84 protein-coding genes, 3 tRNA genes, 1 other RNA gene, 2 pseudogenes and 1 riboswitch (2 of these 91 only partly in view) are annotated in these 97,275 nt (G+C 44.4%); of the genes and pseudogenes, 26 read left to right on the forward strand and 64 right to left on the reverse strand.

Annotated features, from left to right (window positions below; translation table 11 throughout):
- From JC525_RS00670 to JC525_RS00690, 5 genes are all read right to left on the reverse strand, one after another.
- Positions 1 to 2,318, reverse strand: the 5' portion of a protein-coding gene (locus tag JC525_RS00670; RefSeq protein ID WP_442859504.1) for a TonB-dependent receptor domain-containing protein. Its footprint begins 637 nt before the window's first position; 2,318 of the gene's 2,955 nt are visible here — the first part of the coding sequence; the start codon lies at positions 2,316 to 2,318; its stop codon lies beyond the left edge, outside the window.
- A 198-nt stretch (positions 2,319 to 2,516) separates the two neighbouring features.
- Positions 2,517 to 3,572: a FecR family protein gene (locus JC525_RS00675; RefSeq protein ID WP_198813217.1), complete on the reverse strand. Its 1,056-nt coding sequence runs from the start codon at positions 3,570 to 3,572 to the stop codon at positions 2,517 to 2,519.
- Between the two features lies 1 nt (position 3,573).
- Positions 3,574 to 4,134, reverse strand: a complete 561-nt coding sequence (locus tag JC525_RS00680; protein WP_233094828.1) for an RNA polymerase sigma factor — start codon at positions 4,132 to 4,134, stop codon at positions 3,574 to 3,576.
- Between the two features lie 159 nt (positions 4,135 to 4,293).
- Positions 4,294 to 6,864: a TonB-dependent receptor plug domain-containing protein gene (locus tag JC525_RS00685; protein WP_159118170.1), complete on the reverse strand. Its 2,571-nt coding sequence runs from the start codon at positions 6,862 to 6,864 to the stop codon at positions 4,294 to 4,296.
- A 334-nt stretch (positions 6,865 to 7,198) separates the two neighbouring features.
- On the reverse strand, positions 7,199 to 7,549 hold the full coding sequence (locus tag JC525_RS00690) for a Grx4 family monothiol glutaredoxin (protein ID WP_014948765.1): 351 nt from the start codon (positions 7,547 to 7,549) through the stop codon (positions 7,199 to 7,201).
- Positions 7,550 to 7,898: 349 nt separating this feature from the next.
- Here JC525_RS00690 and sodB point away from each other — a divergent pair, with 349 nt between their 5' ends.
- The 4 genes from sodB (at position 7,899) to JC525_RS00710 (ending at position 13,596) form a co-directional block, all read left to right on the forward strand.
- The gene (gene sodB, locus JC525_RS00695) at positions 7,899 to 8,480 is read left to right on the forward strand and encodes a superoxide dismutase [Fe] (protein ID WP_025254504.1); all 582 of its coding nucleotides are present in this window, start codon (positions 7,899 to 7,901) and stop codon (positions 8,478 to 8,480) included.
- A 241-nt stretch (positions 8,481 to 8,721) separates the two neighbouring features.
- Entirely contained in the window at positions 8,722 to 10,644 is a 1,923-nt protein-coding gene (locus JC525_RS00700) for a PrkA family serine protein kinase (RefSeq protein ID WP_198813222.1), read from the forward strand.
- Positions 10,645 to 10,760: 116 nt separating this feature from the next.
- Positions 10,761 to 12,047, forward strand: a complete 1,287-nt coding sequence (locus JC525_RS00705) for a YeaH/YhbH family protein (protein ID WP_198813224.1) — start codon at positions 10,761 to 10,763, stop codon at positions 12,045 to 12,047.
- 1 nt (position 12,048) lies between these two features.
- A complete protein-coding gene (locus JC525_RS00710; RefSeq protein ID WP_198813226.1) occupies positions 12,049 to 13,596 on the forward strand; it encodes a SpoVR family protein in 1,548 nt (515 codons plus the stop codon).
- A 28-nt stretch (positions 13,597 to 13,624) separates the two neighbouring features.
- On the opposite strand, the gene JC525_RS00715 is transcribed toward JC525_RS00710, so the two are convergent.
- The 3 genes from JC525_RS00715 to prmB form a co-directional block, all read right to left on the reverse strand.
- Entirely contained in the window at positions 13,625 to 14,854 is a 1,230-nt protein-coding gene (locus JC525_RS00715; protein WP_198813227.1) for an MFS transporter, read from the reverse strand.
- A 151-nt stretch (positions 14,855 to 15,005) separates the two neighbouring features.
- On the reverse strand, positions 15,006 to 16,103 hold the full coding sequence (gene aroC / locus JC525_RS00720; RefSeq protein WP_198813245.1) for a chorismate synthase: 1,098 nt from the start codon (positions 16,101 to 16,103) through the stop codon (positions 15,006 to 15,008).
- 9 nt (positions 16,104 to 16,112) lie between these two features.
- Positions 16,113 to 17,048, reverse strand: coding sequence for a 50S ribosomal protein L3 N(5)-glutamine methyltransferase (gene prmB, locus JC525_RS00725; RefSeq protein ID WP_198813883.1), 936 nt, complete (start codon positions 17,046 to 17,048; stop codon positions 16,113 to 16,115).
- A gap of 152 nt (positions 17,049 to 17,200) precedes the next feature.
- Between prmB and smrB the strand changes: the two genes are divergently transcribed.
- The gene (smrB, locus tag JC525_RS00730) at positions 17,201 to 17,851 is read left to right on the forward strand and encodes an endonuclease SmrB (RefSeq protein ID WP_198813249.1); all 651 of its coding nucleotides are present in this window, start codon (positions 17,201 to 17,203) and stop codon (positions 17,849 to 17,851) included.
- Between the two features lie 3 nt (positions 17,852 to 17,854).
- Here smrB and JC525_RS20060 read toward each other — a convergent pair whose 3' ends face one another.
- The 4 genes from JC525_RS20060 to JC525_RS00745 all read right to left on the reverse strand — a co-directional run bounded on the left by JC525_RS20060 (position 17,855) and on the right by JC525_RS00745 (position 24,106).
- A complete protein-coding gene (locus tag JC525_RS20060) occupies positions 17,855 to 17,980 on the reverse strand; it encodes a hypothetical protein (RefSeq protein ID WP_269822318.1) in 126 nt (41 codons plus the stop codon).
- Positions 17,981 to 18,856: 876 nt separating this feature from the next.
- The gene (locus JC525_RS00735; RefSeq protein WP_198813252.1) at positions 18,857 to 19,495 is read right to left on the reverse strand and encodes a transglycosylase SLT domain-containing protein; all 639 of its coding nucleotides are present in this window, start codon (positions 19,493 to 19,495) and stop codon (positions 18,857 to 18,859) included.
- A 67-nt stretch (positions 19,496 to 19,562) separates the two neighbouring features.
- Positions 19,563 to 21,161, reverse strand: coding sequence for a glutamate--cysteine ligase (gene gshA / locus JC525_RS00740; protein ID WP_198813255.1), 1,599 nt, complete (start codon positions 21,159 to 21,161; stop codon positions 19,563 to 19,565).
- A gap of 74 nt (positions 21,162 to 21,235) precedes the next feature.
- Positions 21,236 to 24,106 (reverse strand): M16 family metallopeptidase, encoded by a 2,871-nt coding sequence (locus JC525_RS00745; protein ID WP_198813258.1) that lies wholly within the window; start codon positions 24,104 to 24,106, stop codon positions 21,236 to 21,238.
- Positions 24,107 to 24,415: 309 nt separating this feature from the next.
- Between JC525_RS00745 and JC525_RS00750 the strand changes: the two genes are divergently transcribed.
- From JC525_RS00750 to JC525_RS00760, 3 genes are all read left to right on the forward strand, one after another.
- A complete protein-coding gene (locus JC525_RS00750) occupies positions 24,416 to 24,982 on the forward strand; it encodes an Hpt domain-containing protein (protein ID WP_198813261.1) in 567 nt (188 codons plus the stop codon).
- Positions 24,982 to 25,767, forward strand: coding sequence for a pseudouridine synthase (locus JC525_RS00755; RefSeq protein ID WP_198813264.1), 786 nt, complete (start codon positions 24,982 to 24,984; stop codon positions 25,765 to 25,767). Before JC525_RS00750 ends, JC525_RS00755 begins: the two co-directional genes overlap by 1 nt.
- 76 nt (positions 25,768 to 25,843) lie before the next feature.
- Complete coding sequence (locus tag JC525_RS00760; RefSeq protein WP_198813267.1) at positions 25,844 to 26,785, forward strand: ketopantoate reductase family protein; 942 nt, start codon at positions 25,844 to 25,846, stop codon at positions 26,783 to 26,785.
- 40 nt (positions 26,786 to 26,825) lie between these two features.
- Here the strand turns inward: JC525_RS00760 and lysS are convergent, their stop codons facing one another.
- Together lysS and prfB are read right to left on the reverse strand one after the other, a co-directional pair.
- Entirely contained in the window at positions 26,826 to 28,394 is a 1,569-nt protein-coding gene (gene lysS / locus JC525_RS00765) for a lysine--tRNA ligase (protein WP_198813270.1), read from the reverse strand.
- A 23-nt stretch (positions 28,395 to 28,417) separates the two neighbouring features.
- A protein-coding gene (gene prfB, locus JC525_RS00770; protein WP_198813273.1) for a peptide chain release factor 2 occupies positions 28,418 to 29,516 on the reverse strand; the annotation gives its coding sequence in 2 pieces (ribosomal slippage) (positions 28,418 to 29,440 and positions 29,442 to 29,516; 1,098 coding nt in all).
- 335 nt (positions 29,517 to 29,851) lie between these two features.
- On the opposite strand from prfB, the gene JC525_RS00775 reads away from it, so the two are divergent.
- Entirely contained in the window at positions 29,852 to 30,070 is a 219-nt protein-coding gene (locus tag JC525_RS00775) for a hypothetical protein (RefSeq protein WP_012517776.1), read from the forward strand.
- Positions 30,071 to 30,170: 100 nt separating this feature from the next.
- Here JC525_RS00775 and JC525_RS00780 read toward each other — a convergent pair.
- Positions 30,171 to 30,308, reverse strand: a pseudogene (locus JC525_RS00780) (oxidoreductase); the annotation flags it as partial.
- 278 nt (positions 30,309 to 30,586) lie between these two features.
- Here JC525_RS00780 and JC525_RS00785 point away from each other — a divergent pair.
- Entirely contained in the window at positions 30,587 to 31,657 is a 1,071-nt protein-coding gene (locus JC525_RS00785) for a flavin reductase family protein (protein WP_332874063.1), read from the forward strand.
- Positions 31,654 to 32,808: a fatty acid desaturase family protein gene (locus tag JC525_RS00790; protein ID WP_198813279.1), complete on the forward strand. Its 1,155-nt coding sequence runs from the start codon at positions 31,654 to 31,656 to the stop codon at positions 32,806 to 32,808. Before JC525_RS00785 ends, JC525_RS00790 begins: the two co-directional genes overlap by 4 nt.
- Here JC525_RS00790 and JC525_RS00795 read toward each other — a convergent pair.
- The 3 genes from JC525_RS00795 to JC525_RS00805 form a co-directional block, all read right to left on the reverse strand.
- Positions 32,786 to 33,223 (reverse strand): DUF2177 family protein, encoded by a 438-nt coding sequence (locus JC525_RS00795; protein WP_198813282.1) that lies wholly within the window; start codon positions 33,221 to 33,223, stop codon positions 32,786 to 32,788. The two genes, JC525_RS00790 and JC525_RS00795, sit on opposite strands and share 23 nt — an antisense overlap.
- Before the next feature lie 120 nt (positions 33,224 to 33,343).
- The gene (locus JC525_RS00800) at positions 33,344 to 33,802 is read right to left on the reverse strand and encodes a hypothetical protein (RefSeq protein WP_198813285.1); all 459 of its coding nucleotides are present in this window, start codon (positions 33,800 to 33,802) and stop codon (positions 33,344 to 33,346) included.
- Between the two features lie 186 nt (positions 33,803 to 33,988).
- On the reverse strand, positions 33,989 to 35,200 hold the full coding sequence (locus JC525_RS00805) for an endonuclease/exonuclease/phosphatase family protein (RefSeq protein ID WP_198813288.1): 1,212 nt from the start codon (positions 35,198 to 35,200) through the stop codon (positions 33,989 to 33,991).
- Between the two features lie 239 nt (positions 35,201 to 35,439).
- On the opposite strand from JC525_RS00805, the gene JC525_RS00810 reads away from it, so the two are divergent.
- The gene (locus tag JC525_RS00810) at positions 35,440 to 36,486 is read left to right on the forward strand and encodes a PLP-dependent cysteine synthase family protein (protein ID WP_198813291.1); all 1,047 of its coding nucleotides are present in this window, start codon (positions 35,440 to 35,442) and stop codon (positions 36,484 to 36,486) included.
- 148 nt (positions 36,487 to 36,634) lie between these two features.
- Here JC525_RS00810 and JC525_RS00815 read toward each other — a convergent pair whose 3' ends face one another.
- From JC525_RS00815 to prfC, 6 genes are all read right to left on the reverse strand, one after another.
- On the reverse strand, positions 36,635 to 36,838 hold the full coding sequence (locus JC525_RS00815; RefSeq protein ID WP_198813305.1) for a hypothetical protein: 204 nt from the start codon (positions 36,836 to 36,838) through the stop codon (positions 36,635 to 36,637).
- Positions 36,839 to 36,903: 65 nt separating this feature from the next.
- Positions 36,904 to 37,059, reverse strand: a complete 156-nt coding sequence (locus JC525_RS00820; RefSeq protein ID WP_198813308.1) for a hypothetical protein — start codon at positions 37,057 to 37,059, stop codon at positions 36,904 to 36,906.
- An 11-nt stretch (positions 37,060 to 37,070) separates the two neighbouring features.
- A complete protein-coding gene (locus JC525_RS00825) occupies positions 37,071 to 37,241 on the reverse strand; it encodes a hypothetical protein (RefSeq protein WP_198813310.1) in 171 nt (56 codons plus the stop codon).
- A gap of 297 nt (positions 37,242 to 37,538) precedes the next feature.
- The gene (locus JC525_RS00830; RefSeq protein WP_198813313.1) at positions 37,539 to 38,105 is read right to left on the reverse strand and encodes an NADPH-dependent FMN reductase; all 567 of its coding nucleotides are present in this window, start codon (positions 38,103 to 38,105) and stop codon (positions 37,539 to 37,541) included.
- A 204-nt stretch (positions 38,106 to 38,309) separates the two neighbouring features.
- Positions 38,310 to 40,040 carry an arginine--tRNA ligase gene (gene argS / locus JC525_RS00835; RefSeq protein WP_198813316.1) on the reverse strand — a complete coding sequence of 577 codons (1,731 nt, stop codon included), beginning with the start codon at positions 40,038 to 40,040 and terminating at the stop codon, positions 38,310 to 38,312.
- A 13-nt stretch (positions 40,041 to 40,053) separates the two neighbouring features.
- The gene (gene prfC / locus JC525_RS00840; RefSeq protein WP_198813319.1) at positions 40,054 to 41,643 is read right to left on the reverse strand and encodes a peptide chain release factor 3; all 1,590 of its coding nucleotides are present in this window, start codon (positions 41,641 to 41,643) and stop codon (positions 40,054 to 40,056) included.
- Between the two features lie 382 nt (positions 41,644 to 42,025).
- On the opposite strand from prfC, the gene JC525_RS00845 reads away from it, so the two are divergent.
- The 4 genes from JC525_RS00845 to JC525_RS00860 all read left to right on the forward strand — a co-directional run bounded on the left by JC525_RS00845 (position 42,026) and on the right by JC525_RS00860 (position 46,498).
- Complete coding sequence (locus JC525_RS00845; RefSeq protein WP_198813338.1) at positions 42,026 to 42,478, forward strand: MarR family winged helix-turn-helix transcriptional regulator; 453 nt, start codon at positions 42,026 to 42,028, stop codon at positions 42,476 to 42,478.
- The gene (locus JC525_RS00850) at positions 42,475 to 43,548 is read left to right on the forward strand and encodes an HlyD family secretion protein (protein WP_198813342.1); all 1,074 of its coding nucleotides are present in this window, start codon (positions 42,475 to 42,477) and stop codon (positions 43,546 to 43,548) included. Before JC525_RS00845 ends, JC525_RS00850 begins: the two co-directional genes overlap by 4 nt.
- Before the next feature lie 8 nt (positions 43,549 to 43,556).
- A complete protein-coding gene (locus tag JC525_RS00855) occupies positions 43,557 to 44,588 on the forward strand; it encodes a DUF2955 domain-containing protein (RefSeq protein ID WP_198813345.1) in 1,032 nt (343 codons plus the stop codon).
- A gap of 152 nt (positions 44,589 to 44,740) precedes the next feature.
- Entirely contained in the window at positions 44,741 to 46,498 is a 1,758-nt protein-coding gene (locus JC525_RS00860) for a diguanylate cyclase (protein ID WP_198813360.1), read from the forward strand.
- On the opposite strand, the gene JC525_RS00865 is transcribed toward JC525_RS00860, so the two are convergent.
- Both JC525_RS00865 and dkgB read right to left on the reverse strand, forming a co-directional pair.
- Positions 46,493 to 47,428, reverse strand: a complete 936-nt coding sequence (locus tag JC525_RS00865) for an alcohol dehydrogenase catalytic domain-containing protein (protein ID WP_198813362.1) — start codon at positions 47,426 to 47,428, stop codon at positions 46,493 to 46,495. The two genes, JC525_RS00860 and JC525_RS00865, sit on opposite strands and share 6 nt — an antisense overlap.
- Before the next feature lie 30 nt (positions 47,429 to 47,458).
- Positions 47,459 to 48,295 carry a 2,5-didehydrogluconate reductase DkgB gene (gene dkgB / locus JC525_RS00870; protein WP_198813364.1) on the reverse strand — a complete coding sequence of 279 codons (837 nt, stop codon included), beginning with the start codon at positions 48,293 to 48,295 and terminating at the stop codon, positions 47,459 to 47,461.
- Between the two features lie 108 nt (positions 48,296 to 48,403).
- Between dkgB and JC525_RS00875 the strand changes: the two are divergent.
- A pseudogene (locus JC525_RS00875) lies at positions 48,404 to 48,802 on the forward strand (LysR substrate-binding domain-containing protein); the annotation flags it as partial.
- Positions 48,803 to 48,809: 7 nt separating this feature from the next.
- On the opposite strand, the gene JC525_RS00880 reads toward JC525_RS00875, so the two are convergent.
- The 9 genes from JC525_RS00880 to JC525_RS00920 form a co-directional block, all read right to left on the reverse strand.
- Positions 48,810 to 49,739, reverse strand: coding sequence for a DMT family transporter (locus tag JC525_RS00880; protein ID WP_198813366.1), 930 nt, complete (start codon positions 49,737 to 49,739; stop codon positions 48,810 to 48,812).
- A gap of 187 nt (positions 49,740 to 49,926) precedes the next feature.
- Positions 49,927 to 50,442, reverse strand: a complete 516-nt coding sequence (gene rimI, locus JC525_RS00885) for a ribosomal protein S18-alanine N-acetyltransferase (protein WP_198813368.1) — start codon at positions 50,440 to 50,442, stop codon at positions 49,927 to 49,929.
- Between the two features lie 8 nt (positions 50,443 to 50,450).
- A complete protein-coding gene (locus JC525_RS00890) occupies positions 50,451 to 51,200 on the reverse strand; it encodes an alanine acetyltransferase (RefSeq protein WP_198813370.1) in 750 nt (249 codons plus the stop codon).
- 322 nt (positions 51,201 to 51,522) lie between these two features.
- Positions 51,523 to 51,599, reverse strand: a tRNA-Trp gene (locus tag JC525_RS00895).
- 206 nt (positions 51,600 to 51,805) lie between these two features.
- A complete protein-coding gene (locus JC525_RS00900; RefSeq protein ID WP_442859505.1) occupies positions 51,806 to 52,675 on the reverse strand; it encodes a phosphotransferase in 870 nt (289 codons plus the stop codon).
- A complete protein-coding gene (gene pnuC / locus JC525_RS00905; protein WP_198813374.1) occupies positions 52,632 to 53,276 on the reverse strand; it encodes a nicotinamide riboside transporter PnuC in 645 nt (214 codons plus the stop codon). Before pnuC ends, JC525_RS00900 begins: the two co-directional genes overlap by 44 nt.
- Positions 53,276 to 53,539, reverse strand: a complete 264-nt coding sequence (locus tag JC525_RS00910; RefSeq protein ID WP_014975943.1) for a hypothetical protein — start codon at positions 53,537 to 53,539, stop codon at positions 53,276 to 53,278. The genes pnuC and JC525_RS00910 overlap by 1 nt, the downstream gene beginning before the upstream one ends.
- A gap of 17 nt (positions 53,540 to 53,556) precedes the next feature.
- Positions 53,557 to 55,647 (reverse strand): TonB-dependent receptor, encoded by a 2,091-nt coding sequence (locus JC525_RS00915; RefSeq protein WP_198813377.1) that lies wholly within the window; start codon positions 55,645 to 55,647, stop codon positions 53,557 to 53,559.
- 55 nt (positions 55,648 to 55,702) lie between these two features.
- Positions 55,703 to 55,806: riboswitch (TPP riboswitch) on the reverse strand.
- Positions 55,807 to 55,935: 129 nt separating this feature from the next.
- Positions 55,936 to 56,361: an acyl-CoA thioesterase gene (locus JC525_RS00920; protein ID WP_198813380.1), complete on the reverse strand. Its 426-nt coding sequence runs from the start codon at positions 56,359 to 56,361 to the stop codon at positions 55,936 to 55,938.
- Between the two features lie 59 nt (positions 56,362 to 56,420).
- Between JC525_RS00920 and JC525_RS00925 the strand changes: the two genes are divergently transcribed.
- Positions 56,421 to 58,697 carry a GNAT family N-acetyltransferase gene (locus JC525_RS00925; protein ID WP_198813383.1) on the forward strand — a complete coding sequence of 759 codons (2,277 nt, stop codon included), beginning with the start codon at positions 56,421 to 56,423 and terminating at the stop codon, positions 58,695 to 58,697.
- Positions 58,698 to 58,863: 166 nt separating this feature from the next.
- Here JC525_RS00925 and JC525_RS00930 read toward each other — a convergent pair whose 3' ends face one another.
- From JC525_RS00930 to JC525_RS00995, 14 genes are all read right to left on the reverse strand, one after another.
- Positions 58,864 to 60,129 carry a tetratricopeptide repeat protein gene (locus JC525_RS00930; RefSeq protein ID WP_198813386.1) on the reverse strand — a complete coding sequence of 422 codons (1,266 nt, stop codon included), beginning with the start codon at positions 60,127 to 60,129 and terminating at the stop codon, positions 58,864 to 58,866.
- Between the two features lie 2 nt (positions 60,130 to 60,131).
- Positions 60,132 to 60,743, reverse strand: a complete 612-nt coding sequence (locus JC525_RS00935; protein WP_120960332.1) for an energy transducer TonB — start codon at positions 60,741 to 60,743, stop codon at positions 60,132 to 60,134.
- A gap of 1 nt (position 60,744) precedes the next feature.
- A complete protein-coding gene (locus JC525_RS00940; RefSeq protein ID WP_012517737.1) occupies positions 60,745 to 61,143 on the reverse strand; it encodes an ExbD/TolR family protein in 399 nt (132 codons plus the stop codon).
- An 11-nt stretch (positions 61,144 to 61,154) separates the two neighbouring features.
- Complete coding sequence (locus tag JC525_RS00945) at positions 61,155 to 61,679, reverse strand: MotA/TolQ/ExbB proton channel family protein (RefSeq protein ID WP_012517736.1); 525 nt, start codon at positions 61,677 to 61,679, stop codon at positions 61,155 to 61,157.
- Between the two features lies 1 nt (position 61,680).
- Complete coding sequence (locus JC525_RS00950; RefSeq protein ID WP_198813389.1) at positions 61,681 to 63,039, reverse strand: MotA/TolQ/ExbB proton channel family protein; 1,359 nt, start codon at positions 63,037 to 63,039, stop codon at positions 61,681 to 61,683.
- Between the two features lie 6 nt (positions 63,040 to 63,045).
- Complete coding sequence (locus tag JC525_RS00955) at positions 63,046 to 63,807, reverse strand: DUF3450 domain-containing protein (RefSeq protein ID WP_198813392.1); 762 nt, start codon at positions 63,805 to 63,807, stop codon at positions 63,046 to 63,048.
- A 335-nt stretch (positions 63,808 to 64,142) separates the two neighbouring features.
- Entirely contained in the window at positions 64,143 to 64,841 is a 699-nt protein-coding gene (locus JC525_RS00960; RefSeq protein WP_198813395.1) for a 2OG-Fe(II) oxygenase, read from the reverse strand.
- A 405-nt stretch (positions 64,842 to 65,246) separates the two neighbouring features.
- Positions 65,247 to 67,121 (reverse strand): putative 2OG-Fe(II) oxygenase, encoded by a 1,875-nt coding sequence (locus JC525_RS00965; RefSeq protein ID WP_233094801.1) that lies wholly within the window; start codon positions 67,119 to 67,121, stop codon positions 65,247 to 65,249.
- Entirely contained in the window at positions 67,063 to 67,995 is a 933-nt protein-coding gene (locus JC525_RS00970; RefSeq protein ID WP_233094803.1) for an aspartyl/asparaginyl beta-hydroxylase domain-containing protein, read from the reverse strand. The genes JC525_RS00965 and JC525_RS00970 overlap by 59 nt, the downstream gene beginning before the upstream one ends.
- A 102-nt stretch (positions 67,996 to 68,097) precedes the next feature.
- Positions 68,098 to 68,370, reverse strand: a complete 273-nt coding sequence (locus JC525_RS00975; RefSeq protein ID WP_198813401.1) for a hypothetical protein — start codon at positions 68,368 to 68,370, stop codon at positions 68,098 to 68,100.
- 5 nt (positions 68,371 to 68,375) lie between these two features.
- Positions 68,376 to 69,506, reverse strand: a complete 1,131-nt coding sequence (locus tag JC525_RS00980) for a prolyl hydroxylase family protein (RefSeq protein ID WP_198813404.1) — start codon at positions 69,504 to 69,506, stop codon at positions 68,376 to 68,378.
- Between the two features lie 66 nt (positions 69,507 to 69,572).
- On the reverse strand, positions 69,573 to 72,383 hold the full coding sequence (locus tag JC525_RS00985) for a TonB-dependent receptor (protein WP_198813407.1): 2,811 nt from the start codon (positions 72,381 to 72,383) through the stop codon (positions 69,573 to 69,575).
- 325 nt (positions 72,384 to 72,708) lie between these two features.
- Positions 72,709 to 75,654: a TonB-dependent receptor gene (locus JC525_RS00990; RefSeq protein WP_198813409.1), complete on the reverse strand. Its 2,946-nt coding sequence runs from the start codon at positions 75,652 to 75,654 to the stop codon at positions 72,709 to 72,711.
- A 252-nt stretch (positions 75,655 to 75,906) separates the two neighbouring features.
- A complete protein-coding gene (locus JC525_RS00995) occupies positions 75,907 to 76,995 on the reverse strand; it encodes a tryptophan 2,3-dioxygenase family protein (RefSeq protein WP_198813412.1) in 1,089 nt (362 codons plus the stop codon).
- A 240-nt stretch (positions 76,996 to 77,235) separates the two neighbouring features.
- Here JC525_RS00995 and JC525_RS01000 point away from each other — a divergent pair, with 240 nt between their 5' ends.
- Positions 77,236 to 77,526, forward strand: a complete 291-nt coding sequence (locus JC525_RS01000; RefSeq protein ID WP_198813415.1) for a late competence development ComFB family protein — start codon at positions 77,236 to 77,238, stop codon at positions 77,524 to 77,526.
- Positions 77,527 to 77,542: 16 nt separating this feature from the next.
- Here the strand turns inward: JC525_RS01000 and ffs are convergent.
- Both ffs and JC525_RS01010 read right to left on the reverse strand, forming a co-directional pair.
- An RNA gene (gene ffs, locus JC525_RS01005) (signal recognition particle sRNA small type) lies at positions 77,543 to 77,639 on the reverse strand.
- Between the two features lie 86 nt (positions 77,640 to 77,725).
- Entirely contained in the window at positions 77,726 to 78,784 is a 1,059-nt protein-coding gene (locus JC525_RS01010; RefSeq protein ID WP_198813418.1) for a Glu/Leu/Phe/Val dehydrogenase, read from the reverse strand.
- A gap of 308 nt (positions 78,785 to 79,092) precedes the next feature.
- On the opposite strand from JC525_RS01010, the gene JC525_RS01015 reads away from it, so the two are divergent.
- Positions 79,093 to 79,560 (forward strand): Lrp/AsnC family transcriptional regulator, encoded by a 468-nt coding sequence (locus JC525_RS01015; RefSeq protein WP_071817410.1) that lies wholly within the window; start codon positions 79,093 to 79,095, stop codon positions 79,558 to 79,560.
- A gap of 45 nt (positions 79,561 to 79,605) precedes the next feature.
- Here JC525_RS01015 and maiA read toward each other — a convergent pair whose 3' ends face one another.
- The 7 genes from maiA to pspA all read right to left on the reverse strand — a co-directional run bounded on the left by maiA (position 79,606) and on the right by pspA (position 86,064).
- Entirely contained in the window at positions 79,606 to 80,259 is a 654-nt protein-coding gene (gene maiA / locus JC525_RS01020) for a maleylacetoacetate isomerase (protein WP_198813421.1), read from the reverse strand.
- Positions 80,260 to 80,469: 210 nt separating this feature from the next.
- Positions 80,470 to 81,480 carry a fumarylacetoacetate hydrolase family protein gene (locus tag JC525_RS01025; protein WP_198813424.1) on the reverse strand — a complete coding sequence of 337 codons (1,011 nt, stop codon included), beginning with the start codon at positions 81,478 to 81,480 and terminating at the stop codon, positions 80,470 to 80,472.
- Positions 81,481 to 81,845: 365 nt separating this feature from the next.
- Entirely contained in the window at positions 81,846 to 83,402 is a 1,557-nt protein-coding gene (gene tyrR / locus JC525_RS01030; protein WP_198813427.1) for a transcriptional regulator TyrR, read from the reverse strand.
- 214 nt (positions 83,403 to 83,616) lie between these two features.
- Positions 83,617 to 84,417, reverse strand: a complete 801-nt coding sequence (phhA, locus tag JC525_RS01035) for a phenylalanine 4-monooxygenase (protein ID WP_198813430.1) — start codon at positions 84,415 to 84,417, stop codon at positions 83,617 to 83,619.
- A gap of 205 nt (positions 84,418 to 84,622) precedes the next feature.
- Positions 84,623 to 85,069 carry an envelope stress response membrane protein PspC gene (gene pspC / locus JC525_RS01040; RefSeq protein ID WP_198813433.1) on the reverse strand — a complete coding sequence of 149 codons (447 nt, stop codon included), beginning with the start codon at positions 85,067 to 85,069 and terminating at the stop codon, positions 84,623 to 84,625.
- Positions 85,066 to 85,305 (reverse strand): envelope stress response membrane protein PspB, encoded by a 240-nt coding sequence (gene pspB, locus JC525_RS01045; protein WP_198813893.1) that lies wholly within the window; start codon positions 85,303 to 85,305, stop codon positions 85,066 to 85,068. The genes pspC and pspB overlap by 4 nt, the downstream gene beginning before the upstream one ends.
- Positions 85,306 to 85,380: 75 nt before the next feature.
- Positions 85,381 to 86,064, reverse strand: coding sequence for a phage shock protein PspA (gene pspA / locus JC525_RS01050; RefSeq protein ID WP_198813436.1), 684 nt, complete (start codon positions 86,062 to 86,064; stop codon positions 85,381 to 85,383).
- A gap of 220 nt (positions 86,065 to 86,284) precedes the next feature.
- Here pspA and pspF point away from each other — a divergent pair, with 220 nt between their 5' ends.
- The 6 genes from pspF to JC525_RS01080 are packed head-to-tail and all read left to right on the forward strand — an operon-like array spanning position 86,285 to position 92,854.
- Positions 86,285 to 87,406: a phage shock protein operon transcriptional activator gene (gene pspF / locus JC525_RS01055; RefSeq protein ID WP_198813439.1), complete on the forward strand. Its 1,122-nt coding sequence runs from the start codon at positions 86,285 to 86,287 to the stop codon at positions 87,404 to 87,406.
- Between the two features lie 3 nt (positions 87,407 to 87,409).
- Positions 87,410 to 89,149: an ABC transporter substrate-binding protein gene (locus JC525_RS01060; RefSeq protein ID WP_198813443.1), complete on the forward strand. Its 1,740-nt coding sequence runs from the start codon at positions 87,410 to 87,412 to the stop codon at positions 89,147 to 89,149.
- A 47-nt stretch (positions 89,150 to 89,196) separates the two neighbouring features.
- Complete coding sequence (locus JC525_RS01065; RefSeq protein ID WP_332874064.1) at positions 89,197 to 90,177, forward strand: ABC transporter permease; 981 nt, start codon at positions 89,197 to 89,199, stop codon at positions 90,175 to 90,177.
- Entirely contained in the window at positions 90,164 to 91,057 is an 894-nt protein-coding gene (locus tag JC525_RS01070; protein WP_198813451.1) for an ABC transporter permease subunit, read from the forward strand. Before JC525_RS01065 ends, JC525_RS01070 begins: the two co-directional genes overlap by 14 nt.
- Position 91,058: 1 nt before the next feature.
- Positions 91,059 to 92,054 (forward strand): peptide ABC transporter ATP-binding protein, encoded by a 996-nt coding sequence (locus JC525_RS01075; protein ID WP_198813462.1) that lies wholly within the window; start codon positions 91,059 to 91,061, stop codon positions 92,052 to 92,054.
- Complete coding sequence (locus JC525_RS01080) at positions 92,054 to 92,854, forward strand: ATP-binding cassette domain-containing protein (RefSeq protein ID WP_198813469.1); 801 nt, start codon at positions 92,054 to 92,056, stop codon at positions 92,852 to 92,854. Before JC525_RS01075 ends, JC525_RS01080 begins: the two co-directional genes overlap by 1 nt.
- 89 nt (positions 92,855 to 92,943) lie before the next feature.
- Here JC525_RS01080 and JC525_RS01085 read toward each other — a convergent pair whose 3' ends face one another.
- The 6 genes from JC525_RS01085 to JC525_RS01110 form a co-directional block, all read right to left on the reverse strand.
- On the reverse strand, positions 92,944 to 94,074 hold the full coding sequence (locus JC525_RS01085) for a sodium ion-translocating decarboxylase subunit beta (RefSeq protein WP_198813471.1): 1,131 nt from the start codon (positions 94,072 to 94,074) through the stop codon (positions 92,944 to 92,946).
- Between the two features lie 3 nt (positions 94,075 to 94,077).
- Positions 94,078 to 95,904, reverse strand: a complete 1,827-nt coding sequence (gene oadA / locus JC525_RS01090; RefSeq protein WP_198813473.1) for a sodium-extruding oxaloacetate decarboxylase subunit alpha — start codon at positions 95,902 to 95,904, stop codon at positions 94,078 to 94,080.
- 18 nt (positions 95,905 to 95,922) lie between these two features.
- Positions 95,923 to 96,189 carry an OadG family protein gene (locus JC525_RS01095; RefSeq protein ID WP_198813474.1) on the reverse strand — a complete coding sequence of 89 codons (267 nt, stop codon included), beginning with the start codon at positions 96,187 to 96,189 and terminating at the stop codon, positions 95,923 to 95,925.
- A gap of 216 nt (positions 96,190 to 96,405) precedes the next feature.
- Positions 96,406 to 96,882: an acyl-CoA thioesterase gene (locus JC525_RS01100; protein WP_198813477.1), complete on the reverse strand. Its 477-nt coding sequence runs from the start codon at positions 96,880 to 96,882 to the stop codon at positions 96,406 to 96,408.
- Between the two features lie 208 nt (positions 96,883 to 97,090).
- Positions 97,091 to 97,167 (reverse strand) — tRNA-Arg (locus tag JC525_RS01105).
- A 53-nt stretch (positions 97,168 to 97,220) separates the two neighbouring features.
- Positions 97,221 to 97,275: transfer RNA gene (locus JC525_RS01110), tRNA-Arg, on the reverse strand (it continues 122 nt past the right edge of the window).

Consider the following 97,275-nt stretch of genomic DNA (forward strand, 5'->3'; position numbering starts at 1 on the left):
GTGGTACTAATTCTATCTGCAAGACGAATATTAAAATAATCTAGGGTGGCAAAGAAGGTCTCACTCGCCTGCATAACCAAACCAAAGCTGAAGTTAACCGACTCTTCAGGCGTAAGCGGTGTTGCGCCAAGCTGGAGCGATATTAAATCAGTAGGTGGCAGTGTCGCTTGGTCCTCCAAGCCTTTAATACCATAAGCTGTGGTGACATTAATTACGTTACTTTGACCCACTGTGGGTGCTTTAAAGCCGGTATTGACCGACCCTCGTAATGCAAACAGATCGTTTAATTTATACCGAGTACTTAACTTGCCGTCGAACGTTGAGCCAAAGTCACTAAAATGCTCGACGCGTGTCGCCATAGCAAACTGCCATCCTTCCGTAACGAAAAACTCGAAGTCAGCATACAACGCCCAATTATTGCGACTCCAATGGCCTGCTGACTGTGGCTGATAACCTGGGAAGCCGTTTGACCCTATAGAAAACCCTTGATTCAAGCCCAGTGGAGGCTCTAGCGCATAGGGACCTGCAACGTAAGACGCTTCATCACCCGCTTTCTGAAAGTAGGTTTCTTTGCGCCATTCAACACCCAGGGCAATACTAATTGGATCGTCAAAAATCGATTGTATTAACTTGGTAAAGTCCAGATTGAGTGTACGTTCTACTTGCGAAACGCCGCCAGGAGAAAAAGCTGTGGGTGTTTTAGGCCCCAACGATGGATTCACTGTATTTGAAATGGTGTACTCGATATCACTGTATCCAAGTGTGGCGCTTACATCCATTGCCCAGCCTTCAGGTAGTTCGTGCTTTATTCCCATAGCCACAGAGGCATCGGTGATCGTTCCCCCAAATTGAGGCGTGAACCCGCCGGGAAACCACTCATTAAAGGCAAAACAGTTTGCACCGAGCGCCGTTGAGTTATCTGCTATTCGCTGATAATCAGGATTTGATAAAACATTACTACTTGAAAGGGTTATAGAAGGGCATGCAATACCGTTTCCCAGTCCATCTAAGTCCGCAACAATAAGACGACTTTCTCCAGTAGTAGAGTCCGTGCGGCTAAACACACCTTCACGCGTTTGTGGATTTCGAAAATAGAATCCACCATTAATCTCACGGCGTGCAGCGGTAGCAAAACTATACAGCTTCGATGAAGAAGACAGGTCAACGCCGGTATTTAGCGCGAGTTTGATATCTTCATTTACATCTAACGCCCCCCAAATTTGAGCAGGCATTTGAATGAATGTATTGCCTTGTTCTAGGAGACTTTGAGCATCATCGCGCTGCACGGAACGAGATGTACCATTTTGCTGCCTGTACTCCGCTGTCGCGTTGACGAAGCCTGTCTCTCCGAAGGCAAAGCCTTTATTCGCTTGAAATTGAAAAAGTTCGCCGTCACCTTCGCTGTATCCGCCAAGCTTCAAAGCGACACTGCCTCCTTCTCTCGCATCTTTTAAGACGAAGTTAATAACGCCGGCTATAGCATCTGAGCCATATTGGGCCGATGCACCATCTCGCAGTACCTCTACTTGTTTCAGAGCATAAGCAGGTATCACTGATATATCTGGCCCTTGTGCTCCGTCAGATAATCCGCCACCGAGAAACGTGATAACCGCTGAGCGGTGTCTGCGTTTTCCATTTAAGAGCAATAGCGTGTGATCTGAAGACATACCTCTTAAATTCGCTGGCCTCACCAAGCTGCTGGCATCATTTATTGGCTGGTCGTTAACATTAAGGGATGGAACCATCACGCTCAGCATAGAGAGTACGTCGGTGTTACCTTGAGAACTCAGCGCGTCAGCGCCAATAACATCCAAGGGAACCGGTGAATCCACAGCACTTCTAGGCGAGTTTCTGGTACCAACGACAGCGATTTTTTCCAGTCCGTTACTCTTTTCCTCTACCTTTTCCTCGTTCTCATCACGTTGTTTTGATTGTGTTAAAAGAGATGAACGAGAACGAATAGTCAATGCGCCGGTTTCATCAGTAATAACTGCCAGTTCCGTACCTTCAAGAAGCTGGGTCAAGGCTTCATTTAATGTAAACGTACCCTCTAGCGCATTAGTTTTTACTTTTCTTGCTAAATCGAAGGGGAATAAAAGCGTAGTATTGGCTTGTTTAGCAAGCTCAGTCAGCGCTTCATTGGCGTTTTGTGCAGGAATTGAAAATGTAATTGCACCAGGCGAAGAAAGGGTTTCAGACGAAATGGGCGAGTCGCTAACATTTTGCGCAAACAGAGTGTCTGTTGGCCATAGAAGAAAAAATATACCCGGTACTAAATGCGCAGGTGAAAGCGCGCTGGATATCGAGAGTTTGTGCATTGTATTTTGCAAGTGACAGCAAGCCGAACACGCGAAAGCATGTAGCTTTTTTCTTTTATTTTTAGGTTGCCTGCTAATCGCAATATTGCCGTACTGCAAGATATTAAATCAATGTGCTTACTATTTTAATTATATTGTCACATTAAATAAAATGATGCCAATCAGTAATCATAGAAAGGACCCAGCTTTCAAAAATATTTAACTTTTCGCAGTGCTCAGTTCAATCGTTGTTTCGGTGACTCTTTGATAATTAATGTTGAAGCTGCTCTTTAGTGCAGATAGTAAGCCATCTATATCGCCTACTTTGAAATATCCTGCTACACGGCGTCTACGCAAACTATCGTCTGAAATGTGAAAGCGAACAGGCGTATAACGTCCTATCTCCGCCAACACGGCATCTAACGGCTCACCTTTAAACACAATCATGCCCTGCTGCCATGCTAAATCATCGTCAATATCATCTTGCGACATACTTTCGCGAGCTTCTACTTTACCTAATACGGTTGCTTTCTCTCCCGCAAACATCAGCAGACCTTCTTCTGAGACGGGGCGTTTTCCGAATAGAGAATCGTTTGACGATGACGACTTAAATCGGTCTTTCACTAACACTTTTCCATCAGTAACCACTAATTCAAACGCATTGTCGTCGACGTATTGCATATTAAAAGCCGTACCCACCGCCGTTACGGTGTTATTACCCGCGGTAACCGAGAATGGGCGCGTTTTATCGTGAGCGACTTCAAAGTGAGCTTCGCCTTTCAATAACACGATATTTCGCGCCGTTGATGTGAAGTCTACGGTTACTGTAGAGTTTGTATTAAGGTGAAGCTGTGAACCGTCTGCCAGGGTAACGTTTTTTTGCTCCCCCACCCCTGTTTGCACCTTCTGGGTTACGGCGGCAAATTCAGGCGCGTTGTCTAACCACGTACGCTGAACAACAACGCCAACAGCAATCGCCATTACTAAGAACGTGGCCGCAATGCCCCACACTGCTGTTTTTGGAAGGCCGTGTTTCTTCGATGCTTGGCGGGCTGTCGGCTGAGGGAATAGCCCACTTAATTCATTGAGCACCGACATATCGTCCCACAAACTTGCTACATCCAATAAGGCTTGGCGGTGGGCATTACTTTCAGATAGCCAAGCGCCTAATATTTCTTTTTCGTCACTTTTTAACCCGCGGTCGAGACGGCTTATCCAAAGGCAAGCTTGCTCTTGAATATCTTCTTTGCTTGAAAACTGGCGAATATTGTTCATGTTAACTACTGCTTATGTCCTGAGTCGCGGTAGCAGTGGCACGGGGGGATGCACTGTCCTTTGAAAGCTCAGCTAAATATCTAGAGCACATCATTAAACCTTTGGCGACATGCTTTTCTACGGTGCTTTCGCTCAGCCCCACAAGCTCTGCAATCTCTTTTTGTCGCATGCCATATACTTTTTTGAGCAAAAATACGCGTTTTACATCAGCTGACAGTGTGTCTGTCGCTCGGCAAAAATGAATAAAACGTTCTTTGCTCTCTACGTTTTTTTCTAAACTATGCCCAACAAGTTCGTAAGGCAAAAGATCCATGTCGTCTAAATGCTGTTTATTTTTATTCTCAGCTTTTGCAACATGGTTCAGCGCTAAATTACGCGCTGTTTTGAGCATGTATGTCCGCTCGTACTGTATTTCTTGTTTTAATTCTGCTTCGTAGCTCTTTATAAAAGCTTCTTGCACGATATCTTCAATGTCGTCGGCGCCAACAATAGAACCTACCGCGCGCATTAACTTAGAGCGGTATTTTAAAAAGGTTTCAGCTACTGTCGACTTTCTCGTCATAATAATAAATGTTGCGTGTTTCGATTTGCTTACATGGGCATCAATAATGCCTGTTTTTTGGTAAATTTTCACGTAAATGATGATAGAAGATAAAAGGGGAGCTAATGCTCCCCTTCACTTCGAAACATTTGTGAAAGTTGTGTTCGCTAGTATTAGCGATTAAAAAGAATAAACACCTCTTAGATAATAGAAGCCACCGTTGATACCGATGGGTGAGGTCGTTGGATACAACGAACCTGCAATACCGGCATACTGTGTATTCTCATCTGGGTATTCATCAAAGGCGTTTTTCGCGCCTACAGTTACAGTAAACTCTTCAGTGAAGTTGTAAGCCACTTCTAAGTCCACAGTAAATTCTGAGCCTACTTTATCGATTGGAAGCGCAGAATCTAAGTGGTCTTCAAAGATGCTACCGTAATAGTTTAAGCGTGCAAGGAAGCGCCAATCACCATTCGTATGGTTCGCCGTTGCACTGTAGCGCACTGCTGGAAGGTTATCTTCTAACATGCGAATACGCTCAGCTGAAATGTTGTCCGATGCACGGTCAACCTCTGTCGATGTCCAGTTGTAAGCAAGTGAGAACTTAGTCTCGCCGCCCATCATCTCCATCGAGTAGTTGGCGACTACATCAAGACCTTCAGTGGTTGTATCGAAGTCATTGGTAAAGAAGCTGATCTCTTGGAAGCTAGATGCATCGTTGATGCCTTGCGCAATAAGTGCTGCAATATCGTCTTCAGTTAACGCAATACCAGACGCTGTACTAATACGGTCAGTCAGCTCAATGTTGTAGTAATCAGCAGTAATGAAAAGACCATTTTCAAAGTCGGCTACTATACCAAACGTGATACTTTCTGATTCTTCAGGTGTTAGCTGCTCGCCACCTTTAAGCTGCGATACTGGGTCTGTTGGTGGTAGCGTTGCACGGTCGATTAACTGACCACCCGTACCGAACGCTGTTGTAACGTTACGCACGTTACTTTGACCAAGCGTAGGCGCCTTAAAGCCAGTTGAGAATGCACCGCGGAACGCGATGTTTTCAAGCGCTTGCCAACGGAACGCAATTTTACCTTTTGTCGTATCGCCGAAGTCAGAGAAGTCTTCGTAACGAAGCGCACCGGCTAACATGAAGTTTTCAGTGATATAGGCTTCTGCGTCAACGTAAAGTGCAATGTTGTTGCGGGACACACGACCTTGGCTATTGGCCGCCAAGCCAGGGAAACCATTTGAGCCAATGCCAAAGCCTTGTGTCGCCAGCGGACCTATTTCATAAGAGGCTGTGTCACCTGCAACGCTCTCATAACTTTCATTGCGATATTGGAAACCTGTCGCTACGAATAGCGGTTCGTACAAACCAACATCGAAAGGTTTAGTAAAGTCAATATCAAGAGTTTGTTCAGACTGTGTATAACGACCTGGGCTGAACGAGGTTGGCGTATCTGGACCTAAAGACGGGTTGATTGTATTGCTGATAGCAAAATCTACTTCGTTTTGGCCAAGGTTCAAACTCACGTCATAAGTAATGTCGTTATCCAACTCACCTTTGGTACCAAACACAAGAGACATGTCCGTTACCGTGCCGCCAAAGCGAGGTGTAAAGCCACCAGGAAGAATCTCGTTAAACGCGAAACAGTCTGGATTATTTGCTACTTCACTAATGTAACGTGGATTAGTAAGTACGTTGTCGCCAACCACGATATCAGTTGGACAGTTACCTGACATGTCGCCAGTCAAATCACCTACAAGCAACAATTGTTCGCCGTCAGCATTTGTACCACCGTCGTTTACACCACCACGGTTGTGTGGGTTACGGAAATAGAAACCGCCTTCAACTTCACGTTCAGCGAAGTTACCAAACATATAAGCTTCTGAAGTAGCAGACAACTCAATACCAGCGTTAGCAAACAGTTTGATGTCGTGCTTAATTTCAGGAGAACCCCAAATTTGTGCAGGATCTGCAACGAAAGTGTTACCTGCTGCTACAAGTGCCGCTGCATCATCACGCTGAACGCTGCGAGAGGTATCATCAGCTGTACGGTATTCAGCTGATAGGTTAAGGAAACCATTTTCTGAAAGTGGCAAACCGACATTACCAGACAACTGGATCATGTCGCCGTCGCCTTCATAGTAAGAACCGTAACGGGCTTCAAACGTTCCGCCTTCAGACGCATCGCTAAGTACGAAGTTAATTACACCTGCAATGGCGTCTGAACCGTATTGTGCTGCTGCACCATCGCGGAGTACTTCAACCTGCTTTAGCGCTGCTGCTGGAATAACGGAAATATCTGGGCCTTGTGCACCGTCAGAAAGACCGCCGCCAAGGAAGGTAATGACTGCAGAGCGGTGACGACGCTTACCGTTAACTAAAACAAGCGTATGGTCTGACGCCATACCGCGAAGGTTAGCTGGACGAACAAGCGTTGATGCATCGTTAATTGGCTGGTCGTTCACGTTGAAAGACGGAACAACAGTTTGCATCATGGATACCATATCGGTGGCACCCTGCTGCTTGAATTCTTCGTCAGAGATAATATCAATTGGAACGGCGGAGTCAGCTACTGAGCGTGGCGCTGCGCGTGAACCAACAACGGCGATTTGCTCAAAATCTTCAGCTTTCGCACTTTCTTCTGCTTCTTGCGCATAAACTGGTGCAGTAGCCATTACTGAAAACGCAGCAGATGCAGCTAGAACGCCCCGTACGTTTCTGGTCAATAAAGACAAGGTTGTATTCATGGTGGTTTCCCGGATTTTCTCGAAAGCACTTTGTGTGTTTTGCACACATCAAAAAAGTGTTCAGAGTGGTTGTTGTTTTATACCTTCAACACTGACTCATTAGCGGTCAGATGACCGTGTTATAGAACGCAAGATGTTAAAAAACAAACCTTTTTCGATGAAATAAAAATATTTTTTTAGACCGTAGAGGATTTGGTTTTCTGGCCTGTCTATATAGATTTCGTGGGGATAAAAGTACGTAGTTATTGGCGGATATTAATGAAAAAAGCCAGCTGTAAGCCGGCTTTTTAATCTATTTTTATAGATTGTAAAAATAGGGGATTTAAGACAACGATTATTCTGCTTCTTTGTACTTAGCAGCAGTTTCTTTAATAAGTGGCTGTAGTTCGTTTTGCTGAAACATTTCAATAATAATATCGCAACCACCCACTAGCTCACCTTCTACCCACAACTGCGGGAAAGTTGGCCAGTTCGCGTATTTTGGTAATTCCGCACGAATATCAGGGTTTTGTAGAATATCGACATACGCAAATGGTTCGCCACATGACATCAACGCTTGCGATGCTTGTGAAGAAAAGCCACAGCTAGGGAGTTTTGGTGAACCTTTCATATACAACAAGATTGGGTTTTCTTCGATTTGCTGCTTGATTCTATCCAGCGTTGATTGATTTTCAGTATTATCCATTTGATTCCTCTGAGCACAAAAGTGTATTCCCCGTTAAGTGGGAATGCATGAATGATTTATCAAGGTGAAGGGTATCATAAATTTGCTGTTAATTACTCATTGCCAGAATGATCTTTTCACTCCCTATATTGCTATCTACCAGTACATCAGATCAATATCTACAATGATAAAAACGGGGATTTGAAAAAATTCACAATTTTGTCATTGAGTTATAAGACTTTATCCCCACATTTGGGATATGCTTTAGCGTCTGAAGCAATATAATCAATGTCTCATTGATTGACACTTATTGAACAGGCGAAGATGAGTGTGCTTTAGACTACAATACTAAACCAACATGGAGACCGTCATGGCTTTTGAATTACCAGCATTACCATACGAACAAAATGCACTAGAACCGCATATTTCTGCTGAAACGCTTGAATACCACTATGGCAAGCACCACGCTACTTATGTAACTAAGCTTAACGGCCTAGTTGAAGGTACTGACATGGAAAACAAAAGCCTAGAAGAAATCATCAAATCTTCTGAAGGCGGTGTTTTCAACAACGCAGCACAAGTTTGGAACCACACGTTCTACTGGCACTGCCTTAGCCCAAATGGTGGCGGCGAACCTACAGGCGCGCTAGCTGATGCGATCAATGCAAAATGGGGCTCATTTGCGGACTTCCAAGCTGCATTTAACGACAAAGCAGTGAACAACTTTGGCTCAAGCTGGACATGGCTAGTTAAAACTGCTGACGGCAGCCTGGACATCGTTAATACGAGCAATGCAGAAACACCAATTTCTGGTGACGACCTTACACCAGTACTAACGGTCGACCTTTGGGAACACGCTTACTACATCGATTACCGTAACGCGCGTCCTAAGTACTTAGAAAATTTTTGGGCACTAGTTAACTGGGAATTCGCAAGCAAAAACTTTGCGTAAACCAGGCGCACGACTGCAGAACACATTGAGTTCTGCACTGCGTTAAAAAATACTAATGTAAAGCCCCGCTCGCGAGCGGGGCTTTTTTTATGAAAAATTGTTCGTTAAGAGACACTAAATTCTTATTAAAGTTGCATTTTTCGTTAGACGAAAAGATTAAAAACTATACACAATAATTACTATCCTTTTGTGAAATACCTACTAAGCTGAAATTACGGGGTTCCGTATTTAAGGGGTATTCATGGGTATTTTTGAACACTATCAAAGTCGCTATGAAGAGCGAAAACACGAAGAGTTCACCATTGGGGAGTTCCTTGAAATCTGTAAGGAAGATCAAAGCGCTTATGCAAACGCTGCAGAACGTTTGCTCCAAGCGATTGGTGAGCCAGAGCTTATTGACACTGCCAACCAACCGGCGCTCAGCCGTATTTTCTCAAACCGCGTTATTTCTCGTTATCCAGCTTTTTCAGAATTCTATGGTATGGAAGAAGCGATTGAGCAAATTGTTTCTTATCTTAAGCATGCCGCACAGGGACTTGAAGAGAAGAAACAAATTCTTTATTTACTTGGCCCTGTGGGCGGTGGTAAGTCCTCGCTAGCTGAGCGTCTTAAGGAGCTGATGCAGCACGTACCTATCTATATGCTTAAAGGGTCTCCGGTCAACGACCACCCTTTCTGTCTATTTGATGTTAAGGAAGACGGTGACATCTTAGAGAAAGAATATGGCATTCCTAAGCGCTATTTAAAAACCATAATGTCGCCGTGGGCTCGCAAGCGCCTACATGAATTTAACGGCGATATTACTCAGTTCAGAGTTGTTCGGGTTTACCCTTCTGTACTCGATCAGGTGGGTATCGCGAAAACAGAGCCTGGCGATGAAAACAACCAAGACATTTCAGCGCTAGTGGGTAAGGTTGATATTCGCCGACTAGAGCAATACGCACAAAACGACCCTGACGCTTACAGTTATTCTGGTTCGTTGTGTAAAGCTAATCAGGGGTTAATGGAATTCGTGGAAATGTTCAAAGCCCCCATTAAGGTGCTGCATCCACTGTTAACCGCTACACAAGAAGGCAACTACAACCCGACAGAGGGCTTTTCTGCCCTTCCTTTCGACGGTCTAATTTTGGCCCACTCCAATGAATCTGAGTGGCAGACATTTAGAAACAATAAAAACAATGAAGCGTTCCTAGATCGTGTCTACATTGTAAAAGTACCTTATTGCTTACGAGTTAGTGAAGAGATTCGCATATACAAAAAGCTGTTGGATAGCAGTGAGCTTAACGGTGTACCTTGTGCTCCAGACACGTTAGAGTGCTTGGCGCAATTTACCGTGCTATCTCGATTGAAAGAGCCTGAAAATTCCAGTTTGTTTTCAAAAATGCGGGTCTATGACGGTGAAAGCTTAAAAGACACTGACCCGAAAGCAAAGTCATATCAGGAATACCGTGATTACGCGGGTGTTGACGAAGGCATGGAGGGCTTATCTACCCGATTTGCCTTTAAAATTCTCTCTCGTGTTTTTAACTTCGACCATCAAGAAGTGGCGGCTAACCCGGTTCATTTATTCTACGTGCTGGAGCGACAAATTGAGCGTGAGCAATTCCCACAAGAAACCGCAGATAAGTATCTGGAGTTCTTAAAAGGCTTCTTAATTCCACGCTACGTGGAGTTCATCGGAAAAGAAATTCAGACTGCGTATTTAGAGTCTTACTCTGAGTATGGACAAAATTTGTTTGATCGCTACGTAACATATGCTGATTTTTGGATCCAGGACCAAGAGTATCGCGATCCAGAAACCGGGCAGCTATTTGACAGAGCGTCGCTCAATGCAGAGTTAGAAAAAACGGAGAAACCTGCAGGGATTAGTAATCCTAAAGACTTCCGTAACGAAATCGTCAACTTTGTATTGAGAGCACGCGCAAATAACAGCGGTAAAAACCCAGCGTGGACTAGCTACGAAAAACTGCGCACTGTGATTGAGAAGAAAATGTTCTCTAACACGGAAGACTTGCTGCCGGTTATTTCCTTCAATACGAAGGGTTCTGCAGAGGAGCAGAAGAAGCACGACGACTTCGTAAACCGTATGACCGAAAAAGGCTATACGCAAAAACAAGTTCGACTGCTGTGTGAATGGTACTTACGCGTACGTAAAGCATCATAGGGCTTAAGCTTCGTGGTTCTAGAGCGTGCATGATGTTAGGTGTGCATGAAGCAAGCATACTTCACGCACGTTCTCGTTCGGGTATTTGAAGTTCACAACAGAATAAGCAGGTGTGTATGGCGCATTTTATTGACCGACGGTTAAACAGTAAAGGTAAGAGCACGGTAAACCGCCAACGCTTTATCAAGCGCTATAAACAGCAGATAAAGCGCGCGGTTTCTGATGCGGTAGGCCAACGATCGGTAACCGACCTAGATTCTGGCGAACAAATTAGCATTCCCGCCAGAGATATTTCTGAACCTATTTTCCATACTGGTCGAGGTGGCAGCAGAGACATTGTGCACCCCGGCAATGATCAATTCATAGCGGGTGACAAAATTGACCGGCCACCCGGTGGCGGTGGTCAGGGTGCAGGTAAGGGCGACGCCAGTAACGAAGGTGAAGGCCAAGATGAATTTGTATTTTCAATTTCTAAAGACGAGTACTTAGATTTACTGTTTGAGGACTTGGCGCTACCTAACCTAAAGAAAAATCAATTTGATAAGGTTACCCAATTTGAAACCTATCGCGCTGGTTACCAAACCGACGGCGTACCGAGTAATTTAGATATTGTTCGTTCGCTCAAAGGCTCTGTTGCAAGGCGTATTGCCCTTAGTGGCAGTGATAGAAAGAAACTCAGAGAGCTTGAAGAAAAGCTTGCACTGCTAGTCGAGGACAAACACGAGAATACGTTTGTCATAAATGCATTGAAAGAAGAAATCGAGGCACTTAAAGCGAAAATTGCAAGGGTGCCTTTTATCGACACCTTCGATTTACGTTTCAAAAATTATGACAGACGCCCTCTTCCTTCGAGTAAAGCCGTAATGTTCTGTCTAATGGATGTGTCTGGCTCAATGGATCAGGCCACCAAAGACATGGCTAAACGGTTTTATATCTTGCTGTATTTGTTTTTAACGCGCACCTACGAAAACGTCGAGGTTGTTTATATTCGTCATCATACTCAAGCCAAAGAAGTCGATGAGCAGGAGTTCTTCTATTCACAAGAAACGGGGGGAACCATTGTTTCAAGTGCTTTGAAATTAATGGACGAAGTCGTTCGCGAGCGCTACAGCGATGGAAATTGGAATATCTATGCTGCACAGGCATCAGATGGCGACAACTGGGCAGATGACTCACCACAGTGTCGCGACTTGCTTACTACCAAGTTACTACCGGCGACCCGCTATTACGCTTATATCGAAATAACCGAGAGACAACACCAAAGTTTGTGGCGTGAATATGAGAAAGTCGCTGCCACTCACGATAATTTTGTATGTAAGCACATACAAACCCAGGCCGACATCTACCCTGTGTTCAGAGAGCTTTTCAAACGCTCTGCACAAGATGCGCAGCAAGGAGCCTAATATGACAACCGATGCTATGGCAAAAGAAAGCAGCAAGCCTGAATCATTAAAACTCCATTTATTAAGCGATGGGCCTGACTGGACATTTCCGCTTATTGAACAGTACGAACAACACATAGATCGCATTGCGAAGAAATTTAAACTCGACACTTACCCTAATCAAATTGAGGTAATAACCGCAGAACAAATGATGGACGCTTACGCCAGCATAGGCATGCCGCTTAATTATACCCACTGGAGTTTTGGCAAAAAGTTTATTCAAACTGAGCAGCAATACCGTCGTGGACAAATGGGTCTGGCTTACGAAATCGTTATTAACTCTGACCCCTGCATTGCGTATTTGATGGAAGAAAACACCATTACCATGCAAGCGCTGGTTATGGCTCATGCCTGTTACGGTCATAACTCATTCTTTAAAGGGAACTACTTATTCAAAACCTGGACCGACGCCAGTTCAATTATCGATTACTTAGTGTTTGCCAAAAATTATATTGCTAAGTGCGAGCAAAAATATGGCTATGAAGATGTAGAAAACATACTTGATTCCTGTCACGCGCTAATGAATTACGGCGTTGATCGCTACAAACGTCCGCAGAAAATCTCGCTGCAAGAGGAGAAAAACAGGCAAGAAGAACGGGAAGCATATCTTCAGTCTCAGGTAAATGAACTATGGCGAACCCTCCCCGATAGTCCGCACAGCAAACACAAAGAAAAAATTCGGTTTCCACAAGAGCCCCAGGAAAACCTGCTTTATTTTATCGAGAAAAACGCGCCGCTACTTGAACCTTGGCAGCGTGAAATTGTGCGTATTGTACGAAAAGTTTCGCAGTATTTTTATCCACAGAAACAAACTCAAGTCATGAACGAAGGATGGGCCTGTTTTTGGCACTATCATATTTTAAACGAGATGTATGATGAAGGTTTGGTAAGCGACCGCTTTATGATGGAGTTTTTGCACAGTCACTCCAGCGTAGTCATGCAGCCAGAGTACAATAGCCCCTATTACTCCGGTATAAACCCGTATGCACTTGGCTTTTCCATGTTTATGGACATTAAAAGAGTTTGCCAGTCGCCTACCGAAGAAGATTATAAGTATTTGCCAAGCATAGCCGGTAAAGACTGGTTAGAAACCGTGCATTTCGCCATGGAAAACTTTAAAGACGAAAGCTTTATCAGTCAGTTCTTATCGCCCAAAGTCATTCGCGACTTTAAGTTATTCGCCCTTGAAGACGACACCAAAAAGCCTTTTATAGCAGTAAGTGCTATTCACGATGAAAAGGGTTATCAAATTATCAAGGAGAAGCTGTCTGCCCAATACAATTTGAGCAATTTGGAACCCAATATTCAGGTACACAATGTGGACGTAAGAGGCGACCGCTCGCTCACCCTTCGCTATATTCCTCAGCAGGGCATTCCCCTAGGGGATTCAAAAGATGAAGTCATGCGACACCTGCACAGGCTTTGGAAATTCGATATACGCTTAGAGCAAGACAACGGCGAAGATGGCGTTGAGATGATATCAGAGTGCAGACGTACACCGCAGGCGTAAGCCTGCGGCCAGCCCTCAGAACAAGATTTTAAGCCGCCTTTGCACTTTCCATTTCTTTTCGTGAACAAATTAACAATGACAGCGCGCCTATTGCAGCAAATACCGCCGCAGTGACGAACGTCTCATAGGCATTCGTTCCTTGCTGCCATTGCTGACCTGCCATATAGTTGCCAAAGGCGCCACCCAGTCCAAATGCTACGCTTATATATACGGCTTGCCCGCGGCTCTGGTACGCCTTCGGCAAAAACTGATGGATAAAGTGTACCGATACCGCATGGGTTAACCCAAAGCTTAGGGCATGAATAAGTTGGCTCAGCACGATAACCATAAAGATATCAGCAAACGCCGCCATGACGTACCAACGAAGCCCTGTTAGCGCAATGCTCACAAATAGCAAGTTCCATACGCCAAACTGACTGATAAGCCGGCGGGCGATAAGAAATATTCCTACCTCAGCCAGCACGCCTAGCGCGATGAAGATCCCCGTTTCTTGGCCGCTGTATTCAAGGTCGCGCATATAAAGCGCAAAAAAGCCGTAATAGGCCCCGAAGCTAATTTGCAGACAGGCAGAGGCGAAGATAAATATGGCAAATGGTTTTTGCTTTGCAAATTTCCAAATACTGCCCACCGCAGAGCTCTCAGGCGCAGCCTCTTCCGGTGCGCGTATAAACAAGGTACTGATAAATAAAAGCGCCAGCACAAAAATACTGGCGTGTACGGGCGTGTCGGTAGAAAAAATATCAAGGGCCTTTCCAACACCTACTGTTAAGCAAATAAAACCAACGCTTCCCCACAATCTTATTTGCCCGTACGTGGTATTAGTGTTCGCCACCGAGTTCATGGTGATAACTTCAAGTTGCGGCAGCACTGCCGTCCAGAACATCATCATTAAGCCAAAAGCCAGCGTAAGCCCCCAAAAGCTGGTGAAGTAAAGTACCGAACTGAAAGTCAATACCGTAAGTAAACAGCCTAAGCGCATAACGCCAATAGCATTACCTGTTTTATCTGCCACGCCGGCCCACAAACCTGGCCCTAAGATACGAGCAAGAGTGATTACGGCAAAAAGCTCACCAATTTCGGCAGAAGAAAAGCCCCGCCCATCGAGGAAGATGCCCAAGTAAGGGACAAGTACACCTAGCTGTCCGAAATAAAGCCAGTAGGTAATAGCAAGGATAAAGAGTGCCGTTTTGCTACTTGCTGCGCTATTTGCTGTGGATGTCCCAGCGCTTTCAGTATTCTTTAGGCCATTGTGTGACAATTCACATCTCCATATGCAAAAACGCCACTAGCACAAAACTGGCAGTGGCGAAGGGTGAAAATAATTAGCACAACACAAGGTTAATGCTGCGCGTTTTTAAACCGCGTAACTATTGCGGTATTAGGCTTGCGGCGTTGGGATCAAAAAAACGCTATGCTTGACCCGCAATTGGCTTAGTTGTCGATAATACACCTGCATTTTGTGCGCGGTGGCGTAGCAAGTGATCCATCAATACCAGCGCTAGCATGGCTTCTGCAATTGGCACAGCGCGAATGCCCACGCACGGGTCGTGACGGCCTTTCGTGACAATATCAATTTCTTCATTGTCTTTATTAATGGTTTTGCCCGGAACAGAAATGCTCGAGGTAGGCTTAAGTGCCATATGCACTTCAATATCCTGGCCAGTAGAGATACCACCTAATACGCCACCTGCGTGATTAGACGTAAAGCCTTCGGGGGTAAGCGTATCGCGGTGCTCGCTCCCTTTTTGGTTGATAACGTCAAAGCCGTCACCAATTTCCACGCCTTTCACAGCGTTAATGCCCATCATAGCGTGGGCGATTTCAGCGTCTAATCTGTCAAATACAGGCTCGCCTAGGCCAACAGGTACGTTTTTCGCTACCACCGAGACTTTAGCGCCAATGCTGTCACCAGATTTTTTAAGGTCACGCATGTATTCGTCCAGCGCATCAAGCTTAGATTCGTCTGGGCAGAAAAACGGGTTGGTGTTGGTTACGCTATGGTCAACCTTATCAACGATGACAGGGCCAAGCTGAGACAAATAACCTAACACCTCAATGCCGTGCACTTCTTTAAGGTACTTTTTCGCGATACCACCTGCGGCTACTCGAATGGCAGTTTCGCGAGCAGATGAACGACCACCACCGCGATAATCGCGGCTACCGTATTTTTGATCGTAGGTATAGTCGGCATGGCCAGGACGAAAACGGTCTTTAATATTGCCGTAGTCTTGGCTTCGCTGATCTTTGTTCTTAATCAACAAGCCAATGCTGGTGCCTGTGGTTTTACCTTCAAATACGCCAGATAGAATTTGTACTTCGTCGTCTTCTCTTCGCGCTGTGGTATAGCGTGAAGTGCCCGGCTTACGTCGATCCAAATCAACCTGAAGGTCTTCTTCGGTGATCTCGAGTCCCGGAGGGCAACCGTCTACTACACCGCCTATCGCAATGCCGTGGCTTTCACCAAACGTAGTTACAGTGAAAAGTTTTCCGAAGCTGTTACCTGACATAATTAACTATTAATCCTTACTACTAAAATACTGTACTAATGTGTCTTTGCGTACCGCGAAAATACCTGAACCGCCATTTTCAAACTCTAACCAAATGACTTCCAAACTCGGGAAACGTTCGCTCATATGCACTTCGCTGTTCCCGACTTCAACAAATATCCAGCCACCATCGTTAAGGTATGTTGGCGCTTCTTTAAGCATTATATCAACCAGTTCTAGGCCATCTTCACCCGCGGCAAGCGCAAGTTCTGGCTCGTGGTGATACTCTTCTGGCAGGTCAGCCATGTCTTCTGCATCAACATAAGGCGGGTTCGACACGATAAGGTCGTACTTCTGCCCTTCTAAACTAGAAAACAAGTCCGACTGAATAGGATAAACACGGTGACTTAGTCCGTGTTCCTGAATATTGATGTCGGCGACTTCCAATGCATCTGTGCTGATATCTACCGCGTCCACCTGCGCTTCTGGATACGCATGAGCAAGTGCAATAGCGATACACGCACCGCCCGTGCACATGTCAAGAATACTGGTAGGCGCGGTCTCAACAAACGGGGCAAACTGTTTTTGAATGAGTTCAGCAAATGGAGAGCGAGGAATGAGCACTCGCTCATCTACGTAGAACGGCATACCGCAGAACCAGGCTTCATTAGTGATGTATGGTAATGGCATGCGAGTTTGTACACGCTTTAGTACGAGCTCTGCAATTTTCTCGCGTTCGCTTTTCGTTAGACGTGAATTAAAAACATGCTCGCCCGCCTGCTCTAAAATCGGATGAGGTAAATGCAGTGCCTGCATAACAAGGCTAGTGGCTTCGTCCCACGCGTTGTCAGTACCATGCCCAAAGTACAAGGCCGCATCATTAAAACGGCTGGTTGCCCATCGTGTCATATCTAACAAGGTATGTAGATCTTCAATGGCTTCTTCAAGGTAGAACTTATCGGTCATGGCGTTTGGGTACATCAAAAATTTCAAAGCTGGTATCATACCCAAACTTCATACCGATTCACATAATTAACTACGTCCAGAATCTTTCTATTCGTTATAATTTAGGCGTTTTAAATTGTTTAACTCGAGTTTATTAATCAAAGCTATTGCTGATGAAAACCTTTAAAAAAGAACTTAAAGCATTGAAGAAGCAGCTTTCTGAACCTAAACGCCAAACTAATCAGGCGAGGCAAGGGGGAGCGAGCAAAGGAAGTAATTTTATAAGTGCTGAGGAAGAAACCTTTTCATTTACCGATGCTATGCAGGGTGTAACGCCTTTATCACAAGATAAAATTGAGCCCGATAATCGAGTCGAGTTGTTTAAAAAGTCTCAGCAAGTAAAAGGTAATCATTTAAAGCACAGCAAGCAACTAGCAGCGAGCTTCGATTTTTCCGATATGTATCAAGCAGCGCTACCTCAAGAAGGTCCCATGCGCTTTTGCCAAGAGGGCGAATCTACACATATTTTAAAGCAGCTGCGTCGCGGAGATTACTCGCCAGAAATGACATTGGATTTACACGGCCTTACCCGTGAAATGGCAAAAGCAGAACTTGCAGCGCTTATTCATACGGCAAGAAAAGAGCTAATAGACTGCGTTTGCGTTATGCACGGCTTTGGTCAGGGCGTACTAAAAGCCGCCCTGCCCCATTACCTTGTTCAGCATCCGCACGTGCGCGCTTTTCATCAAGCTCCGCTAGAATATGGCGGGCAAGCAGCGCTTTTAGTGCTGGTCGATATCCCGCTTCAGAACAATAAGCGTTAACGCTTATTTACTCTCATCAGCGCTATTGTGCATAAAGAGATAGGTGTAATACATCATCATCGCTACAATAATACCTATACCTAATAGTGAGCCCCATACCACAGGATCTTTCATCATCGTCCACAACATAATTTGTCTCCTCTTCAACTACGTTAATAATAGAAGAGGCGCGGTCTAGATAATGTGATCTAGATCAATAGTGAAATTTAGCTGAATGGCAACGTTTTGAATGCTTGATCTAGGTCAAATTGAAGTTGTCTCGTAGGCTTCTAAGCTGATGCTGACTTCCTACCATGGCTAACTCCTGTCATGCCTTATAAAATTGATAATAAGCGTTCTTATACTTAGAGCATTTAAAAGGAAGCCAATGAAGTGGCGTAAGGTAACTAGCACCTAGTAATACTCCTACTTTGATAGATGTTATGCCTTTGCATACCGCTAGCAATTTTCTTAACTAAACTGGCCCAACAAGGTACTTGGATGTTTGGTCTCTCTGCACCCACTAGGCGTTGATATTTAAGAATAAACTCTAAATTAAAAGGCCCGCTAAGACTGATAGAAAGAATCCGCTTCTCTTGTAGAAAGTGAGCATGGACATTACCATGCGCGCTAAACTTTTTATTCACCATGAATTAACTATCGCTACGCTTCCTAAATCTGATCAAACATCATCAACAGCAACGCTTCAGGTATAAAGCAGAAATAGAGATTGCGCCTGCTAGTTGTCGCAGAAAACCTTAAATACAATAAGCGAAAAGTGATAAGGAAAATAAAAACACAAAGTTATTGCAAATCATTCTCATTTGCAATATCTTATAAATGCCTGTTCGACGTGAGTTAAAAAAACGGTCTTGGCTTAGCGTCGCTGAGGGATAGACGCCCGTCTATCCCTCATTTTTTTCTAATCAAACTCGTTCTCTCACCTTTTTTGAAAAGTTTTTCAAGGCACAAAAAACGCGACTAAATGCCGCGTTTTGATTTTATAGTTTAATTGGGGCCTATGTTTTAGCTAAACAACTTCATAAACCAACCTTTCTGCAAGTCTTCCTCGCAGGTTTTAAGTTGAGTAGCATAGCGTAATGAACGTGCTTTTACTTTTGACGCGACTTTCTTAAGCCATGGCTTTCTGTCGTAACTTCTGCGCTTATAACCACCCCACCCTTCGTGATAATTCAAGTATTGGGCGTAAGCGTCCCATTTAGAAATGCCGTTCACTTTTTGAGACTTGTAGATAAACCAGCCCATGAAGTCGATAGCGTCTTCGAAGTCATCCCTATCTGCACCACTGTTATCCGTTTCTCTCATATAGTCGGACCATGTAGGTGTTTTCGCTTGAGAATACCCATAGGCTGAACTGACTCGTCCCCACGGAATAAGACCGAAAAACACATAATCACGAGGAGGAAGCGCGTCATGGCGAAAGGAACTTTCCTGATACATCATGGCCATGGGCACATGGATAGGCACGCCCCATTTATCTCTTGCATCAGCAGCTGCGTCATACCAATCGTCTTTTTCATAGAATATTTCGCACAAATTGCTGATGTCTTTTGGAGGTGTAGTGGCACATCCAGCGATAAGCAGAGGAAAAAGAACGATGAGTGTTGATAAAAAAACAACCAAATTTTTGAACTTTCGGTTCATAGCTTGTCTTAATTAATGTTCTAGTAAAATGTGTGTTTCCCTGGAACCCTTTGATGCCTGACTCATGTCAGGCATTTTTTTTTGCTGGAGGCTCAGCGAAATAGTCACGAATAAAAGTATCGAAGTCTGTAGTGTCAGCAGCCTCTATGTCTTTTTGCGCTGCAAACGACGCCTCTGCTTGCGCAGCAAATCCCGCAGCATCTGTGTCAGTATACTCGAAAGACTTCATCTCAGCTTGGTAGGCCTTGGCTAACTCTAAGCCTAGCACACCATTATCTTTGTCACTTTCTATCAAGGTGGACAGTAATTTTCCAGACGGTGTTAAATCTGGGTTCTGCACTTTCTCAAATTCAGTGTTAACCGCTTGCGAATAGCGGGATGTATCGTTAGCTAAGTCGAGAAGTTCCGCGGCTTGCTCGAATAGCGTAAATAGCGAAGCACACCAGTCGGTAAGAGAAATGTCTTCACCACCGTTTTGAAGCAGTAGTTCGGGGCTACGTCCTTCAAGTACTACCTTGTTCATGTTTTCTTTCGCTTCTTTGAGCTGGGTTTCGTCTAACTCTGGGCTTGGCATAAGCAAGCACGCCACTAAAAACACATCTAAGAAATCAAACTGAGTCTGTGAGATACCTATTGCTGAAAATGGATTTACATCCAAGGCACGGACTTCAATATAGCTGATACCGCGGCGCACTAGTGCGTCTGTGGGTTTCTCCATAGACTGGGTTGGCTGCTTAGGACGTATCGGCGAGTACAACTCGTTTTCAATTTGAATAATGTTACGACTTAATTGTTGATAATTCCCTTCTTCTCCAGCAGCAAATTGGCTGAACCGAGAAGACGGTGTGTTCATGGCGTCACGTAGTAGCTTGACGTAATTATCTAGCTGATTGTAGCAAATCTTAAGTGAAGACTGCTCTGCGCTTGTATACCCCAAATCGCTCATCCGCAAACAGGTTGCATAAGGCATATATACAGTACCCTTACCCACCTTCTTGAACGGAAGCGCATGTTGCTTTCCTTTCAAGAATGAACCACACAGCGCAGGGGACGCTCCATATAAATAGGGAAGTAGCCAACAGAGACGGCGGTAATTGCGAATTAAACCAAAGTAATCCGAAGAAATTTGATCTTGTGAATACGCTTTACCATTGAGCTCTGCCCACAGTTTCCAAAAACTGTCTGGCAGTGAAAAATTAAAGTGCACGCCAGCTATGGCTTGCATCATGCTTCCGTAGCGGTTTTTAAGCCCGATACGATAAACACGCTTCATTTTCCCAATGTTTGACTCACCAAAATAAGCAATAGGAATCTCGGCTTCATCTTCAATGAAGCAAGGCATGCTTAGCGGCCAAATTTGCTCGTCACCAATATTGCTAATAACAAACTTATGGATATCTTTTAACTGAGAAATTGTTTTAGCAGCGCTGCTCTCTGGTGGCGTAATAAATTCAAGCAGAGATTCAGAAAAATCAGTGGTTATTGAATCATGGGTAAGCGCCGAACCTAATGGTCTGGGATGAGGAGTTTGCGCCAGCGTACCATTTGGATTGATACGCAGGGCTTCGCGCTCAACACCGCGCTTAATATTTTTAAGTGCAGCGAGAAATTCGGGTGACTTTAGCGCAGCTATGCGCGCTTCAAAACGGGATGAGTGTACAGTCAAAATGGTGGTCCGTTATGTCAATATTGCCCCCAGTTATGGGGGACAATAGTATAAATTCAATAAAAATTAATCTATCAGTTTAACGTTTCTCGGGTGTTACTCTCTACTGACAACTCGATAATCGGCATCGATAGCGCGTTTAACTGGGACAAAATTTTTGCTTTGTCGCCTACTACAATAATTTGCATCTTGTCGAGATTCAAATATTGCTTTGCCAACGCATCTATCGTTTTCTTGTCTATGTGATTAATTATGTCTAGCTGCTCTTCTCGGTAACCTTTTTCTAGACCATAGCTTAATAGCTGTCTTAAGAAACGCGCTTTACTGGTTGGTGTTTCAAACTCAAGTGCATCACTTAACGTAAATGCATTGCGCATGAACGCTATTTCTTCTTCTTTTACGCCTTCGGTCCGGTAGCGATTGATCTCTTTCAAGATTTCTGTGATGCCCTCACCTGTGTTGACCGCTGTAAGATCTGTACTCACCTCGAACCAACCGAGTGTCTTACCACCAACAAAACCGCTGTTCGCACCGTAAGTAAAACCTTTATCTTCTCGCAGATTTAAATTAATGCGACTATTAAAAGCCCCTCCTAATGGGAAGTTCATAAGCCGAGATTTGAAGTGATCGCCTGTTGCGTCAAAAGGTAAGCTTCTATCAACAATATAAACCACCGACTGCACGGCTTCAGGACTATCTATCAGGAAAATTTGGTTTTCATCATACTTTGGAAATTCACTGTAATCAGCAAACTCATAAGTTTTACCTTGCCACTGCCCAATAAAATCTAGCGTGTTGACCATGGATTGTTTAGACAGGTTGCCAACGGCAACAATACTCGCCTTATCAGGTGAATAGTAGTTTGCATAAAAGGTTTTCACATCATCTAACGTAATGTTTTGAACGCTTTCCAGTGTGCCTTCATCCGGCAAACTCACGCGATTTTCATCGCCAAACAAGATAAGATCTCGTGCGCGTCGCGCCAGGCTAGAAGGGGTTTTTGCTTGTTGCTGTAATCCTTGTATCACCCGCTCTTTCATTCGCTCGAAGTCTTCTTCACTGAACGCTGGGTTGAACAGCTTTTCTTTTAACAGTGCCAGCGTTTCATCTAGATGCTTAGTGAGTGTAGATACATAAATTTGTGAGTACCTTCCTGCGGTACTAAACCGTATAGCACTGCCTAATTTAGCAAGTTCACTGGCCAGTTCTTCGTTACTGTAGTTTTTCGTCGTCTCGTTCATGAGTAATGCCGTTAGGTAGGCTGTGCCCGCTTTACCCTCTGGGTCTAACAACATGCCACCGTCCATACCTATTGTTAGCGTCACCGTGGGCGTTTCGGTGCTGGTTACGCCAAGTATTTCAATGCCGTTACCAAGTTCGGCTTCCCAGTAGTCAGGTACATCAACAACTGGCGCTTCACCGGCTGCGGGCATGACACTTCTATCAAAACTTGATGGTGCGCTGGTAAAGGCTTCTTCATCGGTAACCTCTACCGTTTCGACATCAATGTTTCTTATTGGACGCTCAAAAGTTTGTTCAGCCGCAGCAAGCTGAACCTGCCCTTTGGGCACGACGCTCAATACAACGCTATTTGCGTCTTTAATATACTTTTTATAAACATGCATTACGTCTTCAGCTGTCACGGCATTGTAACGCTCAATGTCTTCAGCAATCAGGTCTGGCGTTTGATAAAAAGTTTCATTCGCAGCAAGCGCAGAGACTTTGCCAGATACACTTTGAAGCCCAAAAACGGTACGCGCTTCGATTTGTCCTTTCGTGCGTGCTAAATCGTCTGCCGTTACACCACGTTGCTCAAACTCCTTGAGAGTTTCATTCAACACGTTCTGTAGCGTTGACAAAGAAGTAATTTTTGCAGGGTTAGCCAAAGCTAATAGCTGGAACTCACAGGCAAGTTCACGGCAAGGGTGTGACACCACGGCTTGTACTGCCATGCCTTCTTTCACGAGATTTTTGTAGAACAACGACGTTTTTCCACCGCCCAAAATATCAGCCAGCACGTCAAGCGGGGCCTCATCTTCGTGACGACCGTAAACGGTAGGGTAAGTAATTTGTAAAAGCGGGAGATGCACTTTATCTTCTAAAGTAATGTAGCGCGTTTCTTCAAGTGTCGCGGGCTGAGGCTTAGGTTCTTCTACCTTGGGACCAGCTGGAATTTCACCGAAATACTTCTTCACCCACGCCTTGGTTTTGGCAACGTCGATGTCGCCACCAATGGTGAGTACGGCATTGTTGGGGCCATACCAGCGTTTAAAGAAAGCTTTTAGGTCATTGACGTTAACCCGGTCTAAATCCTCTACGTAGCCAATAGTCATCCACGAATAAGGGTGACCTTCTGGATACAAGGCTTCGCCGTTAAGCTCATAACGCAGCCCATAAGGCTGGTTATCTACCCGTTGTGCGCGTTCGTTCTTAACCGTCTCTCTTTGGTTTTCAAACTTGGTTTGATCTACGGCTTCTAACAGGTAGCCCATGCGATCTGACTCTAGCCATAACACTTTTTCTAACTGATTAGCCGGCACGGTTTCAAAATAGTTAGTGCGGTCGGTGTTTGTGGTGCCGTTCAAGTTACCGCCAGATTCGGTAATAACTTTGAAATGCTGCTCATCAGCGACGTGTTTTGAGCCTTGGAACATCATATGTTCGAAGAAATGAGCGAAGCCAGATTTTCCTACATCTTCCCTTGCAGAACCGACGTGATAAGTAACATCCACGTGAACCAACGGGTCAGAGTGATCCTCGTGAAGAATAACGGTAAGGCCGTTCTCTAACGTATACTTTTCATAGGGTATTGATACGGCGGTTGTAGCAAGCTCTTGAGATGTAGCCTCGCTTTTAGATTGTTCTATTGGCGCATGCTGACATGCAGCAACAACCATTACACCTATTGTGAGACTCAAAGTACGTAGGGTCAGTTTTCCTGACATGATGATTCCTTTTAAAATAACGACGCTTTTCGCTAAACGCTTTTTCACTATAAAATTGAATTGGGAAGGCACTGATAAAGTTAGCCGTATTTTGCAATAGCGAATTTCCGAAGATTACCAGACTTTTTAGCGCTTTACCTGTTTGGACTTTGCTATGATTGTATTAATTTATGTATTTCTGAAATACACTGACGCGATGAAGTCTTCATATACTAAGTTTTGGCCAATGTATTTGGCAAACGTGATGTATGAAATAATCAATGATCTCCATTTGATACAAAAAACAAGTGGCTAAATAAGGATAGGCGCATGGATCATTCAACAACAGTACTCGATATTGATTTCGGAATGTCTCAGTTGAGCGGAAACAAAAAACTTTTGTTCACCTTGCTCGGCAAATTCACCGAAGAATACCGTACTCTTGATGCCAGTTTGCAAGCCTGTATTGCTAAAGGCGACTTTAACGAAGCTTACTCTCTTGTACATACCCTGAAAGGCGTAACAGGTAATCTGGGGCTGTTTGCTCTACACAATGCCAGCAAACCAGTAGAAAGCGCCTTTAGAACTGAAAAACGCGTGGCTGATAAGTACCCCGTATTTTTGGGTTTGCTCAACGAAACCATCGCTGCGGTAGATGCACTTATTCAGGAATCTGAAACAGAAACATCGTCCTCAATACCAGCGACTGGAGCCGCGGCTGAGCAAGCCAGAAAGCAACTAATGGCAGCGCTGAAAGCCAGCGAGTTTATTGCACAAGACAAACTAGATTATTGGCTTGATGCCATTGCTTTGCCTCAAGAAAAGCGTTCAGCCATCGTTGATGCGGTTGATGAGCTTGATTACGAAGAGGCCATTTCTGAGTTAGAAAATAGCTAGTGCAAGCTATTCCAATTATTTTTGAGGACGATAACGTACTCATTGTTAACAAGCCTGTAGGCATTGCCATGCACGATGCTGTTGATGAAAATGGCATAGATAAAGAAGGTAATGAAACGATAACACCCTGTGAAAACTTAGGTTCAACTGCACAGACAGGTTCGAGAACAGATGGATTAGTTACTCTTCTTAAAAAACAGCTTACGTTGGAAGAATTGCACCTTTGCCATCGACTAGATACCGGTACTTCTGGCTGTTTGTGTCTTGCCAAAAACAGCCAAACTGCAGCCGAAATCGGCGCGCTCTTCTCATCTAGACGTGTAAACAAATACTATCTAGCCTTAAGTGCCCAAAAACCTAAAAAGAAACAAGGTTTGATAATCGGCGATATGAAAAATCGTCGAGGTGGGCAACGTATTCTTCTAAAGACTCAGGAAAACCCCGCCATCACCCAGTTTTTTAGTAACGCGGCAAAGCCCGGAACTCGCGGTTTTATCGTTAAGCCTCACTCGGGGAAAACCCATCAAATTCGCGTAGCGCTCAAAAGTATCGGTGCGCCAATTCTCGGTGATACACTTTATGGTGGTGACTCTTCTGATAGGCTGTATTTGCATGCGTGGCATTTACGCATTCCCTTATCCTCTGGCGAATTAGCGGTAACCGCACCTTTTGATACAGGCAAAGTAATCAACGAAGAAGACGTACAAACTTGGTACAACGGGCTAAACGCGCCAGACGATTATCCCTGGCCTGCTCTTCCCGCGCGCTTTTTGGCTACCCTCTAAGCGAACAACGCAAAAATCGCGTTAAAGATAAATGTGCGATGAGATAGAAACCAGATGGAGTGTTGGATAGATATTTATGGGTAAACTACACATAGTCGGCGGCGGTGCCATAGGAACCTTATTTGCTGCAAGCGCTCAGACAAACGGCGTGCCTTATGATTGCTATCCCAGAGATATGAAAACCATGCCGTCTTACGCCCAATGGCTAGATGGTCAATCAATTGGGCTCAAGCCTGCCAAGCCTACGCCTGTCGAGCTAGCAAAAACTGACGTATTGATACTTCCCCTAAAAGTGTATCAACTTAAAGCAGCCTTATTGCAGTGGCTTCCCTATCTCACACAACAACCTACAGTAGTACTGCTTCACAACGGTATGGGCGGGCTTGAGACCGCAAAAGAGCTATTAGGCTGCGACTATCCGCTGCTGCTTGCCACAACCAGTCACGGCGCGTTAAAAGTAAAAGCTTCAACGGGTGATGTTTATGTGCAGTATACTGGGGTTGGCGCGACCCAAATTGGCGCGCCTGACTTTGGTACGGGAACACCTCAAACGCTGACTGCTCTTTCAGCATCTGCCCCTCAACTTGCTAACGCAATTGCTATGTTAGATACCGCACTTCCTCCCGTGCAGTACCAGGATGATATTTTAAAAGCGCTGTGGACGAAGCTGTCTGTTAATGCAGTAATTAATCCTTTAACGGCGCTTCACAATATTCAAAATAAGTACATTGCTGATACTGAATTTGAACAAAGCCGCAACGCAATCTGTGATGAGTTCACCCAAGTGGCAAATGCTTGCGGGCTAGAGTTTGACGCCCAAACGGTTCATAAAAACGTGCTGTCGGTAGCCAAAGCGACAGGAGAAAACTTTTCAAGCATGCATCAGGATGTAGCCCACGGTAGGCAAACAGAAATAGACGCCATCAACGGTTATATTGTGGAAATGGCAAAGAAAAAGGGTATTCACGTTCCCACGAATACCCTTTTAGTTGAGCGTGTAAAGGCGCTGAAGCTTTAACAGCGCCGAGCACCTAACTCACTTTATTTATTGCTTAAGATTATTCTTGTTCACCCGCTTCTTGTGCGTCTTTCGGCGCTTGAGGCTTCATGTGTGGGAACAAGATAACGTCTTTGATCGTTGAACTATCGGTAAATAACATAGCTAGACGATCGATACCGATACCTTCACCCGCTGTTGGCGGCAAGCCATATTCAAGAGCGCGAATATAATCATCATCAAAGTGCATGGCTTCATCGTCGCCAGCATCTTTCTCTTCAACCTGCTTCGCAAAACGTTCTGCTTGATCTTCTGGGTCGTTAAGCTCACTGAAGCCGTTCGCTAATTCACGTCCACCTACGAAGAACTCAAAGCGGTCGGTAATGAATGGGTTGTTGTCGTTACGACGTGCAAGCGGCGATACTTCCCACGGATACTCTGTAATAAACGTAGGTTGAATAAGCTGCTCTTCCGCTGTTGCTTCGAAGATTTCGCAAAGGTACTTACCCGCACCCCAAATACCGTCAACTTCAGGCTCTTTAATGTGAAGCTGTTTTGCCATCGCTTTAAGCGCGTCAAGGTTCGCCTCTGGGTCGCGAATAGCTTCTTCGTTAGCTTCTGGCCAATATTTAAGAATTGCTTCACCCATGCTTAAGCGCTCAAACGGCTTACCAAAATCGTATTGAACTTCTGACGTCACATTACCGTCAGCGTCTTTAGTTGTGTTCTTGATGATGCTTGTACCTAGAATATCTTCTGCCAACGTGCGCAGCATATCTTCTGTAAGGTTCATCAGGTCATTGTAGTCTGCATACGCTTGGTAGAACTCAAGCATAGTAAACTCTGGGTTGTGACGGGTTGATAAGCCTTCGTTACGGAAGTTACGGTTAATTTCAAACACACGCTCAAAACCACCAACCACTAAGCGCTTAAGGTAAAGCTCTGGCGCAATACGCAGGTACATATCGATATCTAGCGCATTGTGATGAGTGACAAACGGCTTCGCCGTCGCGCCACCAGGAATAACCTGTAGCATCGGCGTTTCCACTTCAAGGTAGTCACGCTCGGTAAGATAATTACGAATACCATTCACAATTTTGCTACGGATCATGAAGGTTTTGCGGGTTTGTTCGCTAGTGATCAAGTCAACGTAGCGCTGGCGATATTTAGTTTCTTGATCGCTCAAACCGTGGAATTTTTCTGGCAACGGACGAAGTGCTTTAGTAAGCAGCTCGTATTGCTCCATGTTCACGTAAAGGTCGCCTTTACCTGACTTGTGCAGGTCGCCCGCTACACCAATGATGTCACCAATATCCAGTGCACCGTATTTTGCTTTAAGCGCTTTTTGCGTGTCTTTATCAGCGTAAGCTTGAATGCGACCCGTCATATCTTGAAGCAACATAAAAGGACCGCGCTTTGCCATAATACGGCCAGCAATGCTTACTTTGTTACCCTGCTCTTGTAACGTTTCTTTGTCGAATTCACCGAACTTAGCTTGAAGCTCATCCGCATAGTTTTCGCGACGGAAGCTGTTTGGGAAACCGTTTGCACGGCACTGCTCGCGAATAGCGCTCAATTTGGCACGGCGCTCTGCAATCAATTTGTTATCGTCTGTTTGTTGGTCAGTCATAACCTTTCACTTCGTTGTTCGGTTTACAGCCCAGATTTCAGGCTGGCTTCAATAAATTTGTCCAAGTCGCCATCTAGCACGGCTTGAGTGTTACGTGTTTCCACGCCAGTACGCAAATCTTTAATGCGAGAGTCGTCCAATACGTAAGAGCGTATTTGACTTCCCCAGCCGATATCAGACTTGCTGTCTTCCATCGCTTGTTTTTCGGCGTTTTGCTTTTGCAGTTCAAACTCATAAAGTTTAGCTTTTAACTGCTTCATCGCCTGATCTTTATTTTTGTGCTGCGAGCGATCGTTCTGACACTGCACCACAATGCCCGTCGGTTCGTGGGTAATACGTACCGCTGAATCTGTTCGGTTTACGTGCTGACCACCCGCGCCCGATGCACGATAAGTGTCTATACGTAAATCAGACGGGTTAATTTCAATATCGATGTCGTCATCAATTTCTGGGTATACAAACGCGGATGAAAACGACGTATGACGGCGGTTGCCCGAGTCAAACGGCGATTTACGTACCAAGCGGTGCACGCCCGTTTCCGTGCGCAGCCAACCAAACGCGTAGTCGCCCTGAACGCGCAGCGTTGCACTTTTAATGCCTGCGACTTCACCTTCTGACACTTCAATGAGTTCAGTTTTGAATCCGTGGGCTTCGCCCCAACGCAAATACATGCGCAGTAGCATATTGGCCCAATCTTGTGCTTCTGTACCACCAGAGCCCGACTGAATATCAATATAGCAGTCGTTTTCATCGTTAGGGCCAGAAAACATGCGGCGGAACTCAAGCACTTCTAGCTGCTCAATTAAGCCTTCAAGTTCACTTTGGGCCTCAACGAAGGTATCTTCATCTTCGGCTTCAACGGCCAATTCAACGAGACCTTCAACGTCTTCAGTTCCCTGATCGAGCTTGTGGATCGTCTCTACGATTTGCTCTAGGGTGACTTTTTCTTTGCCAAGGGCCTGCGCTCTGTCTGGCTCATTCCAAACGTCAGGACTTTCTAACTCTCGGCTAACTTCTTCTAAACGCTCTGACTTTGCATCAAAGTCAAAGATACCCCCTAAGCGCTTCGGTGCGCTCACGGATATCTTTTATCGCATTAGTAACGGGGTTTATTTCAAACATAGTCCGCTTATTTCGTTAAAAATTTAAGACCGCGGATAGTACCGAATTTGAAGGAATTTTGATAGGGGTTGGCGCAAATATTGCGGCACTGTTTTACGTGAGCTCATGTGTATTTTTCAATCACTTCCGATAAGGTGAACAATTTTGCCGTTCAGTGGCTCCCAACATGCATTGGTTAAACGATCAAAGCCCATAAGTATAAACTTATAAAGCACTTAACACTTCGTTGCGTTTTAACGTAGTGCACTGGTTTAGCACATTCTCGCTTTCCACAAGGGTGCAGTGCAAACCTTACCGTCGTTATAAGCGACAAATGGAAAAATAATAGGAAAAGTATGTCGTTAAATAATTTGTCTTATGCTGTTATCGGAGTACTGCTTGGCCTCTTAGTATTGGCATTAGGCCAACTTGTTGACTGTCAGAATTTAGCGGGCGCAACCATGTCGTTACAATGCCCCAACGGCGCACCTATTTCAAAACTATGGCTGGTCACTTCAATGCTGATAGCGGGAAGTGGCATCGCAGCTTGGCTATTTCGAAACCGCAATTTTTAAGCGCGTAATTATCTATTTAGCGCGTTGCAATCAACTACACATACTTATTTTCAACTACAAACTGCAGAGAGAATAAGCATGGTGTGGAGTCTTAAGTAAGTCGTTGAGCGTAATAATCTGCCATCAATGCATTGGGCACATCATCAGGCTGGGTTGAGCGGGAGCCAGTCATTGGCGGCATAACAATACGATTGTTAAGCGTTTTTCCAGCCAGCGATACGGTTTCAAATAGTTTCATAATGCGATCCTTTAAGCGTTTCATTTTTGCAATTTCACCTTACGTAACCCTATATATGAGGCCCACCAGCGGTCTTTGAACCCGCACTTTTAACAAATTACTTTTGCATTTTTAGCAAAAGTATTAGCCCATTTCGACGACGTTACCCCAAATTTTTACACCTCTACTCTTGACGCAGAAAAATTTAAGCTTACACTTGTGCGCTGAATGAGAGTACAGTTGTACGCTTAAATTTTTTCATCACTTTTGTATTAAAGATATTCAGACAGAATATAGGTGTGAGTTCTACATTGAGACTATTACTAGATAAATTTACTGATCGCATATTTCACCATGGCTCTTGGAAGGGCTACTGGGAAGTACTGATGCAGCAATTTAAACCTGCTTGGCGCGATGGCTATTTCAGAGCCAGAATTGTGACGGTAAAAAACTTAAGCACTGATATGCTTGAGGTGGTACTTAAGCCTGAACGCGCGTGGCCTACGCATGCCGCTGGGCAGCATATCGCGTTGACCATAGAGGTTAATGGCAGACTCACCACCCGCGTATTTACCATAGCAAGTGGTGCCGGCACACACCAACGAGACAAGCAGATTCGCTTGGTGACTAAGGTTAAAGCCCAGGGCGCGCTAACACCTTACCTTCATGCTTGTGTACCTAATCAATGGGTAAACATCTCAGCGCCAATGGGGGAATTTATATGGCCGCAGACGGAAAAGCCCTTACTTATGATTGCGGGCGGCTCGGGTATTACCCCTTTTATTGCAATGCTTGACGATGCCATTAACAATACACAGGTAAATCAAAAGTCGGTGCATTTACTTTATTTCGCCAAGCCCAATGAACACGTTCTGATTGACGAATTGTCAGCTTTTCAAAAGCGCTGCGAAAGCTTCTCTTATTCAATTTTAACCAAGCAGAAAGACGGTGATTTAGAAGCGCATTTATCTTACTTTGCTAACGCACAATGGTTAGTATGTGGCCCAAATGCTATGTACGAGCAGGCAAGGCGCTGTGCAGAGCTAATTAACGCGCCTGTTTCAAGCGAGCATTTCGCTGCGCTTCCAGTGGTAAGCAGCACAAGCCTTACAGAAAGCGAAACTTTCTCGTTGGTTCACAATGGCCAATCCTTAACTATCGACAATCAGCAATCCCTACTTTCACAACTTCAACAAGCAGAACAACCCGTAACATACGGCTGTGGCATGGGCATTTGTCACCAGTGCCAATGCGTTAAAAAACGCGGCGTGGTGAGAGATACCCGCACTGGCGAACTTTCAGATAGCGCAGAACAACTTATTCAGTTGTGTGTATCACAAGCCGTTACCGATGTGGAGATTCAACTATGAACACTAGCGTTACAATAGACAAACAACAACGTGAAGACGCTTTTGAACAAGCAAAGTTACAGGTGCGTACAGCTCAGGCAAGTCAATCAACGAGCGTACAACAGAAACCTAACTACGAGCTACTTGCCGCACAGTTTGATGAGATTAAGGCCGATATTAAACAGAAAGTAGGTGCTGAGGATGCCGCCTACATTCGACGTATCATTCTTATTCAGCGTATTTGTGAATGGAGTGGCCGTATATTATTAATGCTGGGTTTCTTACAGCCTCTGCTTTGGGTTGCCGGCGTATTAAGCCTAGCTACGGCTAAAATTCTAGACAATATGGAAATTGGCCATAACGTGATGCACGGTCAGTACGATTGGATGAACGATAAACATATCAATTCAAAAGGCTATGAGTGGGATATTGCCTGCGATGGCGCAAGCTGGAATCGCGTTCATAATTACGAGCATCACACCTATACCAACATTATTGGTAAAGACAGAGACTTTGGCTACGGTTTGCTTCGCTTGTCTAATGATTTTAGATGGCGTGTAAAAAACTTATGGCAGTTCGCGACTTATATCGTACTTAGCGTTTTGTTTCAGTGGGGCGTGTCGTATCACGAGATGGCCGCTGAGCGCGTATTTTTTGGTAAGAAGAAAGATAACCGCAAGAACCAGGTTACCCATAGCGAACTTAAGAAGCGCTTTTTTAGCAAAGGGGCACGTCAGTTAGTAAAAGACTATGTGCTATTCCCTTTGTTGGCTGGCCCGCTATTTTTATGGGTGCTTGCAGGTAACCTTGTTGCCAACTTACTGCGCAACTTGTGGACATCAACCATCATATTCTGTGGTCATTTCACCGGCGATGTGGAAACCTTTAAAGAAGAGGATTGCAAAAATGAGACGCGCGGTCAGTGGTACTATCGTCAGGCGCTAGGCTCATCGAACATCAAGGGCGGTAACCTGTTTCACGTACTGACTGGCCATTTAAGCTTTCAGATTGAGCACCATCTGTTCCCTGATATCCCCGCCAGACGCTATAGAGAGATGGCTCCTAGAGTACAAGCCGTATTCAAACAGCACGGCATGCACTACAACACCGGCGGTTTTTGGAAACAATACGCCAGCGTGTTAAAGCGCATTATTCGCTACTCTTTCCCTTAACCAGTTGAAACCCTAACCAGCCGGCCATAGCGCTTGCGCTGGTTAGGCACGTCCCCCACGCCCAATCGATAAGCATGATGAACAAAGTAAAGCCTTCAATAATGCTGTATGCCGTTAAATTGTATGCGCCATAACTAGCCAACCCTAACAGCGCGCCATCAATACCCGCGTAAAGCAGCGATTTGTCTCTGTTAGCTACCACAGCAAGTACAAACACCACGCATCCATACATTAAGTAAAACACTGCCCAAGGCCACGTGATGAACTGGCTTCTAAGCAGCGGTTCCATTTCACTTTGATACCAGCCATCCGCAATAACGCCAAGCCACAAGAAGTCGAGCACGCCAAAGCATATGAATATTGTAATTAAGGACAAAATAATGTTTTTCGCAAAGCGAATGATGTTGGAAAACATGAAAACTACACCTGTAAATAAGCAAATTGCGGATGAAAGTTATTTAAAATATGAATACGCCTGTTTTGCACAATGCCAGTAGCGTGCACTTCATTCAACGCCCGTTGGCTTTAACGCCTTTTAATCAACACACAGGGTATGCTCCACCACGCCATTAGACACATAAGCTTTGCAGCCAAATAAGTCAGTGCTTTCTAAACACACGCCATTTGCCTTTAGTCCTGCTTCCATCTTATTATTTTCCGTAACACAAGCGACTTCACATTCACTGCTATCTTTACATGTTTTACCTGCATCATTCGCCGATAAAACACAAGCATAAGCCTGTTGACGGCCAATTTTATTCCAACTGCCACCATGCTTTTCACACACTTTTTCAGACTCGATGGAATAGGCTTGCTGGACCAAGGGCAAGGAGGTGTCAACCACCTGCTCTAGTTTTTCAACCTCTTCAACACTCACAACAGAGCTATCAATGAGTTCTGGGGGTTGAGCGCCACAAGCGGACAAAGCTGCACACACGCCGGCCATTAGCCAGATCCTTAAACGCTCCTGTGCTTTACTGCTTGCTTCTTTCATTTTTTCTCTCGGCTTATTCAACTTTTTTGACGCCTACTAATTGAGACGTCTTACTGAGGCAGTCTATTTAAGACCACTATTATAAGATAAGTTCGAATTCTGCCCCTTACCGATTTTATAGAAGAATTAAGTAGTGCGATGTGCTTTGTACAACACATTTGATAGATTAAGCAAAATTAGCTATTTTCAATCTTGCGTTATCGATAGGCTTACCCACACTAACCTGTGATCTGAGCTGGCTTCACGGTCTTTAACTAGCCGATAGAGATCACTTGTTTTGGCAGGCCAAAATACGCCGGCGTCGCGCACCTCGAATCCATAACGAGAGGGTAAAACATAGTCGGCTCTGGCTCCCCAGTAGGCGGTAAAGCGGTTACTGAACTCAGCTCCTGATGCGGCTGCACCACCTGCACTTGTTGGAATTGTGTCGTTATTAACTAATGGGTGTTCGGTCAATTGCTCAATTACACCTTCGCGATGTTTATCACCAATATCTGCAGCATTAAAATCGCCAACAAGTACGAAGCGTGCGTTCTCTGATAGGCTTACTTTCTCGCCATTATCAGCGTAGATGTATGTTCCTTTGTCGGGCGACAGGTAATCAGCCATAAGCCTAATTTCATCATTGTTGCGCTTACCGTTACGGTCCTCGCTCCCATCAAAATTTGGCGGCGTTGGATGCATAGCAAGTATATGTACGACTTTGTCTCCCACTTTCACCGGCACATCCCAGTGAGATTTCGAACTCAATCTTAGCGCGGCCCACTCTTCTACATTGTACCAAGGCTCGCCTTGGTCGGTATTGCCGCTCTCGTCAGGAATAACGGGCACCTGCGGGTGAGGCATATGATGCCACCTAAACTTCTGAAAGGTACGTATGCTATCCACATCAATAGAGTACTTTGATAATAGCGCCATCCCATACTGCCCTGGATAAAGCCCGTACCCGTAAGCATCTCCACCAAATCCTTCTGCTTTGCCATTGTTATCTAAATCGAACTTTGTCGGCTCGCCGGTGTTAACTGTTGCCACATAAGTATAAGGGTAATCCACCGGTTCAAGACCGCGTTGCGAGACGTTCAGGTAGTTTTTAACGAAAGCCTCTACCCCTTTACTTTTATCAGCAATGTAATCAAATTCGTTCAACATCAAGATATCAGGGTTTACGCGTTGAATAATTTCGGCAATATTTTTGACTTGGCTGTGCTCGCCCGTGGAGAGAACATGTTGAAGTACTTCATCGCTTGGCTCCATGCCCAAGGCTTTATAATTGGTGGCCTCCATACTTACGTTAAATGTGGCCACTTTAAGCGTGTTAATCTCTTCTGCACTAATTTGCGCACCTAATAGCGTCGTGGACAGAAAAACTATTCCTGTGAAAAGCAATTTAGTCTTCATGTTGATACCTAGTGAGGGGTAAGGGATAAGGTACAAAGATATCAAGAATAGCTGGGTTGCTGAAATGCTTTGTTTCCACAATACTTCTGTTAAGCAGACACATTCATCTTTGCAATATTTTTTATACCATGAACAAAATAAAGAATATTTTTCCAAAAAATTGCCATTTAAACAAAAAAATTAAACGTTATTTCTCTTAGCACATTGATATCCTCGTCGTTATCAATAAGGAGGTCAATATGACGTGCTGGGTTACAAAAGCCATCAATACTATTAACGCAGATTATCAACGCTCGGCTGATACGCACCTAATTAAGCTACAGCCAATAGCGTTCAAAAATATCGATATCTATTTAAAAGATGAAAGCACGCACCCAACGGGAAGTTTAAAGCACCGCCTTGCTCGCTCACTTTTTCTTTATGCTTTGTGCAATGGAAAAATTGTGGAGGGAACAACGGTTGTTGAGGCATCATCCGGCAGTACTGCGGTATCTGAAGCTTACTTCGCCAAAATGATTGGTGTGCCCTTTGTAGCAGTCATGACTAAGTCTACCGCCCAGAGTAAAATAGCCCTTATTGAGCGATATGGGGGGCTGTGTCATTTCGTCGACTGCCCTACACAAATGCACAGCGAAGCCACAAAGGTCGCTAAGGAACTAGGTGGCTATTTTATGGATCAATTCCTTTTCGCCGAACGTGCCACCGACTGGCGGGGAAGCAACAATATTGCCGAGAGTATATTTGAGCAGATGAAAGCTGAACCTCATCCTGTCCCTCACACCATAGTAATGAGTGCTGGCACGGGCGGCACGTCGGCAACAATAGGCCGCTATATACGCTACAAAGGTCTAGCTTCCCAACTTGTAGTCGTCGATCCAGAATTCAGTGTGTTTTTTGAAAGTTTCAAAACGAAAGATCACACCCTTACAGCAACGAGAGGAAGCCGCATAGAAGGGATTGGCCGCCCTAAAGTGGAAGCCTCTTTTCAACACGACGTGATAGACGACATGATTGCGGTTCCGGATGCCGCAAGCGTTGCAACCATGCACTGGTTAAACAACACCATGGGAATAAAAGCCGGTCCCTCTACAGGCACGAACTTATGGGGGGCGCTACATATTGCCAAGCAAATGAGCGAAAACGGCGAAGCTGGGTCAATCGTTACCCTCATGTGCGATAGTGGTGAGCGTTACACCGACACTTATTACAACGCTCAATGGATGCAACAAGCTATAGGGTTATTTGATAGCTACAGTGCTGAGTTAAGAAAAATTCCTTTGCAGTGAACCTTTCCTAATGTCAATGAAGAGCTATAGTCAATAAAATAATTTAAACGTCAAAGTGTGAAACATAACAAGAGAGCCGCACTCGATTAAGCGGCTTTCTTTCGACACCTAGCGCCAAAATAATACAGAGAGTTCGAGAAACAACACGTTATATAATGTCGTCTGTATCCAATGCTCTTTCATTTGGGCGATTCGCAAGTTTTTGAAGAATTGCGAGTAAAAGTAGGTTTTGAAACTCAGGCTCTGTTAAGAGCGAGAACCCTTCTTTTGAAATGATACTCTCAAAGAGAGAGATAATATTTATTACCGCAAGAAACCAAAATGCTACGTTGCTGTAATTTTTCTTGTCCATGATTATTTGCCTTGTCCATACTTAAATAAAACTAAAGAAGCAGACCTAAGCCTGCTCATTTAATACTAAGGAATTTCTGGCTCGTTTGCACCATCGTAGAATCCGTTGCCAAGTCCTCGGCCGAAATCATAGGCAAGATCTACAAACGTCATGTAGGTCAATACGTGTTGCCAATAACCGCCGCTACATTGAATTAGTTCTTCTTGACTTAACTCTTCCATAAAATAATTCCTTAAGGTAGTACGAATTCAGCGACATCGTCTAACCAACGGTTAGACGTCATTACATGGCTATAAAAATAGCCACCTGCATAGCCAGCGCCGTAACCGATACCATACATAATATCTCCAACTACACCTGCACCCGCGACTGCATCGATTTCGTTAATGTTGAGTTCTTCCATAATAAAGCTCCTTTTTTCAATTAAAGTGATGTGCAAATGCACTGAGCTAGACTATGACATTAAAGCAATATTGACGACTGGCCATGGGTTGGGGTTCACGTCGTTTTTTGAATTGAAATTTATTTTGCTAGGATGGGCAATGAAGGGGCTTGATGGTGCTGATTGTTTCTCATATTAAGTAGAGCACTCTCTAATCGAAGCAATTTCAAACACACACTTGTTTAGCATGGATAGAAAATTTGAAGTGTAGATAGCTAGAGCGCCGACGGCTTACTCTAGCGACCCTTAACCCATGTTTCAGGCAAGCTTACCAGCCAACTCGGCGGTTTCTTTCCCCAAATTTTTAAGCTGCTTTATCGTTTTTTCGTCGGTAATTGCGCCATTTTCCATAAGCGTATTCACCTTTGCGATAGCTTTTTGGTTTGGCAGTACCATTGTGCCTAGGTTTTCAAGCAGCATCCTCAGCACCACCAGTACACGCATACCACCTAGTCCACCGGCTGACGCCGCCATAATGCCGGCCACTTTACCGCGATAGGCTTGTAACGGCTTTTCACCGTCTCCCATACGCGATGCCCAGTCAATGGCATTTTTTAGAAGCGCGGGATAGCTTGAGTTATATTCTGGTGATGCAATGAGAAACCCATCATGGCTCATGAGCATCTCTTTAAATGCCTGTGCTCTTTCAGGCATACCAAACTCAGCTTCTTCGTCTTCATTAAATATTGGCATTTGATAATCAGCTAAGTCAATTACGGTAACCTCTGCGCCAGCTTCGCGCGCGCCTTCAGCGGCCACGTTCACAATGGCTTGGTTAAATGAACCTTTACGGGTACTGCCTGCAAATGCAAGGATCTTTGTCATTAGAATTTCCTGTCTTTTCTTTGCGTTGTATTTTTAATCATCTGCTTTATAAGGATATATCGGCCTATCGGTTTTAACTGAAATACCAAAACATTTATTGATACCGACAAGCTAAGCGTCTTGGTCATTCGCATTACGCATAAAAAAAGGCTGACAATCAATGTCAGCCTCTTCAATATCAATACCTATGTTGTACCGCGAACACTACATTTTTTCTAGTGTTTCGATACCTAGTAGGGCCAATCCCTTCTCTAGTGTTTTGGCAACTAGAGCTGACAATGCTAAACGGCTGTCGCGTACCGCTGGCTCAATACCGTCTTTAAGCATTGGGCACGCCTCGTAGAATGTCATGAATGCTGACGCTACATCGTAAAGGTATGTACATAACACGTGAGGGGTCGCCTCACGCGATACCATACCAATCACTTCTTCGAACTGCATAAGCAGCACAGCTAGCGCATGCTCTTGTTTCTCAACAATGTTGATATCAACTGGCATTGTCGCCATATCAACGCCCGCTTTTCTGAACAAGCTTTTCACACGAGTATAGGCATATTGCAGATAAGGCGCTGTATTACCTTCAAAGCTTAGCATTGAGTCCCAGTTGAACATGTAATCCGTTGTGCGGTTCTTAGATAGGTCAGCGTATTTTACAGCGCCAATACCAACCTTGCGGGCAACCTCTTTAAGTTCAGCTTCACTTAAGTCGTTGTCGCGTTCGGCAATTAATTTACCTGCACGTTCTACCGCTTCATCAAGCAACTCAACCAGCTTAACCGTACCGCCGGTACGGGTTTTAAATGGCTTGCCGTCACTGCCTAGCATCATGCCAAATGGGCAGTGCTCGTAAGTTTGCTCCTCTTTCATGAAGCCTGCTTTACGGCCTACAATTTCCGTTTGCTTAAAGTGCAGCGCTTGGCGAGCGTCGGTAAGAATAAGGGTACGATCGGCATTCAACTTGCCACTGCGATAGCGCATCGCCGCAAGGTCTGTGGTTGCGTACAGGTATCCACCGCCGGATTTTTGAACGATGTAAACGGCTGGGTTACCGTCTTTATCGGCAAGCTCAGGAATAAACACAACCTGCGCGCCCTGATCTTCTACCGCAATACCTTTTGCTTTAAGGTCGCTGATTACGTTGGCTAGGTCTTCGTTATACGCCGACTCACCCATAATGTCTTTGCGCGTAAGGCTTACATTTAGCTTGTCGTACACTTCTTCAGAGTGGGCAATAGACACATCGATAAACTTTTCCCACAGCGCTAGGCACTGTGCATCGCCGCCCTGTAGCTTGACAACGTATTCACGGGCACGGTCGGCAAAGCCTTCTTCTTCGTCGAAGCGTACTTTGGCTTCGCGATAAAAGTCTTCAAGGTCAGACAGCGCTGTTTCGGCCACTTCTTCTTGCAACTTATCTGAAAGGTGTGCCAGCAGCATACCGAACTGCGTTCCCCAGTCACCCATATGGTTTTGGCGAATTACATTGTGGCCCAAGAACTCAAGCACCTTAACTACGGCATCGCCGATAATAGTAGTACGCAGGTGACCTACGTGCATTTCTTTCGCTAAGTTAGGCGATGAATAATCTACTACAATGTTTTGCTCAGGCGACTTTGCGATGCCTAACCGAGGGTCGGTCAACGATAGCTCGCACTGGTTAGACAACCATGCGTCATTTAAATGAACGTTGATAAAGCCAGGGCCCGCTACTTCTAACTTGCTGGCAATATCGTCAAGCTTTACTGTCTCAACGATTTTTTCAGCGATATCACGTGGCTTTTGTCTTAGCTCCTTAGCCAGTGCCATAGCGCCATTAAACTGGTATTCACCAAACTCTGGTCGAGCACTGCGCGAAACTGGTACTGGCGCATTTTCTACGCCCATCTCTTGCAGAGCTTCAGTGAAACGATTAACTAATAGTGCATGTATATTCATAATGTATATTTCTTTAATTTTCGCGCGTGTTGGTAAATTGGATATCTGGATAGCGTTCTTGCGCTAGCTGCAAATTCACCATAGTCGGGGCGATATACGTTAGGTTATCGCCTCCATCCAATGCCAGGTTCTGCTCACCTTTACGGCGGAATTCATCAAGCTTTCTTTCGTCACTAGAGTAAACCCAGCGGGCAGTACTCACGTTAATATGCTCATACAGCGCATCGACGTTGTACTCTGACTTAAGACGAGCAACAACCACATCAAACTGAAGTACACCTACCGCACCAACAATTAAGTCGTTGTTAGCCAGCGGTCTGAATACCTGAACCGCCCCTTCCTCTGAGAGCTGGATAAGGCCTTTTAACAGCTGCTTTTGCTTCAGTGGATCTTTCAAGCGAATACGTTTGAATAACTCGGGCGCAAAGTTTGGAATACCGGTAAAGCGATAGTTATCGCCTGACGTGAAAGTATCACCAATTCGAATAGTACCGTGGTTGTGCAGGCCGATAATATCGCCAGCATACGCTTCTTCTAGCAGTGAACGGTCACCCGCTAAGAAGGTTAATGCATCAGAAATACGCACATCTTTGCCTAAACGGCTGTTGCGCATTTTCATTCCTTTTTCGTACTTGCCCGACACGATACGACAAAACGCAATACGGTCACGGTGTTTCGGGTCCATGTTAGCCTGAATCTTAAACACGAAGCCGCTAAACTTACCGTCGGTGCTTTCAATTGTGCCTTCTTCTGTCTCGCGGCCTAGTGGCGCAGGTGCCCATTCAACTAATCCGTCAAGCATGTGATCAACACCAAAGTTGCCCAACGCCGTACCGAAGAATACCGGCGTTAGCTGACCTTCACGGAATAGTTCTTGATCAAAGTCGTTAGACGCGCCGCGCACCAGCTCAAGCTCATCACGCAAGTTTCCAGCAAGATCGCTTCCTACTGCAGTATCGAGTTCTGGGTTGTCTAGCCCTTTAATAATGCGCACGTCTTGAATGGTGTGACCATGGCCGCTTTGATACAGAATAGTTTCATCGCGATGAAGGTGATAAACCCCTTTAAAGCTTTTACCACAGCCAATAGGCCAAGTGATTGGCGCACACAAGATATCAAGCTCGGTTTCTACCTCATCAAGCAGCTCCATTGGGTCGCGAATATCACGGTCAAGCTTGTTCATGAAAGTAATGATAGGTGTATCGCGTAAGCGAGTGACTTCCATTAACTTACGAGTTCTGTCTTCTACACCTTTCGCGGCGTCGATTACCATAAGGCACGAGTCAACGGCTGTTAGCGTACGATAGGTATCTTCAGAGAAGTCTTCGTGCCCCGGGGTATCTAACAGGTTTACCAAGTGATCGCTATACGGAAACTGCATAACTGAGGTGGTTACCGAGATACCACGCTCTTTTTCCATCTCCATCCAGTCAGACTTAGCATGCTGACCTGATTTTTTACCTTTTACAGTACCGGCGGTCTGAAGCGCACGTCCGAACAACAATACTTTTTCAGTAATGGTGGTTTTACCCGCATCCGGGTGCGATATGATTGCGAACGTACGTCGCTTTTTAATCTCTTCTAGAAGTTTCTTATCTGACATCAATACTTATCTTCGTTATCTATTATCCCTGTAAAACAATAATTTACAGGTGCGTTTTATATCGGATAAGCAATGCTTGTCCGCGCAAATTGTATATTGCGGTGAAACGCTTGATACGGCTTGGTAATTAATTGCGCGGATTTTAGCATTTTACTGGGCGTAACAGTAGAGCGAAATTACGTAGCACCTGTCTCATGACGGGTTAAATGAATCGACGGTTTAATTTCAAAGATGCCTTCAAGTTTTTAACATTTAATTTAACGAAAACCTTTACGTAGAAGCTCAACGAACTTATTAGCCTATTCACCCCATAACCATTTACTTAGCATGCTAACCAAATAAAATACTTAGCATGCTAAGTAAATTAACAGGTATTAAGACCATGTTTTCAGAACCTATGCCGCTTCACTTGATTGCACTTTTTGCACGTACATCACAAAAATGCAGAAGAACGGTCACAGAATATGTTGCCCATCTTGACCTCACTGAATCGAGGTGGCGTGTGATGATTCATATGGCTTTGCTTGGCGAAGGATCTACTCAACAAACGTTAGCGGAAAGTCTTGAAATAGAGATGCCGAGTCTCACTAGAACGATCAAGCAATTGGAAACCGCGGGTTTGATAAAGCGTATTGTTGATGACAAGGATAAACGAAGCCGCCGGCTCTATTTCACACCAATGGGAAAAGGCCGTATGAACGATATTGAAAGCACGTTGGCGGCGCTGCGGGATGAGGTGTATGCAGGTATACCCGACGATGAGCTGAATACGGTGGCCCTATGTCTTAAAAAAATTGAGCAAAATGCCGTTAGGCTTCTGGAGGCATCTAAGTGAGTGAAAGAACACCCGACCAAGCTTTTGCAAGGTACGTGAAACTGGCTTTAGTAGCCTTTGCTGTCTGTTTTATATATTTTGTAGTTGCTGATATCCGCATGCCAATGACACCTCAGGCAAGGGTGTACCATCAGGTTACACAAATATCACCTCAGCTTAATGGCCCAATCATTAAGGTCTTAGTTAGCAACAATCAACACGTTGAAAAAGGGCAAGTATTGTTCGAAATTGACGATACTCCCTACAATATTGCACTTGAAAAAGCGCAGATTAAATTGGCGAATGTGGCACAAGAAAATGCTCAAATTGACGCCCAGGTGGACGCAATGAAGGCAAGAATAGCAGCCGCGACTGCCATACTCGTAGAACGCAAAAGTGAATATCAACGATTAAACACCTTAATAGAAAGCAACGTAGTTTCTCAACAAGACGTGGATAAAGCTAACGCCCAACTTCAAAGCGCAGAGGCAGATTTGAGCGCACTTAAAGCTGAGTTAAACCTCCAGATTGTAGCTAGGGGAGAAAGAGGAGAACGTAACCTCAAATATCGGGAAGCTCGCAACGCGCTAAATCGTGCAGAATTAAATCTGGCATACACCAGAATAAAGGCTCCGCACGAAGGCATTATGGCAAACATGCAGGTGACAAAAGGAACCTATGCCAAACAAAGCGTTCCCCTTGCATCTGTTGTAGATAACAAGCTTGACTTGGTTGCTGATTTTAGAGAAAAGTCGCTAACCAGTGTAGAAAAAGGCGTGCGTGCCAAAGTTGTTTTTGATGCGATACCTGGGAAGGTGTTTGCGGCGCAGGTGGAAGATTTCGAGGCTGGCGTTAGTGATGGCCAACTGTCAGCAAATGGCAAGCTGGCCGCTGTTGAAAAATCGAACCGATGGGTGCGTGACGCGCAACGCCAGCGCGTTCATATCAGCTTAGAAGAAAGTGATGCACCATTAAACCATCTGACGAGTGGTGCGCGGGCGACGGTTCAAATTGTTCCTAATAACCCTATAGAAAGTTTTGTCGCGAATGTTCAAATTCGCTTTATCAGTTTATTGCATTACATCTACTAAAACAGGTTATGAAAACACAACTTAGCGAAAACGATGTTCAACAGATGCTTAGGATTGCCAGCGGCGCGACTCTCGGATTTACGATATCTAAGGCAATGGGATGGCCGAACCCGATATTCTTTACCCTTTATCCCATTTTATTGCTAGGGCTGGTAGCCGTTTTAAATGGGCACATAATAAGACAGTTTCTTGCAGCGACCGTATTCCCGGCTATGGTTGTGCTACTAATATATGGTTTGTTTGGCACTCACCCGCTGCTTATTACGCCGTTAATCGCGGTAACCTTTGCTTATTTATTTTGGCAAATGAGTAAAGATACATTATTTTTGTTTGGCGCATTTTCCCTTATTGGGCTGTCGTTACAGTTGCACTTCGCAAGTTATAGTAACGATGGAATAGATATTTACCCGTTGGTGATTTCCAATATTGGCGCAATTTTACTTGCTTTAGGCATCGCTTTTGCCCTGCACCTAATGTTTCCTGATAGAGCGCCACGAACACCACAGCCTAAGGTCTCTAAAAATAAAGCGAGTATCCGACACGAGGTCATCTTGTGCACAATAGTGGCTACGTTATCTTTTGCTGTATTTCAAACCTTCGACTTGGTTGACTCTGTCTCGGCGCAAGCGGCGAGCATACTGATTCTTTTCCCTCTTTGCTGGAAAGGGGCCACCATGAGCGGTTGGCAGCGAGCAATAGGCACCTTGATTGGGTGCAATTTAGCCCTGCTCGCTCAGCTGGTTTTGCTGAATTACAGCGATACGTTATTTTTCGCTAGTTTTAGCCTGTGGATATTGGTCTTTTTTATAAGTCGGCAGCACGTTTTGAACGGTGGTGGCGCGGGGACCGGCTTTGGCGTACTTACCACCTTTGGCATCTTGTACGGACAGTCACTTTCACCCCAACAGGATATTATTTATAGTGCGCTGTATCGCTTTTCGTCTGTCGTTGTAGCCATCGCATTTAGCCTGGGTGCTATTTTTGTTGTACATAGCCTACTGAATCGACATCAATCTACACGGCATCACACATTTTCTTGACCTTACTTGTAACAGGCTAGACTTGAGCAGCGCTCTAAAAACATAAGCTGATGATTATATATTTTTGTTTTATTTATTGGACGCTTACATTTTTAAACAATGTGCTATATTGATTTCTAAACAAATAATAACCAACGGTACAAGGATGACAAATGCTGCGATTATTGTTCGCATGGCTTGTAATATCATGCTTTTGCCAAGCGGCGTACGCAGCTAATTTCAATGCTCCACAGTCCATGCTCTCTTTAGACCGCGATGTCGTTTTTGCAGTGAGCAACTCAGCTGAACTTACAGGTAATGAACAGTGGTTTTATAGCGCTGATGTTATAGAAAGGTCCGCTTCACAGTATTTGCATTTTAAAGTTCGCGTTTACAACCAATTAGATACGCAAGTTCCTGTCTGGTTTTCAATTAGCTTTCCAGCGATAAAACGTTTAACAGTGACTGACGGCACTAAAATATGGGTAACGGGCGACAGTTTGCCTTTTAGCTCTCGTCCTGTGAATGCGCCGAACTACCACTTTCCATCCATATTGCCACCGTCAGCCTATACAGAATTTAGCGGTACCATGTCAGGCGAAATATTAAGGTACAGCTTTTCAGTCGCTACACCTGAATATTACAGCAACCTTTACATGAAAACCTTACAGCGGGATATGGCGTTTTTCGGCGCAATGGGGCTGCTTACTGTACTTTGTACATTGGGCTTTATTGCTAGCCGCAATTTAGTTTTTTTGAGCTTTGCCTCGTTCATTTTTACTATAACCTTTTGGTTTTTTCGCGTCTTCGGTTACGCGTTTGAACTACTTTGGCCTAATACGCCAAGTTTGAATGACATTAGCTATGCTGTAAGTATTTATTCTGTTTTGATTACCGCCTTTTGGGTTTTGTTTCAGACACTAGCCAGAGACAACCATGAAGTGTACGGAGTGAAGCCCGTCAAACTGTTTTGCGCAATTTTGCCTTTTATGGGGATATTACTATGGCAAAGCGTAGGGCTTGATTTTGCGCTAAAACTCCCTGTAATTCTCTTTTTCCCTTTCTTATTAATTGCCGGTATCACCATCTTTGTAGAGCACAAGCGAGGCTCTGACAGAGCCAAATGGCTTGCTGCCGCTATGCTTCCAGTAACATTTAGTACCCTAGTCCTTACTATTATTGCACTTTTTGAGGTCGAGCTTTATCTAGAGCCTATCGCCACTTTCATGACTGGGCTCGTGATGACCTGTCTGTTTATGGTCGCGCTTACCGCGAACTACATGGTTAAGGTTGTGCAAAGAGAAAGAGACGCACAGAAAGAAGCAGCACAATTAAAAAGTGAGCAAGCATTTAAACTAGAAGCGCTGGTGAAAGAGCGTACCCTAGCGCTCGAACAGACCAACAGTACATTGGCAGAGTTAGCTTCTAAAGATAGTTTAACGGAATTGCCCAATCGGCGTACGCTGGATTTATTTGTAGATAATACGTTTGATAAGACTATACACGATGACAAGGCACTCGCCATTGCGCTGATAGATTTAGACCATTTTAAAAGTATTAACGATACCTACGGACACAATGTGGGTGACGAAGTACTCAAGGGAATTGCCGATATTCTCGCGCCACTAAATAATGCAGATCAAGTAGCTGCTAGGTATGGTGGAGAAGAATTTGCCATTGCAAAGCGCATCAAACGCCCTAATGCCAACCAGTCTAGCGAAGCCGAGGAGTTTGCAAAGCAACTTAACGTTATCCACCACGCCATTAACCAATTAGCCATCGCATCGATTAATGACAGGAAGTTAGGAGCGTGTATAGGTTGGACATTATGTAAGGGCTCCGACGATATTGTCGAAGCCTTCAGGCGGGCTGATCAAGGCCTTTACGTAGCCAAAGATAAAGGAAGAAACTTAATCGTTCCGGCCTTATAACACTGTGATCACCGCCTTTCGCTTATCTTCTTTTGAAAACCTGAGCGCATTGTTTAAATCGTTAAATTCAAACAGGTTAGGTATTTCAACGACCAACGTCTGGGCGGCAACTTGTTCGAGTAGCGCCTCGCCGTCTTTTACCAAGCGCTGCCATTGTGACAAATCACCATAATCATGCAGCGCGCCTAGTGCTATCTCATGATAAGAAATAGTGCGAGTGAAAGGCGCATCAACAGGCACCTCAATACGGCCCAGAATACTCACTACGTGACCATTAGCTTCAAGAAGTGGCACAAGTGACGCGGCATAGTCTGGACCATTCGCGTCGAAAAGCGCGTAAAATGTTTGTCCTTCAGGTTTACCGCGATGGATGGCTTTAACTCCCATCTCATCGGCTTGCTCTTGCGAAAAGCTTCCTGAGATAACATGTACACTAAAACCAGCCTGAGAAAGCATTTGCGCCAGCAATTTGTTAACGGCGCCCATACCGCTAACCAACACGTCAGCACCCTTTCTTACCGGCACTTTGCTGAAGGCTTGCCAGGCAGTAAGCATCGGGCATGGCAAGGCAGCGGCTAATGCAAAATCAACGCTTTCTGGCACAACCATTACACGGCTAGCATACACCTCACTATGATCGGCAAAGCTTCCGTTTTCACCTAGGCTATGATGGTATGCCACTCGCCTACCCAATAGGCCGTCATCGACGCCCTCACCTACCGCTACAACAACACCCGCGCCATCTACACCGGGAATATGCCCTTTTTCCCAGTCGCGGGGGTTATCATCAATAAACTTCCAGTCTACGGGGTTAATGCCAATAGCATAGTTGCGCACGATAATACGCCCTGCTTCCGGCTCAGAAAATTCCCTTACGTTTTGCACCAGTGCTGCGCCAGCTTGTTCAAATTGCCAAACGTTAGCTTGCATAAAAGCTCCTTAACAAGGTGATGTTCCCAATTAGTCCCACGCAGGTGAGAAATCTGGGTTAGCTTGACGGTCACCACAATCTAGCGCGTCAATCTTTGCTATATCATCTGCGTCTAAGGTAAGTTCAAGCGCTTTGAAATTCGTTTCCAGGTTTTTGCGCTTAGTCGACGATGGAATAGTGACTAAACCATGGGCCAGCTCCCAGGCTACAACTACCTCAGCAGTGCTTACAGCATATTTATCTGCAATCGCAGTGATAGTCTCGTCTTTTAGGACTTTGCCAACAGCAAACGGCATATACCCTGTAACTGTGATGCCATGCTTCTCGCACGCTGCACGCACTTTTTCATTAGTAAGATAAGGGTGCACCTCTACCTGATTCGTGGAAATAACGCCGTCGCCTAAGATACTCACCGCTTCTTCAATTTGTGCCACGGTAAAGTTAGAAATACCAATTTCTTTTGTCAGGCCTAGCTCCTTAACGCGCAGCAATTCACCTAGGTATTCTTCCATACTTTCGCCATTTTCCGGTGACGGCCAATGAATAAGTAGCAAATCAACATACGACAGTTGAAGTTTTTCCAAACTCTCTTTTACGCTATCCACAAAACTTGCTTTATTCAGCTTGTCGTTCCACACCTTGGTGGTGACGTAAAGGTCTTCACGTGCAACAAGATTGTTTGCAATAGCGTCTTTAATAGCGCGACCTACCGCTTCTTCATTGCCGTAAATTTGCGCCGTATCAATATGACGGAAACCCACTTCAAGTGCCATTGTCACGCTGTTATAGGCTTCATCGTCTTTTAAGCGAAACGTGCCTACACCTAGCGAAGGAATTTTAGATTGTGACTGATTTACATTCGGCATGATGCCTCCTTGTTGGTTCCGTTATTTATGAAAGTGAGGTAATACATGGTCAGCAATGCGCTGCATAGCGTCTTCTACTGGTTGCGTATTACGTCTGAAGTGCAGGCCAATATTGTGGCGAGCCCACAGTATCTTGAAAAATATTCCATATCTGAAGACGAGGGTGGAGTTAGCACGCTAAACAATCACAAACTGATTGGTTTTAGCGACTCACCAAGTCTAAATAAATGGCCGCTCAAGCAAGATATTAACTTGCAGTACAGTCTTCGTGCGTCAAGTGGCGAAACTATTCGCCAGCTTTGCTTGGCAGGTCAAGGTATCGCGTTACTGTCTCACTTTATGGTGCACAGAGATCTCAGCGCGGGCACGCTTGTCGATTTGTTTAGCGAGGACATCGTCAGTCCAAACCGAAGAGAGTCGGTACAAGCGGTATATTATAAAAATAGCGCTGTATCGTCTCGTATCTCTGCGTTTTTAGACTTTATCCAGCCGCGGCTTACGCTTTAAAGAACGGCTATTTAGCCTGCCCCTTGCCTAGCATTTTTTTAAGCGTACTTTGAGGAATGGCATTCACAATAAGCGCTGCAATCATCAATATAGCGCCGGCCATCACCATAGGCTGCAGGGTTTCTTTAAGCAGTAGCACTGAGCTTACATAGCCCACAATTGGCGTGAGTGTGCTAATTAGAACGATTTTATCTGGAGGTAATTTAGGCCCCGCTGCTACCATAAGGCCAAAACCGAGACCTGTTGCCACTGGACCAATGTACGCAAGTAGCAACCAATCGCTTATATCATAGGCCGCAAAATTCGGCGTTGGCTCTACCATAAGAGCAATAGCGAGCATGGCGAAACCTGCAAGGGTAAACTGCCAAAACACCGCCTCAATGACGCTTCCTTTCCACTTGTGGAAAGACACCCTTCGAATAGCGACTGCCCACAATGCAGACGCCAGCAACATACCTAAGAGCGGCAGCCATGCGCCCGGTTGCCCCGAGGCAAATAAAATCATCGCACAGCCAATAGTAGAAATTCCGGTAAGAATTAATCGCTTTGAAGGCGGGCGTTGTCGATACCATAACGTATCAATAAGTAGCATCCAAAGCGGCGTTGTATAAATGAGAATACTAGCGGTTCCAGCTGGGATATATTGCAGCGACACCGTAATAAGGCCCATCGACAAGATAAACTGGAAAAACGCGACCACAAAAACCACAGACCGGTCTTTACGATTCAACACCGGCAAACGTTTCTTAGTGATAAGCACAAAAAGCGCGAGTACCGGAAGACTGAGTAGAAAACGCAGGCAAATCATCCACACCGGGCCAACTATCTCTAGCCCTAATTTCATGCCTGGCCAATTAAGCCCTAAACACAACACTGCAACTAAAAGCATTTTTATACCTTTAGATTGCGCTTTTTCCGCCACCGATAATGAAGACATGCGTTTTAAAAAATCCAATTACACGAACTGATTTAAGAGAAGCCATCACCGCTACAGGGGTTGAACTTGAGCGGGATATTTATGGGCGCAAATATAAGTGAATTAGCGGTGGATTAAAACCTTTCTAACCACGAAGCACATCGATTTATCGACCAAATGGTCAACTTTATAAAACCCTATGGAAACCTTACGATACAGGAGTAGATTGCAATGTGGGGGTTGTCCACTTCATGATTTTGGCGTTTTCTTTTTGTGCGCTATTCACATTGCTATTGTTGTTCCCGTCGTCAGTACTTTTTACGGTGTAATAGTTTTTGCGAGTTTCAATATGTTCAAAACCCGAGCACTCGTACAGCGCAATGGCAGTGTGATTACTTTCACGTACCTCTAGCCAGATTTCACGCATGTTATTTTCCATTGATGTCTCAATGACAAAATCAACTAGAGCACGGCCTACTCCTTTACCTCTGGCGTCTTTATCGACAGCAATATCCATCAGCGTTGCTTCATCAACGACTTCAAGCATAATCGCGTAGCCAATAACCTTTTCATTTTCAAAGGCAAATACCCCGTAATAGGGTTTAGTAAAACAATCCGCGAAGGTACTGAGTTTCCAAGGCGCCACTTGTGCGTCTTGATGAATAGCATGCGCGTGTTCAATGTACTCGTCGAAGCCTTGTGGCGGTACGATTGTTAACTTCATCGCCACGACTACTGTTCGGTCGAGGAGTTGTTTAACGTATGCCCTACGCTAATGAGTTGGGCCCATAGCTCACGTTTTTGCGCAGTAGAGAGTTTAAGCGGTGTGGCTGGCAATATAATAGCCGATTCGGTAACTGATAGCGTACGGCCAATCATAATAGTGGTAGCCCATTGTGACGGTATACCTAACTGAACACAGGCTAGCTGCAAGTCTTTCAGCCATTGCTGTGACTTCGCTTTCTGTTCGGCACTTAACGGAATACCTTCTGCCAATGCAGGCCCTTTCGCCTCAGTTGTTTTTATTACAGGTTTTTGCGAAGTAACCATGTTTCCGTTAGGTGGCAATGTAGCGTGTGCCGAAGATGCCCCCGTTTCGCTTTGCGCTACTCTCGCTTCATTTGCACCGTTTTTTTGAGTTCTTTCATTTAACGGCGCTTTATGCGTAGGCGTTTGGGCTGTAACAGCGTCTCTGGGCTTCGCTTTATCTTTTGCACTGCCGCCTACGTTTGCTCTCAACTGAGCAAGACGTGACTGTTTTTCTTCTTGAGAAATTGGCGTTGAAGACGATTTATTTAATGGAACATTTTGGCTGTAGGGTGTTTGTGTCGACGAACTATTTGACGTGCCAAGTGTATGGTGTAGAGCGCTGCCTTCTTTCAGGTTTGCCTGTTCTTGCATCTTCGCGTAGGCGTCTTTAGTGATCCACACAGGGATCCCCATTTCTTGTAATACCGCCTGCTGATATGAAGTAAGAGACATTGCCCAAAAGACCTAAAGTGAATTAAACATCGTTTCCGCCCAGTTTACTAAAGTTGCTGGCCTGATTGAATAGCTATCGCGTTCTTTTACCTAGAGTTACCTTTGCGCGAAATGCACGTTATCTCAAATACACTTTATCTAAAATACAATCGCCACAAGTCTATTGGCAGATATGTAAATATGTTAGGTCTGTAAATAGATAGAACAAGAGCCTAAATAAAGGTATTAAGCAACACAAATTGAAAAAAGTAAGTATGTGAAAGAATAATCTAAAGGAAAAATTTTTGAGGTTTGAACAAGGCTGTTCACAAAGAAGAGAAAGTGGCAGGGGTGGAGGGACTCGAACCCCCAACCATCGGTTTTGGAGACCGCTGTTCTACCAATTCGAACTACACCCCTAGCGCGATGTGCATTATACGGATGACATTAAAAAGGTAAAGCCTTTTTATCATCACAAATAACTGCATGCTTAATTAACACGCAATGCGCTGTTTTTTCAATCGAATACTACTGATTTCACCTGATGTTCAACTATGGTTCCAGATTTCTACCCAAAACCACAAGAGGCCCTTTATCTGAACTAGTAAGTGTAATTCTCCCCTGCCCTATATACCTTTGTCTGCATTAAGCGCAGCAAACCACAAGTCATTGGTAATAGCGACAATCTCGATGTGCAGCTTAAGTTTCTCGAGTGCCTCTTGTTCATCGATATTCATGATGGCGGCATAATGCTTAACCAGATCACAACTTTCAAGGTCATTGAGTTTATTAATAAGGCAACAGCTTGCTAAATCAAAATAGCGGTTTCCCATTGCCGCATATTCCCAATCAATAACTTTGAGCGTATTCTCTGTACTGATTAATAGGTGGTTAGTCAGCAAATCGTTGTGACACAGCACATAGTCGTCATTGTCTTCTTCGCTTTTTATTGCTTTGTTCCGAAACGCCTGCGCCTTTAAATAAAGCTCACTGTTCATATCGAGCTGCGCAATATCACGGTAATGCAGCCACCTGGCAGCTAAATTTAACGGTCTAGCGGTTATGGGCAGAGAATGAATACGCGCAAGGGTTTCAGCCAAAGTATGTACAGAAAGTCTATGAGTGAAATGCGTTGCACTGTTACTGTTGTCTACCCACTGTTCAACCCAGATGGTTTCATCGTCACTCAACCAAATCGGCTGCGGCGCAATACCCAATCCATACAGCTGTTGCTGCAAAGCAAACTGATGGGAACGCTCCACACCACTAAAGTCATCGTTGCCCATCCATTTAACCGCTAAATCGACAAGAGTATTGTCTAGTTTTTGCTGTTTATCACTCTGAAGGTGGCCTTCACTTAAATATGATGAGCCATTCACCGGGTCTTGAACCCGGTAAACACGATTTACCGCACCAGCGGGGTGTACCGTAATTCTTGCACCATCGGTAATATTAAGCGCCTTTTGCAGCGTGGCGATGATATCCAACCTGTTCACCCTGTTTTTTATATTGCACCAGCCACTGATAATAGCCAAACACCGCAAAGCCCACGTAACCCAAGAACAGGCAAGCAGATAGTGCATAACCCACTTGCAAGTATAAATACGCAGAAGCTGAATTGATGAAGAACCAATAAACCCAATTTTGCAGAATCTTATGGGCCACCATAAATGTGGTGACAACACTCAATAAATTAATGCTCGCATCTAATAGTAGGTACTCACTATTAAATTGTGACCCAGCCACTGTAGACAGAAACCAAGCTAGCATTAACATGCTAGGCACGATAAGTAAGTGTGCCCATAGCGGCCAATGAAGCACTGGCTTAACCTCGCCGTCTTCCGTTCCTTTTGACCACTGATAATAGCCGTATCCCGCCATTATCATATAAAAGAAATTAAGCGCCGACTGAAATGGCAAGGTCACCTGCCAAAATAGCCAAGTATAAATCGCCGTACTTACAAAGGCGCATAGCCAACACCAACTATTTTGTTTCGCCGCTAACAATACGTAAGCAATGGCAAGAACAACCGCTACCCATTCTAATAGCGAAGTAGCGGCAATTTGTGAGGTAAACTCAGAAAGAAAATTAGTCATCAAGACGACTTTCTAGATTGCATAGCATCGAAGTTAAGAAACTTGGCCACGAAGATAGCCTGCCCCACTTCTTCATGGGTCCTTTGCATTTCTTCACCAAGTACTTTCATTACCACACCATAGTCACCGGTAACCTGCGTGCTGGTTGAACTGGTTGAAACCGTGATGTCACTATAGCTATTTAACCTATCTATGAAATCTTGAATAGGCGGAATATATTCGTTGACTAAGGGGTACAACGACAGTTCAACCATAACTTGCATGCTCGTTTCCTTTTATTTTAAAACGCGTACTTAACAGTGATACCAAACTGACGACCATTACCTATTTGATAATATGGCTCTTCAAAGGCATATTCATCGCGAGGGTCGTTACTGAAACCACCAAACCCTCTGGTGTAGTACTCGCGGTCAAAGGCATTTTGAATCCATAGCGAGGTCTGCCAATCTCCATATAGCACCACTAACTCTGAATTAACCAGCGTTGTACTTGGTGCGGTCACATCATGGCCATCAGAAAAACGGTACTCGCTTTTATAGTCTACATCTACACGCCAAAGCATGTTATCGGTAAGTGCGTACTCACTATAAAGATTTGCCGTCCACTTTGGTGATTGAGCCTGTCTTTGCTCAGAGACTTCAGTGCCGTCTGCAAGCGTATACCCTTCAAACGTTGCGCTTAAGTAACCAACACTCGCATCTAGCTGAAAATTATCAGAAGCAAACCAACTAAGTTCTAACTCAGCCCCTTTGTTGGTGCCTAAATCAGCGTTATCGATAATATCCACGAAACCTGCTGTGCCATCATTACGGGTTATAACGTCAAAATCACTTACCTGCGTATCTTTTCTATCCATGTAGAAAATTGCTGCACGAGCAACCAGGTCAGGCGTCAATAACGGGCCTTTTACGCCCACTTCGTAGTTCCAGTTGTACTCTTCATCGAAGAAACGCTGATTATCGTTCACTCTGCTGTCGGGGTTAAACCCTGCGCCCTTAAAGCCGCGTGAAATACTCCCGTAGTAGAAATGGTCACCCTGTGTATACTGAAGCGCTACTTTACCGCCGACCATAGTGGTATCAAAGGCGCGTGTAAGCTGATTATTATCAGCGTAATCAAAATCGTAGATTTCTACTCTTAACCCGGCTACAAGCACTAAATTATCCTTCAAACGGCTTTCTGTTTGTGCATAGATAGCGGTAGTTGTTGGTGTATATTCACTGGCAAAGTCACTATCAAGGTACGTGTACTGACGCAGTAACTTTTCTTCGGTATTTTTATAAAATACGCCTGCCGTCCAGTCGGTCATGCCATCAAAAAGCGCGGCACTGTCAGACGACACAAAACGCAACTCACCTGTTTGGGTTTCGACATCGCGATAGTACGCATCAAAAGAGGTGTAACCCCAGGGGTGAAATCCATTGAATGTCCAATCTTCGTCGTAGCCATAAGCGATGTTATGAGAAGCATGAGTAGCAATAAGAATGAGATCGCCCGCGGCTGTATTTGTTGTAGAGCGCGCGCTTACCGCATGGGTTTGGTGTTCGTCAAAACCAGGCTCATCGGACAGGGTTTTGTTGTCGTTGTCCAACGAGAACGCATCATAGCCGTTATCAATATCGTACCAGCGATAGGTTAGAGCAAGGGTAGTTCGGTCGTCTACGCTGCCTTCTACGGCAAAACGCAATGCGGTTTCATCAATATTATTGGTATCGCTTCTCCCTAAAAACGTGTTTTCTACAAAACCATCACTTCGGTTATGAACCAGCGCAACGCGATACCCCCAATCAGAATTAATATCGTCGCCCGTTGCGCCTTCAATACGATAACTGTCTTTGTTACCCACACGGGCTTCAACATAGTCTGGCGCGTCGCTTCCTACCTCATTGCTTGAAAGCTTGACTGCCCCGGCTAATGCACCAGTACCGTATAGCGTGGCCTGAGGCCCGCGATATACCTCTAGCTGTTTGGTATCAAAAATGATGCCTGCCGCAGCAAGACCTGAAAAATCGAATTCATCGACGATAAAGCTCACTGAAGGGTTAATTGGCTCAGCAAACTGGCTACGCTCCCCAATACCGCGAATTTGCACGAAGCGGCCACGGGATGCGCCAGCAGCAAAGTTCACATTCGGAATACTGTTTAGCACGCTGTCGATATGGCTAGGCTGTCTGCTGCGAAGACGTTCTTGGTCTAAAATGGTCGCGCTGGCACTTAACTGGTCGAGTGTGGTTTGACGAAAATCACCTGTTACGACGACTCGTTCAATATCAGTTGACGTGCTATTTGAACTGTTACTTACATTGGTGCCTTGCGCATAGACTGCTACTGAACTCGCAAGCAATGATAGTGTGAAAAGTGTTTTATACATAGGATCTCTTGTTCTTATTTAAGAAAAAAGATCCGGGTCTAACGGCAGGTGATAAGGCTATATTGTGAACCATCCCTACGCCGGTATTATCCGGATCAGGTTTAAGGGTTCCCACACATGTGGATCTCAGACCGAAAACGGACACCCCTTGGTATTGAGTTAAAGCGCTCTGCGTAGAGGCTTCAACATCTGCGACGGAGTCTACCAGTTCGATACTCGCCGTCAAGCAGATAAGACATTAAGCTAACGTCATAATTTTATATGATATAAGGCATTAGAAACGTGCAGCTAGTCTGCGTCGATATTCATATTTAGACGACGGACTTCATCGTCAGTCTGTGCCTTTAAACCTTCCAGCGTTTTGCCATGTGCCGCTGGTTGACGGGTATCGGGGTCAACTTTCACGAAAACAATATCATCTGCAAAACAAATAGTTTTCTTAGTGGCTTTGTTGCGTACTAGGCAGCTCACAGTAATAGATGTGCGGCCCACCGCCTTGGTTTCTAGACCAAACTCTACGATATCACCCTGCATAGCCGGTGATTCAAAGCTAATTTCACCGATATGCTTAGTCACCAAACAATTGGTTTCTAACTGACAAATTGCCCAAATAGCAGCCTCTTCGTCTATCCATTCTAACGCGCGGCCACCGAACAAAGAATTAGCGTAGTTTAAATCGTTTGGCATAACTAGACGCCGAGAAAGAAAGCGCATTCGAATTCCTCATAATAAATCGCTACTATAGCGTCAGATTATACCGAAAAAACTGATTCATGGCGCTACCTCAATTACGCGAATGGCTTCTAGCCCCTTATTGTGACAATAACTCACAGCTAATTCCGCAGCTTCACCGCAGAATGCTGGTTATTTCTGGCAGTGATGAATTTTGTGACGCTGCGTTGTCCAACATCAGAACCTTAACTGATGAAGTTGCCTCTATACGCATCGCGATTTTTAGTGGTGACGCGTTAAAGGGTAAGAAGCGAAAACAAGTACTTGGCGTCGAGTGTGATATTGCCTTATTGGATTGCCGCTATTGCTTTAAGCCAGGTGATGTAATGGCAGTAGCGGGCATTGTAAAGCGTAGTGGTTGTTTAATACTCATTTGCCCAGAATTTAACGAGTGGGTCGAAAATATATCGGTGCCGTTCTTATCAGAAGGGTTTACGCTCAACCACAGTCGATACCTTTCTCGCTTCATTGAGAACTTGCGTAAAAACCCATACATGGGTTTTCATACTGAGACAAAGACTGTTCTTCCCGGTATTTCTATTTACGGCGTAGAACAAGAATCAATTCACACCGAACACACAAATGCCCATTTTCGCTCTGTTGAGCAAGAGTATGCGTACAACCAACTGCATAAAGCATACATGCGTAATCACCTTAATGCGCTTGTTACAGCGCCAAGAGGCAGAGGTAAGTCATCCCTATTAGGCTTATTTATCGATAGCCTTGTTAGAGAAGGTAAGCGCGTACTGCTTACCAGTGAACGTATTGAAAACGTAACAAATGTTTTATCTCGCTTTACAGAATCTGAAGACGCAGATGACTTGAACGTAAGGCTAGGTACGTCACAAGTGGCAAGTATGGAAACACAACGTGCGGAACAGCAAACTATGCCTAAAGGCTTGGTTAAATGGGTCCCGCCAGATAGTGAATTGCTTTTTGGCAAAGAAAACAAGAACTATGACCTCGTTATAGTAGATGAGGCAGCGTCTATGCCACTTCCCGTTATTAACCGAATAATTGCGTATAACCCACAGTGGGTGTTAAGCACCACACTTTTAGGCTACGAAGGCTCAGGAAGAGGGTTTATTCATAAACTGATTCCGAACTTACCAAACGGAACTTTACATCTAACGCTGACAACACCTTTACGTTGGTTTGAAAACGACCCTATCGAGGCCTTTTTTAATAACACCTGTTTGTTTGAAAATTATAACTTGAACGATGTGGATGGAACCGTCTACTCAGAAAGCAGCTCGAAAGATATCAGCGCCATTCTCGGACCAGTAATCTCGCCTGAACTAATAGCGACATGCGAATTTAATATTTTTTCTTTCGAAAAAATTAACGAAGGCATGCTGCTGCAAATCATGTCTTTGCTTTCACTTGCCCACTATCAAACCACGCCAGACGATTTCATGCGCCTAATGGATAGCCCAGACGTGCTTGTTGCCTCATTTACGATTAATGGATTTGTACTAGCGGTTGCAATAATAAATGTAGAAGGCGGAAGCTGTTTAAGCGATGCAGCATTTGGTATAGCAACGGGCAAACGACGCCCTAAAGGCCACTTAGGGGCACAGCGATTAACACTCCTATCAGCCGACGTTAAAGCCGCTACACAACGCTACTGGCGAATTAACCGCATTGCCGTTCACCCGAATCTTCAAAATAAAGGTATTGGCAGCCAACTGGTAAAACAAATAGTTAAAGAAGCCCATAAACGCGCTATTGATGCAATATCTACGTCTTACGGAACGACAAATAAACTTGATGGATTTTGGTCTAACAATGGCTTCGAAATCGTAGATTATGGTCGAAAACCCAATAAAGCCAGTGGTGAAACCAGCGCTTTGGCTGTGTTACCTCTGAACAAGTATACGGGTGAACTAGTTAAAAAAGTCGTCGCCCTCAAGGCGAGTTTCATTAGTGCTGTCAACCTGCTCGAACTGCCCAATTCTGTTCTTGAAATCTATATAAATAAGCTAAACCACTTTACACAAGGAACGCGAACGCTTGATGATATTTGGCCTATATTGAGTAAATTAGCGAGCGAGGCAAAGCTCCGCTCTAAAGCGATAAGTGACAGGCACGAGACCAAACGCAGTAACGGCACTGAATTGCGTAATGCTAACCTGTACGTACTGAATAAGCTTATAAAAATAATGAATGCGAATAGTTACATAGTATCACTATTTGAAGTCTCAAATATGAATATGACGCTTATTAAAGAGGTGCTAGAAAAAAACAGTTTTAAGGTAAATGGGGTGAGAGGGTCAACGGCAGCAATTAGAGCTATATTGCGCTCCGCATTCGAGTAACTTTCTTGGATACTGTTAAGTGAAGTGTCGTTAGATACGTTATTTGCTATCGCCCTTTTTACAAGTCACTTTTACGACAGTTCAGTTTCTACTCTAAAGTAATACACTAAAGCTTACGCCAATAAAAAAGCCTCCAAAAGGAGGCTTTTATCGCTAATTCCGAGTATTAAATATTAATACCGCGGTTTTTCGCTTTTTCCTTGATGTAAGGTTCCCACGCAGCTGCGTTTCGGCGTAGTGAGCGGTCCTTCTTAGCTTCTTGTACGTGCTTGTAGGCAGACTTATAGTTACCTGCGTAGAAGTTCGCTTCCATTAATGTGAAGTGAATTTTCTCCGGGTTATCTGCGCCACGTTCTAAAGCATTTTCTAATGCTGTAATAGCACCCTTATAGTCTTCAGCTACAAGTAGAAGCGTACCTTGCTTACGATAGTGCTCAGGATCTGAACTCTTAGCTGCAGCTTGCGCATACAAGTTTGCTGCTGTTTTAAAGTTCTTAGCCGAGTGATATGCGTTAGCAATATTAGCTAGCATATCAGCATCGTTTTTAAGCAAACCATCCTTCATATGCTTCTCAAGCAATTTAGCTGCCTTGTAGGGCATACCGTTGCTTTGATACAGCTGGGCTAGCGTTTTGATTTCTGACTCTTTTTCTAGATAACCTTGCATATAAGCAAGCTCTAGTGTTGAAAGACCTTTATTATAGTCTTCAACCAAGATGTAGAAAAAGCCAAGACGCGACCACCAAGTCTTCTCCTGAGGGAAAGTTCTAACAAGATCTTCCGCAACAGCAACCGTCTCAGGGTACATCTTACGCTCGTAGTAAGAAGTCAGCTTCAATACATACGGGTTTTTGTTTGGCTCTTCATACAAAGCAATTGCTTTGTCTGCCGGCTCGACCATCTTTGCTAGTTGCTTAGATTCGTAATAAGCCTGAGCTAAACGCGTATAAACATCGGCGTCTTCTTTACACGTGAAGTCCATCCACTTGTTGTACCACTTAATCGCATCAGTATACTTTTCTTCCTGCATACTCAAATCACCTAAAAGCTTAAGTGTTTGAGAATGTTCTAGGTCGTTAAGTACCTTGGGCTCAACTGATTCAACTAAGTAGTTTAGTGCTTTACCACCTTGACCTTCTTGCGCAGCAAGTAGGTTACCAATAAAACGCTTAACGTAAGCTTTATCGAAATCGTCTGACGGGTCGGCTTCGTAAAGTACATTTAATGCTTCAGTGACTTGGTCTTCATTGTAGAATTCAAACGCCTTCTGAACCTTTTTACCGGTACGCTCACCAACAAGCGTCGTTTTTCCCTTCTCATATCCAGGACAAACAACAGGTGATGTCTGCGCAAGGGCAGCGGGTGCTGAAAGCACCGCACTTGCACCTAGCACTAAAGCAACGGCTGACATTTTGAATGTACGTTTCATCATGATCATTGCTCCAGTTTAAAGTCTAGCTGTACGAACATGCCTGGTTGTTTAACCGGCTTGCCATCAACGATCTTAGGCTTGTATTTCCACTTACGTAGAGCACGACGTGCTTCACGGTCGAAAATACGCTTAGGTTCAGCATCAATAACTTCGATATCATCTACACCACCAACTTCGTTGATAGTGAAAGACAGTCTTACCCAACCTTCACGACCATCACGGGCAGCATCAGGTGGATATTTCGGGTCGATACGAACGATAGGTGTTGCTTCACCATCACGTTGCATTGCACCAACACCACCAATGTTTACACCAACACCACCTGTGTCGATAGCAGGGATAGCTAAGCTAAAGCCATCTGCATCAGGTTCCGCTGTTTCCGGCTCGACTTGCTCCATTTTCGGAGGTTGTGGAGGCGGAGGCGGAGGTGGTGGTGGAACACGAGTACGCGTTTGCGTCTGGTCGTCTGGTTCCTGCATTACAATATCGATAACCGGTGCAGGCGGTACCTCGTCTGCTGGTCTAGATGAATTTTCAATCAACTTGGCCATTAGAACGAAAAGGGCAAATGCAACCGCAGCACCTAATACAATAGATACAAGTATACGTAACATCTTATCCCCTTGCCGCTACCGAGACTCGGTTAACGCCAGCGGCTTTAACCTGATCCATAATTTCAACTACTAAACCATGCTTCGCTTTAACATCAGCTTGAATGATTACGTAGTCAGTAGGCTGCTCGGTAAGCAGTCTTTCTATATTCGCTCTTACGCTGTCCGGCGCAACTTCACGCTTGTCTAGCCAAACATTTCCGTCTTCCGTTACGGCAATGAAAATGTTTGCATTTTTGTGAAGAATCGCCTGGCTCGCATCTGGCTTGTTGACTTCGATCCCTGCTTCTTTAACGAAAACAGTGGTAACGATAAAGAAGATCAGCATGATAAACACGATATCCAACATGGGCGTCATGTCGATCTGTGCATCTTCTTCCTCGGTTCTGACTTTTCGAGCCATAATCTCTCTCTCTAATGATGTGGCAGGCTATCAACTAGCCCTTCTCTTGCCAGCTTCACTTTCGCTTCAAGACGTGAACTGATGAACAGCCCAGATAGCGCCGCTACCATTCCCGCCATTGTCGGGATAGTTGCCATAGAGATACCAGCTGCCATTAGGCGTGCATTGCTGGTGCCTTGCGTTGCCATTGTCTCGAAAACACTGATCATACCGGTTACTGTTCCCAGTAGACCGATTAGCGGACACATTGCAATAATGGTTCTGATAATCAGCATTCTAGCGTTTAGATCGTCTGACGCTTGAGAAATCCACGCGTCACGGATTCTATGCGCATACCATGATGTGGTATCTGCTCGGGCATCCCAATTCGCGATGATGTTTTTCTTCACCTTTGGGAAGACCGAGGTTAAATACCAGTAACGCTCAATCATTAAAACCCACATGAGAAAGAGCGCGGCAGCAACGAAGTAAAGTACGTCACCGCCGGTAGCGATAAAGTCCCTGACCGATTCGAATAATCCAATCAGGTAATTCATATTACGCTTTCTCCGACTCTGTGTGAGCAGCTATGATACCAGCAGTTTGCTCATCAAGAATGTGGATGATTGACTTGCTACGAGAAGCTACGATGCTGTGAGTAAGAATTAGAGGCAGAGCCGCAATAATACCCTGAGCTGTAGTTACAAGAGCCATTGAGATACTTCCTGCCATCATACGAGGGTCACCTGTACCGAACAATGTGATGGTCTGGAACGTCTCGATCATACCTAGTACTGTACCTAGTAGACCTAGTAGTGGAGCAATCGCTGCGAAAATCTTGATAACGTTAATGCCGCTTTCAATTTTCGGAAGCTCGCGAAGGATCGCTTCATCAAGTTTAAGCTCAAGATTTTCTGCATCCGCAGTTTTATTCTCTTGATAAACTTTAAGGATTCGACCTAACGGGTTGCCTTCTGAAGGATTATTTACGTTCTTAAGCTGTGAACGCATTTTTCCACCAGTGATCGTCAATGTGATCATTTTGTACAGACCAATCAATAGACCAACAGCAAGCATAAGTGTAATTGTGTAACCTACTGGGCCACCAGCGTGGTAGCGCTCAGACATTGTCGCTTTCTGCTTCAATAGACCAAGAATACCGCCTTGAGATGGGTCAGCGTAGAAAGGCGTAAAACCTGAAGTCGCATCAATTAGATTTTCCGCAGACGCGACGAAGTGACCGTCTGGTTGACGACCTAGAGGCTGAACAACTTCAGACTCAGGATCATACGCTAGATAACCATTTTCACCGACAAGGTTAAATGTACCAACACGCAGTACTTCTTGCTGTGAAGAACCGCCGTCAAGATTTACAACTTCTGTAGTGAACTTAACTACTTCACCGCCTTCGGTCATTTCTTTTTGCAGCGCAAACCATAGGTCTTCTAGTTCTTTGATGTTTGGAAGACCTTTAGAATCTTCAGACATCTCTGCTAGGAACTGACCACGACCTGGGTATTGTGCACTTACGATTGAAGTAGAAATACGACCGTACGCCTCAGAAGAAGCTTGACGTACCACACCAAACATTTCACCAAGGGTACCAGTCGCCTGGTCTAGCTCAGCTGCTTTTTCATTAAGGGTAACTTCGTTGTCTGAGAATTGCTTCTGTAGACGGTCACCACGGTCTTGCTCGGCTTTAAGATTTGCTTGAGCTTTGCGAAGAAGCGCTTGCTTGTCAGCACGCGCTGATTGGAATTCAGCTTCGCGTTGCTTATCTAGTTTTGCTTCAGAAACACGGTTCTGCTGAACCTGATCTAGAAGGTCTTTCAGGCTCTTTGCTTCCTGAGCCTGCGCTCCGGTTGCCGCAACTGCAACTGTCACAGCGGCTAAAAGAGATTTGAATACTGGTTTCATTAACAATTACTCCGCTGCGCTAATTGGTAGTTTAACAAGAGCCGCAGGAATGGTTCCGTTCGCCATTTTCACTGCGTCAATAGTCGAAGAAAGGTACTCATCACCTAGCTTCTCCCAAGAGCGGCTTTCATTATTCCAAACCCACGCGTGCGTTTGATCAAGTGAAAGAGCTAGTAACGCTGTACGACCTAGGTTAAAGAAATCAACAGTGACTTCTGTACCTGCATCATCAATAGTACCTTGATAAGACTTAATCTTAGTACCGTATTCAACTTCAACTAGGTAGGCTTCTAACACCTGACGGAACTGCTCAGAAACAGTAACGTTAGAGTTAGCCATAAGGTCACGAAGACGTTCAACGCGCTGTAAACGCTCTTCCAAACGGATAGGACGGTCTAGTTTGATGAACTGCTCTAGGCTGTCAATCATGCGAAACATAAGAGGAACGATGCCCTGCTTAGTTTCTTCGATGCTGTCGATTTGACGCTGTAGAGAGTCGATTCCACGCTGCTGATCTGCAACTAGGCTAGCAATGTAATCATTGTAGATTTTAAGGTTTTCTGTCTCATCTACTGTTTGACGATACTCAACAAGTAGTTCTTGAGACTGTTCAAACAACGTGTTGATTTTTTCTTGAGATTTCGCTGCAGCCGCGTGGATTTTTGCTTCTTCTTTATGAAGATCTTCAAGCGTGTCTGCAGAGACTGCACTACCTGTTAGTGCGAATGCACCCATAACAGTAGAAGCAATAAGAGTTCTCTTGCTCATTTTGGACATAGTTCCCAACCAAATTTCTTATTTGAATCCTCGCCGATAAGGAAAATATTCGGGCAAGGGGCGTATAAAACTTTCACAATTTTGTTTCAGGGATGTAGCACTAACGTCAATAGTTAGTACTACGAACGTAGTATACTCACATGGAATGTTACGTTTAGTCAAGTAACTCGCTCTTTACACTTAACAGTTAGACTGCTATCTGCTGGTTTTACAATCATTTTTCAGCGAAGTAACAATTCAGAGGGATTATAAACATCCGTACATTACTTAATCGATTAATGTAAACTTTTAACTATTTCGCTGTCGCTCTCACAAAATACAGTTTGTTAAATTGCTTTAAACCAACCTGTTAGCGCATAACGCGGTTGCTGTGCGAAAGGGGTAACATAGCTTACGCTGTGGATGTGTTTTACATCAAAGAGACTTAATGTATTAAATTCTGGAGCCCAACTTTCGGTGGTCGTACCATCATCTTCGTAAAATTGTAACAACCCTCCCCAATCTGGATGCCATTGCGGTGCCAAATTAATTACATAAGCAAGACGGCGTTGCTCTCGCTCAACTACATCTTGATGTCGAGTAAGAAATTGGCCTGGTGTATAACGGGTTGCTTGGACACTTGCTGTACGAATATCATCAAAGCCACTAAGCTCACTCGCCCATTGAAGTACTGCTTCACTATTAATCCATTCGTAAAACTTACTCATTGAGGCAATACGTTCGGTTGACGTTACTAAATGTCGTCCGTACACAAACCCAATACCTTTAGCCGCATTAGACATTACTTCTGTATTTACTGCCTGCTTTGCCTGGTTATCCATTGCCTTCCAAGCGCTTTGAGAAATTGACTCATAACGACCATTACGTACCAACGCCATCTCAAAGGGTACGTCGTTCGTTAAGCTCAATAAAAGCTGTTCGGCATGCTCCTGGGTTAGGAAACTCTTTACTCGCACTTTTCTTTCGTTGTCGAAAGCGGCTTTTATGTCAGCTTGAGACAGCTGACTATTCATACCATCAATCATTGATTATCCTGTTTTATTTAATCTGTACGCATTTCTTGCGAAGCGTTTTTCTTGTAATAGCGTTGGATTGTACAACACAATTTGATATTAATGATGTCATAGTCTCATAGAAATAAAACCAAGAACAATACAATGGCAAAACCGACTTACAGTCATACCGTAGGTGACAAACCCATATGGGTTTTCGATAATTTATGTTCGAAAAATGAAGCAACTACTGTGTTTAAGAGTCTTGAAGCAAGCGCATTCCGTCTTAACGAAGTCGCACGGCAGATACAGCAGAATATAAACATTGGACCGTAGGATTAAGCGAAGCACAAATAGCAGGTTTGCCCGTTTACCAGCGTGCTATGGCACAAATTATTGAAACAAAAGGGAAAAAATATAGAGCTTATCGAGAATTTGTTAATTTGGCACAATATCAAAAGCTACAGTCATTCTCTGGCTTTCAGTCTCAATGGGGTTGGTCCCATGCCATAGGTATGAGGGAAAGAAAACAACGGTACCAGCCTCTGGTTTAATCGCATAATCTTCATCCATAGCGACGCCGTTTATATCAGGGCGACCAAAGCATAGCCATCCATTGCCCCCTTGATTAACTTCTTCAGGAACGTCGACATAAAGCACGCCACTCAACCAGCCTTCTGAATGATAATGAGATTTGTGAAATCCCGACTGACGAAGGCGTACAGACCAGCTTCCTATGAAATTAAGATTTTCACTTAACCTAGAAAGGAAGGGGTGTTTCTTCTCGGTTTTCAAACTGCCTATAAATTCCTGTGCCCTTTCTTCTAGAACGCGTCTTAACGTTTGCAATAATTGATGTTTGCTGTCCAACAAATTCTCGAACGTTTGCGAGCCGTTTCTTAAAGATTGCCCAATTGGGTGTCTTTCGTTGTTATGTAACGTTGAAAGGTAGTCCTTCAGGTCCTGTACAAAGTTATTATTTACTGCGCTGTCTGCTAGAAGCTTGGTAGCGTGGACAAAGCGCTGATAATCACACAGGCTTTGGTATTTGGTGCTATTGCCGTTCGCCTTGTACGCTGTAGAAAGGAGTGTCCAGTAGCCCTGATTGAGTGGGGCCATACGACAAACCTTTTCAAATACTACAATTGCTTCTTTGTATTTTCTTAAGCTTAATAGCGCATACCCTTTTTCAACGAGAAGTGCGACGGTATCTCTTTTTGCCGCTTTCAATTTGCTTTCGCTTAAATTTAGGGCTGCCTCAAATTCGCCTAAGTCTCTAAGGGCACTACTTAAATGAGCGGTTGCCGCAATGCTAATACTCTTGTCTGTGTGGTCTATTAACTTTTCAAGCCAATAACGCGCTTTTGATGGCTCGCCAATGCGTAACATCAATTCACAATATACGAGTACAAGTTCTGCATTATCGACCGACAATTGTTCTTCGAAAAAAGCAAAAGGCGAAGAAACGTTCTTTATCCAGGCAAAATGAGCATATTGTTTGTTCAATTCGCTGTCGGTGGGAAAACGCGACAGCCCTTTTTGGTACACCGCTAATGATGAATCAGTATCACCATTGAGCCCCATAACCGCAGCTAAGTTCTGATAAATGAGTGGTGTATCGGCATTGGCCTGAACAGCATGTGTTAGCGCTAGCTCGTAATGGCTAATTGCTTCCACGAGTTTTCCCTGCCCTCGCTTCAGGTTGCCTAAATTATTCAGGGCTGTGACATTACGGTTATCGATATTGAGAACTGAAATTAAATAGGCTTCGGCATTGTCTATGTTGCCTAGTTCAACCTGAATAGCAGCTAGTAGGATACGTAATGAAATATGGTTCAAACGGACCTCTAATAGTTGCTGTCCTAGTTGCAAGGCCTCACGGTATTTCTTTTCAGCATAAAGGGATCTTGCAAGATTGTATCTATAATCGAAAGACGACGCATTTATGCTGCTCGCCTTTCTAAAAAGCTGTGAGGCTTTTACTGCATTGCCGCTGTCTAAGAGAAAGTTACCAAAGCTATTCATTAGGTCAGTAGATGAAGGATACTTTTTTAACCCTTTCTCAAAAACTTTCGCTGCTTTCTCATGCTCTGCCAGTTTGCGCAGCGAGCCACCGTATAATTGAACGACGACAGGATCCACATTAACAAGCGCTGGCGATGCTTCTACGGCCTTAACAATGTTTGCAAATTCCCCTTGCCTAAATGCATTAATAAGCTGGGGAATCATAATATTAGGTTGGCCTTGCATGATGTTAGTAAAACCTCTTATCCAATACTGCAAGCGCACCAAAATGTGCGGACCAATTTGCATATTCGCGCATCAGCGTTTGTATGTCTTGCTTTTCTACTTTGGTCAAGTGGGGGTTCCAAATATCGATGATCAATACCGCTCGTGCTTCGTCAGCTGGATTCTCCGCACTATGTACAAAGCTATCGTCAAACAGTAAAGCTTCTGTTCCTGCCCCCCACATTCTTTTCTCGCCAGCGACGTCTAAATAAGCATTGTCGTTAACAACAAGCGGGATATGGAGTGTCCACTTTATATTCGAGATACCGTAATGGGGAGGAATATAGGCTTTTGGCTTTAAAACCGAAATCACGACTTCAGGTGCGTGCGTTGGGCAATGTGCTAACAAAGGCGAATTAAACAAAGACACAACGTCGTGCGGGAGACGTTTGGCATGTTCTGTAAAGTGACCTCCTTTCATCAAATGCATGGAAGACCAATTTTCACTCAGTCTTTTCCATTCATCGGAAGTAGGAACCTCTCCTATCTCATGAACATAGTTGTCGTTTGCATGTTTTACACAAGAGAGAAAGGCTTCTTTAGATGAAGATAGCTTATTAACTAAATCTTGAAGCCCATCCACTTCGCTAATTTCAGAAAATGGCGATGAGGGTAAATCAGGTATAAAGAGAAAGCTTGGCTTTTGTGCTTTGTGTTGATAAACCTTTCTTTCAACGCCACACAACATATTCACCGCATGCTTAATCCTTGACGTGCTCCCTATGTGATGGCAAGCACTGTATAACGCTCTGCGAGACAAGTTGGCAGCATTATGGATATGAGTGGCCCTAGACTTCGTGAGAAGCTCTTTATTTTTGGGAGCTAAAAATTCGGGGTATTGTTTGAAAACAGACGCATAGGCCGAAAGCGCTGAATCATAATCAGCTTTATCAACCATTGTTGCAATGCTTTCAATTAATTGAGTGATGTGATTATTGTTGTTATTCATATAAAAATGGGAAGTGTTTTGCTTCCCATACTAACCTTACAAAGTCTTGAATTACTGGTCGCCACCGCCAGTTTCATTTCGACCCTGCATACGAGTCCAAGCTTCTCTACCCGCTTCACGCATTTGCTCGCGCTCTTCAACTGAGTAACAAACACGTTGCATTCGGTTTGAGCCAATTTTTTTCTCTAACTTACATACCATGCCATCGTCTTCAGCATTGGTATCAGCTTTTGCATACTGAGAACTTTGATTGCTGGTTGAACCACATGCACCTAGTGTTAAAGCAAGGCTTGATGCAATAATTATTTTTGTTACTTTTTTCATCCGTGTTATCCCTTAGTATGAGTACCGTAAACTACGTTACCATAAATGGTTGTACATTCTCTAATCCATTTTGTAACTAACCATTTATTTTCTGAAATAGATGGCGCACCAGCATGATAGCTGTTTAACAATATCTCACCATGCTCGTCCGTGTTAGAAAAAACAACCATATTTCCGATTGTTGGCGCTATGCTAATATCAAACTTTGGAAAAAGGGTTTCACCACCCTCTTTGACCGTATTCAAGTAAATAAGCGCAGTCTTAATGCGCTGCTTGCCATCTTTAAACATTAGCGCATCGTTTTTTTCGTTTAATCCGTCATAGTGAGACTTGTACTGCTGACCCGGTTCATACCTCAACAAATTCAATGCTTCACCATTACATCTTGGTGTGTTCGTTATCTGTGATATTGCTTTGTCTATCTTGCGGGTAATCCAGTCGCAATGGTTAGGCGCTATTATCGCTACATAACTTGTTCTGACACTATCAATCCTACCCTCTCCCGTAACGGGATCTACAATCATTGAGGGTTGCAGCAGAGGGCTAAATTTCGTAATCAAATAGTGACATTCGTATTCAGATAGCATGCCTTCGTACATTTCAATAGGTAAGGATTTATCTAACACTTTTGAAGGCTTATTTTCTCTATCAAGCGATTCGGACAATTCCTCAATGACTTGCTGGTCAATGTCTTTGTCAATTTCACCTTGCGTTGGTAAAGCCAGATTAAGCTGTTGACTGATATTCGGTGCTAGGTGACACACCTTGCCTGCAATGTAAGAAAATGTAGCGCTTTTTATCGATAGGTAAGATAGCGCAACTAAGTAAGCCTCAATAACACCTTTGTTGCCAAGTGTAAGTAGCGTCTTAGCAACTACACTAGTACTCGTTGTCACTTCACCAAAATAACCAATTTGCAATTTATGAAACTTAACGACGGGGTTGTCTGCACACGCTACACCATTTAAGAACTCTACCGATTCAGCTGGGTTCTCCCCTGACTTAAAATAGGCATAGTCTAGTGCCGCATTAAGATCTCCCAAGCTACCTGCTTGCTTTAGCCATCTCATCGCCTCATCGGTATTCCCCGACGAGTGGGCTTCGTTAGCATTCTTGATGCACTGTTCTATATTCATTTCCTGTTGTCCACACAACAAAAAAGCCTCCGAAGAGGCTTTTAATTAGTTCATTCTACACTTCTATTAGAAGGTCACGTTTACGCGTGAGTAGAAGAATTGTCCAGGGATTTCATACATAGACGGGTCGAAGCTGTTAGCAAACGTCGAGTAAGAAACTTCTGGGTCGGTGTCGAACAAGTTGTTCACACCTACAGTAATGCGAAGGTTATCATTAACTGCATAGCCTAGCGATACATCGTGATAAGCCATTGCTTCTAGCTCGTTGAAGCTATCGCCTTCTTCTGCAGTTGGATCAACCGGATCACTACATAGCTGCTGATCAAGTGCACCGCCGTCGATTTGACATAGCTCAGTCGTGTTACCGATGTAACGCACTAACCAGTTAGCTGTCCAATCGTCGTAGTTCCAAGTAAGTGCTAAGTTAGTACGTAGACGTGGAACAACGTCACGGTCACCCGCTTGACCTGCATCGTTAAAGGTCTCTGAAGTACCGCTTACTGGGTCAACAACAATCAGTGAACGCTCATCGATGTATGTACCATCCCAGTTTATACGGAAATCACCGTATTCAGTCTCGAAGTTGTACGCTACGTTGTAATCGAAACCAGAAGTCGTTTGACCACCTAGGTTGATTTGACCGTTAAATAGGTCAACAACGTTACCGCCAGCACCACGAGTGATTAGTGAACAGAGTGTTTCACCTGTCTCAGCACACGCGTTAAGGATAGTTTGCGCACCTACTGAAGATACAGCTTGGTCAACTTCAATATCGAACACGTCAAACGTGATTGATAAACCTTCAATTTGCGCAGGTGAGTAAACGAAACCATAAGTAAAGCTTTCAGCTTCTTCAGCCTGTAAGTTCGCGTTACCACCAACGGTGATACGAATCTGTGAGTTAGGCTGAACATAACTTGCTGGAATACCCGCACAACCAGGAAGGTTAGGGTTACCCGCTGCACCGCCGTTACATGGATCCGTTAGTGGTGGGAATGCATCGCTGTTACCGCTAAACAACTCGTCGATAGAAGGTGCACGGAACGCTTCAGACCATGTACCACGTACAAGTAGGTCTTCGTTAATACGCCACTTAAGGCCAACTTTAGAGTTAGTTGTATCACCGAAGTTGCTGTAATCCGAGTAACGAGTAGCAAGTTCTAGGTCTAGTTGCTCTACACCAGGCATATCTGAAAGTAGAGGTACTGCAAGCTCTAGGTAAGCTTCTTCAACACTGAACGCACCTGAGGTAGGCAAACGCGCGTTACCAGAAGTGATACCCGCAGCAATGATTGCATCAGGCTGGTCGTAACCTGACTGCCAGCGCTTCTCGTAACCCGCAGCAAATGCTAGGTAGCCCGCTGGTAGTTCAAATACTTCACCAGAGATGTTTGCAGAGTAGCTCTCAAGAGCTGAGTTAAGCTCGTCTTGTGCAGTAAAGGTAATGTAATCAAGCATTTCTTGCGTGATTGTGCCTTCACCGATAACTTCAGGTGCACCACCAAATAAGTTCAGAGGAACGCAGTCGCCAGTACAATTAGCAGGGTCACCAAGCGCGCTTCTTACGCGGTCCATGTTAAGTAGGCCGTCGGTAGATGTGTTCTGAGTGATATCTGCATAAGTATAGTTTACATCCCAGAAGAACTCTCTGTCAGCAAACTCAAATACACCTTCAAAACCACCGTTGAACTGGAACTGGTCAACGTTCTGCTTGAAGCTACGGAAACCCGCTTCCATCATACGACGACCAAATAAGAACATTTCACGAGATGTAGGATCTGACGCGAGGATCGTTGGGTCCGTCGTTACGGTGACGCCGTATGGATTGAACGGGTGATTAGCGGCCAATGTAGCATCTTCAGCAAACGCGGTACCTAAAAATAATGGCGTAGGCGCAAGAGCCTGCTCTGACTTACGGTTACCGTAGAAGCCCGTTACGTTAACAGATACGTTGTCTGTAAGCTCATAACGTGCCTGAGTGTAGATATTTGTACGTTCTTGCGGCGTAGATAGATAGTTAAACGGTGCAAAGTTGAAGCGACTATCTGGTTCAACCCATGGCTCTAGGCCACCGTTACCGTCACCTTGCTGACTGAAACCATTACCGGCCTGGTCAAACGTAAAGAAACGGCCTTGAGGAGGAGCCGATGAACCACCAAAACCTGCAGGCGTACCGAAAACAGGTACTGCAGAAATCTCACGGTCGCCCGCTAATGTAGGCTCTTCTTCAACGTAAGAGATGTTGAAGTATACGTTACCTTTGTCGTTCGCTGTACCGAAACCAATGTCCCACTGCTCTTTATTACCGTCGCCTTCATCCCACTGACCAATGTAGCCAGATGCTTGAACGCCTTCGAAATCTTGACGAGTAATAATGTTTACAACACCCGCAATCGCATCAGAACCGTATACCGCTGAAGCACCGTCTTTCAGTACTTCGATACGCTCGATGATTGCAGCTGGAATGTTGTTAAGGTCAACAGAACCGCCAATACCTGGGGCCCAACGCTTGCCGTTAACAAGAACTAGTGTACGGTTTGAACCAATACCACGGATGTTAATAGTAGTTGTACCATTACCGCCGTTGTTATTATTGGTGTTGATAGCAGAACCTGCAGAAGGAATTGCTTGAAGAACGTCACCGATTGATGTAACACCGAACTTTTCGATATCAACACGTGACATCACTGTAACTGGGTTGGCACCTTCGATATCGGTACGACGGATACGAGAACCCGTTACTTCGATTTTTTCTACTGCGTCCGCTGCTTCTTCGGTTTCCTGTGCGTTAACTGCACCAGTGAAGCCGATAGTTGATGCAGCACCGAATGCGCAAGCTAACTTCACTGACTTAGCCAGCTTAGAGTTTGTAAACATGTATTGTCTCCCTGGACCACTAAAACTCTTAGTGTGTGTTTCTTAAATCGTTTATATAACGAATTATTATTAGTAAGGTCAAAGCCTCAATTTGATAATAACCACATCCTAAGCACAGGGTCAACTGGGATCAGACGGGTGTTCCCTAAAAGTTCAATTTTTTTTTGTCTTTCAGCCTTCTTTTGTAAATATTAACTTACATTTAACACTTTAAGCACAAAAGCCGACCTTGCCAGTTCACTTTTTGTGCTGCTTATTAAAAAGGGCGAGGTTTACCACTTAAGTATACTCTCGCCCTATTCTAAGTTTTTGTTCTACCTGCGCTTTAGAACGAGTAATTCACACTGAATCGTACGTATCTCGGTGTTTGCCACGCGGTTGGTAGACCGTAATTAGGGTTTACATCAGGATTTGTTGGATCCGCTGAACCCTCATCATCATATATTTCATTAACTTCTGTAACGCGGTCATTGTTAAGAAGGTTGAAAATATCCGCTCTCACAACCAGCTTCTGCTCTTCACCTATATCGATATTGTAGGAAGCAGAAACGTCGATAGAGTAATAGCTGCTAGTACGGCCACGAGAACCACGCGGCGCAGGCTCACCACCGGCGAAGAATGACTCTGAATCATAAGCTTGAGCAAAAATATCTGTCGGGTGATAACCGAAAGCGTTGATTGGACGACCCGTCCAGAACTGGAGATTGGCACCAAGGGTCAAGTCTTCCGTAACTGCGTAAGCACCGTAAAGTTTAACCTGATGACGTCTGTCATTTGGCAAGTCACCGTAAGCGTTATCAAGTAGACCAGGTTGGTCGAATAACGTTGTTAAACCTGCGTCATCCTGACCGTTGTCTGAGCGAACATAACCTTCGTTGTTACCCCAGCTGTGTGACCAGGTGTACGCAGCGTTAAGCATCCACACACCGTCCCATGCTCTCTGCCACATAAAATCAACAGCTGCATACTTACGAATTGAATCTGGGTAGCCTAAATCTTCAGCCGATAAGTCCATGTAAACCAACTCGCCTTCTGCTCCCGGCAATTCAGTAGTACCAATGCGCATATCAGAATTAGGGTTTGTTAGCACATACTGGTGGAATCCATCCCAAATATCAGATACGTCACCGTAGCCGTTTGCTGCCGCCCATTCGATAACAGCTGCATCAATCGCCATATCTTCGATAGTCGTTGAAAGCTCGCGATACGTACCTTGAATTGACATGCTCCATTCGTCGTTCAACTGGAATTGGTAGCCCGCAATAAATTCATCTGAGTACATTGAATCTAAGTTTTGATCGACGATTTCATCTGGCGATTTTGCAGTACCGTCGGCAAATACATCATCAGGTTGTGTTTTAGCACCAGTCAGATTAGGAATACCCAACGCTTCATCCGCGAAACCTTCAAATTCGTAGTACTCTTGGGTATAGGTTTCGGCACCTGCAAGACGAATGTTGGTATTTGCTGCGATAGGTAGGTAGTATCTGCCGTAGCTTGCCCATGCTTTGGTCTCGCCGTCACCAAATACATCCCATACTGCACCTAGACGAAGTGCCCACTGGTTATCAAGTTTGGCGAAAGACTCACCGTCAGCATTAAAATTTTCAAACGTATCGTTGCGAAGACCTGCGTTAATAACCAAGTTGTCAGTAACTTGCCACTGATCTTGGACATAAAAGGCGAAGTTTTCAGAATCGAACTGGCCACCAACGTTATAGTCGCGGTATCGAACTTGGTAAATTTCTTCGTTAGCTAGATCGCTGTCATCAACATAGTATAAATAATAGGCGTTACCAGAGTTAATAGTATTGCTGTTGGAAGTAAGCTTTTCGTAATCTACTCCGAATCTTAATGAGTGATCGCCTGCATACCAATCTGCATCCAATCGAATAACTTCGCGTTCATCATCGCCCTGCTCTGCGGTGAAGTTAGCCCATGTACTTGTAGGAACGAACGCCGCTGTGCTGTCATAACGATAGTAAACAACTGGGTTGCCGTCTAACTCGCTTCGCACTGTTCTGTCTTGCTTGTTGATGCCATATTGCGCAGAAATCGAGAAGTCATCATTAATGATACTCGTCCATTTTGCCGTATAGTTTAAACCACCTTCATCTTCGTAGCCCACACGAGCATTAGTGAAATCACCGCGGTCGATAGAATCATACGTCGTGATTTCTGTTGAGCGTTCATCAGAAAAAGCGGTGATTTCAAGAATATTGTTTTCTGTAACATACCAATCAAGTTTTGCTACCCAAAATGCATCATCATCTTTTTCAAAAAAGCCGTTTTGTTTTACACCGTCACTCGTGTTTGTTTGATCACCTACGTAGTTATTTTCAGAAGAGCGAGGGTTAAATAGCGCATAAAAGAACAACTTATCTTCTATTAATGCACCGCTTGCCCAAACGTTAACATCCCACTCGTCTATCTCGTCTCGCGTATTATCGATGCGATACAAACCGTTTTTATTGTTACGAGACGAATCACGCTGCTCTCGAAGTGCATCCGGCTCCCAATAAAAATTAGCGCCAGCTTTAAATTCGTTAGTTCCACTTTTGGTTTTTGCGTTTATAACACCCCCGGTTACACGGCCAAATTCTGCTGAGTATCCACCTGTTTTTACTTCAAACGTTTCATACATATCAAACGGTGGCTCACTTGAGCCCACGCCAGTACGGAAGTTAGTGATGTTCAACCCATTAATGTAGTAACCATTCTCCCCAACCGATGCACCACCAATTGATGGCAAATCACCAAAGGCTGAGTCACCTTGCGTTGTACCTGGCGCTAATAGCGCAACAGAAGTCAGGTTACGAGGCACCGGTACTCTATCCAAAGTGACGCTGTCTACCACAATACCTGTGCTTGAACTTGTTACATCAACCATGGCAATAGTGGTACCAGTAACTTCAATGCGTTCTACATCATCACTAGCAAGACGCATATCAAGGTTTGTCTTACCGCTAATACCTACTTTTACAGAGTCTTGAATGGTGGTACGAAACCCATTCTTTTCTGCCGTAACTTTGTAATTACCCGCTGGAAGTAATGGAAAACGGAAATCACCTGATTCATCACTTTGAACAGAGCGAGTAAGCCCAGTTTCTAAGTTTTCGATGGTAATAGTGACGTTTGAAAGACCGCTACCATTTACTTGAACAGAGGTTCCTTGAATTGAACCATTGGTGTTATTTGCTAAGGCTGGCGCTGTGGCACCAATCGACAGTGCAACTGCCAATGCAACTGCACTTCTTTTGATTTGATACATGTACGTATTCCCTGGTTAGTCATAGCTTAGTGTTGAGCTTTTATGAAAAATCAATTAAGCGGACCTAAACTTTTGTATTTATTAGAGATAACAAATATTATCCGAAAGGATAATTGACTAACTAAGGCAAAGTAATCAACTCATTTATGCGCAGCTTGCGACGAAAGGAAGCTTTAGCGCGACAATGAGATGAACCCGCTCAAATTTCAACCTAAACATCTAATTTAAATGCATTTTTTTGAATATTACAAATTACTGCAAGTAGAATCCTAGCTGCTTCCGCACTGATTCGGGCAAGTCAGGCAAAGCACTCTTAGGTAGTAGAAAAGTCGCCATATTAAAAAAGTCCAAATAAATGCGATTAGATTCTGTGGTTTTTTTCAGATAATGATGGCCTGATGATCCCCCCGTTCCTATCTTTGTTCCCAGCATTCTCTGAACCATCATTGCGTGACGATAGCGCCAGATAGTGAGCTGTTCGTCGATTTCGGTCAGGGCAGTGATGAGCTGAAAAGGAAGATTAAAAATGGGCTCTTCTGAGTACTGCTTGATAAATAGCGCTGAAAGCAACGCTTTATGACTTAAACGAAATTTGCCTTCGCCCCTCAGCTTTTCAAACTTAGCGTCGTCAAATAGGGCATCGAAGTTCTCCATAGTCGCTTTCAAGTCTTTCAACTCTTGGCGTCTCTCTGTCTCAGATAACATGTCGCTGGTTGAAATGGTGTGATGATCATCATTCAACATGTCGTCTGCCGCATTTTTATAATATTGCCAGAAGTCGAATCCCTCGGTTTTTAAAAGTGGCATTCTTGAAAGCCACTTATCAACAAGTTCAAACAAGCTAGGCTTATTTTCAAGATTTTCGAGTAGTGCCCTGTCTTTATCTGTAAGGCGGTTATAGAAGCTTTGCTTATCGAAGTCTATTCTAAAGTCACGTTTTAGGCCGAGCGAAATCTCTAAACGTTTAAACTGGATACTTTGGAAGCCGGAGGCAGGTACAAGGTAATCTCGAAACGACAAAAACTGCTGCGGTGTCATGGTTTCCATGATGGCAATCTGATCGTTCATTAGCTTTTGAATTTGTATGACTCTTTGCAATCTATGCACAACTAAAGTCAACTGCTGATCTTTCACCGTTTCTTGATTAAAGGTATCAATAACTGCATTGAGCTCGTGAAGTACCTGTTTGAACCATAGTTCATAAACTTGATGGACGATAATGAACAACATCTCTTCGTGCGCCGTATCGCCGTATTTTTCACTTTGTAGGTCTTGGGCCCCTAATATTTTATCTAGTTGAAGGTAGTCGCCGTAATAGCAGGGCTCTATATTTTTTTTCATGTCGTTCTCGCCTTTTGGCTCTCATTTAAGTTGTTAAATGTATCATCGTCACCTCGACATCCACAGAATACAAGCTATACATTATAGGAACATACAGCCAAGATCTGTGTTGTACCGCTGTGTGCGTATAAAAATGTGTCCAATGTTATCAGATGGACCTTATTATCATGAAAGGCATCGCTGCAACGTAAATCAAAAAGCCAAAAGCACGGCGCTTAGAGTTTTATATGGGGAAGAATCATGAAGCTAGATGACGACATTCATAATTATTATGAACACCTAGTATTAGAACGAATTACCAAGTTAGGATTGGACGCAACAAAGAGCCCTGACTACTTAGCCGACTTGTGTTGTTTGGCGTTGAATCAAGTTCCACCTCGTTATATTCGATATGAGGTAGATATGGCTTTTTATTTACCCCAAAGCGAGCGTAATCAAATGGAAATGAACGTGGAGCACGCCATTAGTAAAGCACTGAAATACCTGGATGAAACAGAGAAGAATAAGAAAAGCGAAAGAACTGAAGAATAGAAGAATTTGGGTGGCAGGCCTCCAGCCACATCCCGGCACATGAGTCGTCTGCTGCGGCTGCTCCCTTCCAGGCCTGACCGAGTTCACAGAGTATCATTGCGGGAGGACCAAAAGCCCACCATAGAAAATCGCATTCAGTGCAGAGCCATTCGCCCCTGCTTGAGTGCGGGGCGCATTATGACTACTTGGCCGAGAGTTTTCAACCCTTTATGGTAAATCTCTCTTCTGCGATAACATTTGCTACGCGATTCGTTGCTGCGCCGTCCTGCTCTGCACGTTCATAAATTTCTTTCAGCGTATCGCCAATTCGCTCTATGTGCGCGCGCAGCGCTTCATTAGAACTTGTTTCCATTCGTTGATGAAAAATATCAATAACGCCACCTGCGTTAATAACATAGTCAGGCGCGTATAGAATACCGCGCTGCTGCAGTAGTTCTCCCATGTCTTCACGGGCAAGTTGATTATTCGCAGCACCGGCAATGACTTTTGCCTTTATTGTCGGTAACGTTTGATCGTTGATCGCAGCGCCCAATGCACACGGTGCGAGCACATCAACATCTAGGCTTAATATCTCTTCCGGCGCCACGGCTGTCGCACCAAACTCTGCAACTGCTTTTTCCACACCTTCTGGATAAATGTCAGCAACATAGAGTTTTGCACCGTGCTCGTGCAGATGTTTCGCCAAACGGTAGCCCACATGGCCCATGCCCTGTATTGCCACGCTCACACCATCCAAGCTGCGCTTCAAACCGTAATCTACCGTCGCTTTTAACCCAACAAATACCCCGTAAGCAGTAGAGGGCGCAGGATTTCCATCAGGCACTTCGCCTGAGTAATGATATTTTGCATTAACGCCAGCGATAAAATCAGATTCAGTCGCCATTGTTTGTAAATCAGTTACCGATATACCCGAATCTTCAGCCGTAAAGTATTTACCCCCCAACGACTCTACAAACTTACCCATGGCTTTCATCATTTCTGGCGTTTTGGCTTTTCGAGGGTCGCCAATAATGACAGATTTGCCACCACCAAGTTCAAGGTTAGCCATGGCCGCTTTATAGGTCATGCCTTTAGATAATCTCAACACATCAGTTAAAGCCTCACTACTATTTACGTAGGGCCACATACGACAACCACCGAGCGCTGGCCCCAAGTTGGTGTTGTGCACAGCAATAATGGCACTCAAGCCCGCTTTTTCATCGTGATAGAACGCAACATGTTCGTGATTATCGAACTCTGGGTGATCAAAAACTGACATATATTCCCTATTAAAACCGTGATGAATTGAAACCTACCCAATATGCTGCTGTCACGAAAAGTACACGCTTCCAGATTGGGCTGATATGAGAGTCTGATGATATTTTGCGTTACACTTACCGGCCACGCGAGGATCATCAACATTTTGCAAAGTGTATCCGATAATTCAGAGGACAGGCCTTGCAAAGTTTGTTAATGAAATTTACAAACTGAAACGCAATAGAATTGAATACAATTTTTCTAGGATGGCTATCCTAGAATTTTTTTTGATATATAATAAACATCATAAAAACGATGGAAACAGTGTTAATGAAATTGGATAAATTTGACCGTGAGATTTTACGCGTTCTTCAACAAGACGCCACGGTGTCAATGGCTGACTTGAGCCAACGTGTAGGCTTGTCTCATACTCCATGTTGGAGGCGGGTAAAACGAATGGAAGCTGATGGCATTATTCTCGGCAAAGTCACCCTTCTTAACAGTAAAAAGCTTAACTTGGGTGTGTCGGTTTTTATTTATGTGACGCTAAAAAACCACGACGGTGACTCGTTGACCGATTTCGAAAATGCCGTGCAAAATATTGACGAAATTGTGGAGTGTCACACCACCAGCGGAGAGAAGGATTACTTGTTAAAAGTCATCGTGGAAAGTATCGAGGAATATGAGTTTTTACTGAAGACAAAATTGACACACCTTCCTTTGGTAGACCATATCAGCTCTACATTTGCACTGAAGCAGGTTAAAAATACTACCGAGCTACCAATCAAACGCCAGTAATCATAATTATAGGGTCAGAGTACATTAGTACTCTGACTCCACTATCTAAATCGCGTCGATTTGACTCTCAGGCTTAGCCAATTCAAATTCCCTCAACTCGTTACAGTTTTTTACTATTTTGCTAATCAGAGGATAGCGATTCATATCTACATTGAACCGCTGCGCATTGTAAACCTGCGGTACTAAACAAATATCAGCAAGCGTCACATCAAAATCAAAGCAATACTTACCAGCTTGGGTCTGAAGTCGTTTTTCAATCCCGTCAAAACCCTGTGTTATCCAATGGGCCGCCCATCTAGCAACATCCTCTTGTGTTGCCTCAAAGCTTCCTTTTAGAGCGTTTAATACGCGAAGGTTTCCTATCGGCTGAATGTCACAGGCTATATCCTGCGCTAACGCCCTTACCCTTGCTCTCTCTGTTCGGTGTTCTGGGATAAGTTGATACCCACTTTCGTATCTCTCATCAAGATATTCGATGATAGATAGCGACTGATTCAAAATGATATCTTCATCTTCGTCAACAAAGGTGGGGACTAAGTGTGCGGGATTAAGGCGGCTATACTCGCTGCTGTGCTGCTCGCCACCATTGTTTACAAGATGTATTGGCACATACTCGTATTCAACGCCTTTTAAATTAAGCGCAATGCGCACGCGGTAAGACGCCGTTGAACGCCAATAGCCGTACAGTTTTATACTCATGAATAATAACACCTGTCATTAATTACACTGTAATAATAGTGCTTGAGACAACGTTACGCCTGTCTAATAAAACGCATCATTGTCTGCGCATGGTTTACGAAGTTGCCGTGAGGTAACAATAAACCGACAGTTTTAATAAGAACCTTACGAAAAACTGCCTCAGTTAAAAATAAAGACTTGATGGCACTGAGGCATTTTTCCCATGTTCAATTAGTTAAGTGGTTTTACCTGCTGCTCGATAGCACCAAATACCGAGTTACCTTCTTTATCCAACATTTCTATACGAATGCGATCGCCAAATTGCATGAAGGGTGTAGATGGCTTCCCGTCTCTGATTGTTTCAATCATACGTACTTCAGCAATACACGAATATCCCACACCGCCTTCAGCGATGGCCGAGCCATGATCAGTGCCTTGTTTATTCGACACAGTACCTGAACCAATTATGGCTCCCGCACCTAAATTCCTACTCTTAGCTGCATGTGCTACAAGTTGACCAAAATCAAAAGTCATATCTTGCCCCGCTTCAGGTTTTCCAAATAACTCCCCGTTATAGGTAGAGCGTAAGGGTAAATGCACTTTACTCTCTTTCCACGCATCGCCTAATTCATCTGGGGTTACGGCAACGGGTGAAAAACTCGATGCAGGCTTCGACTGAAAGAAGCCAAAACCTTTAGCTAACTCGCCAGGAATTAAACCTCTGAGCGACACATCGTTAACTAACATGATAAGACGAATGCGTTCTGAGGCTTGTTCAGGCGTGCAGGCCATAGGCACATCGTCAGTGACCACTGCAACTTCACCTTCAAAATCTATTCCCCAATCATCGCTAGGTAAGATAATGTCATCTTTTGGCCCAATAAAATCATCTGAACCCCCTTGATACATTAACGGGTCCGTCCAGAAACTTTCCGGCATTTCTGCGTTACGCGCCTTTCTTACTAGCTCTACGTGGTTAACATACGCGCTTCCGTCTGCCCACTGATAGGCTCTTGGCAGTGGTGACTCACAGCGAGACTCATCAAACGGTACGCTGTCACAGCTATTATCGTTAAGTGCTTGGTACTTCATTTGTAGCTGAGGCGCTATTTCCTTCCAGTTATCCAAAGCATCTTGCATTGTCATTGCAATGTCTTGCGCGCTGCACGCTCGAGAAAGATCCTTTGACACCACCATAAGGCAGCCGTCGCGTGTTTCATTTTTATAGGTGGCTAGTTTCATTAAAATTTCCTCGAAGATTGTCGTTCACTTGGCTTTTGCTTTTTCTTTGAGTGACTTACCCGACTGAACGGTGAGCACGATTTAAATGAGCCAACGAGCGATTAAATTTACATAAGTATAGTTATGCCATTAGTTGATATAGATTGAGAAGCATTCAACGTACGAAGTTTTATTTGGCTGTAATAAAGGGTGTACGCTATGAATACACGTAATACGCATATGGTCATAGCAGGCAGGCGCTGAGCAGGATGTAAATTTTTCGTAACAGGAATACGAGGTAGTCGTGAGGGTCTACTAACAAGAGGCAGTCGCGCTCTACTCGGTGTATTATTTGAACACCAAATAAAGCGCGTCATCTATCAAACTTATAGCTTTACCGTTGCTTTGTTTATGCCGTACTCACGTAGTTTATTGGCAATAGCTGTGTGACTAAGCCCAAGTTTTTTAGCCAACTGACGGGTACTCGGATAGGAAGGATAAAGACGTTTTAACAAGTCCTTCTCAAATTTTTTCACTTCTTCGTCTAATGTACCTTCAAAGTTTTCATCAATGTAGGTCACACTCGGTGCGCAACTTGGAAGCTGGATATCTTCCTTTGTAATTTCTTTTCCGTCCAGCAGTGACAAAGCACGATACAAGGCGTTTTGTAACTGCCTTACGTTGCCAGGCCACGGATACTGCTGAAGAAAATCAACGCATGACTTGCTTAGCTTTGCTGGGCGTCGCCCTAATTTAGTGCTGTGCTGAACGATAAAAGACTCAGCTAAGGGCACAATGTCTTGCCTGCGGTCTTTCAAAGACGGCATAACAAGACTGAGCACGTTTAGGCGATAATACAACTCTTTTCTAAATCGCCCCTCTTCTACAAGTTGACCAAGGTCGCGACATGTGGTGCAGATAAATCGAACGTCTACTTTTACCGGCTCTGAATCCCCTACTCTTCTGAATTCGCCATCTTCTAAAACTCGAAGTAACTTAGCTTGCAGCTGGGAAGACATGTCGGCTATTTCGTCCAGTAAAAGTGTGCCACCTTTGGCCTGCTCTAACAGACCTATTTTTGCATTCGGTTGATTAAAGGCACCTGCGGCATAGCCAAACAATTCTGTCTCAGCCACACTGTCTGGTAACGAAGCGCAATTCAACGCTAAAAATGCGCCTTCGCTGCGACGGCTAGACTGATGGCAGGCGCGGGCAATCATTTCTTTTCCCGTACCAGTTTCCCCGAAAATAAGTACCGGAGCGTCTAAGTCAGCAATTTGCTTTGCTTCATGAACCACCCGTTTCATTAGCGGTGATTGTACAACGAACCGATCGAAGCTGTCTGTGGGCGACTGGTGAAACGCAGTAAACTGTTGCCCTAGTCGCATTTCAGATTTTAATATGACGACGGCTCCCGCCATGATCATGTTTTGATCGCCGTCAGGTACGGTAATAGGCAACATATCGGCGAGATAATCTTGCTGAATAAACTTTACTTTAGAAGACTGCGGCCCGGGAGATTTACCGTCCATCCATTTAGTAAAGTTGAAGCCCTTTACTACTTCGCCTATTTCGGTGCCTTCAATGGCGCTATAAGGTATTTCCAGCCCTGCGCATACGGCTTCGTTGCAAAGTAGAATGTTACCTTTAGCATCGATAGAAAAAACAGGGTCAGGCAGGGTTCGTAAAATAGCGGAAAGCTGGTTCTTCTCTCGCTCTCCCGGCATGAAGAGCGTGGTCTTAACATCATCAATGCCATCTATTCGACGAATTTGGGGCATGAGGTGTTGAAAATCGGCAAACTCGATGTTAGGAAAATTTAGGAAAATTTTTCCTGCGGGATCGATTTCAATACCGCGCAAATCAATTTCTTTAGTAACGAGAATATCTAATACATCTTGTGTGATTCCAAGACGGTCCTGACAACTTATTTCTAGACGCATAGGGTGTTATAGCTATTTTGTAAACATATTTGTACAGAGTATCATACTTTTACAAAAAGATAACAAGATAAATGTTACAGAATTTCAAATTTTAAAGCACTTGGGCGCTGGCACTTCTAAGGGCAAGTAAATTCGCGTCGCTGAACGTCAGAAACAAAGACGCCGCTCGTCCGACACGGCATCCTGTATAAAACACATTTTTTTAACAATAGTACTAGCTTGCTTTCTGTTCTTTTGGAGGGAAAAGCGGGGAAAATAACCCAAGAGACTTTGCTTTTTCTACAAGTGCCATGATGTCCATTTCGGCAAGTTCAAATAAATAATCAAACTCGGGCAATACGTAGTAAAGCGGCTGCATGATATCAATGCGATATGGTGTGCGTAGCGCATCAATTGCCGTAAGCGGGTTGCGCAGAGGCGTATCGCTGTCTAAAGCATAAATAGTCTCGCCAGGGGAAGATAAGATACCTCCACCGTATATCTTCAATTCATCTTTTGCCCTCACTAAACCGAACTCTACGGTGAACCAGTAAAGACGTGCAAGGTATACTCTATCTTCTTTGCTCGCAGCAAGACCTAACTTTCCGTAGGTGTGTGTGAAATGCGCGAACGCAGGGTTCGTTAATAACGGGCAATGGCCAAATACCTCGTGAAAGATGTCCGGCTCCTGAAGATAGTCAAACTCTTCCCTAGTGCGAATAAATGTTGCTACTGGAAACTGCTTGTTAGCCAGCAACCTAAAGAATTCCCCGAAATTAATCAACGCTGGAACTTCAGCGGTTTGCCAACCTGTTTGCTCCATCAGTACTTTGTTGATATCTGGTAATTGAGGAATAGCTTTTTCGTCGAGTTTTAGTAAATCAAGCCCATCTAGATACTCTTGGCACGCTCTTTCTTTCACCAAGGGAATTTGTCTGGCATAAAGTTCTGACCAGATTTGATTCTCTTCATCTGACCAATGAATAATGCCGTTGTCATCCGATTGTCTCGACTGGTATTGCGTAGCTTTTGGCATAACTTCTTTAACCAATAAGTGATGTAAAACTTGTCTATTAGTGTAATGAAATTCCAGACGGCGAAAAGCAGCGTGCCTAATGTGGCTTATGATTTAGCTGTAACAAGAGTTTTACAATGCAATTCGAAGGTATTGTTTTGCATACTAAAAAGCCGCTTCAATGAAACGGCTTTAATGCGTTTAGCTTGCTAGAATTAAGACAAGATTAAAGACGACTTATCTCTTTATTAAGCTGATATTCTCGAGAGGTCACGTAGGTTTCCATCTTGCGAAGACGCACTTCAGCCTTTTCAAAACGATTACGTATATCATGAAACGCTTGTTTTGGAGGCTCTCCAGCCTGCCAGACTTTGGTCTTTACCTCTACCTTGGCACTTTTAACCTGCCCGGCATTTGGATTTGTCCACCCTTTTCCTTTTGAAAATACTGATGCTGATGCATTGCTTTTCAATCCCGCTGGCTTTTTATCAAGAATAAACCACGCCGCGATGTAGGCGACAAAAATAAAAGGGCCTGCTAGTAAGAAGAACCCGGTAACAACCAGTATTCTTACTAACCATGTTTCAAGGCCAAAGTACTCGGCAACACCTGAACACACCCCAGCTATTCGTGCATTCTCTGGATTACGATAGAGCTGCTTACCGTTTCTCATGCCCTATTCCTCCACTCGGGTGCCTCGCTGTCTAAAATTGCCTCTAGCGTCTCTATGCGTTCACTCATCTTTTCGGCTTTTTCAGCTAGATCCTGTAGAGCGGCATGCTCTTCTTCACTTAGTCCTTGATTAACTTGCTTTTTACTGCGGTAGTGCAAAATAAGCCAAATCGGAGCAACAAATATTGAGAACACCACAAGGGGCATAACCAACACTGCTATTGTACCTTCATCCATCTCAATCTCTCCTACAAACTCTGATGTCATTACCCTCCTGTAAATTGAACACCAGGAGGGCCCACCCTATTCTTTTTATTCTGATTTTTCAGTGCTTTTATTTGCACTTTTTACTTTAGCTTTAAGCGCGGCGAGTTCGTCTTCCACTTTGTCGCTTGCTTCTAGCTCAGCAAATTCATCCTGTAATGTCTTTTTCCCTAAATCATAGGCGTCTACCTGCGACTCAAGGTCATCAATTTTGCGCTCGTATTGCTCAAAGCGTCCCATTGCATTATCTACTTTAGTGCTATCCAACGTCTTTTTCACTTCAAGACGCGAACTTGCTGTCTTCTGGCGCATGATAATCGTTTTTTGCCGACTCTTCGCATCAGCGAGCTTATCTTGAAGTTGACCAATTTCGTCCTGAAGCTTGCTGATTTGTTCATCAACAATTGCCAACTCTTTGCTCAATACCTCGGCGGCTTCGGCAGACTTTTTCTTTTCTTGCAGTGCAGCACGTGCTAAGTCTTCCCTGTCTTTGCTCAACGCAAGCTCTGCTTTTGCTTCCCAATCGCTTGCGTCGCTTTCATACTTTGAAATCTGATTAACGATGTCTTTTTTATTGGCCAAGGTCTTTGCAGACGCCGAACGTACCTCAACCAACGTGTCTTCCATTTCCTGAATGATTAATCTAACCATTTTCTCAGGATCTTCCGCTTTGTCTAAAAGCGCATTAATATTTGAATTCACAATATCTGTAAAACGCGAGAAGATACCCATAATTATTACCTCTTGCTAAAAATAGTCAGTGTTAAAAACACCACTCTTGATAAATAGATTACTCTTGGTATTAGTGGTATTCAATATACTTGCCAACTTTCTCCCTACGCTAACCTGCTCTTTTAAATACATTTTTTTCACACCCAAATAATACTCGTTTATCAATATATTTTGCTCTACACTATTAATTGGTCGAAATGACTAACTTTTGAGGGATTTAATGAGTAGGTATCGACAACAGGATAATTTGCTTGGCCAAGCGAATAGTTTTTTAGAAGTATTAGAACAAATTTCACAGATTGCACCGCTAGATAAGCCGGTACTCGTTATTGGCGAACGAGGCACGGGCAAGGAACTCATCGCAGCACGTTTGCATTTTTTATCTAAGCGATGGGATCAGAACTATATCAAACTCAATTGTGCAGCACTGAATGAAAGCCTACTTGAAAGTGAACTTTTCGGCTATGAGGCGGGGGCGTTTACTGGTGCAGCCAAACGCAGAGAAGGTCGCTTTGAGGTTGCCAACAACGGCACACTCTTCTTAGATGAATTAGCTAACACATCGGGGCTTATTCAAGAAAAACTTCTACGCGTGGTTGAGTACGGTGAGTTTGAACGCGTGGGCGGCAGTAAATCTGTGAAAACTGATGTTCGACTTATTGCGGCAACTAATGAAGATTTGCCCGCGCTTGCAGAAGCGGGAGAGTTTCGTGCAGACCTTCTCGACAGACTTGCCTTCGACGTCATCACCATTCCCCCGCTTCGCGAACGTCGCGAAGACATTATGATGTTGGCTGAAAATTTCGCTATCAATATGGCACGTGAAATGGAGATGGAGTTATTTAGCGGATTTACGGAAAAAGCAAAGCGTACGCTCCTAGAGTACGACTGGCCGGGCAACATCCGAGAACTTAAAAATGTGGTCGAACGAGCGGTATATAGAACAAATAACCCTCACTTGCCCGTACATGAAATTATTCTTGATCCATTTGAATCTGCATTTCGTCCCAAAGGCAGAGTCAAAACAAAAGACAGAGTAAAAAGCGCTGATTTACCTCAACACGATACGCAAGTTGAAACACCGATAACAAGCGGTGTTGGTGAAAAAGCTGACGTTACTCTTCAGGCACCGACTAATCAGCAAGAAATTGTCGAATATCCCATAGATTTGAAAGAACGCTCTCAACAATATGAGATAGATATGATAAAACAGGCTCTTGCTGACAGTCAGTTTAACCAAAAGAAAACGGCTGAAAAATTGAGCCTGACGTACCATCAGTTACGAGGGTATCTCAAAAAATATAACTTATTAGATTCTTCCGCTGAAAACGTCGAGGCGTAAAGCATGTCCTATGGTTTGGTAAAGCGTTTGTCATTATGTTTGTGCACGGCGCTTGTTGTTGCATCTTGCGCTAAACAGAATAAACAAGCGTTTTACAATACGGGGATTATTTACTGCTCGGAAAGCAATCCAGTTACATTTAACCCTCAATTAGATACCTCAAGCACAACATCAGATGCGTCGTCCCATCAACTCTATGACAGACTACTCGACTTTGACCCTGAGACGGGTCGAATAGTGCCAAGTTTAGCAAGTAGTTGGTTAGTGACTAATGACGGTCTGACTTACGCATTTCAGCTCAGAAAAGATGTGTGGTTTCACAACACTGAATACTTCACGCCAACGAGAAACTTTAACGCTGATGACGTTATTTTTAGTATAGATAGATGGAGGCTCACGTCTCACCCTTATCACTATATATCAGGTGGACGCTATCCTTACTTCGAAAGCATAGGCCTTGCGCAAAATATTGCGGCGGTGGAGCGCATTAATGGTTATCGGGTAGAGATAACGCTGAAACGGCGAGACAGTTCTTTTTTGGCCAACTTAGCCACTGATTTTGCGGTAATCCTTTCAGAGGAATATGCGAGTCAACTATCGCAAGCCGGCAAACCAAGTAAAATTGATGAACTTCCTGTTGGTACTGGCCCATTTAAATTTGAAAGCTATCGAAAAGATCACTTCATAAAGTACCGCCGTCACGAAAATTATTGGCGTTTGTCTTTGTCAGCAGAAGAAAATGACAACGGTTATGATCAAGATAATGCTGAAGATAGCAAAGAATCTGAGAATGCCTCAAAATTAGCAATTGCTATCAATCAGTCAGATGAGAGCGAACATTCGGCCGTAGAGCAGCTTATTTTTGATATCACGCCACGAAGCTCACTTAGACTGGCTAAGTTAATGACAGGTGAGTGTGATGCCACCGCGTTTCCAGCGCAAACCGAGCTTGAAGTCATTCGAGCAAAAGAAGACCTAATACTTGCAGAGAAGCCGGGCTTAAATATCGGATTTTGGGCGTTTAATACCCAACGACCTCCTTTCAACAACCCAGATGTAAGACGTGCTCTAGCAGCGGCCATCGATAAAAATACCTTGTTAGAGGCTGTTTACTTTGACAGCGCTATTCGGGCGAAGACCCTATTACCCGCTGCAAGCTGGGCATTTCAAAATGATGCTGACGACACGGCTTATAACCCAGTATTAGCGCGTAAACTGCTCGCTGACGCTGGAATAAAACCTGGCTTTTCAATGACGATTTGGGCCATGCCGGTTGAGCGCGCATATAATCCGAATGCAACGAAAATGGCGGAGCTTATTCAACGATACCTAAGAGATGTCGGCGTTGAAGCGACAATTGTGAGTTATGATTGGACAACGTTCAGGCGACACTTACGCGAAGGGTTACACGACTCTGTGTTAATAGGTTGGTCTGCAGACAATGGTGATCCTGATAACTTCTATCGCCCATTATTGAGCTGCGGCGCTATCCCCTCTGGCACAAACAGAGCCATGTGGTGTAACCAAGATTATGATAGATTAATTAACGATGCGCTTAAGACTGATGATATCGAAGCGCGCAGAGCCATTTATCGACAAGTAAACCGACTGCTATATGAACGTTTACCGCTGGTGCCCATCGCCCATGCCTATCGCTATCAAGCGTATAGAAGCGAATTGGAAGGCTTAACTATAAACCCCTTTGGCGGCGTACGCTTTGGTGGAGTAGAAAAAACACTGTGACACAAATTCTCGTTAGATATTGCACGCTATTAATATTGACGCTTCTCGTGTTGACGATTATTTCGTTTTCGTTGGCCTACCTGTTTCCAGGCGACGTTTTAGAAAACCTGACAGGCCTGGTACCGCAAAATGAAATTCAGCGCGCGGCCTTGGAAAAACAGTTTAAATTAGACCAATCCTACGTACATCAGTTCTTTTATTATGTAAGCAACTTATTAACGGGGGACTGGGGATACAGTTTTACATCAGGTCTTCCACTAAGGGATGAAGTGGGGATAGCGATGCCAGCCACAATAGAGTTGGCAACATACGCAATGCTGATGGCATTATTTGTTGGTATCCCGATGGGATATTACGCGGGGATCCGTTGTTACTCGACGTCAGATTATTTAATCAACAGCGCCAGTATTACGATTTATTCTTTCCCCGTTTTCTGGTTTGCTTTGCTGCTCATCCTCATATTTAGTTTACAGTTAGACGTCGCGCCATTATCCGGGCGTATCAGTCTGCTATATAACATCGAGCCCGTTTCAGGCTTTATTCTTCTTGATATATTACTGGCAGATATTGAAAACAAACCCTTGGCATTAAAAGATGCAATTTCACACTTGGCGTTACCTACCTTTGCTATTGGCGCAATTGCTACAGCCTCTATGGCTAGAATAACGAGGCGATCTGTCATTGATGTAAAACACCGCCCTTACATTGCAGCAGCCATTTCAAGAGGCCTGTCAAGCTGGCAGATATTTTTCCGCCATATTTTGCGCAATGCCTTGCTTCCAATTTTGCCTTTGATGGCGATTCAGATTACCACCCTCATAACAAATGCTATGATCGTGGAGACCTTATTTTCCTGGCCCGGTATTGGTAATTGGCTTATTCAAGCGATTTATCAGCGGGACTACCCTGCCCTACGGATAGGAATGATGGCCGTGTCTACCGTTGTCATTACGTTAACTATCCTTGTCGATTTGTTTAACCGAGTTATTGACCCCAGTAGAGAGAAATACGAACGTGCCACAGTTTAGTTTATACGACGAAGAGTTCCACCCGTCGCCGTGGCAGCGGACATGGGCATCATTTAGAGCCAGCCATATTTCAATGCTTGGCTTAATTCTGTTGGCCTTTTTTGTGGTATTCGCGTTGTTTGCCCCCGTTATCACGCCCTATGATGCACTAGAGCAGAACATCGATGGTCTACTAATACCGCCTAGTTGGATGGCCAACGGTTCGATTTCTTATCTGTTTGGTACAGACGCACTTGGGCGTGACCTGTTTACACGCATCATATATGGCTGTCGTGTAACGCTAGGGTCGGCATTCATTACCGTTGTGCTCGCCATGTTAGTAGGGGTTAGTCTGGGCGCTTTCGCTGGTATGCTACGAGGTGTGCGCTCGAGCGTAGCCAACCACCTTCTAGATGCATTGATGGCCATTCCAACACTACTGATTGCAATTATCATAGTAGCCATTTTAGGTACGGGCCTGGTCAATAGTATGTGGGCAATTACGCTGGCTCTTATTCCCCAGTTTGTCCATCACACGCGCAGCTTCGTGCGCGGCGAAATGAAGAAAGAATACATCATAGCGTCAAAACTAGATGGCGCGAGCAAATGGCAGTTGTTCGTACATTCTATTTTACCCAACATGACTGAGATGCTCGTTGTACAAGGTACGCTTGCACTTTCCATTGCGGTTATCGATATATCCGCATTAGGGTTTCTTAATTTAGGTGCGCAATCGCCCCTTCCAGAACTAGGCGTAATTTTAGCCGATGGTTTAGATGTTACTTATCTGGCCCCGTGGAACGTTGCAGTTCCGGGTATGGCAATATTTTTCATGGTCTTATCAATCAACATTGTGGGCGACGGATTGCGTTCTGCACTAAGAAAAAGAGTGAGTCATTAATATGCCGATGCTTGATATTAAAAATCTCACGCTGGAAATGCAGAGCAGCGAAGGCACGATCAAAGCGTTAGATAAAGTAAATTTATCCGTAAGTAGCGGTGAAATTCGCGCATTAGTCGGTGAATCAGGCTCAGGTAAAAGCCTGATTGTTTCAGCCATTTGTGGCGCCCTTCCCAGTCAGTGGCATCTCACTGCAGATAGGATGAGCTGGAATGGTGAGAATTTATTGGGAATGTCAACACAACAGCGCCGTGAAGTCATGCGACGTGAGATTGCGGTAGTATTTCAAAATCCACAGGCAAGTTTAGATCCTTCCGCCACCTTAGGGGAGCAGTTAGAAGAGAGTATTCCCGATGAGTTTGTAGAGGGAGGTTGGTTTTGGCAAAGAGCACAGCAACGTAAAAAGATAGCGATCAGCACCGTTCACAAAGTAGGGATTAAACACCACAAACATTACTTGAGTGCTTTCCCGCACCAAATTCCAGCGGATATAGGCCAGAAATTTATGATTGCCATGGCGCTGGTATCTCAGCCTAAATTGCTGATTGCTGACGACCCTACACGCGGTATGGAGCCGACGACTAAAACGCAAATCTTGAAGCTTTTTACACGGCTGAACCAAACCCGTTCGCTGTCCATATTGTTTGTTAGTCATGACTTATTAGCCATTGCCAGTATGTCTCACTCAATGACGGTTCTTTATGCGGGCCAAACGGTAGAATCGGGAAAAATGAAACACATTAAAAAACGCCCGCTTCATCCTTACACTAAAGCGTTACTCGACAGCGCTCCGAGTTTCAGGAAAGACTTACCGCCAAAATCGCTTTTGCCTACGTTGAATGGCTCAATTCCTACACTTCAACATTTACCTATTGGCTGTAGATTAGGCCCTCGCTGTCCTCGCGCGCAGAGGGCATGCGTTCAAACACCCGCCGTGCGAAGAATTCATGATCATAACTATAGCTGCCATTATCCGCTGCATATGGAGAAGCTGTGATGGATATTATGGAGGTCAGAAATCTCACTTTTGTTCACAACGAGAAAAAGCGCTGGTTAAAACGCCCAGAAGTGTTTCAACTCGGACCCGTAAACCTGAGTGTAAAGCGCGGAGAAACAATCGCTATTATTGGGGAAAACCGCTCTGGAAAATCGCTGCTTGCAAAACTCTTGGTTGGCGCCTTACCCGCTGATGCTGGTGAAATTGAAATTAATACGCACAAGTATTTGGCAAAGTATCAGTCGACAGGTAATAAGCAAAAACGTACCCACGATATTCGAATGATCTTGCAACATAGCAGTGAATCCATGAACCCTGCGGTGCCCGTAGGAAAAATTTTAGATGAACCCTTGCGACTAAACACCGGGCTATCTGAAGCAGAACGCAAACCAATCATAGAAGACATGTTGGTAAAAGTGGGACTGCTAAGGGAACATTATTATTTTTACCGCCACATGCTGTCCGATGGACAACAGCAAAGGGTTGCCCTTGCCAGAGCCATTGTATTAAAACCCAAAGTGTTAGTTGCCGATGAGCCCTTTGCAGCGCTTGATCCCTCAATTCGCTCTCAAACAGTAAACTTGATTTTGCAGCTTCAACAAGAACTCGGTCTAGCTTTCGTATTTATAAGCCACAACCTTGGTATTGTAAGGCATATCGCAGATAGAGTTATTGTAATGGAGAATGGGGAAATTGTAGAAGAAGGTAAAACAGAAACCATCTTTAGATGGCCTCAGCATATTCGCACTAAGAAATTAGTTACGGCCTATCAGTCTCTTGTTCCTCAACAGACTATTTGATAGACCTACAGAAAGAATAAAGGGGCTAATGCGCCCCTTTTTAAGTAAGTAATATGTAAACGGCTGTTTTGCTTTAATCCTGTTTCTATCTAGCCTACTAGCGCCAGTAAGATTCCTGCAGCTACGGCACTCCCCAATACACCGGCCACATTGGGGCCCATTGCATGCATTAATAAGAAGTTGTGAGGGTTGGCCTCTAAGCCAACTTTATTAACCACCCGAGCAGCCATAGGCACCGCAGATACACCTGCTGCGCCAATAAGTGGATTGATGCTTCCACCTGACAATTTGCTCATCAGTTTGGCCATGAGAACACCTGCAGCTGTACCGATACCAAATGCTACCGCGCCTAAACCAAGAATCCCCAACGTTTCTACTGTTAAGAAGGCCTCTGCTGAAAGCTTTGAGCCAACCGCTAACCCCAGAAATATCGTAACAGTATTGATAAGCTCGTTCTGCGCGGTTTTACTTAGCCTGTCAACAACACCGCACTCTTTCATTAAGTTTCCAAAGCAAAACATGCCCACCAGCGGTGTAGCAGCGGGTAAGAACAAAATAGTCATAAACAGCACCGCTAAAGGAAAAATAATTTTTTCGCGCTTTGATACTGGTCGAAGCTGCCCCATTTTTATCTCGCGCTCTTCCTTCGTGGTCAATGCTTTCATAATTGGGGGCTGGATAATAGGCACTAACGCCATGTAGGAATACGCGGCCACGGCAATGGCACCAAGTAAGTCAGGGGCTAGCCTTGAAGCTAAGAAAATCGCCGTCGGCCCATCTGCACCGCCTATAATCGCAATAGCGCTTGCATCCTTCAACGTAAACTCGAAACCAGGGATTAGGTTTAAAGCAATGGCTCCGAACAAGGTTGCAAAAATCCCAAACTGCGCAGCTGCGCCAAGTAGCAGCATCTTAGGGTTGGCAATAAGCGCACTAAAATCAGTCATCGCGCCAACGCCCATAAAGATGAGCAGGGGAAATACGCCCGTATCTATGCCGATTTTGTAGATGTAGTGCAGTAAACCACCCGCCTCTGAAAAACCTGCAATAGGGATGTTAGTGAGCAACGCCCCAAAACCTATGGGCAATAAAAGCAATGGCTCGAACTTTTTAACAATGGCTAAGTACAGTAAGCCGAAGCCTACTGCCATCATTATCAGCTGGCCAGCTTCAAAATGCGCGAGCGCGGTACTATCCCAAAGTACCATTAACTTATCCATGTATTACCCCAATAAGATTAACGGTTGACCAGTCGTTACGGCATCGCCTTCACCCACGGAAACGTCGGTGACAGTTCCAGTAAAGGCGGAGCGGATCTCTGTCTCCATCTTCATGGCTTCAAGGATCACCACCACATCGCCTTCTGATACGCTGTCACCGTTTCTTACCAAGATTTTGAACACGTTACCCGCTAGCGGTGCATCAATAGACTGAGAAGAGGTCGCAGAGGCTGACGCTGCACTATTCGCTGGGGCTTGGGGCTGTGCTTGCGTGTTAGACCCGTCTGCAGGAGTCACGCTCGTCAAGGTACCAGAAGGCGCCACTTCAACGCGATACACTTTGCCATCAACATTTACATCATACATTTCTGACGAGGTAGACGCTTTTGCGTTTGATGTGGCTTTAACGGGCTCTGATAGATTCGAACGTGATGAATCTTGTTCGCCCGGAGCTGGTTCAAATGCATCTGGGTTACCGCGATTTTCAATAAACTTAAGACCAATTTGAGGGAACAAGGCGTAAGTAAGCACATCATCAATCTTGTCTTCTGACAGAGATAGTTGTTTTTTTTCTGCTAAAGCATCAAGTTCTTTACTAAGCGTATCAAGTTCTGGGGCAATATTATCAGCCGGACGGCATGTTATTGGCTCTGCGCCATCCAGTACCCGTTCTTGCAGAGCTTTGTTCACGGGGGCGGCAGTAGCACCGTACTCGCCTTTTAATACGCCAGCCGTTTCTTTCGTAATGCTTTTATAACGCTCACCCGTTAATACATTAAGAACAGACTGGGTACCGACTATCTGCGATGTTGGAGTGACAAGCGGAATAAACCCCAAGTCTTCGCGCACTCGAGGAATTTCTTTTAGTACTTCCTCGAATTTATCTTCAGCGCCTTGCTCTTTAAGCTGACTTTCCATATTCGTTAACATTCCGCCTGGCACTTGTGCTAAAAGAATTCGTGCATCAACGCCTTTTAGGCTGCCTTCGAACTGACTGTATTTCTTTCTTACTTCTCTGAAATAACTAGCAATCTCTTCAAGTTCAGGAAGTGAAATACCAGTATCGCGCTCTGTACCTTCAACGATAGAGACCATAGTTTCCGTTGCACTGTGACCGTAAGTCATACTCATAGAAGATATAGCGGTATCTAACATATCAATACCCGCATCAATCGCTTTTTGGTATGTAGCTGTGCTCAGCCCCGTTGTTGCATGACACTGCATGGCAATAGGCACGCTCACTGTTTCTTTTAAACCAGTAATTAATGCTTCACATTCATAAGGCTTTAAAAGCCCTGCCATGTCTTTTACGCAAATAGAATGTACACCTAAATCTTCAAGCTGCTTAGCCATGTCTAACCAAAGCTTAAGATTGTGAACTGGGCTAACTGTATAAGAAATAGTGCCCTGAGCGTGTGCGCCGCTGTCTATTGTTGCCTTGATTGCTGTTTTTAAATTACGGATGTCATTCATGGCATCGAAGATCCTAAACACGTCAACGCCGCTTTCGTGGGCTCGTTCGACAAAACGTGTCACTACATCGTCGGCATAATGACGATATCCCAACAGGTTTTGACCACGCAGTAGCATTTGCTGCTTAGTGTTAGGCATAGCTGCTTTAAGTTTTCGTATACGTTCCCAAGGATCTTCGCCTAAGTAACGAATACACGCATCAAAGGTAGCGCCTCCCCATGACTCTACCGACCAAAAGCCGGCTTTATCTAATTTTTCCGCTATAGGAAGCATATCTTCGATACGCATACGCGTAGCAAGAAGCGATTGATGGGCATCACGCAGGACCAGCTCGGTAAGGGCCAGAGGCTTTGACATGGTAACTCCTGATTAGGCTTATTTTTTTGAATTATGACGATGGGTATGGATGGCTGCGGAAATAGCTGCGATAACATTTCCGTCTATTCCAGGTTGTACCGCTTGATTGTTTCTTTTTACGTTGACCGCGGGCTCTTCAATATCACCGGGGAAAGCTTCGCAAAAGCGTGCGATTAAGTGTATACCTACGATAAGAAGCCCGAGAAATGAAAAAACAAACACCATTCCAATAAGCATTAATGAGCCCGCTTCAAGAAGCAAGCTACCGACGGATCCCGAATTCATATTCAATCCTGTGTGTATATTTGTACCTGAATAAGTATCACGAGGGTTTTGAAAACACAACATAACAGCATAAAAAACCACTAAAAACCCAACAACCCGCCAACAAATGAAATTTAATGCACTTTTGCTTAATAGAATTGCAACGAAGACTCAGTACACCGGTCATGCCTAAACTAAGATTTTGCACATTTACAGGTCATATTGTTACGCCATGATTTAATGAAAGCCTATATTTTCTGAAAAGTCACTATCTAACTGCTTTGCAAAATCTTTTGCATGCATGGCAACAAGTTCTAACTGCATGTGCCGCTCGTCTTCTGGGATGTAGACAGGAACATTGACCGGTGTACCGTTACCATCTACTGCCATAAAGGTAATAAAACAGCGATTTGCCACCGTCGTTGTGTCTGCAGTCGCATCGCCAGATTTCACCGTCACGTAAATATGCATACTTGATGCGCCTGTATGAACCAAAGAAGCGGTGATTTCTATTAATTGGCCAACTTTAATAGGCTTAATGAAACGAATTCCATTAGCAGAAACCGTAACGCAATAGCATTTAGACCACTGAGCCGCACACGCGTAGGCTGCTTGGTCTATCCATTTCATAACGATACCGCCGTGTACATTACCACCAAAATTAACATCTGTGGGTTCTGCTAAAAATCGAAAAGTCGTGGATGGGTGTGCCATAGTGATGCCTCGCTTAGTACTGCTTAATTATCAGTTAAAGTTTAGCTCAATTTTCGCGCAGCGCGCTTAGACTAAAGTAGGAGTTCCGGTGAGAAAAGATGTAGAGCGATGAATTACGCATCAAGGTAACAGCGTGTCGACTAATGGGGGTTCTCTAAACATGTTGGTAGAAATGAAAAAGCCCACCTTCAAGGTGGGCTTATCAATATGGCGCGTGTGGAAGGATTCGAACCTCCGACCGCCTGGTTCGTAGCCAGGTACTCTATCCAGCTGAGCTACACACGCGTTAACTTGTATACTTTCGAATTTTACTTCGAAAGGTGACGCTTTAAATTAAGTGGCGCGTGTGGAAGGATTCGAACCTCCGACCGCCTGGTTCGTAGCCAGGTACTC

The organism is Alteromonas sp. IB21, assembly GCF_016405965.1.
Taxonomy (GTDB): domain Bacteria; phylum Pseudomonadota; class Gammaproteobacteria; order Enterobacterales; family Alteromonadaceae; genus Alteromonas.

Bases quoted from the DNA above. Each gene is read 5' to 3' on its own strand.
- JC525_RS00675 (WP_198813217.1), bottom strand. From the start codon at position 3,572: ATGAACAATATTCGCCAGTTTTCAAGCAAAGAAGATATTCAAGAGCAA.
- JC525_RS00680 (WP_233094828.1), bottom strand. From the start codon at position 4,134: ATGACGAGAAAGTCGACAGTAGCTGAAACCTTTTTAAAATACCGCTCT.
- JC525_RS00685 (WP_159118170.1), bottom strand. From the start codon at position 6,864: ATGAATACAACCTTGTCTTTATTGACCAGAAACGTACGGGGCGTTCTA.
- JC525_RS00690 (WP_014948765.1), bottom strand. From the start codon at position 7,549: ATGGATAATACTGAAAATCAATCAACGCTGGATAGAATCAAGCAGCAA.
- sodB (WP_025254504.1), top strand. From the start codon at position 7,899: ATGGCTTTTGAATTACCAGCATTACCATACGAACAAAATGCACTAGAA.
- JC525_RS00700 (WP_198813222.1), top strand. From the start codon at position 8,722: ATGGGTATTTTTGAACACTATCAAAGTCGCTATGAAGAGCGAAAACAC.
- JC525_RS00705 (WP_198813224.1), top strand. From the start codon at position 10,761: ATGGCGCATTTTATTGACCGACGGTTAAACAGTAAAGGTAAGAGCACG.
- JC525_RS00710 (WP_198813226.1), top strand. From the start codon at position 12,049: ATGACAACCGATGCTATGGCAAAAGAAAGCAGCAAGCCTGAATCATTA.
- aroC (WP_198813245.1), bottom strand. From the start codon at position 16,103: ATGTCAGGTAACAGCTTCGGAAAACTTTTCACTGTAACTACGTTTGGT.
- prmB (WP_198813883.1), bottom strand. From the start codon at position 17,048: ATGACCGATAAGTTCTACCTTGAAGAAGCCATTGAAGATCTACATACC.
- smrB (WP_198813249.1), top strand. From the start codon at position 17,201: ATGAAAACCTTTAAAAAAGAACTTAAAGCATTGAAGAAGCAGCTTTCT.
- JC525_RS20060 (WP_269822318.1), bottom strand. From the start codon at position 17,980: ATGTTGTGGACGATGATGAAAGATCCTGTGGTATGGGGCTCACTATTA.
- JC525_RS00735 (WP_198813252.1), bottom strand. From the start codon at position 19,495: ATGAACCGAAAGTTCAAAAATTTGGTTGTTTTTTTATCAACACTCATC.
- JC525_RS00745 (WP_198813258.1), bottom strand. From the start codon at position 24,106: ATGTCAGGAAAACTGACCCTACGTACTTTGAGTCTCACAATAGGTGTA.
- JC525_RS00750 (WP_198813261.1), top strand. From the start codon at position 24,416: ATGGATCATTCAACAACAGTACTCGATATTGATTTCGGAATGTCTCAG.
- JC525_RS00760 (WP_198813267.1), top strand. From the start codon at position 25,844: ATGGGTAAACTACACATAGTCGGCGGCGGTGCCATAGGAACCTTATTT.
- lysS (WP_198813270.1), bottom strand. From the start codon at position 28,394: ATGACTGACCAACAAACAGACGATAACAAATTGATTGCAGAGCGCCGT.
- JC525_RS00775 (WP_012517776.1), top strand. From the start codon at position 29,852: ATGTCGTTAAATAATTTGTCTTATGCTGTTATCGGAGTACTGCTTGGC.
- JC525_RS00790 (WP_198813279.1), top strand. From the start codon at position 31,654: ATGAACACTAGCGTTACAATAGACAAACAACAACGTGAAGACGCTTTT.
- JC525_RS00795 (WP_198813282.1), bottom strand. From the start codon at position 33,223: ATGTTTTCCAACATCATTCGCTTTGCGAAAAACATTATTTTGTCCTTA.
- JC525_RS00800 (WP_198813285.1), bottom strand. From the start codon at position 33,802: ATGAAAGAAGCAAGCAGTAAAGCACAGGAGCGTTTAAGGATCTGGCTA.
- JC525_RS00805 (WP_198813288.1), bottom strand. From the start codon at position 35,200: ATGAAGACTAAATTGCTTTTCACAGGAATAGTTTTTCTGTCCACGACG.
- JC525_RS00810 (WP_198813291.1), top strand. From the start codon at position 35,440: ATGACGTGCTGGGTTACAAAAGCCATCAATACTATTAACGCAGATTAT.
- JC525_RS00815 (WP_198813305.1), bottom strand. From the start codon at position 36,838: ATGGACAAGAAAAATTACAGCAACGTAGCATTTTGGTTTCTTGCGGTA.
- JC525_RS00820 (WP_198813308.1), bottom strand. From the start codon at position 37,059: ATGGAAGAGTTAAGTCAAGAAGAACTAATTCAATGTAGCGGCGGTTAT.
- JC525_RS00825 (WP_198813310.1), bottom strand. From the start codon at position 37,241: ATGGAAGAACTCAACATTAACGAAATCGATGCAGTCGCGGGTGCAGGT.
- JC525_RS00830 (WP_198813313.1), bottom strand. From the start codon at position 38,105: ATGACAAAGATCCTTGCATTTGCAGGCAGTACCCGTAAAGGTTCATTT.
- argS (WP_198813316.1), bottom strand. From the start codon at position 40,040: ATGAATATACATGCACTATTAGTTAATCGTTTCACTGAAGCTCTGCAA.
- prfC (WP_198813319.1), bottom strand. From the start codon at position 41,643: ATGTCAGATAAGAAACTTCTAGAAGAGATTAAAAAGCGACGTACGTTC.
- JC525_RS00845 (WP_198813338.1), top strand. From the start codon at position 42,026: ATGTTTTCAGAACCTATGCCGCTTCACTTGATTGCACTTTTTGCACGT.
- JC525_RS00855 (WP_198813345.1), top strand. From the start codon at position 43,557: ATGAAAACACAACTTAGCGAAAACGATGTTCAACAGATGCTTAGGATT.
- JC525_RS00860 (WP_198813360.1), top strand. From the start codon at position 44,741: ATGCTGCGATTATTGTTCGCATGGCTTGTAATATCATGCTTTTGCCAA.
- JC525_RS00865 (WP_198813362.1), bottom strand. From the start codon at position 47,428: ATGCAAGCTAACGTTTGGCAATTTGAACAAGCTGGCGCAGCACTGGTG.
- dkgB (WP_198813364.1), bottom strand. From the start codon at position 48,295: ATGCCGAATGTAAATCAGTCACAATCTAAAATTCCTTCGCTAGGTGTA.
- JC525_RS00880 (WP_198813366.1), bottom strand. From the start codon at position 49,739: ATGTCTTCATTATCGGTGGCGGAAAAAGCGCAATCTAAAGGTATAAAA.
- rimI (WP_198813368.1), bottom strand. From the start codon at position 50,442: ATGAAGTTAACAATCGTACCGCCACAAGGCTTCGACGAGTACATTGAA.
- JC525_RS00890 (WP_198813370.1), bottom strand. From the start codon at position 51,200: ATGTCTCTTACTTCATATCAGCAGGCGGTATTACAAGAAATGGGGATC.
- pnuC (WP_198813374.1), bottom strand. From the start codon at position 53,276: ATGACTAATTTTCTTTCTGAGTTTACCTCACAAATTGCCGCTACTTCG.
- JC525_RS00910 (WP_014975943.1), bottom strand. From the start codon at position 53,539: ATGCAAGTTATGGTTGAACTGTCGTTGTACCCCTTAGTCAACGAATAT.
- JC525_RS00915 (WP_198813377.1), bottom strand. From the start codon at position 55,647: ATGTATAAAACACTTTTCACACTATCATTGCTTGCGAGTTCAGTAGCA.
- JC525_RS00920 (WP_198813380.1), bottom strand. From the start codon at position 56,361: ATGCGCTTTCTTTCTCGGCGTCTAGTTATGCCAAACGATTTAAACTAC.
- JC525_RS00925 (WP_198813383.1), top strand. From the start codon at position 56,421: ATGGCGCTACCTCAATTACGCGAATGGCTTCTAGCCCCTTATTGTGAC.
- JC525_RS00930 (WP_198813386.1), bottom strand. From the start codon at position 60,129: ATGATGAAACGTACATTCAAAATGTCAGCCGTTGCTTTAGTGCTAGGT.
- JC525_RS00935 (WP_120960332.1), bottom strand. From the start codon at position 60,743: ATGTTACGTATACTTGTATCTATTGTATTAGGTGCTGCGGTTGCATTT.
- JC525_RS00940 (WP_012517737.1), bottom strand. From the start codon at position 61,143: ATGGCTCGAAAAGTCAGAACCGAGGAAGAAGATGCACAGATCGACATG.
- JC525_RS00945 (WP_012517736.1), bottom strand. From the start codon at position 61,679: ATGAATTACCTGATTGGATTATTCGAATCGGTCAGGGACTTTATCGCT.
- JC525_RS00950 (WP_198813389.1), bottom strand. From the start codon at position 63,039: ATGAAACCAGTATTCAAATCTCTTTTAGCCGCTGTGACAGTTGCAGTT.
- JC525_RS00955 (WP_198813392.1), bottom strand. From the start codon at position 63,807: ATGAGCAAGAGAACTCTTATTGCTTCTACTGTTATGGGTGCATTCGCA.
- JC525_RS00960 (WP_198813395.1), bottom strand. From the start codon at position 64,841: ATGATTGATGGTATGAATAGTCAGCTGTCTCAAGCTGACATAAAAGCC.
- JC525_RS00965 (WP_233094801.1), bottom strand. From the start codon at position 67,121: ATGCAAATTGGTCCGCACATTTTGGTGCGCTTGCAGTATTGGATAAGA.
- JC525_RS00970 (WP_233094803.1), bottom strand. From the start codon at position 67,995: ATGGTTGATAAAGCTGATTATGATTCAGCGCTTTCGGCCTATGCGTCT.
- JC525_RS00975 (WP_198813401.1), bottom strand. From the start codon at position 68,370: ATGAAAAAAGTAACAAAAATAATTATTGCATCAAGCCTTGCTTTAACA.
- JC525_RS00980 (WP_198813404.1), bottom strand. From the start codon at position 69,506: ATGAATATAGAACAGTGCATCAAGAATGCTAACGAAGCCCACTCGTCG.
- JC525_RS00985 (WP_198813407.1), bottom strand. From the start codon at position 72,383: ATGTTTACAAACTCTAAGCTGGCTAAGTCAGTGAAGTTAGCTTGCGCA.
- JC525_RS00990 (WP_198813409.1), bottom strand. From the start codon at position 75,654: ATGTATCAAATCAAAAGAAGTGCAGTTGCATTGGCAGTTGCACTGTCG.
- JC525_RS00995 (WP_198813412.1), bottom strand. From the start codon at position 76,995: ATGAAAAAAAATATAGAGCCCTGCTATTACGGCGACTACCTTCAACTA.
- JC525_RS01000 (WP_198813415.1), top strand. From the start codon at position 77,236: ATGAAGCTAGATGACGACATTCATAATTATTATGAACACCTAGTATTA.
- JC525_RS01010 (WP_198813418.1), bottom strand. From the start codon at position 78,784: ATGTCAGTTTTTGATCACCCAGAGTTCGATAATCACGAACATGTTGCG.
- JC525_RS01015 (WP_071817410.1), top strand. From the start codon at position 79,093: ATGAAATTGGATAAATTTGACCGTGAGATTTTACGCGTTCTTCAACAA.
- maiA (WP_198813421.1), bottom strand. From the start codon at position 80,259: ATGAGTATAAAACTGTACGGCTATTGGCGTTCAACGGCGTCTTACCGC.
- JC525_RS01025 (WP_198813424.1), bottom strand. From the start codon at position 81,480: ATGAAACTAGCCACCTATAAAAATGAAACACGCGACGGCTGCCTTATG.
- tyrR (WP_198813427.1), bottom strand. From the start codon at position 83,402: ATGCGTCTAGAAATAAGTTGTCAGGACCGTCTTGGAATCACACAAGAT.
- phhA (WP_198813430.1), bottom strand. From the start codon at position 84,417: ATGCCAAAAGCTACGCAATACCAGTCGAGACAATCGGATGACAACGGC.
- pspC (WP_198813433.1), bottom strand. From the start codon at position 85,069: ATGAGAAACGGTAAGCAGCTCTATCGTAATCCAGAGAATGCACGAATA.
- pspB (WP_198813893.1), bottom strand. From the start codon at position 85,305: ATGGATGAAGGTACAATAGCAGTGTTGGTTATGCCCCTTGTGGTGTTC.
- pspA (WP_198813436.1), bottom strand. From the start codon at position 86,064: ATGGGTATCTTCTCGCGTTTTACAGATATTGTGAATTCAAATATTAAT.
- pspF (WP_198813439.1), top strand. From the start codon at position 86,285: ATGAGTAGGTATCGACAACAGGATAATTTGCTTGGCCAAGCGAATAGT.
- JC525_RS01060 (WP_198813443.1), top strand. From the start codon at position 87,410: ATGTCCTATGGTTTGGTAAAGCGTTTGTCATTATGTTTGTGCACGGCG.
- JC525_RS01075 (WP_198813462.1), top strand. From the start codon at position 91,059: ATGCCGATGCTTGATATTAAAAATCTCACGCTGGAAATGCAGAGCAGC.
- JC525_RS01080 (WP_198813469.1), top strand. From the start codon at position 92,054: ATGGATATTATGGAGGTCAGAAATCTCACTTTTGTTCACAACGAGAAA.
- JC525_RS01085 (WP_198813471.1), bottom strand. From the start codon at position 94,074: ATGGATAAGTTAATGGTACTTTGGGATAGTACCGCGCTCGCGCATTTT.
- oadA (WP_198813473.1), bottom strand. From the start codon at position 95,904: ATGTCAAAGCCTCTGGCCCTTACCGAGCTGGTCCTGCGTGATGCCCAT.
- JC525_RS01095 (WP_198813474.1), bottom strand. From the start codon at position 96,189: ATGAATTCGGGATCCGTCGGTAGCTTGCTTCTTGAAGCGGGCTCATTA.
- JC525_RS01100 (WP_198813477.1), bottom strand. From the start codon at position 96,882: ATGGCACACCCATCCACGACTTTTCGATTTTTAGCAGAACCCACAGAT.